This window comes from Bacterioplanes sp. CLAM21, from assembly GCF_059641015.1.
This window is the reverse complement of sequence record NZ_CM184929.1, coordinates 1,241,726-1,356,588: the sequence shown is the minus strand read 5'-3', so window position 1 is coordinate 1,356,588 and position 114,863 is coordinate 1,241,726. Positions and strand designations below refer to the sequence as shown.

Annotated in this window: 114 protein-coding genes (2 of these 114 running past the window's edge); 70 read left to right on the top strand and 44 right to left on the bottom strand. The window is 51.4% G+C overall.

Going from position 1 to position 114,863, the window contains the following annotated elements; all coding sequences use genetic code 11:
- From ribBA to AC55FS_RS06430, 5 genes are all read left to right on the top strand, one after another.
- Nucleotides 1-517, top strand: partial view of a bifunctional 3,4-dihydroxy-2-butanone-4-phosphate synthase/GTP cyclohydrolase II gene (ribBA, locus tag AC55FS_RS06450; RefSeq protein WP_496935253.1) — the final stretch only. The gene continues 599 nt to the left of window position 1, outside the view; only the last 517 of its 1,116 coding nucleotides appear in the window; its start codon lies beyond the left edge, outside the window; its stop codon occupies nt 515-517.
- 17 nt (nt 518-534) lie between these two features.
- Nucleotides 535-1,011, top strand: coding sequence for a 6,7-dimethyl-8-ribityllumazine synthase (gene ribH / locus AC55FS_RS06445; protein WP_496935252.1), 477 nt, complete (start codon nt 535-537; stop codon nt 1,009-1,011).
- 5 nt (nt 1,012-1,016) lie between these two features.
- Complete coding sequence (gene nusB, locus AC55FS_RS06440; protein WP_496935251.1) at nt 1,017-1,478, top strand: transcription antitermination factor NusB; 462 nt, start codon at nt 1,017-1,019, stop codon at nt 1,476-1,478.
- Between the two features lie 45 nt (nt 1,479-1,523).
- Nucleotides 1,524-2,468 carry a thiamine-phosphate kinase gene (gene thiL, locus AC55FS_RS06435; protein ID WP_496935250.1) on the top strand — a complete coding sequence of 315 codons (945 nt, stop codon included), beginning with the start codon at nt 1,524-1,526 and terminating at the stop codon, nt 2,466-2,468.
- 220 nt (nt 2,469-2,688) lie between these two features.
- Nucleotides 2,689-3,024, top strand: coding sequence for a hypothetical protein (locus AC55FS_RS06430; protein WP_496935249.1), 336 nt, complete (start codon nt 2,689-2,691; stop codon nt 3,022-3,024).
- Nucleotides 3,025-3,291: 267 nt separating this feature from the next.
- Here the strand turns inward: AC55FS_RS06430 and AC55FS_RS06425 are convergent, their stop codons facing one another.
- Both AC55FS_RS06425 and AC55FS_RS06420 read right to left on the bottom strand, forming a co-directional pair.
- The gene (locus AC55FS_RS06425; RefSeq protein WP_496935248.1) at nt 3,292-3,705 is read right to left on the bottom strand and encodes a hypothetical protein; all 414 of its coding nucleotides are present in this window, start codon (nt 3,703-3,705) and stop codon (nt 3,292-3,294) included.
- Nucleotides 3,706-3,709: 4 nt separating this feature from the next.
- Complete coding sequence (locus AC55FS_RS06420; RefSeq protein WP_496935951.1) at nt 3,710-11,497, bottom strand: RHS repeat-associated core domain-containing protein; 7,788 nt, start codon at nt 11,495-11,497, stop codon at nt 3,710-3,712.
- A gap of 990 nt (nt 11,498-12,487) precedes the next feature.
- Between AC55FS_RS06420 and AC55FS_RS06415 the strand changes: the two genes are divergently transcribed.
- Nucleotides 12,488-13,222 (top strand): substrate-binding periplasmic protein, encoded by a 735-nt coding sequence (locus tag AC55FS_RS06415; protein ID WP_496935247.1) that lies wholly within the window; start codon nt 12,488-12,490, stop codon nt 13,220-13,222.
- A 26-nt stretch (nt 13,223-13,248) separates the two neighbouring features.
- Here AC55FS_RS06415 and AC55FS_RS06410 read toward each other — a convergent pair whose 3' ends face one another.
- The 3 genes from AC55FS_RS06410 to AC55FS_RS06400 are packed head-to-tail and all read right to left on the bottom strand — an operon-like array spanning nt 13,249 to nt 14,405.
- Complete coding sequence (locus AC55FS_RS06410; RefSeq protein ID WP_496935246.1) at nt 13,249-13,428, bottom strand: hypothetical protein; 180 nt, start codon at nt 13,426-13,428, stop codon at nt 13,249-13,251.
- Nucleotides 13,415-13,633 (bottom strand): DUF6500 family protein, encoded by a 219-nt coding sequence (locus AC55FS_RS06405; RefSeq protein ID WP_496935245.1) that lies wholly within the window; start codon nt 13,631-13,633, stop codon nt 13,415-13,417. Before AC55FS_RS06405 ends, AC55FS_RS06410 begins: the two co-directional genes overlap by 14 nt.
- A gap of 10 nt (nt 13,634-13,643) precedes the next feature.
- Nucleotides 13,644-14,405, bottom strand: a complete 762-nt coding sequence (locus tag AC55FS_RS06400) for an HD domain-containing protein (protein WP_496935244.1) — start codon at nt 14,403-14,405, stop codon at nt 13,644-13,646.
- Nucleotides 14,406-14,484: 79 nt separating this feature from the next.
- Here AC55FS_RS06400 and AC55FS_RS06395 point away from each other — a divergent pair, with 79 nt between their 5' ends.
- Entirely contained in the window at nt 14,485-14,838 is a 354-nt protein-coding gene (locus AC55FS_RS06395; protein WP_496935243.1) for a winged helix-turn-helix transcriptional regulator, read from the top strand.
- Between the two features lie 71 nt (nt 14,839-14,909).
- Here the strand turns inward: AC55FS_RS06395 and AC55FS_RS06390 are convergent, their stop codons facing one another.
- The gene (locus AC55FS_RS06390; protein WP_496935242.1) at nt 14,910-15,392 is read right to left on the bottom strand and encodes a GNAT family N-acetyltransferase; all 483 of its coding nucleotides are present in this window, start codon (nt 15,390-15,392) and stop codon (nt 14,910-14,912) included.
- Nucleotides 15,393-15,614: 222 nt separating this feature from the next.
- Here AC55FS_RS06390 and AC55FS_RS06385 point away from each other — a divergent pair, with 222 nt between their 5' ends.
- From AC55FS_RS06385 to AC55FS_RS06370, 4 genes are all read left to right on the top strand, one after another.
- Nucleotides 15,615-16,709: a pyroglutamyl-peptidase I gene (locus AC55FS_RS06385; RefSeq protein WP_496935241.1), complete on the top strand. Its 1,095-nt coding sequence runs from the start codon at nt 15,615-15,617 to the stop codon at nt 16,707-16,709.
- Nucleotides 16,710-17,026: 317 nt separating this feature from the next.
- Nucleotides 17,027-17,890, top strand: coding sequence for an MBL fold metallo-hydrolase (locus AC55FS_RS06380; protein ID WP_496935240.1), 864 nt, complete (start codon nt 17,027-17,029; stop codon nt 17,888-17,890).
- Nucleotides 17,891-17,947: 57 nt separating this feature from the next.
- Nucleotides 17,948-19,678, top strand: coding sequence for a bifunctional protein tyrosine phosphatase family protein/NAD(P)/FAD-dependent oxidoreductase (locus AC55FS_RS06375; RefSeq protein WP_496935239.1), 1,731 nt, complete (start codon nt 17,948-17,950; stop codon nt 19,676-19,678).
- A gap of 3 nt (nt 19,679-19,681) precedes the next feature.
- Nucleotides 19,682-21,460 carry a SulP family inorganic anion transporter gene (locus AC55FS_RS06370; protein WP_496935238.1) on the top strand — a complete coding sequence of 593 codons (1,779 nt, stop codon included), beginning with the start codon at nt 19,682-19,684 and terminating at the stop codon, nt 21,458-21,460.
- A gap of 42 nt (nt 21,461-21,502) precedes the next feature.
- Here the strand turns inward: AC55FS_RS06370 and AC55FS_RS06365 are convergent, their stop codons facing one another.
- From AC55FS_RS06365 to AC55FS_RS06350, 4 genes are all read right to left on the bottom strand, one after another.
- Nucleotides 21,503-22,312 (bottom strand): crotonase/enoyl-CoA hydratase family protein, encoded by an 810-nt coding sequence (locus tag AC55FS_RS06365; RefSeq protein WP_496935236.1) that lies wholly within the window; start codon nt 22,310-22,312, stop codon nt 21,503-21,505.
- Between the two features lie 99 nt (nt 22,313-22,411).
- Nucleotides 22,412-23,395 (bottom strand): ferrochelatase, encoded by a 984-nt coding sequence (gene hemH / locus AC55FS_RS06360; protein ID WP_496935235.1) that lies wholly within the window; start codon nt 23,393-23,395, stop codon nt 22,412-22,414.
- Between the two features lie 140 nt (nt 23,396-23,535).
- Nucleotides 23,536-24,006 (bottom strand): protein-export chaperone SecB, encoded by a 471-nt coding sequence (gene secB, locus AC55FS_RS06355; protein ID WP_496935234.1) that lies wholly within the window; start codon nt 24,004-24,006, stop codon nt 23,536-23,538.
- A gap of 35 nt (nt 24,007-24,041) precedes the next feature.
- Nucleotides 24,042-24,455, bottom strand: coding sequence for a rhodanese-like domain-containing protein (locus AC55FS_RS06350; protein ID WP_496935233.1), 414 nt, complete (start codon nt 24,453-24,455; stop codon nt 24,042-24,044).
- A 147-nt stretch (nt 24,456-24,602) separates the two neighbouring features.
- On the opposite strand from AC55FS_RS06350, the gene gpmI reads away from it, so the two are divergent.
- The 6 genes from gpmI to AC55FS_RS06320 all read left to right on the top strand — a co-directional run bounded on the left by gpmI (nt 24,603) and on the right by AC55FS_RS06320 (nt 31,289).
- Nucleotides 24,603-26,147: a 2,3-bisphosphoglycerate-independent phosphoglycerate mutase gene (gene gpmI, locus AC55FS_RS06345; protein ID WP_496935232.1), complete on the top strand. Its 1,545-nt coding sequence runs from the start codon at nt 24,603-24,605 to the stop codon at nt 26,145-26,147.
- A 14-nt stretch (nt 26,148-26,161) separates the two neighbouring features.
- The gene (locus AC55FS_RS06340; protein ID WP_496935231.1) at nt 26,162-27,289 is read left to right on the top strand and encodes a murein hydrolase activator EnvC family protein; all 1,128 of its coding nucleotides are present in this window, start codon (nt 26,162-26,164) and stop codon (nt 27,287-27,289) included.
- Between the two features lie 42 nt (nt 27,290-27,331).
- On the top strand, nt 27,332-28,672 hold the full coding sequence (locus AC55FS_RS06335) for a S41 family peptidase (RefSeq protein WP_496935230.1): 1,341 nt from the start codon (nt 27,332-27,334) through the stop codon (nt 28,670-28,672).
- Complete coding sequence (locus AC55FS_RS06330; protein ID WP_496935229.1) at nt 28,669-29,439, top strand: divergent polysaccharide deacetylase family protein; 771 nt, start codon at nt 28,669-28,671, stop codon at nt 29,437-29,439. Before AC55FS_RS06335 ends, AC55FS_RS06330 begins: the two co-directional genes overlap by 4 nt.
- A gap of 131 nt (nt 29,440-29,570) precedes the next feature.
- Entirely contained in the window at nt 29,571-29,870 is a 300-nt protein-coding gene (locus AC55FS_RS06325) for a c-type cytochrome (RefSeq protein WP_496935228.1), read from the top strand.
- 3 nt (nt 29,871-29,873) lie between these two features.
- The gene (locus tag AC55FS_RS06320) at nt 29,874-31,289 is read left to right on the top strand and encodes a D-arabinono-1,4-lactone oxidase (protein WP_496935227.1); all 1,416 of its coding nucleotides are present in this window, start codon (nt 29,874-29,876) and stop codon (nt 31,287-31,289) included.
- Between the two features lie 20 nt (nt 31,290-31,309).
- Here AC55FS_RS06320 and AC55FS_RS06315 read toward each other — a convergent pair whose 3' ends face one another.
- From AC55FS_RS06315 to AC55FS_RS06305, 3 genes are all read right to left on the bottom strand, one after another.
- A complete protein-coding gene (locus AC55FS_RS06315) occupies nt 31,310-32,017 on the bottom strand; it encodes a tRNA-uridine aminocarboxypropyltransferase (protein ID WP_496935225.1) in 708 nt (235 codons plus the stop codon).
- 75 nt (nt 32,018-32,092) lie between these two features.
- Complete coding sequence (locus AC55FS_RS06310) at nt 32,093-32,869, bottom strand: TIGR01458 family HAD-type hydrolase (RefSeq protein WP_496935224.1); 777 nt, start codon at nt 32,867-32,869, stop codon at nt 32,093-32,095.
- Nucleotides 32,870-32,932: 63 nt separating this feature from the next.
- Nucleotides 32,933-34,204 (bottom strand): cytochrome-c peroxidase, encoded by a 1,272-nt coding sequence (locus AC55FS_RS06305; RefSeq protein WP_496935223.1) that lies wholly within the window; start codon nt 34,202-34,204, stop codon nt 32,933-32,935.
- A 285-nt stretch (nt 34,205-34,489) separates the two neighbouring features.
- Here AC55FS_RS06305 and AC55FS_RS06300 point away from each other — a divergent pair, with 285 nt between their 5' ends.
- The 4 genes from AC55FS_RS06300 to AC55FS_RS06285 are packed head-to-tail and all read left to right on the top strand — an operon-like array spanning nt 34,490 to nt 39,693.
- On the top strand, nt 34,490-35,944 hold the full coding sequence (locus AC55FS_RS06300) for an imelysin family protein (RefSeq protein ID WP_496935222.1): 1,455 nt from the start codon (nt 34,490-34,492) through the stop codon (nt 35,942-35,944).
- 58 nt (nt 35,945-36,002) lie between these two features.
- Nucleotides 36,003-37,442 carry a di-heme oxidoreductase family protein gene (locus AC55FS_RS06295; protein ID WP_496935221.1) on the top strand — a complete coding sequence of 480 codons (1,440 nt, stop codon included), beginning with the start codon at nt 36,003-36,005 and terminating at the stop codon, nt 37,440-37,442.
- A 10-nt stretch (nt 37,443-37,452) separates the two neighbouring features.
- On the top strand, nt 37,453-38,610 hold the full coding sequence (locus AC55FS_RS06290) for a DUF1513 domain-containing protein (protein ID WP_496935220.1): 1,158 nt from the start codon (nt 37,453-37,455) through the stop codon (nt 38,608-38,610).
- A gap of 18 nt (nt 38,611-38,628) precedes the next feature.
- Entirely contained in the window at nt 38,629-39,693 is a 1,065-nt protein-coding gene (locus tag AC55FS_RS06285) for an imelysin family protein (protein WP_496935219.1), read from the top strand.
- A gap of 43 nt (nt 39,694-39,736) precedes the next feature.
- On the opposite strand, the gene AC55FS_RS06280 is transcribed toward AC55FS_RS06285, so the two are convergent.
- Nucleotides 39,737-42,118: a DNA polymerase II gene (locus tag AC55FS_RS06280; RefSeq protein ID WP_496935218.1), complete on the bottom strand. Its 2,382-nt coding sequence runs from the start codon at nt 42,116-42,118 to the stop codon at nt 39,737-39,739.
- A gap of 78 nt (nt 42,119-42,196) precedes the next feature.
- Between AC55FS_RS06280 and AC55FS_RS06275 the strand changes: the two genes are divergently transcribed.
- Nucleotides 42,197-42,547, top strand: coding sequence for a pentapeptide repeat-containing protein (locus tag AC55FS_RS06275; protein ID WP_496935217.1), 351 nt, complete (start codon nt 42,197-42,199; stop codon nt 42,545-42,547).
- A 94-nt stretch (nt 42,548-42,641) separates the two neighbouring features.
- The gene (locus AC55FS_RS06270; protein WP_496935216.1) at nt 42,642-43,442 is read left to right on the top strand and encodes a Crp/Fnr family transcriptional regulator; all 801 of its coding nucleotides are present in this window, start codon (nt 42,642-42,644) and stop codon (nt 43,440-43,442) included.
- 367 nt (nt 43,443-43,809) lie between these two features.
- Here AC55FS_RS06270 and AC55FS_RS06265 read toward each other — a convergent pair whose 3' ends face one another.
- On the bottom strand, nt 43,810-44,553 hold the full coding sequence (locus AC55FS_RS06265; RefSeq protein WP_496935215.1) for an ABC transporter ATP-binding protein: 744 nt from the start codon (nt 44,551-44,553) through the stop codon (nt 43,810-43,812).
- On the bottom strand, nt 44,547-45,521 hold the full coding sequence (locus AC55FS_RS06260; RefSeq protein ID WP_496935214.1) for a FecCD family ABC transporter permease: 975 nt from the start codon (nt 45,519-45,521) through the stop codon (nt 44,547-44,549). The genes AC55FS_RS06265 and AC55FS_RS06260 overlap by 7 nt, the downstream gene beginning before the upstream one ends.
- Before the next feature lie 23 nt (nt 45,522-45,544).
- On the opposite strand from AC55FS_RS06260, the gene AC55FS_RS06255 reads away from it, so the two are divergent.
- Nucleotides 45,545-45,871: a Rieske (2Fe-2S) protein gene (locus tag AC55FS_RS06255; protein ID WP_496935213.1), complete on the top strand. Its 327-nt coding sequence runs from the start codon at nt 45,545-45,547 to the stop codon at nt 45,869-45,871.
- Between the two features lie 4 nt (nt 45,872-45,875).
- On the opposite strand, the gene sfsA is transcribed toward AC55FS_RS06255, so the two are convergent.
- Both sfsA and AC55FS_RS06245 read right to left on the bottom strand, forming a co-directional pair.
- A complete protein-coding gene (sfsA, locus tag AC55FS_RS06250; protein WP_496935212.1) occupies nt 45,876-46,586 on the bottom strand; it encodes a DNA/RNA nuclease SfsA in 711 nt (236 codons plus the stop codon).
- Nucleotides 46,586-47,794: an aminotransferase class I/II-fold pyridoxal phosphate-dependent enzyme gene (locus AC55FS_RS06245; protein ID WP_496935211.1), complete on the bottom strand. Its 1,209-nt coding sequence runs from the start codon at nt 47,792-47,794 to the stop codon at nt 46,586-46,588. Before AC55FS_RS06245 ends, sfsA begins: the two co-directional genes overlap by 1 nt.
- A 200-nt stretch (nt 47,795-47,994) precedes the next feature.
- On the opposite strand from AC55FS_RS06245, the gene dksA reads away from it, so the two are divergent.
- The 5 genes from dksA to AC55FS_RS06220 all read left to right on the top strand — a co-directional run bounded on the left by dksA (nt 47,995) and on the right by AC55FS_RS06220 (nt 53,905).
- Nucleotides 47,995-48,429 (top strand): RNA polymerase-binding protein DksA, encoded by a 435-nt coding sequence (gene dksA / locus AC55FS_RS06240; protein WP_496935210.1) that lies wholly within the window; start codon nt 47,995-47,997, stop codon nt 48,427-48,429.
- Between the two features lie 43 nt (nt 48,430-48,472).
- Nucleotides 48,473-49,354: a tRNA glutamyl-Q(34) synthetase GluQRS gene (gluQRS, locus tag AC55FS_RS06235; RefSeq protein WP_496935209.1), complete on the top strand. Its 882-nt coding sequence runs from the start codon at nt 48,473-48,475 to the stop codon at nt 49,352-49,354.
- A gap of 66 nt (nt 49,355-49,420) precedes the next feature.
- Entirely contained in the window at nt 49,421-49,597 is a 177-nt protein-coding gene (locus AC55FS_RS06230; protein ID WP_496935208.1) for a hypothetical protein, read from the top strand.
- Nucleotides 49,572-52,532 carry an ATP-binding protein gene (locus tag AC55FS_RS06225; RefSeq protein ID WP_496935207.1) on the top strand — a complete coding sequence of 987 codons (2,961 nt, stop codon included), beginning with the start codon at nt 49,572-49,574 and terminating at the stop codon, nt 52,530-52,532. Before AC55FS_RS06230 ends, AC55FS_RS06225 begins: the two co-directional genes overlap by 26 nt.
- A complete protein-coding gene (locus AC55FS_RS06220) occupies nt 52,529-53,905 on the top strand; it encodes a sigma-54-dependent transcriptional regulator (protein ID WP_496935206.1) in 1,377 nt (458 codons plus the stop codon). Before AC55FS_RS06225 ends, AC55FS_RS06220 begins: the two co-directional genes overlap by 4 nt.
- Nucleotides 53,906-54,194: 289 nt before the next feature.
- On the opposite strand, the gene AC55FS_RS06215 is transcribed toward AC55FS_RS06220, so the two are convergent.
- The gene (locus AC55FS_RS06215; protein ID WP_496935205.1) at nt 54,195-54,725 is read right to left on the bottom strand and encodes a YbbD-related protein; all 531 of its coding nucleotides are present in this window, start codon (nt 54,723-54,725) and stop codon (nt 54,195-54,197) included.
- An 802-nt stretch (nt 54,726-55,527) separates the two neighbouring features.
- On the opposite strand from AC55FS_RS06215, the gene pcnB reads away from it, so the two are divergent.
- The 6 genes from pcnB to AC55FS_RS06185 all read left to right on the top strand — a co-directional run bounded on the left by pcnB (nt 55,528) and on the right by AC55FS_RS06185 (nt 61,536).
- A complete protein-coding gene (gene pcnB / locus AC55FS_RS06210) occupies nt 55,528-56,901 on the top strand; it encodes a polynucleotide adenylyltransferase PcnB (protein WP_496935950.1) in 1,374 nt (457 codons plus the stop codon).
- A gap of 2 nt (nt 56,902-56,903) precedes the next feature.
- Nucleotides 56,904-57,440, top strand: coding sequence for a 2-amino-4-hydroxy-6-hydroxymethyldihydropteridine diphosphokinase (gene folK, locus AC55FS_RS06205; protein WP_496935204.1), 537 nt, complete (start codon nt 56,904-56,906; stop codon nt 57,438-57,440).
- 915 nt (nt 57,441-58,355) lie between these two features.
- On the top strand, nt 58,356-58,991 hold the full coding sequence (locus AC55FS_RS06200; RefSeq protein ID WP_496935202.1) for a hypothetical protein: 636 nt from the start codon (nt 58,356-58,358) through the stop codon (nt 58,989-58,991).
- A 110-nt stretch (nt 58,992-59,101) separates the two neighbouring features.
- Complete coding sequence (locus AC55FS_RS06195; RefSeq protein WP_496935201.1) at nt 59,102-59,332, top strand: hypothetical protein; 231 nt, start codon at nt 59,102-59,104, stop codon at nt 59,330-59,332.
- A gap of 275 nt (nt 59,333-59,607) precedes the next feature.
- Complete coding sequence (locus AC55FS_RS06190) at nt 59,608-60,612, top strand: transposase (RefSeq protein ID WP_496935200.1); 1,005 nt, start codon at nt 59,608-59,610, stop codon at nt 60,610-60,612.
- A 351-nt stretch (nt 60,613-60,963) separates the two neighbouring features.
- The gene (locus tag AC55FS_RS06185; RefSeq protein WP_496935199.1) at nt 60,964-61,536 is read left to right on the top strand and encodes a DUF7919 family protein; all 573 of its coding nucleotides are present in this window, start codon (nt 60,964-60,966) and stop codon (nt 61,534-61,536) included.
- 377 nt (nt 61,537-61,913) lie between these two features.
- Here AC55FS_RS06185 and AC55FS_RS06180 read toward each other — a convergent pair whose 3' ends face one another.
- Entirely contained in the window at nt 61,914-62,936 is a 1,023-nt protein-coding gene (locus AC55FS_RS06180; protein WP_496935198.1) for an IS110 family RNA-guided transposase, read from the bottom strand.
- Between the two features lie 475 nt (nt 62,937-63,411).
- Between AC55FS_RS06180 and panB the strand changes: the two genes are divergently transcribed.
- The 9 genes from panB to mtnC all read left to right on the top strand — a co-directional run bounded on the left by panB (nt 63,412) and on the right by mtnC (nt 72,019).
- Nucleotides 63,412-64,215, top strand: coding sequence for a 3-methyl-2-oxobutanoate hydroxymethyltransferase (panB, locus tag AC55FS_RS06175; protein WP_496935197.1), 804 nt, complete (start codon nt 63,412-63,414; stop codon nt 64,213-64,215).
- Complete coding sequence (panC, locus tag AC55FS_RS06170) at nt 64,215-65,075, top strand: pantoate--beta-alanine ligase (protein WP_496935196.1); 861 nt, start codon at nt 64,215-64,217, stop codon at nt 65,073-65,075. The genes panB and panC overlap by 1 nt, the downstream gene beginning before the upstream one ends.
- Nucleotides 65,076-65,181: 106 nt before the next feature.
- Nucleotides 65,182-65,562, top strand: a complete 381-nt coding sequence (gene panD / locus AC55FS_RS06165) for an aspartate 1-decarboxylase (RefSeq protein WP_496935195.1) — start codon at nt 65,182-65,184, stop codon at nt 65,560-65,562.
- Between the two features lie 94 nt (nt 65,563-65,656).
- On the top strand, nt 65,657-67,315 hold the full coding sequence (gene pgi, locus AC55FS_RS06160; RefSeq protein WP_496935194.1) for a glucose-6-phosphate isomerase: 1,659 nt from the start codon (nt 65,657-65,659) through the stop codon (nt 67,313-67,315).
- Nucleotides 67,316-67,433: 118 nt separating this feature from the next.
- Nucleotides 67,434-69,047 (top strand): methyl-accepting chemotaxis protein, encoded by a 1,614-nt coding sequence (locus AC55FS_RS06155; protein WP_496935193.1) that lies wholly within the window; start codon nt 67,434-67,436, stop codon nt 69,045-69,047.
- Nucleotides 69,048-69,115: 68 nt separating this feature from the next.
- Nucleotides 69,116-70,135, top strand: coding sequence for an S-methyl-5-thioribose-1-phosphate isomerase (mtnA, locus tag AC55FS_RS06150; protein WP_496935192.1), 1,020 nt, complete (start codon nt 69,116-69,118; stop codon nt 70,133-70,135).
- A gap of 56 nt (nt 70,136-70,191) precedes the next feature.
- Nucleotides 70,192-70,776: a methylthioribulose 1-phosphate dehydratase gene (locus AC55FS_RS06145; protein WP_496935191.1), complete on the top strand. Its 585-nt coding sequence runs from the start codon at nt 70,192-70,194 to the stop codon at nt 70,774-70,776.
- On the top strand, nt 70,773-71,321 hold the full coding sequence (locus tag AC55FS_RS06140; protein WP_496935190.1) for a 1,2-dihydroxy-3-keto-5-methylthiopentene dioxygenase: 549 nt from the start codon (nt 70,773-70,775) through the stop codon (nt 71,319-71,321). Before AC55FS_RS06145 ends, AC55FS_RS06140 begins: the two co-directional genes overlap by 4 nt.
- On the top strand, nt 71,321-72,019 hold the full coding sequence (gene mtnC, locus AC55FS_RS06135) for an acireductone synthase (protein WP_496935189.1): 699 nt from the start codon (nt 71,321-71,323) through the stop codon (nt 72,017-72,019). The genes AC55FS_RS06140 and mtnC overlap by 1 nt, the downstream gene beginning before the upstream one ends.
- A 54-nt stretch (nt 72,020-72,073) precedes the next feature.
- On the opposite strand, the gene AC55FS_RS06130 is transcribed toward mtnC, so the two are convergent.
- From AC55FS_RS06130 to AC55FS_RS06110, 5 genes are all read right to left on the bottom strand, one after another.
- Nucleotides 72,074-72,736: a TorF family putative porin gene (locus tag AC55FS_RS06130; RefSeq protein ID WP_496935188.1), complete on the bottom strand. Its 663-nt coding sequence runs from the start codon at nt 72,734-72,736 to the stop codon at nt 72,074-72,076.
- On the bottom strand, nt 72,733-73,362 hold the full coding sequence (gene lipB, locus AC55FS_RS06125; protein WP_496935187.1) for a lipoyl(octanoyl) transferase LipB: 630 nt from the start codon (nt 73,360-73,362) through the stop codon (nt 72,733-72,735). Before lipB ends, AC55FS_RS06130 begins: the two co-directional genes overlap by 4 nt.
- On the bottom strand, nt 73,362-73,634 hold the full coding sequence (locus tag AC55FS_RS06120) for a YbeD family protein (RefSeq protein ID WP_496935186.1): 273 nt from the start codon (nt 73,632-73,634) through the stop codon (nt 73,362-73,364). The genes lipB and AC55FS_RS06120 overlap by 1 nt, the downstream gene beginning before the upstream one ends.
- Nucleotides 73,635-73,709: 75 nt before the next feature.
- Nucleotides 73,710-74,867 carry a D-alanyl-D-alanine carboxypeptidase family protein gene (locus tag AC55FS_RS06115; protein WP_496935185.1) on the bottom strand — a complete coding sequence of 386 codons (1,158 nt, stop codon included), beginning with the start codon at nt 74,865-74,867 and terminating at the stop codon, nt 73,710-73,712.
- Between the two features lie 111 nt (nt 74,868-74,978).
- Nucleotides 74,979-75,995 (bottom strand): hypothetical protein, encoded by a 1,017-nt coding sequence (locus AC55FS_RS06110; protein ID WP_496935184.1) that lies wholly within the window; start codon nt 75,993-75,995, stop codon nt 74,979-74,981.
- A 35-nt stretch (nt 75,996-76,030) separates the two neighbouring features.
- Between AC55FS_RS06110 and AC55FS_RS06105 the strand changes: the two genes are divergently transcribed.
- Nucleotides 76,031-76,384 (top strand): hypothetical protein, encoded by a 354-nt coding sequence (locus AC55FS_RS06105; RefSeq protein WP_496935183.1) that lies wholly within the window; start codon nt 76,031-76,033, stop codon nt 76,382-76,384.
- Here AC55FS_RS06105 and AC55FS_RS06100 read toward each other — a convergent pair.
- Nucleotides 76,381-76,827, bottom strand: a complete 447-nt coding sequence (locus AC55FS_RS06100) for a YchJ family protein (protein WP_496935182.1) — start codon at nt 76,825-76,827, stop codon at nt 76,381-76,383. The two genes, AC55FS_RS06105 and AC55FS_RS06100, sit on opposite strands and share 4 nt — an antisense overlap.
- On the bottom strand, nt 76,824-77,843 hold the full coding sequence (locus tag AC55FS_RS06095; protein ID WP_496935181.1) for a DUF3549 family protein: 1,020 nt from the start codon (nt 77,841-77,843) through the stop codon (nt 76,824-76,826). The genes AC55FS_RS06100 and AC55FS_RS06095 overlap by 4 nt, the downstream gene beginning before the upstream one ends.
- 170 nt (nt 77,844-78,013) lie before the next feature.
- Here AC55FS_RS06095 and AC55FS_RS06090 point away from each other — a divergent pair, with 170 nt between their 5' ends.
- Nucleotides 78,014-78,256 (top strand): hypothetical protein, encoded by a 243-nt coding sequence (locus tag AC55FS_RS06090; protein WP_496935180.1) that lies wholly within the window; start codon nt 78,014-78,016, stop codon nt 78,254-78,256.
- On the opposite strand, the gene AC55FS_RS06085 is transcribed toward AC55FS_RS06090, so the two are convergent.
- On the bottom strand, nt 78,238-78,855 hold the full coding sequence (locus tag AC55FS_RS06085; RefSeq protein WP_496935179.1) for a DedA family protein: 618 nt from the start codon (nt 78,853-78,855) through the stop codon (nt 78,238-78,240). The genes AC55FS_RS06090 and AC55FS_RS06085 overlap by 19 nt on opposite strands.
- 70 nt (nt 78,856-78,925) lie before the next feature.
- Here AC55FS_RS06085 and AC55FS_RS06080 point away from each other — a divergent pair, with 70 nt between their 5' ends.
- Entirely contained in the window at nt 78,926-79,828 is a 903-nt protein-coding gene (locus AC55FS_RS06080) for a class I SAM-dependent methyltransferase (protein WP_496935178.1), read from the top strand.
- Nucleotides 79,829-79,839: 11 nt separating this feature from the next.
- Here the strand turns inward: AC55FS_RS06080 and AC55FS_RS06075 are convergent, their stop codons facing one another.
- Together AC55FS_RS06075 and AC55FS_RS06070 are read right to left on the bottom strand one after the other, a co-directional pair.
- Complete coding sequence (locus AC55FS_RS06075) at nt 79,840-80,841, bottom strand: GGDEF domain-containing protein (RefSeq protein WP_496935177.1); 1,002 nt, start codon at nt 80,839-80,841, stop codon at nt 79,840-79,842.
- Nucleotides 80,838-81,761 (bottom strand): diguanylate cyclase domain-containing protein, encoded by a 924-nt coding sequence (locus AC55FS_RS06070; RefSeq protein WP_496935176.1) that lies wholly within the window; start codon nt 81,759-81,761, stop codon nt 80,838-80,840. Before AC55FS_RS06070 ends, AC55FS_RS06075 begins: the two co-directional genes overlap by 4 nt.
- Before the next feature lie 151 nt (nt 81,762-81,912).
- Between AC55FS_RS06070 and AC55FS_RS06065 the strand changes: the two genes are divergently transcribed.
- The 8 genes from AC55FS_RS06065 to AC55FS_RS06030 are packed head-to-tail and all read left to right on the top strand — an operon-like array spanning nt 81,913 to nt 89,364.
- Nucleotides 81,913-83,169: a glutamate-5-semialdehyde dehydrogenase gene (locus AC55FS_RS06065; RefSeq protein ID WP_496935175.1), complete on the top strand. Its 1,257-nt coding sequence runs from the start codon at nt 81,913-81,915 to the stop codon at nt 83,167-83,169.
- On the top strand, nt 83,150-83,794 hold the full coding sequence (gene nadD / locus AC55FS_RS06060) for a nicotinate-nucleotide adenylyltransferase (protein ID WP_496935174.1): 645 nt from the start codon (nt 83,150-83,152) through the stop codon (nt 83,792-83,794). Before AC55FS_RS06065 ends, nadD begins: the two co-directional genes overlap by 20 nt.
- Nucleotides 83,795-83,801: 7 nt before the next feature.
- Nucleotides 83,802-84,152, top strand: a complete 351-nt coding sequence (gene rsfS, locus AC55FS_RS06055; RefSeq protein WP_496935173.1) for a ribosome silencing factor — start codon at nt 83,802-83,804, stop codon at nt 84,150-84,152.
- The gene (gene rlmH / locus AC55FS_RS06050; RefSeq protein WP_496935172.1) at nt 84,149-84,616 is read left to right on the top strand and encodes a 23S rRNA (pseudouridine(1915)-N(3))-methyltransferase RlmH; all 468 of its coding nucleotides are present in this window, start codon (nt 84,149-84,151) and stop codon (nt 84,614-84,616) included. Before rsfS ends, rlmH begins: the two co-directional genes overlap by 4 nt.
- 15 nt (nt 84,617-84,631) lie before the next feature.
- Nucleotides 84,632-86,485, top strand: a complete 1,854-nt coding sequence (gene mrdA / locus AC55FS_RS06045; RefSeq protein ID WP_496935171.1) for a penicillin-binding protein 2 — start codon at nt 84,632-84,634, stop codon at nt 86,483-86,485.
- A complete protein-coding gene (gene rodA / locus AC55FS_RS06040; protein WP_496935170.1) occupies nt 86,485-87,627 on the top strand; it encodes a rod shape-determining protein RodA in 1,143 nt (380 codons plus the stop codon). Before mrdA ends, rodA begins: the two co-directional genes overlap by 1 nt.
- Nucleotides 87,628-87,640: 13 nt before the next feature.
- Complete coding sequence (gene mltB / locus AC55FS_RS06035; protein WP_496935169.1) at nt 87,641-88,597, top strand: lytic murein transglycosylase B; 957 nt, start codon at nt 87,641-87,643, stop codon at nt 88,595-88,597.
- On the top strand, nt 88,594-89,364 hold the full coding sequence (locus AC55FS_RS06030) for a septal ring lytic transglycosylase RlpA family protein (RefSeq protein ID WP_496935168.1): 771 nt from the start codon (nt 88,594-88,596) through the stop codon (nt 89,362-89,364). The genes mltB and AC55FS_RS06030 overlap by 4 nt, the downstream gene beginning before the upstream one ends.
- A gap of 333 nt (nt 89,365-89,697) precedes the next feature.
- Here AC55FS_RS06030 and ccoM read toward each other — a convergent pair whose 3' ends face one another.
- Nucleotides 89,698-89,817 carry a cytochrome c oxidase subunit CcoM gene (gene ccoM, locus AC55FS_RS06025; RefSeq protein WP_496935167.1) on the bottom strand — a complete coding sequence of 40 codons (120 nt, stop codon included), beginning with the start codon at nt 89,815-89,817 and terminating at the stop codon, nt 89,698-89,700.
- Between the two features lie 301 nt (nt 89,818-90,118).
- Between ccoM and AC55FS_RS06020 the strand changes: the two genes are divergently transcribed.
- Nucleotides 90,119-91,480 carry a surface lipoprotein assembly modifier gene (locus tag AC55FS_RS06020; RefSeq protein ID WP_496935166.1) on the top strand — a complete coding sequence of 454 codons (1,362 nt, stop codon included), beginning with the start codon at nt 90,119-90,121 and terminating at the stop codon, nt 91,478-91,480.
- A 21-nt stretch (nt 91,481-91,501) separates the two neighbouring features.
- A complete protein-coding gene (locus tag AC55FS_RS06015; RefSeq protein WP_496935165.1) occupies nt 91,502-93,391 on the top strand; it encodes a FecR family protein in 1,890 nt (629 codons plus the stop codon).
- Here the strand turns inward: AC55FS_RS06015 and AC55FS_RS06010 are convergent, their stop codons facing one another.
- The 8 genes from AC55FS_RS06010 to AC55FS_RS05975 form a co-directional block, all read right to left on the bottom strand.
- Entirely contained in the window at nt 93,392-95,599 is a 2,208-nt protein-coding gene (locus AC55FS_RS06010; RefSeq protein ID WP_496935164.1) for a CHASE2 domain-containing protein, read from the bottom strand. It lies immediately after the preceding gene.
- 106 nt (nt 95,600-95,705) lie between these two features.
- Nucleotides 95,706-96,011, bottom strand: a complete 306-nt coding sequence (locus AC55FS_RS06005; RefSeq protein ID WP_496935163.1) for a hypothetical protein — start codon at nt 96,009-96,011, stop codon at nt 95,706-95,708.
- 42 nt (nt 96,012-96,053) lie between these two features.
- Nucleotides 96,054-97,205, bottom strand: coding sequence for a glycosyltransferase family 4 protein (locus AC55FS_RS06000; protein ID WP_496935162.1), 1,152 nt, complete (start codon nt 97,203-97,205; stop codon nt 96,054-96,056).
- A 50-nt stretch (nt 97,206-97,255) separates the two neighbouring features.
- Complete coding sequence (locus AC55FS_RS05995; RefSeq protein WP_496935161.1) at nt 97,256-97,960, bottom strand: helix-turn-helix domain-containing protein; 705 nt, start codon at nt 97,958-97,960, stop codon at nt 97,256-97,258.
- A gap of 326 nt (nt 97,961-98,286) precedes the next feature.
- Entirely contained in the window at nt 98,287-98,718 is a 432-nt protein-coding gene (locus AC55FS_RS05990) for a CBS domain-containing protein (protein WP_496935160.1), read from the bottom strand.
- Nucleotides 98,719-98,720: 2 nt separating this feature from the next.
- The gene (locus AC55FS_RS05985; RefSeq protein WP_496935159.1) at nt 98,721-98,969 is read right to left on the bottom strand and encodes a DUF4404 family protein; all 249 of its coding nucleotides are present in this window, start codon (nt 98,967-98,969) and stop codon (nt 98,721-98,723) included.
- 66 nt (nt 98,970-99,035) lie between these two features.
- Nucleotides 99,036-99,548, bottom strand: a complete 513-nt coding sequence (locus AC55FS_RS05980; protein WP_496935158.1) for a hypothetical protein — start codon at nt 99,546-99,548, stop codon at nt 99,036-99,038.
- A gap of 211 nt (nt 99,549-99,759) precedes the next feature.
- Complete coding sequence (locus AC55FS_RS05975) at nt 99,760-99,960, bottom strand: DUF2788 domain-containing protein (RefSeq protein ID WP_496935157.1); 201 nt, start codon at nt 99,958-99,960, stop codon at nt 99,760-99,762.
- A gap of 108 nt (nt 99,961-100,068) precedes the next feature.
- Between AC55FS_RS05975 and AC55FS_RS05970 the strand changes: the two genes are divergently transcribed.
- Both AC55FS_RS05970 and AC55FS_RS05965 read left to right on the top strand, forming a co-directional pair.
- A complete protein-coding gene (locus AC55FS_RS05970; RefSeq protein WP_496935156.1) occupies nt 100,069-101,208 on the top strand; it encodes an NAD(P)/FAD-dependent oxidoreductase in 1,140 nt (379 codons plus the stop codon).
- A 239-nt stretch (nt 101,209-101,447) separates the two neighbouring features.
- Entirely contained in the window at nt 101,448-101,696 is a 249-nt protein-coding gene (locus tag AC55FS_RS05965; protein ID WP_496935155.1) for a hypothetical protein, read from the top strand.
- Here the strand turns inward: AC55FS_RS05965 and AC55FS_RS05960 are convergent.
- The gene (locus AC55FS_RS05960) at nt 101,686-102,390 is read right to left on the bottom strand and encodes a TetR/AcrR family transcriptional regulator (protein WP_496935154.1); all 705 of its coding nucleotides are present in this window, start codon (nt 102,388-102,390) and stop codon (nt 101,686-101,688) included. The two genes, AC55FS_RS05965 and AC55FS_RS05960, sit on opposite strands and share 11 nt — an antisense overlap.
- Before the next feature lie 410 nt (nt 102,391-102,800).
- On the opposite strand from AC55FS_RS05960, the gene AC55FS_RS05955 reads away from it, so the two are divergent.
- On the top strand, nt 102,801-103,226 hold the full coding sequence (locus AC55FS_RS05955; protein ID WP_496935153.1) for a hypothetical protein: 426 nt from the start codon (nt 102,801-102,803) through the stop codon (nt 103,224-103,226).
- On the opposite strand, the gene AC55FS_RS05950 is transcribed toward AC55FS_RS05955, so the two are convergent.
- Nucleotides 103,227-103,679, bottom strand: a complete 453-nt coding sequence (locus AC55FS_RS05950; RefSeq protein ID WP_496935152.1) for a flavodoxin domain-containing protein — start codon at nt 103,677-103,679, stop codon at nt 103,227-103,229.
- Nucleotides 103,680-103,915: 236 nt separating this feature from the next.
- On the opposite strand from AC55FS_RS05950, the gene AC55FS_RS05945 reads away from it, so the two are divergent.
- The 4 genes from AC55FS_RS05945 (at nt 103,916) to AC55FS_RS05930 (ending at nt 107,963) form a co-directional block, all read left to right on the top strand.
- Nucleotides 103,916-104,812, top strand: a complete 897-nt coding sequence (locus AC55FS_RS05945; protein WP_496935151.1) for a DUF6685 family protein — start codon at nt 103,916-103,918, stop codon at nt 104,810-104,812.
- A 131-nt stretch (nt 104,813-104,943) separates the two neighbouring features.
- Nucleotides 104,944-105,969, top strand: a complete 1,026-nt coding sequence (locus AC55FS_RS05940) for an AraC family transcriptional regulator (protein WP_496935150.1) — start codon at nt 104,944-104,946, stop codon at nt 105,967-105,969.
- A 238-nt stretch (nt 105,970-106,207) separates the two neighbouring features.
- Nucleotides 106,208-107,449, top strand: a complete 1,242-nt coding sequence (locus AC55FS_RS05935; protein ID WP_496935149.1) for a glycosyltransferase family 4 protein — start codon at nt 106,208-106,210, stop codon at nt 107,447-107,449.
- Complete coding sequence (locus tag AC55FS_RS05930) at nt 107,385-107,963, top strand: phosphatase PAP2 family protein (protein ID WP_496935148.1); 579 nt, start codon at nt 107,385-107,387, stop codon at nt 107,961-107,963. The genes AC55FS_RS05935 and AC55FS_RS05930 overlap by 65 nt, the downstream gene beginning before the upstream one ends.
- A gap of 94 nt (nt 107,964-108,057) precedes the next feature.
- Here AC55FS_RS05930 and dinB read toward each other — a convergent pair whose 3' ends face one another.
- The gene (gene dinB / locus AC55FS_RS05925) at nt 108,058-109,086 is read right to left on the bottom strand and encodes a DNA polymerase IV (RefSeq protein ID WP_496935147.1); all 1,029 of its coding nucleotides are present in this window, start codon (nt 109,084-109,086) and stop codon (nt 108,058-108,060) included.
- Nucleotides 109,087-109,283: 197 nt separating this feature from the next.
- Between dinB and AC55FS_RS05920 the strand changes: the two genes are divergently transcribed.
- The 6 genes from AC55FS_RS05920 to AC55FS_RS05895 all read left to right on the top strand — a co-directional run bounded on the left by AC55FS_RS05920 (nt 109,284) and on the right by AC55FS_RS05895 (nt 113,521).
- Nucleotides 109,284-109,649 carry a HopJ type III effector protein gene (locus AC55FS_RS05920; protein ID WP_496935146.1) on the top strand — a complete coding sequence of 122 codons (366 nt, stop codon included), beginning with the start codon at nt 109,284-109,286 and terminating at the stop codon, nt 109,647-109,649.
- Entirely contained in the window at nt 109,646-110,299 is a 654-nt protein-coding gene (minC, locus tag AC55FS_RS05915) for a septum site-determining protein MinC (RefSeq protein ID WP_496935145.1), read from the top strand. Before AC55FS_RS05920 ends, minC begins: the two co-directional genes overlap by 4 nt.
- A gap of 50 nt (nt 110,300-110,349) precedes the next feature.
- On the top strand, nt 110,350-111,156 hold the full coding sequence (minD, locus tag AC55FS_RS05910) for a septum site-determining protein MinD (protein WP_496935144.1): 807 nt from the start codon (nt 110,350-110,352) through the stop codon (nt 111,154-111,156).
- A 1-nt stretch (nt 111,157) separates the two neighbouring features.
- On the top strand, nt 111,158-111,415 hold the full coding sequence (gene minE / locus AC55FS_RS05905) for a cell division topological specificity factor MinE (RefSeq protein ID WP_496935143.1): 258 nt from the start codon (nt 111,158-111,160) through the stop codon (nt 111,413-111,415).
- Nucleotides 111,416-111,478: 63 nt separating this feature from the next.
- Nucleotides 111,479-111,799, top strand: coding sequence for a peptidylprolyl isomerase (locus AC55FS_RS05900; protein WP_496935142.1), 321 nt, complete (start codon nt 111,479-111,481; stop codon nt 111,797-111,799).
- Nucleotides 111,800-111,802: 3 nt separating this feature from the next.
- Nucleotides 111,803-113,521 (top strand): ABC transporter substrate binding protein, encoded by a 1,719-nt coding sequence (locus tag AC55FS_RS05895; protein WP_496935141.1) that lies wholly within the window; start codon nt 111,803-111,805, stop codon nt 113,519-113,521.
- Here AC55FS_RS05895 and AC55FS_RS05890 read toward each other — a convergent pair.
- Nucleotides 113,501-113,887: a hypothetical protein gene (locus AC55FS_RS05890; RefSeq protein ID WP_496935140.1), complete on the bottom strand. Its 387-nt coding sequence runs from the start codon at nt 113,885-113,887 to the stop codon at nt 113,501-113,503. The genes AC55FS_RS05895 and AC55FS_RS05890 overlap by 21 nt on opposite strands.
- Nucleotides 113,874-114,863 carry the 3' end of an efflux RND transporter permease subunit gene (locus tag AC55FS_RS05885; RefSeq protein ID WP_496935139.1) on the bottom strand. 2,169 nt of this gene lie beyond the right edge of the window, so 990 of the gene's 3,159 nt are visible here — the last part of the coding sequence; its start codon lies off the right edge, out of view; the stop codon is at nt 113,874-113,876. Before AC55FS_RS05885 ends, AC55FS_RS05890 begins: the two co-directional genes overlap by 14 nt.

The window sequence follows — 114,863 nt, the reverse complement described above, 5'->3', positions numbered from 1 at the left end:
TGCCAATGAGCAAACCATTGAGTTACTCAACCAAGAAGCGGTGCATACCGAGTTTGGTGAATTTACTCTGCATACCTTCCGCGACACCATTCAAAACGAAGTGCATTTGGCCATGACTTTGGGCGACATCACACCTGATGATGCAACCCTAGTACGGGTGCAAAACACCCAAGTGCTGCGCGACGTATTGGGTGTGCGCAAATCAGATTCAGAAAGCTGGTCATCCACTAAAGCACTGGCACGCATTGCCGCCGAAGGCAAAGGCGTACTGGTGTTATTGTCCGCCGGACAAGGTGAGCTGATCGACGACAGCCTGGATCAACATTTTGGTCGCTGCCGACCGAGCCGCAGCCCCAATACTGACAGCTCAGGAGCGTTTTTAACCATAGGTACCGGCTCGCAGATATTGCGTGCTCTTAATGTTAAAAACATGCGCCTGCTGAGTTCTGAAACAAAATACAGTGGTATTTCCGGATTTGATCTAGAAATCACCGAATACATCCCTTTCAGCGAATAACTGCAACTGGAAATTTTATGAAACATATTCAAACCATTGAAGGAAATCTGACGCCAAACGACGGTCGTTATGCCATTGTTGTTGGCCGCTGGAATGCCTTTGTTGTTGAAAGTCTGCTGGAAGGTGCCGTGGACTCACTGCTGCGTCACGGAGTTGAAGAAGAAAATATCACTATCATTCGTGCTCCGGGTGCGTTTGAAATTCCACTGGTCGTAAAAAAAGCCGCTGAAAGCCAAAAATACGATGCCATCATCGCCTTAGGCGCGGTTATTCGTGGCGGTACACCGCACTTTGAATACGTTGCAGGCGAGTGCACCAAAGGCTTGGCATCAGCCTCAATGGAAGCCGGTATTCCGGTATCGTTTGGCGTATTAACCGTCGACAGCATTGAGCAAGCCATCGAGCGCAGTGGCACCAAAGCCGGCAACAAAGGCGAAGAAGCTGCCATGTCGGCTTTTGAAATGGTGTCTTTGCTGCAAGCAATGGAGGCCTGATCGGCATGTCTCGCACTTCCGGCAAAAACAAGCCCAGCGCAGCCGCGCGACGAAAAGCCCGTCGTTATGCTGTACAAGCCATTTACCAATGGCAGCTGGCCGGTGCCGACCTGGCACAAATTGAGGCCGAATTCCGCGCCGACAACGACATGAGCAGCGTCGATCTGGAGTATTTCCACGAGATTTTGTTCGGAGTGCCACGCGCCAAGCAGGAGCTGGACAACCATCTGTCGCCCCTGGTGGACCGTGCATTAGAAGAAATGACACCGGTTGAGCTGGCTATCTTGCGCCTCGGTGCCTTTGAAATGCTGCACCGCATCGACGTGCCCTACAAGGTGGTAATCAACGAAGCGGTTGAGCTGACCAAAACCTTTGGCGCCACCGATGCACACAAGTTTGTTAACGGTGTATTGGATCGCTTGGCACAGCGCAGCCGCACGGTTGAGCTGCGCAGCAAGCGCCAGTAATCCAAGCAAGCTGTAGCATGAGAATCAGAGCATGAAGTTCAGGCTATGAGTGGTACTGAGTTCGCTCTGATTCGCCGCTTTTTTGCCGATGGCTATCCGCGATCGGCAGATACCCTGCTAGCCGTGGGCGACGATGCTTCCATCGTTGCTCCGCCCGCTGGCGCTCAGCTGGTACAAAGCATCGACACACAAGTGGCCGATGTGCACTTTCCCGCCACCGCCCCCGCTCAGCTGATTGCCGCCCGTGCTTTGCGCTGTGCCGCCAGTGATTTGGCCGCTATGGGCGCTACACCACAAGGCTTTCATCTGGCTTTGACCTTGCCCGACGCTAATCGCGATTGGCTGGAAGATTTTGCAGCAGGGCTGCGCCAGCATGCGCATCTATTGAATTTGCAACTGCTTGGCGGCGATACCACCCGAGGCCTGCAGCGGGTAATCAGCATTGCCGTGCAAGGCTGGGTCGATAAGGACACCGCCTTGCGCCGTGACGGTGCCCAAGCCGGCGATCAGTTGTGGCTGTCGGGCCCGCTAGGCGCTGCCGCCCTAGCCCTGCCTGACGTGGTTAAAACACCAGCCAACAGTGAGGGCTGGGCCAGTCAGTATTATTTTCCGACTGTACATACCAAACTTGGCATAGCATTACGCGGTATCGCCTCCTCTTGTTTGGATATTAGTGACGGCCTACTGCAAGACGCTGGTCATATTGCCCGTGCTTCGGGTGTCAATATGGTTATTGATGCTGATAAAGTGAAAACCGCGGTTAATGACGACGATATACGCTGGCCGCTATGTTTGAGTGGCGGCGATGATTATCAATTATTTTTTAGCGTTGCCCCACAGAAAGCCAGCGCCATGCAGGCATTGCAGCAACAATTCCCTGGCGTACACTGTATTGGTGAAGTTAAAAAGGCAAACAGCCACCCGAGCGTCACCTTGCAAAAAAATGGCCAGCCACTCGATTTACCGCAAACCGGATTTCAGCATTTCTGAACTGAAGCATTATATGAAAATCATATTGCCAACATCACACCCAGACACAAGAAATTGGCCGCACATATTGCTTACATAAGGCATCAATAAAAAGTTAGACACCTGTCTCAAATTCAAATCAGCATGAAAACTTTCACCCAGCCTGACGATACAACCGCTTCGATTATCAGCCAACTCTGTTAAAATAGTATTAATTATTAACCAACCGAAATTTATTCACATGAAAAAAATTATTAAATCACTGGCATTAACTGCATTTATTTCAGCTCCACTCACACATGCAGGCACAGAAACGGGGGTGGTGACTATCCGTCAACTTTCCACTGGCTGGGAGGGTTCTGAACTCTATATTTGGACAAATGAAAATCTTCGTGTGGAAAGCTGCCCCAGCGATGGATTTATTATGCCAACTAACCACCGTCTAGCTGACGAAATGATGTCAATGATTCTATCAGCATACCATGCCGGTAGTAAGGCTCGTTTCTATATTGATGGTTGTATGAATGGAAAAATGAAAGTCCAAGCGGTAAAACTATGCAATAGCGCATGCGAATAGACTTTCAGATTTGCAGTTGGCATGGCTTAACTGCCATGCCTGAAGTTCAAAGATACATAGAGGTTATATAGACACCTAACCACATTACACTGATGCGTGACAGAATTTTCCACCAAGTCATGAACGCTCAATAGAAAAGCAAGCAACAAAAATTGATGCACGTAGCTTTGGACGAAGCAATAGAAAATAGACCAAGTCGATCAAACAATCAAGAACCAACTCTCAACATTAGCTCAACGAAACGTACAAAATCAGCGACAACAATAATCAATTCTCAGCAACAATAGGTACCAAATCAATACCATACATTCGCTTCAAGTCACTCACGATCAACTTAGCTAGTTTGTTAACGTCATCTTCTGAGACATCATTGTTAGATAGTAAACCTAGATACAACACACTCCCGGCCCCAGAATTTGAAACCCACAATATCGGAGACGTCCTATCACTCGAATAATATGATATATAAAATGCCTCCTGACCTTGAGATATAGCACGCATCTCTCTTCGATTCTTTTCAAACACCTCAAAACTTCTCTTTGACGCCAGATCTTTGAAATATGAATCAACCTTATCAACCAAACCAACATCAAAGTCAGCTTTGTAAGACAAATCAGGCTCCTTCACTACAGAACCGCAAGAAGCCAAAAAGAAAGAAAACAAAAGAAAAAACTGTCTCATAACTTTAGAACCCAAATTTATTTAGAGTATTCAAAACACCAGGTTTAAACAGGAACACCCCAATGCGATTATTTAACCATGGGAAATCACCATTCCCTACACCAGTCAAATCATAATACAAGCCACCATCTCTGAAGTGCACTTGATGCGTAACGGTCCCTGGATAGAAAAAATGTCCATATTCAGCAATATTAACACTTGTCCTAGTTGATAGAATTTGCACATGAGTAATTGGGTCATTGAGTGGCCCTATCACGTGAAACCCGGCAGTAAGATCATCGTTACTAAACGGAATATCATTCGCATTGACATGCCTATACACCAAGTCAGCGTACTCAGAATTACAGCCCGAAGCAGTTTCATAGCAGATAAGGCCGCTAATTTTATACTCGTGAAACGCGCCATCAAGTGATGTTGTTTCAGATACGCGTCTTAGCATCTTTCGTCGATTGGCCCTCGTATTACGATGCTGCTCCTCATTATACAAATGCACCACCGCCGCCACAGCTGCTCCTCGGGCAAAACTACCGCCCGTTGCCTCAGACGCTAAGCCACCAAACACTGCGGCCACACCAGTGCGGCCCAATCGATCTGACAAGTCTGATCCTTGGGCTATGCCTAGCCCTTGCATCGCCGCTCCTGCCAAATGACCAGCAGCACCAGAAGCAAAGTTGCTGGCAAAGCTCCCCCTTCGGGCCCAGCCAATTGTTCCCTGGGCAACGCCATGAGCTAATACCTTATAGCTCCAATGAGAGCTTTTCATCAGAGTACCAATTTCATTGGCAACCCCCGCAGATAAACCCGCAAACATGGCACTTTGAAGCTCCTGACCACCAATACGGCCACTTTGCGCAAAGGACATTACTAGGCTCATACCAGCAGCATGAGCCATGCTGCCAGCCACAGTGCTTCCACTACCAGCAGTGGCTGCCATCAACAATGCTGACGACAGCGCATGATGGAATTGGCTATCGGAATACACATTGGCGGTTACATAGTACATTGCTGCCGCAGCAATCGCCCATGCACTGTGGCCACTTGGATCAGTATAATTAACCGGATTATTGTAAACATACGCATAGCGATTGTAAGCCATTGGCTTGTTTGCATCTGGCACAAGCGAATCAGGCGTCATAAATCGCTTCATCGTAGGGTCATAGATCCGCCCATTCATATGTATCAGACCAAACTCAACCTCTTCATGGCCGGTGTAGCCGCGAAGGCTATCTGTCACACTATTAATAGTCAGCACGTTCGCCAGCAATTTGATATTTTCGTCACTGCTCCAGTCGCGCTCCACGCTGGCGATATTTTCCTGAAACCTATTAGCATTCTCCTCGCTGCTTAATACCCGATAGGTTTCCTTAAACCCTGGACGTTCTTTTAACCAGCGCTCCGTCGACTCCTGCAGCCCTAACGGCGGTAGAATTGAAGCCGTCGGTTCATACAATGGCCGAGGCCTCAAGGTCTCTCCATAAGGTGAGAAGTAACGCTCTTTCAACACCTCTGCTTTCGAACCAGTGATGATGGTCCCAGTACCTTGATGATCCCTGTGATAGAAAGAAACAAACTCTGTTTCATTTTGCTGACTAGCCTGAATCGCCTTCTCATACACAGATTGCAGCTGAGTTTGCCGTTCGATACGTTTCCAGGTAGCAACCGTATCGTTACCGTTACGAATATGAACTCGATGTTCATTGATACCATCATGGCCGACGAATATCTCGTACCCTGGTGCAACGTAGTAAACAGCACCTTGTGCAACTGATCGTTTAACACGCTTCAAATCTGCGTCGTAGCTAAATGATATAGAGCTGGCCTCTCCTGACCCTTGACTTACCGTCTGAATCTTACCGAAGCTGTTCCAACTATACTGGCGCCGCCCATCACTAGTAACAAAACCTTTGTCATCCTGCACCATCGATGCATTTCTAAACGGGTTTTGTGCGTCACTGTATTCTGAGTTTTTGTGATTGATGTTGCCAAATTCATCGTAGGAGTAGTTCGATGATTCCTGTAAGCGAAAGCTACTGCGACTCCAGCTGACGAGCTGACCATTATCGTAGCGATAGGTACTCTCATCCATATTATGCTCATCAAAGGAGCGCACCAGCTGACCACGCAGATCATATTCAAAACTAAAGTCCGATAGTTTTTTGTTCCCAGGTGCAATAGTACTGATAGAAACCAAAGCTTGGCTGGCAGGGTCAAACTGGCGATGAGTAATAACCCCATTACCATACAACTCAGACTGGAGCTGGCCGTTAGCGTTCCAGTTCAATGCCTTCCAGATGACAAGTTGTTCATTACTGTTCGTTAGGGCACGCTGCTCGTCGGATACCCGCTGCAGCATTCGCTCTTTGCCTAGAATATTAATATTTGTTTCAAAAGCGCTAAGAACCTCCTCTAAGGCCCCCTTTTTTTCACTGCTATCTGCGATCGAATTATGTAACTCCGACGCTTTTACCAATTCATCTTTTGCCAGAGTCCGGTAGTGGTTAGCCTGTGTATTAAAGTGCTCCACCATATTCTGCAAGCTTGGATTTTTTTGGTGGTAAGCAAACTGATAGTCTCTTCGACAACCACCCAAGCTGCAAACAAGCTTCGATCTCTTGTTAGGCAATACAATCGGCAAGCCTCCTGGACCAGCAACATACAATATAGCGTTGGTAATAATTGGCTTTTCATTTCCAGCACTTATGTATCGACCAGAAGGAGCACGCCACATCTGTTTACTGGAATCCCAGATAACATCATCAGCATCACCACTTTGACTGAGCGCCAGACGATCTTGCTCGTCTGCCATTTCCTGGTAATGATTGGCAATACGTTCGAATACCGCTACGGGTGAAAACGTAAGCTCTGTTTCTTTACAGCCTTCATAAACTGGAACCGTCACCAAACGGCCTCTATGATCCCGCTCTTCCTTGGTACCGATTTGTTTACCTCGAGAAACACTGGAATCACGATACCAGCCTCTCTTAGGATGATATGCATACAACTCAATATTGGCCGAACACACTTTTTTGTGAGTCTGCAATTCACCGTAAGCCTGCATCTCACTTAGAGAAACCCGAAATTCATGCGACTTGGTCTTACCACATCGTTCAAAAATTATACGGTCGACTTTTTTGGCGCAGTACTTATAACTAAAGACATGATTCAAACCATCAGCTGACAGGCCTTTATATGAGTACTTCTTCAGTGCAGTCTCACCCGTATACTGTTGAGATTTTTTCATGAACTGCTCATACAACGCCCGGTTTTTAGCTGCTTCTACGGCATGCTTTTCTGCTTGAGCAAAGATTTTTCCAGCGATGACGCTAGCATTACCTTTTCTTTGGCTAAAGCTGAATCCCAGCTGACTGAAGTACAGTGACTGCTTTTCATGCTGTTCTACACGGCGCAATGCATTTTGAATTAGCTGATCAAGAGTGGCCAACTCAGCCAACATGGCATCGTATTCTTCCTGCAACTGCTCTTTATCAAATAACTCTAAACTACCCGCTGGTACTGATACTGTTTGCAAAGGACCTGCTGCGTTATAACCAAGAGAAATAGGAGTTTCCATTTTCCCTCCCTGGTTATATCGAATCTGGGATTGACGCCCAATACCATCATAGCGATAACCCGTGTGGAATGTATGCCCATCTACAATCAACGCCTCTTCAGATAGGCGTCCAAGGGAATCATATTGATACTCTCGAGTTGCATCTACACCTTGTGCTCGCTGCAACTTTCCAATGCCACTCCCAGCGGTATAATAGGACCAAAAGCTTGCTCCTTCTGTACGCTGTTCGGCTATTTTACGGCCACCTTTATCATAGGAAATATGAGTAATATTGCCATTGGCATCTTTTTGCCAATACAACTCACCAAAAGAGTTAAATCGATATTGCCATTCCCCGGAAGAAGTATCACGCATCAGCGTTTTATTACCACGGGCATCGTATTGCAAAAACGACACTTCGTGTCCCTGTAGTAACGTTCTTTTCAGTGAACCATCACTGTAAAATTCCTTCGTTAATGTCTTTCCGTCTTCCTCGACTTGCGCTATGTCGCCTAATACATTAGTGGTTGTCTGCTTCTCATAATCAGAATACCACTGACGCGTAGTTGACCTATCATATGAAAAGGATGTTATGCGCAGCTGATCATCGCCGACCGAGCTTTGCGCTTCAGATACGCGACCGAAACGATCGTACTTTGTAAAGTTCCAGTGTGCGTATGCTGAACTACTATTGTTCTGTTTTATAGGGCTCGATACAGCGGTTACCCGCCCAAGATGATCAAACTGTTTAAATACTATAATGTCCGTTGTCAATTCAGAAACGGAGGTTCTAGATAGCCGACTTCGACTACGAATATCTCTACCAAGTCGATCCAAATAGCTTACAGATCGCTGACCATCCGCTTTAGTTGTAATGACTTCAACAATAGCCTGCGATACATGCGCGGAGTTTTCTGGCGATTCATTCTGACTACGATTCCAAATAGGCTGGTAAGCAACCCAGCTACCATCAATATATTTTTCTCTGATCTTCCGACAAGCATTAGAATACTCAGTTGTAATAGCCAGCTTGCCCGCAGCATTGAACTGCCTTTCTACACCGCATCGCCCATATTCAAAACGCTCTGTCATACCTAGCGCATTAGTCGAGTGGGTCATACGACCTAAACTATCGTATTGGTAGTGTGTCGATCGGGTCTGTACGTCGCGGTTATTAACTAGGCCTATGACACTTTTGGTTGCAACAGTACCGTTGCCGTAATATTCATAGTCGACCGTTTGCTTCATTGACGCATCCGGCTCAATCACCTGTTGCTTCAAACTGCCATTAGAGTTGTACTCGTATTCTGTTGTCCGCGTAACAGCTGACTCTCCATTCAAAGAATGTAGTACAGAGACGGATTTAGGCTTCCCAAGCACCCACTGGGCTTGGTTATGCCAATATGTTGCATTAGTAGTAACTGTTAACGTTTCTGTGTCAACTGCCTTAGTTTCTCTTGTCGTTCTGGCGAATCCAAACTGATCAATATCGGAAAAGGATGATTTTTTATCAACGACTAACCCACCTGTACCAGGGTCATACTCACGTGATCTGGTGCTCACAGTGTCAATTCGGAATATGCCATCGGCCTCATGAACCTTCAATTCATGATCAACCTGCTGAATTAAGCGCTGGCCTACTCGTGTCTGAATAGACTTTTCTCTACCCATAAGAAGGCCAGAGGTATAGTACTCCGATCGCACTTCACGACCACTCTCGGTATCGATGCGCGATATCTCTCTAAAACCCATGACACCAGAGACAGGTTCACGCTGATGACCGGCATACCGGTATTCGATGTTTCTGAATACTTTGCCACCGGAAAGATCATCTATACCACTATCAACAACCATACTACTCAGCAAATATCCTGGCGCAGGTATCGTGCTATCAGTGACTATAGGGGAGGAAGATGATACATAAGTGAACCGTGTTTCTGATCCAAATGGCGTCTCTACTTTGGATAGAAGTCCTTGTGGTTGTGATTGCTCTACCGAGAAGCAATCAAGTCCATCAATGGTCCTTACACACAAGTCAGGCGCATTGTCACCTGTTACGTCACTTGCCAATATCGGGTTTGATGATACGCCTAAAGCGACCGAATGGATGAATTTACTGGACTCGTCAAACCTAGCACGCAACCAATTGGTAAATACTTCTTGCTTAGCACTGTAAAGGCTCGCACCTTGAACCCACTCTAGACGCTTTTCCAACGCAGAAAATTGCTTACCTTGGTTATACGCACAGTAATGAGCACCGGTTAACTTACTACAGAAATCAGGATATCCATCAGAGTTAATATCAATGAAGTGAGAGGAAGCAACCAAAACATCGAGATGCTCTTCTCTATCATTCAGGTCAAGCATTGTTACACTTGGAAGGAACCGAGTTCCGGCATTGAAGGAGCAATGGTATTCTGCTTCGGCCACAAAGCAGTAATCCAATAGACCATCGGCGTTAACATCAACAAACCGTAAAGATTGAGTTACGGTATTATTGTAATCGCGCTTATGCTCAACTGTTTTTTTACGATCTTTTTCTCGCTCAACAACCAGGTACAGGGGATCAGAAGATGCCAGGATCTGACCTGTAGGCTCGAGCTCACTTGATCCAGCATAATGCAAAAGTTTACAAGAAAGCCTCCCGGTCTCATCGATTGAACAGACGTCAGCATTTGCATCGCCATTGACATCCGCAACCATAGCAGGGAACTTTCGATAAGTACCTAAGGTATAATGGTTCTCTATATTACCATCACCATTAGGACCTCCACCACTTGAATGCGACACGTAGGAGTAAAGCTTGATAGTCTTGAAATCACCAGAGAAGTTAGTAATTTGAACTGAAAAACTTCCTCCATTACTGGCAACACAGCTCAGCGTATCGCCCTCTTTATTCGCACTACAAAAGTCGCTCTTACCATCCCGATTCAAGTCTACAAATTGAAAGTAGCTATCGGAATCTATGCCATTAAGCCATACTGATGGGGCACCGAAGCGGCGGCTTGCAGAAGAATAAAGGGCACATTTGACCACACCTGATGTTACAACACACAAGTCTGGATGATTATCGGCATTCAAATCTATGAAGTTCAACTGGCGAAAATCATCAGCAGCTTCAGGGGTGTAGCCAAACCCAGAAGCCAGCTCTTCTACACGTCCTGGAGATGCTGCGCTAGCGCAAGCCAAACTATCCTGACGCGTATAAAAGCAAAGTTCATCGCCCGCTTCGCCGTCAAGTTCAACGGTAAACACAGTCAATGTAGCTGCTAACGGACCAGCATCGTCGTCGTTCGAAAAATGTAGAGAATCAATAACGCTATCTGGAATAAGATTTAAATCAGCTACTGTCGTGTCAACGATGGATGGCTGAGGGAAATTTTGATAGGAGAATGTTAAAGGTCGGGTACACTCAGAACCCCGATAACACTTCTTGAGCTCACTAAGACGATAACCAGATACACCCTTATAAGATTTAGCACTTTCGTATGTGAATTTGTAGGAATACAAAACATCGTTATTTGAGCGCGATATCTGTAATGACTCGATCAGCTTTGCAGCATCTACTTCCTTTCCTTCTTGGTATACAGGCGCGAGTCCTGATTGATGCCCTCGTACAACATCGATACGATAACCTGGGTAAGATATCGCTAGTATTTCGTCACTACTGTTGTATTCGAACGTTACTTTATTGCCAAACACATCAGATTTTTCTGTTAGCAACCAGCGAGAAGTAACGAAATTTCCTTCTGTTTTTCGGTCATACGTATAGGTGTAACCACTACCGTCTCGAACTCTCCAACTAAGAGGGTTGCCATAGCTTCCTGACTTAATATCGATAATACTATTATCATCAATAAACTTTTTTAGCTTGCCATCGGACATCTTCTTCAATGGCTGACCATCAAGGCAGTATCTAGTCGATATTCCACTATCGAGACCACCATAGACGCCGGTATAAATGGGTCTCTCAGAACAACGACTGATACTGCTTGATAGTTGAATTGAAAACCCGAGTCCTACATTACCAATAGGCGAGCTTTGAGAATAATTCAGCATCAAGTCTGGTTGTATATCATGAATACTTGATGGTAAAGCCAGAGGTACTGAATACGTCAAAACACCCTGATTATTTACAGCATCACCTTCCAGATTTTCTATAACGTCCGCATGCACGATTACAGAGAACAGACTTGCTACCAGAGCAAATAGAGTTATCTTCTTAGCTCCAATACGATGCATCACACTACTCATCCTTTCCTTCACTCTGATTTTTCCTGAGACTCTACTTCTCTGATTTGATTCAAGAGTTTCTTATCACTCATCAGCAACTCTTGACTTGACGACTCATACTGCTTATCTAAATCGGTCTGAGTACGAATCCATTGACGGGATTGTTCCGGTGTCCGCTGGTAACTATGCTCCACACTGTCTTGAACTGTGTGCACATTCTGCGGCTGTGAAGTAAAACACACGCAAATGACAATTATCACTATAATTGCGACTATAAGGGTGGCTAGCCATAGCCTATTGACTCTTTCTGAACGCTTAAAGAATGCCATATAAAGGGGCTCTGACTAAAAAGGGCGCGACATTACTAAATATAACGAGTATGTCAACAACACTTGGCGATAATAGCGAAGTTTTACACAAACAATGCCTGGCTTCGAACCTAAACAGCCATATAACTTTGCGCAAATTTAACTCCACCGACTACGCCATCAGCGTAATATTTCGCGTAATTTTTGAGCTGAAGTGACACCGTTACCGCCACTTGCAAAAAATACAGTAATGACACATTGATAGCTGCATAGTGACGGTGATCATGTCGCCTCTAACTAGGCGGCAAAATATGTTGGTTTACTGCACAAACCATGTCCATACGATACATCTGAGTTTGACTGGCGACAGACATCTGACAAAAACAGCCATTTCCTTTGGCTGGCTCGACCGGCTATGACTAAGCACCATCCACAGACCGACGCAAAACCAACCCAACAGCAAGAGTAAATATACCTAAACGGGATTACTAAGACAGCCTATGTCTCAATAGCTACAGTTGTCTTAATAGTTACAAGCGTACCAGTAATCCTCGCTAATAGCCTCTGGCGAAATGCTGTGTAGCTAGTACAATCCGCGTCGATAACGATCCCTTACATTGTGTGACTGCTTATCACTAACAAGCAGTCGAGCCAGCACAATAAGCAACTGCACAGCGGAGATGACCCTGGTATGAAAAAACTGTTCGCCATCACAGCCATGTTCCTGGCCTGCCACACCCAAGCAGCGGAGAAACTTTACTTTTTCACAGAGCAATTCCCGCCATACCACATGACTCTGGATGGTCATCCTTTTGCCCATGATGCTGATGACATTACGGGGCTGTGCACACAAATGGTCAAGCGCCTCGCGGAAGAAGTACCTTACGAGGTGAAAATTAAACTTCGCAACTGGAGTTCTGGCTTAGAACGAGTCAAGCGTAAAGCCAATCACGGCATTTTTTGCGCCGCTCGCACAGAAGAGCGTGAAAACTGGTTCGAATGGGTCGGACCTTTGACTAATACCGGATGGGCCTTATTTGCCAAACCCGGCTCCGGCATCAAACTTAAGTCATTAGAAGATGCTAAGAAGTATGAGATTGGTGGTTACAAAGGTGACGTCAGAACCAACTATTTAATAGAAAATGGTTTCAACGTTTCTGTCATTATAGAAGACGCACAAAATCCTCGTCGTTTAGAACTGGGACAAATTGACCTGTGGGTGTCTGATGAGCTGGCGGGTCCTTACACGGCATCCGACGTCGGTGATATTGATGTAGAAAAGTTACTGACGTTTAAAACCGTTCCTTTGTACTTAGCCATCAACAAAGACACCGATAAACAAATCGTAAAAGCGCTGCAGCAGGCAGCACAAAAGCTGATTAAAGATGGATCTTTTAACAGCATCGAGCACATTTACGGCCGTTAATGTAATTTCGATTACTGTATTGCCTATTATAAAAGAGCCGGGTCATAGCCCGGCTTTTTTTGTTTTTTCTCAAAGGATTTCAGTACGCTGCCGATACTTAGCAGAACCTCACCGCCACCCGGCATAAAACATGCCTGAATCAGGTTGACTCGACCACGGTACGCATCCCCCGGTAATTCGGCAATATTCCTTTTACAAGCCATCATTGACCATCTGGCGGATCTTAATAGCCTTTTCAAAGTGATCCAACCTATGGGTTTCAATCCACCAGCGAGCGGCTTCCATCAGCAGCTCAGGATCTGTGTTCTTATTAGCAAAAAAGGCATAAAAAGATACGTTCACGCTGTCGCCCTTTTGCTCGATTTTCTTGCTGCAAACGTCAATGATTTTCTGTCGCAATGTGGCTCGCATGGTTTGATTCCTAGGTTTGGTTCAGTGGATTTTTATCCACTAAAGAGGGAAACCCCAACGCATTTAACACACCAGCATGACTACACGGATGATGAGGCAACTGATGCATACTGGCTTTAACCTCCTCGGCAAAGCCAGTGCGCGGATAACGCCGATGAATAGTATCCTGCTCAACCGGCGTGAGCCAGAAATGATAGGCCCCGATTACATCCATATGGGCACCCGTTTTTAGCAGAAATGCTTCATCACTGTGAGCTGAACGTTTAAGCCAAGGGTTTAAATGCAAGCTAATTGCCTCATAGACTTGCTCGGCAAAACTTACCGAACGCGGCTGACATAACTCGTACGCCTGACGCGCTCCGACCACCTGAAACGCAGTTGTATTGAGCTGTGACTGACACCCCGGGGTTAATCCTAGATCATGCATCATACTGGCGGTGTACAGTACTTCGTCATCGAACGGTAGTTTAAACGCACGCCCTACCACCCAGCCAAATGCCCAAGTACGTAGACAGTGCATCGTCATTACAGTGGATTGCTGGTCATTGATGTAGTCGTCGACCTCGTTAATCCAGCCAGTATCGGGCACTTTGAGCTGGTTAAGATCCACCCAACGTCGTTTGGCAGCAGGCTTTAGCTGGTAAAGCCAGCGCTGCATGAACTGGTGTAATTGCGTTTGAATCAACATGTGGATGAGTTGGCGTTTTTCTTTAGCATTCATCAGCCCATGGCTGCGCTCACTCCATCGGCGAGAACCTAACTGGCTGTTCATCTCGACTCACTTGCAAATTTAAAGTTACTAGAGACTAGCAAACTTTCAATTTGAAAGTCACTGTTTTATGATCACCCCCATGAACAAGACTCAAATTTGCCCATTAGCTCAGGCGCTGGATATTATTGGTGATCGCTGGACCTTATTGGTGGTGCGCGATTTACTGCAAGGTAAAACGCGCTATAACGAGTTCAGCGCCAGTGCCGAGCAGATTCCCAGCAATATTTTGGCAAATCGTCTAAAACGATTGCTAGAACAAGGCCTGGTGGAAAAACACCCCTATCAACAGCGGCCACTGCGCTATCGCTATGAGCTCACTGCCAAAGGCCAAGGAATGCTGCCAGTGATTAAACAGCTAGCATTGTGGGCACAGCAGCATTATCCCCAGTGCCGTGATATCCCGGCGGAGTTTTTTGCGCGGAAATTTGAATAACAAACACTCATGGCCATACACGAGCAGCAACAAACCCGATTAAAGCCAGATCTGTTCACAAGCAGCCGTCTTTACAGCAATACCCGTTTCATCTCTTTCCAACTTAAGCCACCGTGCTGTGAACCTGAGTCTTTGACGTATTGAAAACCAAAGCGGCGATAATATTCCATAAGCTCTGGCTGACACATAAGGTGAATCTCGGCCTTATTCTGATGTAGCATTTTTTCAACAAAATAGTGCATCAGCTCTGCAGCAATGCCCTGGCGTTGATAATCGGGGTGCACGGCTAAGGATAAAATCACCGCACATCGGCCGTCTGGGTCGTGGCCAATCAGTTCTTTAAACTCATCGTCAGACATGGACACGTCATTACTTGCCCCAGAATTGACAAAACCAACAACCATGCCGTCTTTTTCATAGACAAAAAAACCTTGAGGATAGGACAGTATCCTTCGCTCTATCTTTTCTCTACTCGCCGCTTCATCACCACCATAAGCCACGGATTCAATATCAAAACAGTAATCAAGATCACTGGCGACAACTTGCCTTAACATACATTTTCTCTAACGTCGGTAAACAGTTTTAACGACTGTATCAAACACTGCCGCCCAGCTCTATGTCTTCACCTTCTGCCAGATATGGGCATTTATCTACTGCTTAGTCATCGCTGGTCGCATATAGATTATCCCTTTGCCGTTACAGACCAACTGCTAATTAACCGCCACGAATAGGCTGTGATACTCTGCGGCACACCCTTCACTCAAATAGAAAACACCATGCGTCTGATTGCATTATTGGCTTTGGCCAGCCTAAATACTCATGCCGCCTCACTGGATCCAGAAGAGTTAAGAGTGGCGACAGTCGAGACAGAACAGCCAGCACTATTGTCACCTTTACAAAGCACCAGCCAACAATTGCTGACAGCCCTAAATACTCAGCAATTAACTTCAGTTCAAGCAGGCACTCAGCTATGGCAGCAAGCCGTTGCAGTGAACAAACAGCAGGCCGATGATAGACCTTTGTATTGGAATCGCTTGTGGCTGCGTCGGGCGTTAAAGCAAAACAATATCAATACTGAGCAGCTGGCAGAGTTTGAGCAATCGTCACGCGGGATTGATGATATTCACTACCACAAAGACAGCGATATCCGCATTCTAGTAACCGGCTTTGATCCGTTCTTTCTCGATCGTTATTTGCATCAGTCCAACCCATCCGGCCTGGCAGCATTGCAGCTCGATGGCCAACAGATAACCCTCAATGGGCACACGGCACAAATCGAAACCGCTATGATTCCGGTACGTTTTGAAGACTTTGATCAAGGCATGATTGAAAGCTTGTTAATGCCTTATTTAACCGAGCACCAGGTCGATATGGTGGTCACCGTATCAATGGGTCGCGAGCAGTTCGATCTGGAGCGTTATCCCGGCCTTAACCGTAGTGCTGAGGCGCCTGGAAATCGCAACGTTTTCACTGGCGCCACCCAGCAACAGCCATTGCCTCCTAAGCTAAATGGTAAAGACCTAAACGGCCCACAGTTTGTTGAGTTTTCTCTGCCCGTCGCAGCCATGCAAAGCGCTCAGGGACGCTGGCAAATCAACGACAATCGTGAGGTGCAAACGCTAGAACAAGGCGTATTTACCGCGGAAGACCTCGCTCAGCTGGCAGGGCAAACATCGGTTTCTGGCTCAGGCGGCGGTTATTTATCCAATGAAATTAGCTATCGCGCAGTATTATTGGCGCAACAGCTAAACACCAATATCGCCGTCGGCCATATTCATACCCCCGCTATTCGAGGTTATGAAGCAGACACAGAGCAGGCCATTGTTAACCAGATTCGCGCCATGCTGCGCCAATCGATCAGAGAGCTTTAATAAGCAGGCCCATCAAAGCTCGCTTATCAAAATTCGCCCTATCAAAACTTGCTATTAGGAAGGTAAAGCCTGCTCCATTCAGGCTTTACCTCCAGCCCTATGCAGCAAAAACACGCCGCAAAGTCCGCCACACACTCACCCCTTCGGCGTAAATCGATAAAAACACACTATCCTCACTATGCATGCCTTTTTAGCGTAACGGCTGACATTCGAACCCATTAAGGCGAATGACCCATGACACAAGCGCACCTATATGCTAGCTTGGTTATATTCAATTAAAGAATAAAGAAATAACCAAATCGAATTTAGGAGGCTCCATGCACCCCATCGTTACATCATTCTTCGATGAGCCTACCTTCACCTACAGCTATGTGGTGCAGGATCCACAATCGCCACACTGCGCCATTATCGATTCGGTGTTGGATTTTGATTATGCCGCCGGGCGCACCGAGACTCGCTCGGCCGAACGCATACTGGCCTACATCCAACAACATAAGCTTAGCGTTGATTGGATTCTGGAAACTCATGTACACGCCGATCATTTATCTGCTGCACCTTATTTGCAGCAGTACAGCGACGCGCCATTAGCCATTGGCGCGCATATTACCGAAGTACAACAGGTTTTTGGCAAGGCCTTTAATTCAGGCAACGAGTTTGCGCGCGATGGCAGCCAGTTTGACCGGCTATTAGCGGATGGAGATGAGATTAACGTCGGCACCCTAACTGGCAAAGCCCTGCATACACCGGGTCATACGCCGGCCTGCATGACCTATGTATTTGGCAATGCTGCTTTTGTCGGCGATACCCTCTTTATGCCCGACTATGGAACCGCACGCTGTGATTTTCCCGGCGGTAATGCCCGCACCTTGTACCGCTCTATTCAGAAAGTATTCGCCCTGCCAGACGATACCCGGTTGTTTATGTGTCACGACTATAAAGCGCCTGGCCGCGACGAGTACGCCAATGAAACCACGGTAAAGCAACAGCGGCAGAGCAATGTTCATGTCCACGACGGTGTTAGCGAAGACGAATTTGTTGCCATGCGCCGCCAGCGTGACGCTACCTTGGATATGCCGAGGCTGATACTGCCATCGGTGCAAGTCAATATGCGCGCCGGGCAGATGCCAGCGGCGGAAAACAACCAGCAAGTGTATTTAAAAATTCCCATTAACTTATTTTAACGATCGCGCACGCTAACCCTTACACCCGTTAGCCATCTCGCCTTGGAGGTCATTAACATGGATATTAAAACCCTCACGCCGTTTCTCAGTGTTAGTCCACAACTGAGCAGCAGCGACATTGGTATTGCCGCAGCACGCGGTTTTCGAGCCATTGTCTGCAACCGCCCAGATGGCGAAGGTGACGATCAGCCCGACCATGAGGAGATGGCCGCAGCCTGTGAGCGCCACGGGCTGGAGTTTCGCTATCAGCCGGTGGTGTCGGGGCAAATTGGCGATCAGGATATCCAGCACTTTGCTACCAGCATGGGCGAGCTGACCGGACCGGTGTTGGCCTATTGTCGCACTGGAACACGCTGCGCCACGTTATGGGCGTTATCTACCGCCCCAAAGCTAGATGTGGACGCCATTCTCAGTACCACTGCCCATGCCGGCTATGACCTCAGCGCTCAGCGCCAGCGTTTACAGCAACTGGCCAGCGAGCGACAAGGCGTGAATAGCGTTGCCGGTCGTCGTCACGATGTGGTGATTATCGGCGGTGGAACCGGCGGTCAGGCCGTGGCCAGTAGCCTGCTCAAGCGACAGCCTGATCTCGACATTGCCATCGTCGAACCTCGCAGTGAGCACTTTTATCAGCCCGGCTGGACCTTGGTCGGCGGCGGTGTGTTTCAACGCAGTGACACCTCGCGTCCGATGCAACAAATAATGCCCAAAGATGCCCATTGGTATCACGCTGCCTGTAGCCGCTTTGTGCCTGAACAGCAGCATATTGTGTTGGAAGATGGCGAATGCATTGGTTATCGCATTTTGGTGGTCGCCCCGGGTCTAAAGCTCAATTGGGATGCCATCGACGGCATCAGAGATACGTTGGGCCAACACGGTGTGACCTCTAACTATGTGTTTGACCTGGCCCCTTACACCTGGGAACTGGTGCAAAACACCAGCAGCGGCACGGCTCTGTTTACCCAACCAGCAATGCCCATTAAATGCGCCGGCGCTCCGCAAAAAGCCATGTATTTATCGTGCGATCACTGGCAACGCCAGGGTCGGTTGGGTGATATGCAGGTCGAGTTCTGCAATGCCGGCGGCGTGCTGTTTGGCGTCGCCGATTATGTACCAGCGCTGCAAAGCTACATTGATCACTACGGCATCCAGGTGAACTACTTCAGCAACCTGATTGCCGTCGATGGTCAGGCCAAAACGGCGCTTTTTAATGTCAGTAACGCCGACGGTGAGCAGCAAACGATAGAAAAATCCTTCGATATGCTGCACGTCTGCCCACCACAATGTGCGCCTGATTTTATTGCCGACAGCCCTCTGGCTGGCGATGGCGGTTGGCTCGATTTAAATAGCGAGACCTTGCAGCACAGCCGTTACGGCAATGTCTTTGGCCTGGGGGATGTCGGCAATACACCCAATGCCAAAACCGCTGCCGCCATCCGCAAGCAAGCCCCCGTGGTGGCCGAAAACATTGTCATGGTATTAAACGGCGAATCACCGCGTGCCGTGTATAACGGCTACGGCGCCTGCCCATTAACGGTGGAGCGCGGCAAAATTGTGCTGGCCGAGTTCTGCTACGGCGGCCAGTTAGACCCCACCCTGCCGCGCTGGTTAATCGAAGGCACTCAACCCACCCGCCTGGCCTGGCACTTAAAGGAAAAAGTGCTGCCATGGGTGTACTGGAATGCTCTGCTAAAAGGGCGCGAGTGGCTGGTACAGCCCACTGTTATGCCGCGCCAAGCGCCAGCCCAGGAAGGCGGGCAGACTATTCCCGCGGAGGAGCGTCGATAAGCTATGCTGCAGCGCTATCTGCCTATGCTGTCCTGGCTCAAGCGTTACGACCGCATCACCTTTGCCAGCGATTTGGTGGCGGCATTAATCGTCACCATTATGCTGATTCCACAATCGTTGGCCTATGCCCTGCTGGCAGGTGTGCCGGCTGAGGTTGGCCTATACGCCAGCATGTTGCCATTGCTGGCATATACCCTGTTTGGCTCCAGTCGAACCTTAGCTGTTGGGCCGGTGGCCGTGGTGTCGCTAATGACCGCCATGGCCCTGGGCCAGTTAGGCCTCACCAGTACCGAGCAGTATCTGGCGGCCGCTATGGTGCTGGCGCTATTATCCGGTGGCATCTTGCTATTAATGGGGCTAATGCGCCTTGGCATGCTGGCAAACTTTCTTAGTCATCCGGTCATTTCAGGATTCATCACCGCCTCCGGACTCATTATTGCCGCCAGTCAACTGCGCCACTTGGCCGGCATCGACGCCCATGGCCATAACCTGTTGCAGCTGCTCGGCTCATTGCTCAATCATGGTCAAAGTCTGCACGTCATCACTTTGATCATAGGGAGCAGTTGTGTGCTGTTACTGGTGTGGATTCGCACTCGGCTTAAACCCTTGCTTAAACGCATCGGGATGAGCGACTTCGGGGCCGATATGATGGCCAAAGCGGGTCCAGTAGTGGCAGTGATCGCCAGCACAGTGCTGACTTGGCAGCTGGATTTGGCGCAGCAAGGTGTACGTGTCGTCGGCACGATTCCCGCGGGCTTGCCATCCTTGTCGTTGCCGCTGTTTGACCTCAGCTTATGGCAACAACTGCTGATACCAGCACTGTTAATCAGTGTGGTTGGTTTTGTCGAGTCTGTTTCCGTAGCCCAAACCTTGGCCGCTAAACGTCGTCAACGCATCGATCCCAACCAAGAGTTGATCGCCCTTGGCAGCGCTAATCTGGCTTCATCAGTGTCGGGCGGCTTTCCAGTCACCGGCGGTTTTTCACGCTCTGTCGTCAACTTTGATGCCGGCGCCCAAACCCCGGCGGCCGGTGCTTTGACTGCCATTGCCATCGCCATTGCGACCCTGACCCTAACGCCCTGGTTGTATTATTTGCCGCAAGCGACCTTGGCAGCGACCATCATAGTAGCGGTGCTGTCCTTGGTTGATTTCGCCGCCATCAAACGCACCTGGCATTATTCCCGCAGTGACTTTGCCGCCATGCTGGCAACCATATTGCTGACCTTGTTTCAGGGGGTGGAGGTTGGCATTTGCGCTGGCGTTGGTTTATCGATCTTGCTGTTTTTATACCGCACCAGCAAGCCCCACCATGCGGTGGTTGGACGCGTGCCAGGTACCGAACATTTTCGCAACGTTGAACGGGTAAAGGTCGAAACCGATGCCCGTATCCTGACCCTGCGCATGGATGAGTCACTGTATTTTGCCAATGCGCGCTATTTAGAAGATGTGATTACCGCCAAGGTGGCACAGCAGCAAAGCGTTGAGCATTTAGTACTGATGTGCCCGGCGGTGAACTGGATCGACGCGTCGGCGCTGGAAAGCCTCGAAGCCATCAATCTGCGCCTACAAGACAGCGGCGTAACCCTGCATTTATCGGAGGTCAAAGGCCCGGTTATGGACCAGTTACAGCGCTCAGACTTCCTTAATCAGCTCAGTGGCCAAGTGTTTATGAGCCAATACGATGCTTGGTGTTATTTACGCGCTGCCAATGCACCAGCACCGTCATCGATGACGCCATTGTCGGTATCGTCTAGAGGGCCAATATCATCTGCGGAACATTAAGGCCCACGCCACGAAACTAACCATCCAACCAGCGATTTACTGTCAGCGAAACGACGTGCGATCCGAAAACGGCTTGGGTTCAGCATCACGCCGCAAGCCGTTTTGCATAGCAATGCGTTGATTCTTGCGCCCTAACAAGCGCATTTGCACCCAGCGCTCCCACAACAGCGCCCGCCGCTCGCCTACCTGCCAGGTTTTTTTCAATAGATATTTACTGGCCGCCACCGCATCGGGCGATTGACTAGCAACAGTGCGCGCCAACTCCTGCGCAGCCACAACGGGCTCATCTTCTAGGCGGCTAATCAAACCAAAATCACAGCCTTCCTGGGCGGAAAACTGGCGCCCCGTCATGATCAGCTCTTGGGCGATGTCAACCCGCGTAAGCCGCGACAAGGTTACCATGCCGCTCATATCTGGAATCAGACCCCATTTCATTTCCATAATGCTGAGGTTGGCATCAGGACTGGCGATACGGTAATCGCAAGCCAACGCAATCTGCATACCGCCACCAAAGCAGTTGCCATGAATGGCGCAGATCACCGGCACAGGCAAGTCACGCCAGCAATGGGCGATTTGCTGTGCCAGGTTTTGCTTGCGCCACGGCCATTTCAAAAACACCTTAGGCACCATGCTCGGGTCCTGGCTTAAGGCCTTAAAGTCCAGCCCGGCACAAAAGGACTCACCTTTAGCCGCCAGCACCACACAGCGTACAGAACGATCACGACGCAAACGCTTGGCCATGGCCACCATTTGCTTGAACATCGGCATGTCCAGGCCATTGAGCTTGTCCGGGCGATTCAGCCATACCGTGGCGATGCCCTGGTCTATCTCACAAAGGATTCGTTCCGTCATACTGCAATCTCTGCTGGTTATTGGCTGCGCCATAGTTACACAGCGTGCCGCCCCAGCTCTATGATCGAAGCTCGCAAATCACTGACTCTGCTGTATCCATTACCAGCCTTGGCTATGCTGCTGCACCAGTTGCGCCAGCAACTGAATATGATCGTCGCGCACATTAAGGCAAGGAATGTAGTGGTATTGCTGGCCACCGGCTTGGATAAAGTTATCGCGATTTTCGACTTCCAGCTCTTCCAGAGTTTCCAGACAGTCGGCGGCAAATGCCGGGCTGATCATATCCACCCGTGCCAGACCATCACGACCCCATTGCTGCAAGGTATGATCAGTATAGGGCTTGACCCATTCTTCACGGCCAAAACGCGATTGAAATGAGCAAATCCACTGCTCAGCGGTTAACCCCAGCTCAACTGCCAGCGCTTCCGCCGTGGCTCGGCACTGGCTCGGGTAAGGATCACCGCGATCCTCATAACGCTGCGGAATGCCATGAAATGACATCATTAAGCGATCGCCCTGACCATGTTCAGCCCAATATTCCCGCACTGAATTGGCCAGCGCTTTGATGTAAAGCGGATGATCATGGTAATGACTGACCCAGCGAAGCTCTGGCAAATGTGGGCAGCGAGCCAAGCCTTTTGCCAAACGATCATGCACTGCAGCCGTGGTAGAGGATGAGTTTTGCGGAAATAGCGGCAACACCAGAATCTTCTCGACCCCAGCCCGGCGTAGCTCCAGCCCAGCCTGTTCCATAGTGGGCTCGCCGTACGTCATCGCCAGTGCCACTGGAATATCAGGCCCTAAACATTGCTGCAACGCCGCTTGTTGCTGACGCGAAATGCTCATCAATGGCGAGCCGTCTTCACTCCATACGCTGGCGTAAGCTTTGGCCACCTTGTGCGGGCGAATGCGCAAGATCACGCCATGTAAAATCAGCCACCACAGCGGTCGTGGCACGTCGACCACACGTTTATCCCACAGAAATTCGGCCAGGTATTCACGCACGGCACTGGCGGTTGGTGCTTTGGGGGTGCCCAGGTTAACCAGCAGGACACCAAAGGATGATTGTTGACGGCTTTCCACAAACGCTCCCATCACTATGTACAAGTTTTGTGGAAGTTTAAATAAAGCCGCTGCCTAACACCATCATCACCGACAAAAATCACCGGCATAAAAAAACGCGACCAAGGCCGCGTTTTTTTAACACTGACGAAAAGCAACGATTAGTGAGTCGCTTCTTCGTTTTGTGCTTGCTCAGCTTGCTGCTGGGCTTGCTGTACACGCTGCTGGTACAGGGCATCAAAGTTAATCGGTGCCAGCATCAGCGCTGGGAAGCCACCTTTAACTACCATGGCATCAACACTTTCACGCAGGTATGGGAACAGAATGTTAGGGCACATGGCACCCAGCATTGGCTGCAGTTGATCTTCTGGAATGTTCTGAATGGCAAACAGACCGCACTGCATCATTTCCACCAGGAAGGCAGTTTCTTCGCCATTGGTCGCTGTGATAGTGACCTTTACGGATACCTCGTAAAAACCTTCGTCGACCTTGCGAGCACCGCTGTTCAGGTCCAGTTTGATTTCAGGCTTCCACTCTTGAGTGAAAGTTCGAGGTGTATTAGGCGCTTCAAAAGACGCGTCTTTGATGTAAATGCGCTGCAGTGCGAATTGAGGCTTATCGTTGTCGGCCATGGTCGTATCCTTAAATTAGAGCGGTAATTAAAATGTTACTTTTTGACAACCGGCAGGTTCTGGCCAGTCCATTCCATCATGCCGCCATGCAAACGCACAGCGTTGAATCCTTTTTCTCGCAGCATTTTGCCTGCCAATGATACCGTTTGGCCGGTTTTGCAGACCAGAATCACAGGCTTGTCTTTGTGCGGAGTTAACTCTCCAAGACGGCTGGCAAGATTGTTGTATGGAATGTTAATAGCGTTTACTAGGTGGCCTTCGCGGAACTCTTTTTTATCGCGAATATCCACCACGATGGCGTCGTGTTTGTTGATCATCACAGTTGCTTGAGCCACAGATACCGTAGCACCGCTGCGTTGCCGGCCGTCCCAGATCCAGGCCAGCAAAAACGCTGTCCACAGGCCAACCAACCACCAGTGATTACCAATGAATTCAAACATTTGAGCCATAATGTTGTTCACTACCAGTCAAAAATAAAGCGCGCAGTATAGCGCTTGGTGCCGACGCTCACCAGCGTGCTGGTGGCAAAATAGGCAGCGCTAGGCAGCTAGGGTACAATGCCGCCCCTTTCGTCCACTTGACCCGGGTTTGTCACAATGAACACACGTCCAACCCCCGTTGCTCTGATCATCCTTGATGGCTGGGGCCACCGTGAGGAAACCGAGCACAATGCTATCGCCAATGCCCATACCCCCACTTGGGATGCATTGCTGGCGAACTATCCGAATGCGTTGATGCAAACATCCGGAGCCGCCGTCGGCTTGCCGGACGGGCAAATGGGCAACTCCGAAGTTGGACATATGAATCTCGGCGCCGGGCGCATCGTTTATCAAAACTACACCCGCATTAATAAAGCCATCGAAGATGGCGAACTGGCCACCAACCCAGCGCTCACCGCAGCCATGGATAAAGCCATAGCCGCAGGTGGTGCAGTACATTTTGTGGGTCTGCTGTCGCCCGGTGGTGTGCATAGCCATGAAGATCATCTACTGGCACTGCTGGACATGGCCAAACAACGCGGCGTTTCGCGCTCGCTTGTGCACGGCATTCTGGATGGCCGTGATATGCCACCGCGCTCAGCTCAGCCATCGATTGAAAAGGTCGAGCAAAAACTGGCACAGCTCGGCAATGGTCGTTTGGCCACCTTAGTTGGCCGCTTTTACGCCATGGATCGAGACAATCGCTGGGAGCGCATCGAAAGCGCTTACCGTGCCATGACTGAAGGTGTGGCAGAACATCAAGCCGACAGTGGCAGCGCTGCCCTAGCAGCAGCTTATGACCGCAACGAAAACGACGAATTCGTTAAAGCCACCGTGATTGGCGCGGCCGATGCCCAGGTGAAGGATGGCGATAGCATCATCTTCTTTAACTTCCGCCCAGACCGCGCGCGTGAGCTGACCCGCGCTTTTGTCGACGGTGATGATTTCTGCGGTTTCCAGCGCCAGCAAAGGCCACAGCTATCCGACTTTGTCATGATGACGGAATACGCGGCGACCATTGCTGCTAGCTGCGCCTACCCACCCCAGGCTCTGGTCAATGGCATCGGTGAATACTTGGCCAATCTAGGCAAAAAACAGCTGCGCATTGCTGAGACGGAAAAATATGCCCACGTTACCTTCTTCTTTTCCGGTGGCCGTGAAGCTGAATACGACGGTGAAACTCGAGAGTTGATCTCGTCACCCGATGTTGCCACCTACGACCTAAAGCCTGAAATGAGCGCACCCGAAGTAACCGACAAGCTGGTCGATGCCATCAAAAATGGCGGCTATGATCTGATTGTCTGCAACTACGCCAATGGCGATATGGTCGGCCACACCGGTGATTACGACGCCACAGTCAAAGCAGCCGAGTGCCTGGATACCTGCCTAAAGCGCGTCACAGAGGCATTACTGGAAGTGGGTGGTGAATGTTTGATTACCGCCGATCATGGCAACGCCGAGCAAATGATCGACGATCAGGGCCGCGCTATGACTCAGCACACCACAGGCCCGGTGGATATGATCTATGTGCATAATCGCGCCGAGACAGTACAGTTAGCCCCTGGCCGTTTGTGTGATGTAGCACCGACGCTGTTGACTATGATGCAGCTACCCATACCAGCGGAAATGTCAGGAACGCCCTTGATTAATTGGTCAGCGTAAATATCGGAGGTCCTGTGCGCGCACTACTGTTGTGTTTGCTGATGCTGAGCAGCGTCACTGCCCACGCAGATGATGACGAGGCCAAGCTTAAAGTCTTGCAGCAAGAGATTACTAAGCTGCAAAGCTGGCTAAAAGATGCGCGCCAGGAATACAGCGATCTTGACCATGCGCTGCAGCGATCGGATAAAGACATTGCCGAGCTAACCCGCCTCATCGAGCAAACACGCCAACAATTAGAACAGGAGCGTGCCAAGCTAAAAAAGCTCCGTGAGGAGCAAGGACAGCTCCAACTTCTGCAACAACAACACCGCCGCCACCTCGCTGACCAAGTGCGCAGCGCTGCCCGCATGGGCAACGCTGCACCGCTGAAAGTACTGCTCAATCAGGACGATCCGCAACAAAGCCAGCGTTTGCTGCGCTACTTTCAATCCTTTAATCAAGCCAGAGCCGAGCGCATCGAGCGGTTAATCAGCGAATTACAACGACTGGCCCGCATCGATGAAGAAGTCGAGCAGCAACAGCAGCGCTTGGCAAATACTGAGCAGCAACTGCAGCAGAAAAATGCGCAGCTCAAACAGCAGCGGCAACAGCAAAAGACCTTAATGGCTCGCTTGCAAAGTAGCATGAGTAACGAGCAACAACGCCTTAAGCGCAAGCAAGCCGACCGCAAACGATTGGAGCGTTTACTGCAGGAAGTTGAGCACCTACTGGCCAATACCGACCGCAAAGACGACGAGCGCCCGTTTCGCTCGGTGAAAGGCAAACTGCCCATGCCACTGGCTCACTCGCGGGTACTGGAAGCCTATGGCAGCACCAATCAAGAAACCAAAGCCCGTCGCCATGGCTGGTTGTTGCAAAGCCGCGAAGGTCAGCCCGTGACGGCAGTGCACCATGGCCGGGTGGTGTTTTCCGATTGGTTACGCGGCTTTGGCTTGGTCAGCATTCTCGACCATGGCGATGGCTATTTAAGCCTGTACGCCAATAACCAAGCCCTGTTCCACGAGCTGGGCAGTTGGGTCAACCGAGGCGATGTTATCGCCCGTAGCGGCCGCACCAGCAGTAATGAGGAACCGACGCTGTATTTTGAGATCCGTTATAAGGGCCGTGCACAGGATCCGGCCACATGGCTGAAACGCCGCTGATTTTGTGCCATTCTTGCAACATTTACCGGTCGAGACCTTTTCATGTACCGTTTTTCATTGTTACCCGCTGCGTTACTGCTGTCCCTTAATGTTTTTGCTAATGAAGCGCCAACGCAGCCACAGCAGGCCCTTGAGCCAGAAGCAGTGCCTGCGCCGCAAACCCAACTGCCGCTGCAAGAACTGCGCAACTTCACCGAAATTTTTGAGCGTATCCGCAGTGCTTATGTAGAGGACGTTGACGACAAAACCCTGTTTGAATACGCCATTAACGGCATGCTGTCGTCACTTGACCCTCACTCGGCTTATTTGCAGCCGGAAGATTACAATGATTTACAAGAGCATACCTCGGGCAAATTTGGCGGCCTGGGTATTGAAGTCGGCATGGAAGACGGCCTGATTCGTGTTGTCACCCCCATTGACGACACGCCCGCCAAAGAAGCCGGCATTGAGTCGGGCGATTTAATCGTGACCCTGGATGGTGATCCGGTGATGGGCATGAGCCTAACCGATGCCATCGAGCGCATGCGCGGTGCACCCGGCACAAGCATTGATCTGGAAGTGCGCCGCCAGGGCGAAAAAGAGCTGCTCAGCTTTACGCTGGAACGCGCTGAAATCAAAGTGGCCAGTGTCCGTACCGAAATGATGGGCAATGGCATTGGCTATATTCGCATTACCCAATTCCAAGCCAATACCGGCCGTGAGTTAAATGCCGCTCTGCTCGATTGGCAGCAAGGTAACCTCACTGGCTTGATTCTCGATTTGCGCAATAACCCAGGTGGTGTGCTAGATGCTGCGGTCGAAGTCGCCGATGCCTTTATTGACGATGGATTGATTGTCTACACCGAAGGCCGCGCCGCCAACTCACGCTTACGTTATTCTGCCACCCAACGCACCATTGCTAAGCAGCTGCCAGTGGTGGTGCTGGTGAATGGCGGTTCTGCCTCCGCCTCTGAAATTGTCGCCGGTGCACTGCAAGATCATCAGCGTGCGGTCATAGTTGGCACCCAGTCATTTGGCAAAGGTTCGGTACAAAGCGTATTGCCTATTACCGAAGACACCGCCATTAAGCTCACTACCGCGCGTTATTTTACCCCTAATGGCCGCTCCATTCAGGCCCAGGGCATTGAGCCAGATATCTGGATCGAGCAAAGTGAGGTGACCCCCTATAAACAACGTTACTTCAAAGAAGCCGACCTGCCTGGCCATCTCAGTAATCCTGAAGGTGAGCCAGAGCAACAGGCTGAGCAATCAACAGACGGCAAGAAAAATAGCGCCCGCGAGCTGTTAAAACAGGATTTCCAACTGTACGAAGCCCATACCCTGTTGCGAGGCCTGAGCATTTTGAAACCGACCACTCAGAGCAGTACAGTTAACGACGCATGATCATCAGGCTGTTGTGCCTGCTGGGGCTGATGAGCGGCCCCTGTCAGGCAGCCACGTTATTAATCATCATCGACGATTTGGGCAATAACCGAGCACTGGGAGAGCGCACTCTCGCCTTGCCTGGCCCCATCTCGGTTGCGATATTGCCCTATACGCCATTTGCCAAAACCCTGGCCGAGCAAGCCCACAGGCGCGGCCACGGCATAATGTTGCATGCTCCTATGTCCAACGACCATGGCGCTAAATTAGGCCCTGGGGCATTAACGGCCGATATGTCTGCCACCCAATTGCAGCAGGTATTGGCCGACGCCCTGCACTCAGTGCCCTTTGTTACCGGCATGAACAATCATATGGGCAGCCTGCTGACCCGCCATCACGATTCTATGCGCGCGGTGATGCAAGGCTTATCTAGTCACGGGATGTTTTTTGTCGATAGCCTCACCAGTGCCGACAGCGTCGCCCTGCAGCAGGCCTTGGCCCAGCGCTTACCGGCCCTAAGACGTGATGTTTTTCTTGATCACAATGTCGACCACACAGCCATCCGGCGTCAGTTCGAACGTGCCGTCGAACTCGCCCAGCAACGCGGTTATGCGGTCTTGATTGGTCACCCCTACCCCGAATCATTACAGGTGCTGGAACAAGAGCTGCCCAAGCTGGTGCAGCGTGGCGTGATGCTGCAACGGGTAGATCAGTTCCTGCAGCAACGCTTATGGCAGCGCTGGCCCAGCAGTGCCCGCAGCAGCCGCTATCAGTTACAAATTCGCTAGCGCCTCGTCGATCACACCGTTATGAACTTGGCTCAATGACGGTACCAAGAGGGATATTTTGCCGCACAGCAAACCTTGTACGATCGTTTCACTTTGGGTACCCTGAGCGCATCATTCGGGGAGCCAGAAAAATGATAAAAACCACTGTACTCGCCGCGGCACTGCTTGCCAGCGCCAGCTCGGCCGTCGCAACCGACGACTACACCATCGAACTGTATGACCTCTATTGCTCCAGCTGTCACGGCGTCGGCGTATCCGGAGCCCCCACAGCGTTCAGCGAAGAATGGCGCAGTCGCGTTGAGCAAGGCATGGATACGCTCGTCAATCATGCCATTCAAGGCATCGGCAATATGCCCGCCATGGGCACCTGCGCCGAATGCACTGAAGACGATATCCGCGATCTCATCCTCTACATGGCCAAGGAGCAATAACCTATGAAGTTCGAGCGCATTCAACTCAGTCGCCGCCATTTATTGAAAGCGGTGGGTGCTAGCATGCTGGCGAGCTCAACCGTGGCTTGCTCCTCTAACGACCCCAAACCTATGCCCGGCATTGTCGGCGCCGACGGCAAACGGGTGCTGCCATGGAAAAACTGGTCTGGCAATCAAAGCTGTCAGCCCAGCGAGCGCTGGGTACCACGCAGCGAAGAGCAGCTCATTGACGCCATTAAAACAGCCCAAGGAAGGGTGCGCTGCGTAGGCTCCGGCCACAGCTTTAGTGGCCTAGTACCGACGGAGCAAACACTGTTATCACTGGCGCGCTTGCGCGGTGTCGAAAATGTGGATCGCGCGGCACAGGAAGCTGATGTTTGGGCTGGTACGCGCTTATCCATGCTCGGTAAGGAGCTGTGGAAGCATGACCTGTCGACCATCAATATGTCCGATATCGACAGCCAGTCGTTTGCCGGAGCCATTGCGACCTCGACCCACGGTACCGGCAAACACCTAGGTACACTGTCTAGCCATTTGCGCAGCGTCAATATGATTAAAGCCAACGGCGACATGGTGCAATGCAGCCCGACCCACAACAGCGATTTGTTTTATGCCGCCGGTAACCATCTGGGCGCACTCGGGATTATGAGTAAAGCGCGGATCAAGGCCGATTCAGCCTACCATCTGAAAGAAACCAGCTGGATGATGTCAGAAGAAGAAGGGCTGGCCCGGGCCGAAGAGTTACGCGACAAACATCGCCATTATGAAATGTATGCCCTGCCGCACAGCGACTATATGCTCGGCATTGCCATCGATAAAGTCTCCGCCAGCGACATCCCAACCAATCCGCCAGCCCCCAGTGGCGACGCTTATGAAGCCTTTCGCATGATGTCCAATATGATCGACTACCTGCCCTTTATGCGCAGCTGGTTGGTCAACTTTGGCGCCAGTGGGGTGGAACCGGAAACACGCTACGGTAAATCCCACGAAATTTTTGGCAATTTGCGCGATATCTTGTTTAACGAGATGGAATACGTGGTGCCTGCTGAAGTGGGGCCTCAGTGTTTAAAAGAAGTACTGGACACCATTAAGCAGCAAAATATTCCGGTGATTTTCCCCATTGAAGCGCGTTATGTCGCTGCCGATCAGGTGTGGCTGAGCCCGTTTTATCGCCGTGATGGATTCGCCATTAGCTGCCATAACTTCCACGATAAAGACTACAAAGCTTACTTTGCTGCTATCGAGCCTATTTTCTGGAAGTACGAGGGACGCCCACACTGGGGCAAAATCCATACCCTAAGAGCCGAGGACTTTGCCGCCCGTTATGAGCGCTTTAACGACTTTGTTGAGCTGCGCCGTGATATGGACCCAGAAGGTCGTTTCCTCAATGCACACTTGAGCCGGGTGCTGGGCGTGTAAAGGAATCGCTGCCTTGCTGGTCAGGACGATTCAGGGATTTTCTGGCAGGAGCGATTTTGGTGATTAGACTTGGCCTGCAAATAGTGGTGGCGGAAGCGGGCAAAATACTGCTCCAGTTTCTGCCCTGCTGCCGCCTGCCCCAGCCGCTCTAACAAGGGCACCATCACCTCAGCCGTGGCCAGCTGATGAGGCTGCACCGCCTTACGTAAGGCATAGCCCGACAGCTGCTGCGGCTGCACCGCAATCACTGGCAAATCAGCCCACCATGCACTGCGAAACATTTTTCGTGCTTGCCGCCAGGTGCCATCGAGCACCAATAACAGCGGAGTTCGCCCCGCCAGATAATCATGCAATTTGTCGTCATCATCCAAATGGCGCTCTGGTTCGGCATAAGCGTACGGAAACACCAACATAGGCGCGTACTGAGGATGTTCCAATAGCTCTGTTAACGCTTCGGGAGGCTCACTGCGCTGCCAAATACAAGCATGAGAATCAGCGATCACATCGACCAATAAGCGACCGCTATTACTGGGCTTAAATATTTCCCCAGGGTAATACACCAAACACAAAGCCAGACCCTGCTCTGCCTTGGGCACATAGGCACACAAACACCATTGCTCAGCCAGCATGCAATATTGGCAGCGACGCAGCTTGGCGCCTCTGGCAGCAAAGGGACGAGTGGATAATTGCGCCTGCTGGTGGCGCAAATGGTAAACGACGTTTTTCATGGCGGCGGATTATCGACATCTCACACTGATCAGACAAGCGGTGAGCAAACAGCGAGGGACGAGGGCCTGTTAACGCTAGTGTGACAAGCCAAGCCAAAAATTAGGCAAATCGGCCACAGAGTCGAGCACATGATCGGGTTTCACTGTGCCTTGTTCATCATCACTGCGGTACTTGCCAGTGCGTACCAACAGTCCTTGCATGCCACAATTCTGTGCAGCTATCACATCAGACATAAGATCGTCACCGACCATCAGGGTGTCTGCAGCACTGACATCCAGTAGCTGCAGTGCTTGTTGATAAAAACCCGATGCCGGTTTGCCAAACACCAAAGCCGATTGACCCGAAGCAAATTCCAGCGCTTTAACAAAAGGCCCGACATCAAGCTCGACACCGTGATCGCTGTGATGATAGCGGGTCATACCCAGTGCCAGAAGCATCTGGCCGGGCCGTTGCAGCAGAATACGCAGCGCATGATTCAAGTGAAAATAGCTCCAGCTAGGGCCGAGATCACCAATGACCACACCGCGACACTCTTCTTCACGATGACTGGCCACATCCTGCAGTTCGCTTTGCACCGCAGCAGGTACAAATAGAGCAAGGCGTAAAGCAGGCTGTTGCGTCAGCCAGAGCCGCACCGCCGTGGCCGGTGTTAGCAGCTGCTCGCCGCGAATACTAGGCTCGAGAGTTTGCAAACGCCTTAGTATTTCTGCCCGGCTAACGCTGGTGGCATTGCTAACAAACAAGTGGGGAATATTTAGTCGTCGTACCCAACGCAAGGTATCGGCGGCGCCAGCAACGGCGCCGCTGTCGTTAAACAGCACGCCATCGATATCAAACAAAACAGCCTTCATTCAGTGGCTCCAGCGGCGGCTATCTGTTCAACATAGCCGCTGCAGCGAAACCACCTGTGTGCTCTACAGTCCGCACTCCGTGACTTTTGCGGCATCCAACAGATGCTCATAACGAGCATCGGTTAGCGACATCAAAAAGCACTCCATCGCTAAGCGATTGAGCTCATCACTAAAGTCTTTACTGCCACTGGCCAGTTCGACATTACTGAGGTTGCTATCAACCTCAGGTATACGCCATGCAAGGCCTGTTTCAGGATTCACAAAACTGCTGTCACGACCATTGGCGCGTTGGCGAGCATGTTCATAAAACAGCAATACAGTACTGAGCTCGGTAAACACACCGTTATGCATATAAGGGCCGGTCACCGCCACATTACGCAAAGTGGGTGTTTTGAATTTACCCGCTAATGACGCGTCGTCAATATGCTGCTGCAAACCCAAATCTGGCCCAGTAGCGCCGTTATTTGCCCGCAGTGCAGTATTTTCCGGCACACCTAGATTATGGTATTCGAAGCCAGTGAAGGGCTCTTGGCCGTTGCCTTGAGCATTTAGCTGATGACAGGCTGCACAGTTGGTAAATTCCGTCGAGAAAAATAGCGCTTTGCCCAGCGCTGCTTTTGACGCTGGGTGGTAGCTGTAGCGATTGGCGTCGCCGACAGGCAATAGCGAACGATCGTAGCGCGAATCAAAGGGTGCAAACTCAGCGCTTTTTTCAAATTCACCAATGGCTTGGCTCATGGCTGCATAAGCGGCGTCAGCATCGTCCCAAATATCGGCGCCAAAATGCTCCCGAAAAGCACGTTGATAATCGTTATTTTCTAATAACCGCGCCACCACAGTGGCTTTATCTGGCATATTCATTTCGAGCGGATTTAACGGTGGCCCACCGGCTTGTTCCGCTAGGTTAAGGGCGCGGCCATCATGGAACTGACCACCGAGATAGCCTTGATAGGTACCGAAATCACCATCGGTATTAAAACGCTGACGCTGGCCCTGGTGAAATTCCGGGCTCATTCGCGCATAAGCTGCTGTGGGCGCATTGCGATCACCTTGCGATACACCATCGTCGCCCAACGAGGCTGCCAGCACTTTGCCATCAGCGCCTTGGCGATTATCGACAAAACCATGCTCGGGATTATGACAACTGGCACAGGATTGGCTGCGATTGGCTGACAGGTTTTTATCGTTAAACAGTTGTCGCCCTAACTCTTGCTGACTGAGCACCGGCGCTTTGTCGCTACTGGAACCAGAGCCACCACAGCCCACCAACAGCGACGTAACCAATAAAGCATGAGTAAAAACGAAAGAACGGCAGGAAAGCATGTTACTGGGCACTGCGAGACTCCTGAAACACCCGGCAAATCGCATCGTGCTGTTTTTAACCAGCACTGAGATCATTGACCTAGGGCTTTTTCCACAAAATAAACGCGGGTATCATAGCAAAAGCAAAATCGCATGATAATCATTTTTGTTACTCAACATTGTTGAAAGTGATTATCAACACCATTACAGTGTGGCGCCGCAGCGGGATAGATCCCGTCAGCGCATCCAAGCAGGCTCTCAGAAGAACTCGTGCTATTGGCCAAGCCTGCCATCGCTCCACACAGATAAGGAAACGATATGAACAAGCTTAAGCTGGTTGCTGCAATGACTGCAGCGCTGATGGTCACTGCCTGCGGCAGCGATGATAAGGACTCAAATGATAAGCAAGAGGGTCTTAACCTCAGCAATGTTGAAAAAGTACTGAAGACTAACGCTGATATTGCTCACGCCGCCTACAGCGATGCCGTCACTACCGCACAAGCGCTAAAAGCAGCCATTGCTGCATTTAAAGCAGAGCCAACACAAGCCAATTTGGATGCCGCTAAAAAAGCCTGGCTGGTGGCGCGTGAACCTTATGGTCAAACCGAGGTGTATCGCTTTCGTTTAAGCCCTATCGATTCCAGCGATTACAGCAATGAAGATGGTCCAGAAGGCGATATCAATGCTTGGCCACTGGGTGAAGCACTGATTGACTACGTCAAAACCAACGACAGCGACTTTGGCACTGATCAGATCGGTGTTACCGAACACCAAACCGGTGTCAACAATGGCGATGCCATCGATGCTAACGTGGCTACCAACAGCCCAGCTGAAAATATTATTGGTAACCGCAACATCGTTATTAACGCAGACCTGCTGGCCAATACCGCCACGGCAGAAGATGAGCACGATGTCATTTCCGGTTATCACGCCATTGAATTTTTGTTGTGGGGCCAGGATCTGAACAACGACGCTCAGACCACCAACGGCACCGACCGTGGCAACGCCGTTAAAACTTGGGCAACACAAAATCTGGCTGTTGGCGGCCAGCGCCCGCTTACCGACTTTACTACGGATGCCAATGCCGATCGTCGTTTCCAGTTCCTGGAAGTTGCCGTCGACAAACTGATTGCTGACTTGCAACAAGTTCGTGATGGCTGGGCCGAGGGTGCTAGCTACCGTACTGCCTTTGTAAAAGCTGAGACTCAGGAGCAGGCCAAACAGAAACTGGCAGAAATCATGACGGGTATGGGCACTCTATCGGAAGGTGAATTGGCCGGTGAACGCATGCAGATCGCCTTTAGCGCCAACTCTCAAGAAGATGAGCATTCATGCTTCTCTGATAACACTCACCGTGATATCTGGCTCAATGCCGAAGGTGTATCGAATAGCTTCTACGGTCGCTACGCTGGCTACGACAGCACCTTAGATGGCGCCGATGACGTCACTACCAATGCCGTTGATGGTTATGGCCTAGACGACTTCCTGAAAGATGAAGGTCAGGATGTTTTGGTGGCCAAACTGAGCGCTGCTCTGGTGAAAACTGAAACAGCTTACTCTGCCATCGACACTCAGGCGCGTGCCGGCACGCCATTTGACGTACTGATCCAATCAACCGATGCCACGTCAGTTGCCGACACCATTGTCGCCTTGAATGAACAGGCAGCAGTGATTGCTGAAGCGGCCAATGCCATCAATTTGGGCGTGGTAGTCGTTGACCCAGACGCATCAGCCTGTGATACCAGCAACCCCACATCGTCCTGCGACGAATAACGGTTAGCTTGATATGCAGCGCGGCCATTGCCGCGCTGCTTTGCTGGAACCGCTCCTTATGCCGTTAAAGTTTGTCCCTCTGTTGCTCTGTCTAGCCGCTGTGTTACTAAGCGGTTGCGACCAAGCCCCTCCCTACCAACCAGCCGAAGCCTTACCTGGCGGCGCCACCAGCGTCGACATAGTGCCATTTCCCAGTTCTGAGCTGGCTGCCAGTAATTTACCGCTCGCCGATAAAGCCCAGTTTTATGCTGGCAAAGCCCTGGCCCACCAACCTTGGGTAAAAGCCCCCACCGTAACCGACGCTCGTGATGGATTGGGGCCCTTGTATAACGCTCGTACCTGCCTGGCCTGTCATACCAAAGGCGGTCGCGGCCATGTGCCCGACAGCCCAGACACACCCTTATTAAGCGCGTTTTTACGCTTAAGCATTGCTGGCCAACATCCGCAGCATGGTGCCATCGCTGAACCCACGTATGGCGACCAGTTGCAGTCTCAATCGGTGGCTCTAGGCCATCAGTTACGCTCAAGCCAGCCTGATTTGCCCATGTCGGTCGCTCCCGAGGGCTATGTACATTTGCATTGGCAACAGCAGAACTTCGTTTACCCCGACGGACAAGCACTGACGTTGCGCCGTCCACGCATTGAAATTCGTAACTTAGGCTATGGCCCACTGCACCCAGATACGTTAATGAGCCTGCGTATTGCACCGGCCATTCATGGTGCCGGCCTTATTGAGCTGATTAACCAAGCAGACATTGATGCCCTAGCCGACCCAGAAGACAGCAATGGCGATGGTATTTCTGGCCGTGTGAACCAGGTGTGGGATTATCGCCGCCAAGTCAAAGCACCCGGTCGATTTGGCCTAAAAGCCAACCGCGCCACCTTGGAAATTACCGTTGCCGGCGCTTTTGCCGGTGATGTTGGCATTAGCAATTCGCTGTTTGGGCAGCAGCCCTGCACTGCCGCCCAAACACCTTGTTTAAAACAAGCCAATGGCAACGACGCCAATGGGGTGGAAATCAGCGACGAGTTACTGCAGCTGGTGCTCAATTTTAATCGCAATATTGGTGTGCCTAAACGTCGTCAGCCCCAGGCTGAAAAAGTATTGGCTGGACGTGAGCTGTTTTATCAAATCGGCTGTCAGCAATGCCATCAGCCAGATTTTATCACCATGCCCAGTAGCGAACGGCCGCACTTAGGTGAGCAGCATATCTGGCCCTATAGCGACTTTTTGCTGCACGATATGGGCGAAGAGTTAGCCGACCATAGACCCGACTACCAAGCCAGTGGCCGTGAATGGCGCACTGCTCCTTTGTGGGGCTTGGGCCTAAGCCAACAAATCAGTGGCAGTCGTAACTTTTTGCACGATGGCCGTGCCCGCTCGATTGAAGAAGCCATTCTCTGGCACGGCGGCGAAGCTCGCGACAGCCAGCAAGCCTTCACTCAACTGTCGCAGCAACAGCGTCAGCAATTGCTGAGCTTTGTACGCTCGTTGTGAGGAAATATCGATGAATAAAACACCAGATAACGCCCGTCGACAGTTTTTATTAGCCGGCTTAACCCTGCCCATGCTGGCTGCCCCGATAACAGGTTCCTGGCTGGCTAATCGCCAGCAGCCGCAGCCTGTATTGGTGTCGGCTCAAGGGAGAAGCAAAGAGCAATATGGCGCCGCCTGGAGTAACAAAAATGGCCAAGTGCACACCGCGGCAACAGGCGTGCGCGGTCATGATGTTATTCAGCATGCATTGCGCCCGCAGCGATTATTAGTGGTTGCTCGTCGCCCTGGCCGCGAGTTGGTAGAAATTGATTTAGTCAGTGGCGATGTCGTTCAGCGCATCACCTGCCTTGAGCATCACCATCTCAATGGCCATGCCTGCTTCAGCCCAGATGGGCGCTACTTGTTTACCACAGAATCAGACATTGCCCATGGCCGCGGCCGTTTGATCGTACGTGATGGCAACGACTATCGAGTCTTGGCACAATTCAACAGCCACGGCATCGGCCCCCATGAACTGCAATTTATGCCTGATGGCCGTACCCTCGCGGTTGCTAATGGTGGCTTATTGACCCACCCAGACAGCGGCCGACAAGTATTAAATCTTGATACGATGCGCTCCACCTTGAGCCTGATCGATAGCCACAACGGTGAGCTATTGCAAGAATTCAGCGTTAATGAGCCCAAGGCCAGCATTCGCCATCTGGATGTTAGCCGTCGCGGCGACATCAGCGTAGCTTTACAAATGCAACGCCAGGGAGCCGAGCATCAACAACTGGCGCCATTGGCAGCCTTGTTACCAGCTGGAGGTTCGAGTCTGAGAGTATTGGGCGAGCCAGAGACGTTACTGTGGCACTGCAACGACTACATGGGCAGCACCCGCATCAACAATCTCAGCGGCATTGCGGGCTTTACCAGTCCGCGCGGCGATATTGCTTTGTTCTGGCATATTGACGACAACCGTCTGGCAGGGTTTCATCGCATGCACGATGTCTGTGGACTCAGTGTCAGCCTTGATCAGCGCCACTTTATTGTCAGCAATTCCAGCGGCCATATTCGTTATTTAGATGCGTTTAGCCTGCAAGAAAGCACGTCACTACGTCAGCATTGGCCAGATATCAGCTGGGACAATCATTTACACGCCATAAATTTACGCACAGCCAGGGCTTAACTGGCGATGGAGACCCTGATGAATAAACCTACCACCCTACTTAGCCTTAGTTTGCTGTTGGCCGCCTGTGGTGGCGGTGGCGGCAGTAGCAGTGGTGGCGGCACAGACACCAGCACTGATGGCTTAAGCACAGCGCAACGCCAAGCGTTGGTGAGTGCGATTAGCGAACAGCAAATTGTGCCGGCGATCAACGACTTTCACTCTGCCGCCAGCCAACTTCACAGCGAGGCCAGCGACTGGTGTCAATCGCCCAATGCAGACGGTTTAGCCAATGTACAACAGCAATGGATTAACACGGCTGACGCATGGTTTAAAGCGCAATTATTTAATTTTGGGCCAGCCGATGCAGACCCGGTTTTTCCGCTCTACACCTACATAGATTCTTTGCGTTTACGCGGCACGGATTACCGCGAAACCGTGCGTACCAGCCAAGCGAACTGGCTGCAACAAGACAACTTAGATACCGCCTTTTTTGCCGAGCAGCGTTTCCAATATGTCGGTCTGCTAGCGTTAGAAGAAGCCCTGTTTTATGGCCAGGATTTAGCACAAAGCTACATCAATGACGCCAAACGTTGCGACATTCTTACCGGCTTAAGTGAACAACTGTACACTCGTAGTCAGACACTGGCATTGGGCTGGAGCACGAATTACAACGGCACCGGCACGGCTTATGTGCAATTGCTTAATAATAATCAATTGCCCAGCGCTCGCGATGCCATGGCGCAGTTGCTGATATCCGGTCAGGAATATCTGGATTATCTGAAAAAGCGCAGCGTAATTTCACAAGCAGGCACCAGTGCCGACGTTTCTTGGCAACTGGTAGGCAGTGCGTTAGCAGCCAGCAAACAATTGCTGACTCAACCTTATGCTGGCAGCAGTATTCTTGATCGAATGAAAGCTCAGGGATACGAATTAAGCGTTAACGCGGTCAATAGCAATATTGCCATGGCAGAGCAAGCCTTAGCCGATCGTGATGCCGATGGTTTTTATGCCGCTATTGGCATGTTAGATGGCAACTTTAAACGTGAAATTCCCGTCGCTCTGGGCATAGAATTGGGCATCAACTTTACCGACGGTGATTAAGCACAGAATTGACTCAGTCACTCTCCAGCAGTAATAACAGCAGTTAAAACAACTGCAATTGCTGCCCTGTTAGGGCAGCAAAATCTTCCCCAGTAAATTGCAGCAGTGCTTGCGCCACCGGTTGCAATTGTTTTTCCAGATAATGCTGATAATCCAAGCGCGAACTAGATGCCTGTATGGGCTCTGGCCCATTGACTGTCATACGGTATTCGATCCATCCACCACGATCTGCAAAACGACTGGGCAGCCCTTGCTGAGCCAACCAGTGTTCTAATTTTTGCGCCGCTTGGGCATGCGGCGGACACTGGCGTTGATAAGCCGACAGCGGCCGTCTTAGCCGTTTTCGGTACACCAACTGATGGTCCAGCTGACCTGCCAATAATTGTTGCACTAGGTCCCGTAGCCATTGCTGGTATGGCTGATCGGCAAATAAACGCCGATACAGTTCGCGCTGAAACCCGCGCGCTAATAAGGTCCAATCACTGCGTACGGCTTCCAGTCCTTTAAATACTAACGTTTCTTCGCCATTCGGGCGTTGAGCTAAACCGGCGTAGCGTTTTTTACTGCCGGTTTCTTCACCACGAATCGACGGCATAAAAAAGCGCCGATAGTAGGTTTCAAATTCCATTTCTAAAAAACTATCGATGCCATATTCACTTTTAAGAGTCGATTGCCAAAAATCGGTTAAACCGCTGGCCAGTTGCTGGCCTAAGCCATGGGCTTGCTGCAAACTCAGTTCGCCCTGCACAGCAACAAACACCGAGTCGGTATCACCGTAAATGACCTGCATTCCCTGCTCTTTTAACCAGGCTGCACTGCGACTAATAATTTCATGGCCGCGCATGGTAATGGAGCTGGATAAACGAGTGTCGTAAAAACGACAACCATCCGAGCCCAGCACGCCATAGCAGGAGGCCATAATAATTTTAATCGCCTGAGCTAAAGGTACATTGCCATCTCGTTTTGCCTGATCTCGGCGCTGCCCTAACTGAGCAATCAGGGCAGGCAAAATATGCTGATGGCGATGAAAAATACCGTCAAAAAAGCCGGGCACTAAATCTTTATGGGGGTACTCAACTGTGCTTTGTTGTTGGCTAAGTTGCAAGCCATTGATAAGCCCCATAGGATCAATGCAAAAAGTGCGAATAATCGACGGATACAGGCTTTTAAAGTCCAACACCAGCACTTGTTCGTGCAGGCCTGGCACTGAGTCCATCACCAAACCGCCAGGGCTTTTTCGTTGGTGGTAGCCTTCACCGATATTGGGTGCAACAAAACCAGCACGATGCAGTCTTGGTAAATACATATTTTCAAATGCCGCCACTGAGCCGCCCATACGATCGGGCGTTAAACCGGTCAGATGAGCACGTTCAATGGCAAAGTTCAGCACGTCAGTGTGTTCAAAAATGCGCCATACCAGTTCGCAGTCTTTCAGGTTATAGCGCGCTAAAGCCCAAGGGTCGGTGTCGAATAACTGTTCAATATCTTCGCCGCGCTGCTCGCTTTGCAGCAATTTGTTATCACCCAGCAGTTGCTTAGCGACCTCATTTAAAGCAAAGCTTTCGAACTGCCAGGTCGCATTACGCAGCAGCTCAATGCCATCTAACAGCAATCGACCGGCGGCATGAACTTGCACACGCTCTGGGTTATTGCGCCGACGGCGCCAACGAATCCCTTTGCCATCACGCCCTAGGGTTAGCTCTAAGCCGTGCTTCTCGCACTGGCGGCGTAAAAAATCGATATCAAACTGCACCAGATTCCAGCCCATAATGACATCGGGATCGAGCAGCTCAATACATTGCAAAAAACGGCGTAGTAGCGCGACTTCATCGACACACCACTCGAGGATAAAGTCGTCATCTTGCCCCTCTTGCGGTTGGGCGCAGGTCAATACCCGGCGTTCATGCTGAGAAAACAAGGCAATAGAAAACAGACGGTCGGGCTTATCTCGATGGGGCATCGAGGTTTCAATATCAATGGAAACACAGTTGAGCTGCGGTAAATAGCGTGTAGGTTGCAGCCGTATTTGCTCACCCTGCTGCTGCAGCTCGGCGGCACCATAAATAAAGCGCTCCATCAAATACCGCTCGGTCGGGCGAATATCCACTTCCCGACAGACAATGCCCTGCTCTGCCAGCACATCACGCCAACGGTACAAATATCCCGCTGGCATATAACAGGCACTGGCAGGCTGATCAGCGAAAGAACGCAGTTGCAATGGCTTGATCTGCACCGGCCAAGCCAGAGTTGTGGCAATGCTGTGTGCACGCTCAGCATTGACGCTGTCGATAAAGCAAACGCTGGGTTGGCGATGACGGCTGACTCTAGGCCCGACAGGCGTCGACCACCAGAAGGTCAGCTCGGTGCCCTGGTCATCATCGTGCCATTCAGACGTTAATAGAAATGCCGGCGTGGCTTGGCTCATAGAGCATCTATACTGTGCCAAAGGGCGAGCATTGTAGCCTGATTGACGTGCTGATTTCGCCCTTCTAAGGAGATGTGTATGAGCAAGCCTGTCATCAGCCAGGATCCGCTATACCAGTTGTTACGCAACGACGACATCGCAGGCTTTAACGCCGCCCGAGCCAGTGGTCAAAGTGTTGAGCTGCGCCAGTGTGATCTACGTGGGCTGGATTTACGCGACATCAACTTCAGCGGTCTTGACCTCAGCGACTGCTATTTTCGTGGCGCCGACCTGCGCGGTATAGACTTCAGTGGCTGTCTGCTCAACGGCGCCAGTTTGGCTGATGCCAAAATCAGTGGCTGCTTTTTTCCACCAGAGATCCCAGCTCAAGAAATACTGCTGTCGGTGACACACGGCATCAGACTGCGCCATAGGGTCGCTACAAAATGACAGATTTAGTCATTCAAGGGATGTTTGAATTGAGGTAACGTGAGGCCCATTTTGGCCGCGCTTGTTGGCACTTTTTTAAACGCAGGAATTTCGCATGTATTTGACCAGTTCTCCCTCCGATACCGTTGCCCCACTGCTGGAGCGCATTCCTGCCCTGACCCAAGCTTTGCTCGCCGACTTGGACTATGACACCACAGTGATCACCTTAGAAGGCGTCGACAATCTATACGATATGTTTGACCCAGATAAGCTGTTTCTTATTCAGGATGGCGCCCTGCAGCTAAGCCACAACGGTTATACCCTAGTGAACTTTGAGGAGGGTGATCTGGTAGGAATAACTCATTCCTTCTCCGTACCCACCCCCATCTTTCGTACTGACGAATACGTTGAGCTGATCACGCTGGATCGCAACGAATTTCTGCGCCATGTGTACTCAGACAAGCGCCGCTTACATTATTGGAGCCAGTACCTGATCACCCTCAATGCTATTTTGCTGAACTACCTGGCCGAACAACACAAAGAACAAGCCAGACCCGTCGCCGGCTTTCAAAATATCCAGCCAGGGGAGGTCATTATTCAGCAAGGCGACGTCGCAGATCATGTCTACACCATTATTTCTGGCAGTGCCGATGTGTTTGTCGACGGTGTAAAGGTTGGTGAAATAGGAGAAGAAGAGGTGTTCGGCGCCATGGCCGTATTCACCGGTGAAGCCCGCTCTGCCACGGTCACAGCCACCGCAAGCTGCACCATTATGGCAGTGCCCAAAGAAGACTTTGCGTTGCTGATCGAAGCTCAGCCCAAGGCCGCTCTCAATCTGATTGAGGATCTGGCCCGTCGTATCAGCACCATGAATCAGCAACTGATAGAAGGTGCTGAGAATAAAACACAAATATAAATGAGAATTATTATTGACAGGAGAAGGTCGCTTATCTAGAGTACTGATGGTCGGCGGCAGAGATGTTGCCGATGTTCAGAATCCAGGGCATTGCAATGGATTGTGATCTCTCTCATCAAGCTAATCACGGTTGCTTTGCCCCTCTTTTTGAGGGGCATTTTTTTGCCTGCAACAAAGCCCTGCCTTCAACAAATACAAATGAGAATTATTATTGACAATACCAAGAGACTTCTCTAAAGTGCATCGGGTCGCTGGCAGAGATGTCAGCGGTGTTCAGAATCCAGGGCATTGCAATGGATTGTGATCTCTCTCATCAAGCTAATCACGGTTATTTTGCCCCTGCTCTGTTGGAGCCAGGGGCGTTTTTTTAGCGCCAACGAATGCCACTGGCATCGGCCAACACATCAATTTCAAATACCTCGCTTAAGCGCTCGCTGGTCATCACCTCTGTTGGAGTACCTGACGCCAGCAAACGGCCACAGCACAGCAGCGCCACACGATCGGCATACTGGTGTGCCAAATTCAAATCGTGAATCACCATTACTACGCCATGGCCAGCATCGGCATACTGACGCGCCTGCAACAAACACTGTTGTTGATGGCGTAAATCGAGAGCACTCAAAGGCTCATCCAACAGCCAGAATGATGTCGACTGAGCTTGCAACCAGCTGCGCGCCAGTTGCACCCGTTGTTGCTCACCGCCCGACAGCCAACGTACCTGCTGCTGAGCCAGATAGTGAATATCCCATAGAGTCAAAGCGTGTTGTATCTGCTGGCGCTGCTGCACTACGGAATCGAGTGACTGCAAGTTGCCCAGTGCTACCACCTCTGTCACGGTCAACGGAAACGACAACGAGCTCAATTGCGGTAACAAGCTCACCTGTTGAGCCCAGCGCTGACGTGACCAACCGCTGCTATCTTGCCCGTCAATCTGGATAGTGCCTCGAGCTGGCGGCTCTAGGCCTGCCATCAGCTGCAATAAAGAGGATTTACCTGCACCATTGGGGCCGAGCAGCATCAGGATTTCACCATGGGATACCGTTAATCGAATGTCATCAAGCAAGGCCACAGAGCCTCGATTCAGACCGACCTGTTGTAACTGCATCACCATGACAACCGCCGTTTTTCTCGCATCAACAACGCAATAAATACAGGCGCGCCGACCAGGCTAGTGACGATACCGATTGGCAGTTCAGCCGGTGAAATAACGCTGCGAGCCAGTGCATCAGCCAGCACCATCAAACAGCCGCCCATTGCCACCGCCAAAGGCAACACACGGCGGTGCGAAGCACCGATCAGCAAGCGCGCCATATGCGGGCTGACCAGTCCAACAAAGCCAATCACACCACAGGCGCTGACCGCAAGGCTGACCATTAACGCCACCCACAATACGCTGCGCTGCTGCAGTTTTTGTACCTCGATGCCCATAGACCTAGCCTCAGTCACCCCCAATAACAAGGCGTCGAGCTGGCGCAAACGCGCTGGCCAGTAGCAGCAAGCTGCCAGTAGCAACATCGCCAGAACACTCACCCAATACCAGTTGGCACCACTCAAGCTGCCCAGCGACCAAAAGGTAATCTGTCGCAGTGCGCTGTCACTGGCGACATAAGCCAGCAAGCCAATCAGGGCATTGGCCATCACGTTGACAGCGATACCCGCCAGAATCAAAAAGCTCATGGCATGCAGTGACGAACCGCTCAGACCCAAGCGCATCACCAGTATCAACGCCAGCCAAGCGCCAACAAACGCCAATAAGGTTTGCACTTCCAGCGGCGACGACGATAGCAATGCCAGATACACCGCAGCACCGACCGCAGCGCCACCAGAAACGCCAATCAAGCCCGGGTCCGCTAACGGGTTACGCACCACACCTTGTATCAACACCCCGGCCCAAGCCAAGGTCGCCCCCACTAAAAACGCCAATAACACCCGCGGCAAGCGAATCTGCCAGAGCACGGTTTGGCCCATATCCGACTGCCACAGCCATGACCAGCTCTGGCTGCCCAGAGCCAGCCCCAGCAGCAAGCACACAGGGACTAGCAACCACACCAACGGCGGGATAAGCTCGCGACGCAACATATCAGTGACGGGCCTTATAAAAGATGAAAAAAGAGCATGCATTGTGCCATAGCAGTGCCATAGAAGAAGGACAAAGCAAAGGTTTTGACGTCGATGGCACGGCTCTGTTCGTGGTGCACAAGCACGGGCAGTTTTATGCCTACCGCAATCAATGCCCGCACCTAGGCATTGAACTGGAGTGGCAAGCCGATCAATTTCTCGACAGCGAAGGCAGTTTGATCCAGTGCGCCACCCACGGTGCGTTATTTTTGATCGACAGCGGCGACTGCATCGCTGGCCCTTGCCAAGGTCGGGCGCTCACAGCTATTCCCTGTGAAGTCAGAGAAGGCCAGCTGTGGGTTCAGTTGTAGGCGATTAGAGCTGTAGCGGCACAGCCTGGCTGAGTTGCATGCTGGCACTGGCCGAATCAAAGGCCACCTGCCGGGCCAGCACCTCAACCCCCTGCTTCATCACCTGTTGTAACGTGGCGGCATAGGCCGGGTCAATGTCTTCGGCGACACCCACTTTTTGAATGCCCTGGTGCGCCACACAAAACAGCAATACTGAGCGAAAGCCCTGTTCCTTTAACTGCTGTAGCCGAAGTAAATGCTTACGGCCACGATCAGTCACGGCATCGGGAAAGCAGCCAAAATCGCTGTTTTCACGCAATAATGTGACGGTTTTTACTTCCAAATAGAGATCCGCCAAACCGGGTTGCTGCAGCAAAAAATCCAACCGGCCATCGACAACTCGGGGCTCACGCTGAATCTGGCCATAATCAGCCAGCTCGGCAATGCGCCCTTGCTGCAATGCTTCGTCCACCAACTGATTGGCGCGCTGGGTATTGATGCACGCCAGATAACGCTCATCCACCTCAACCCACTCCCAGCTCCACGGATACTTGCGCTTGGCATTGTCGCTGTGCAGCAGCCATACCCGACAGCCTGGCTCGGCGCAGCGGGTCATGGAGCCAGTATTGGGACAATGCACCGTCACCACAGAACCATCTGGCAGCTCCACGTCGGCTAAAAAGCGTTTGTAGCGACGAATCAGGGTGGCTGGCTGCAGCGCCTGTGGATACTGCATTAACGCTGCTCCAACCATTGCTGCAAACGCTGCATCGCTTGCTCTAACCGAGGCAGCGGTGTGGTAAAGGCAAAGCGCACATGCTGGTTGGCTTGGTAGTCGCCAAAGTCAGTGCCTGGGGTAAAAGCCACCCCAGTTGCGGCCAGCGCCTGTTGGCAAAAACTCAGGCTGTCATCGGTGAACTCGCTGGCATCGGCGTAAATATAAAAAGCTCCGTCCGGCACCACCGCCAGCTTAAAGCCCAGTTCTGGCAGCGCCTGCAACAAATAGTCACGGCGCTGCTGCAACTCCTGGCGACGCTGCTCAAGAATATCCATGGTGGCCTGACTAAAACCGGCCAAAGCCGCATATTGTGCCGGAGTAGAAGGCGCCAAAAAGAGGTTTTGCGCTAGCGTGTCGAGCCGCTCGACCCAGCTCTCGGGCACCACTGCCCAACCCAGCCGCCAGCCTGTCATGCCGAAAAATTTAGAAAAACTGTTTATCACCGCCAAATTTTCGTGCTGACCCAAGCTCAATGCCGTTTCAATGGTTGGGCGCACGCTGACATCGGTGCCGGGAGCGCCGTAGTTTAAGCCTTGATAGATTTCATCAACCCACAGCTCACCGCCACGCTCGCTGACCGCCTGGTGCAAGTGCTGCAATTGCGCCAGTGATAACACTGTGCCGGTCGGGTTGGCCGGAGAGGCCACCAGGGCAACTTGTGTATTTGCTTGCCAGTGCTGCTGCACTTGGGCCGGCGTCAGCTGCAAGCCACAAGCCGGATCGCCGGCAACCAACTGACCATGGGCTTCAAATACGCGGGCAAAATGACGATTACAAGGGTAACCAGGGTCGGCCAACAACATGGTCTGGCCCATTTCCAAACGCGCCGCCGTCAACAGCAGCAAGGCACCGGAAGCACCGGGCGTCAGCACCACTTGGCGCGGATTAATACGCACAGCAAACCGCTGCCAATAATCATCGGCCAGTTTTTCCCGCAACGCCGGCAAGCCTAATGCCGGGGTATAACGCGTTTGTCCCGCCCGCAGCGCGGCAACGGCGGCCTCGACCATAGGCTCAGGGGTAGCAAAATCCGGCTCACCCACTTGCAAGTGAATCACGTCGTGGCCATCGGCCTGCATCGCCTGGGCTTGTTCCAAAATGGCCATGACCTGAAAGGCAGCTACTTGGTCTGATCGCCGCTTTGGCGGTACATAACTGTCACTCATGGCTAACCTCTCGTCATATCGTTCAGAAAATGCGCCATTGTCCGCGCCAAACATCAGAAAGCAAACAAATAGTTGGCGCCCTGACACAGATCTGATAGTTTCCCCGCCTTGTCATTTGGATCGCACTGGGCGCATAGTGGCCTGAGTGCGCATGGAACCGATGCCGGACGAGTCCGGCTAACCAGGTGAGGCGGTAAGCGATGCCGGAACAGAAAAAAGAATTTGCGTTGTCCAACTTCACTCCTTATGAGATCAAAGAGGGTGAAGAGTACATGAACGATGCTCAGATGGAGCACTTCACCAACATACTGCAAAGCTGGAAGCAGGAGTTGATGGAAGAGGTCGATCGTACCAAAGAGCATATGCAGACCGAGGTCAACAACTACGCGGACCCTAACGACCGTGCCAGTCAGGAAGAAGAATTCAACCTGGAGCTGCGCACCCGTGACCGTGAGCGTAAGTTGATCAAGAAAATTGAAAAAACTCTCGATCTGATCGACAGCGGTGACTACGGCTTCTGTAAAGCCTGTGGCATCGAAATCGGCATTCGTCGTCTGGAAGCCAGACCGACAGCCGATTTGTGCATCGATTGCAAAACCCTGGCTGAAATCAAAGAAAAGCAGCTCGGCGTTTAATCCCAACGGGGCAGCCTCGACTGCCCCGCTGCACCGTGCCACCATGCCAGCCATTGCCACCGGACGCTTTGCGCCCTCCCCCACTGGACCTTTGCACTTTGGTTCCTTGATTGCCGCCGTGGCCAGTTATCTGGACATGCGTTCGCGTCAGGGTCGCTGGCTGGTGCGCATTGAAGATCTTGATCCGCCGCGTGAAGAGCCCGGCGCCAGTGCCTCGATTTTACGCACCTTAGAGGCTTATTCTCTGCACTGGGACGGCGAGGTTCGTTATCAAAGCCAGCGGGCCGAGGCCTACGAGCACGCCTTGCAGCAGTTGCGCCAGCAACAGCAGGCCTTTCCCTGTCGCTGTTCACGCAAACAATTGGCTGGCCAGCCTCATACGGGCATTTGTGCCAGCGCCACAGCGGATGACGCCGATATTGCCTGGCGTTTTTTATGCCCTGCAGGGGTGATTCACTTTGTCGATGAATTACAAGGCCAGCAAAGCACCGACCTTGCCAGCATCGGCGATTTCGTTATTCGCCGCCGCGATCGCCTGTGGTCTTATCAATTGGCCGTGGTGGTCGATGATGCTGATCAAGGCATTACCCATATCACTCGTGGCATAGACCTGATCGACTCAACACCGATGCAGCTACTGCTGCAAAAAGCACTCAACCTAGCAACCCCTGTCTATACTCACCTGCCAGTCGCCCTTGAGCCCAACGGCCAAAAACTCAGCAAGCAAAACCTAGCTCGGCCCATCGCCGCTGACGACAGTGGTTATACGCTCTGGCAAGTACTGGCGTGGTTAGGCCAGCAGCCGCCAATTGAGCTGCAACGCGCTGGCAATGAAGCCTTGTTGACCTGGGGCTGTCAGCACTGGCAAACGCAACCTCTGATGGCACAACAGGCGCATCCTGCACCCGCAGCCTTTCACCGCTGATGTGTTACTCTTGGCGATCGCCTGATTGGGCGATTCCTGTCAGGACTCATTATCGATAAGGACACCATGTACGACCATCGCCTTGGCCTGCTGCTGTTAGTGGGCTTGTATTTGCTCTCGCCGGTCATGATGGACTGGTGGCTGGATGACCGCGGCGCCTGGTACCGGCCGTTTGCCATCTGGTTTGTGCTGATCGCCTTTTATATCTGGTTAAACCATGCGCGAGGCGATGATGAGCTTTAGCCTGAGTCAACTGGGCCTGATTGTATTGGGCTATTTGAGTGTGCTGTTTGCCACCGCCTACGCCGTCGAACGCGGCTGGGTGTCACGCACCTTCGTACGCCATCCGCTGGTTTATATTCTGTCGCTCGGGGTTTATGCCAGCGCGTGGGCGTTTTATGGCTCAGTCGGCCTGGCCCACCAGTACGGCTATGGTTTTTTGGCCTACTACCTCGGCATCGCCGGTGCCTTTGTGATGTCGCCGATTCTACTTAGGCCATTACTCAACATCACCCGCACCTATCAGCTCAGCTCATTGGCCGATTTACTGGCATTTCGTTATCGCAGCCGGTTGGCCGGCATGCTGGTGACCTTGTTTATGCTAGCCGTGGTGGTGCCGATGCTGACCTTACAGCTGCGCGCCATTGCCGATACCCTGCATTTGCTAAACAGCGAATGGGACACCGCCGAGCTGGCATTCGGCTTTTGCCTCACCATGATTTTATTTGCCGTTCTGTTTGGTGCCCGCCACGTATCACCACGGGAAAAGCACGAAGGGCTAGTACTGGCGCTGGCGTTTGAATCGCTGTTGAAGCTATCAGCCATCCTGGTACTGGCCGGTGTGGCGTTATTTGGCATCTTTTCTGAAGTGGGTGGCCTGGAGCAATGGTTGGTCGACAACCAAGATCGCCTGCTCAGTGCGCAAAGCATGCCTCTGGTGACGCTGCAGGAAGGTCCTTGGCGCACCTTGCTGCTAGTATTTTTCGCCGCCGCCGTGGTGATGCCACACATGTTTCACGTCACCTTTACCGAGAACGTCAACAGCGATGCCCTGCATCCTGCCAGCTGGGGATTTCCGCTGTTTTTGTTGGCCATGGCGATGTGTGTTCCGCCCATTCTGTGGGCCGGTGTGTACATGCAAGTCGACACTCCGGCGGAGTACTTTGCCATTGGCATCGGCCTTAAGCTGCAATCGCCCACGCTGGTTATTCTGACCTTCCTGGGTGGCCTCGCAGCCGCCTCCGGCATCATCATAGTGATAACACTGGCGATGGCCGCCATGCTGCTTAATCACCTGGTACTGCCCTTTCACAAACCCAGTCCACGGCACGACTTTTATCGCTGGCTACTGTGGATGCGCCGCAGCCTGATCACCGCCATCTTGCTGCTGGCTTATGGGTTTTATTCTCTCGTTGGGGCCGACCTGGATCTTAATCGCTTAGGGCTGCTGGCGTTTGTCGCAGCGGTGCAGTTTCTGCCTGGCGTACTGGGACTGCTGTACTGGCCCAAAGCCAACCGCCATGGTTTTTTGTTGGGGTTAATCTGCGGCATTGTGGCTTGGATTTACGGCATGTTACTGCCGTTCTCGGAACTGGCACTGGGCTGGAACGTGCCACTGCCACTGCCGGCTGTCGATGAAAGCAACTGGCACTTAGCCGCCATGGGCGCTCTGGTCGTCAACCTGACCTTGTTCATTTTGGTGAGCTTGCTGACCAAAGCCAAACCATCGGAGCTGTCGGCCGCTCAGGCTTGCTCCGTCGATACCGTCTCGCGTCCAACACGTCGGCCTTTGATCGCAGCAAACTCCAACGACATCATCATGTCGCTGAGCAAGCCGCTTGGACGTTATGTGGCCGAGCGCGAAGTCTATCAAGCGTTGCAAGACCTTAACCTGCCGTCCTATGAAGATAGGCCCTACGCGTTGCGGCGTTTGCGGGCGCGCTTAGAAGCCAACCTATCAGGACTGATGGGGCCGACCGTGGCCCACGATATCATTACCCGGGCCTTGCCGTTTCAGGACGATGCCGAGCTGAGTGAAGATATTTATCAAATCGAGCAACGGCTAGAAGGCTTTCACGATCGGCTTAGCGGCCTGGCGGGCGAGCTCGACAATCTTCGTCGCTACCATCGCCAGACCTTGGAGCGTTTACCCATGGGGGTATGCTCCTTGGCCGATGATGGCGAGATACTGCTGTGGAATCAGGCCATGCAGGAACTGACCACCATATCAGCGCAGACCGTTACCGGCTCACACATCAAACGCTTGCCCAGCCCTTGGGCTGAGCTGCTGCTGGATTTTATTGCCAGTCCACAGATGCACGTGCATAAACAACGCATCGATATTGGCGCCAGACCACGCTGGTACAGCCTGCATAAAGCCCTGATTCAGCCTTCTGGCGGTCAACCTGGCGGCATGGTGGTGTTGATGGAGGATCAAACCGAAACCCAATTACTGGAAGAAGAATTGATGCACAGCGAGCGACTGGCATCGATTGGTCGACTGGCGGCAGGGGTGGCCCACGAAATCGGCAACCCCATTACCGGTATCGACAGCCTGGCGCAAATTATTCGCTACGAGTGTGAAGATCCGGAACTGGCTGAGATGGCCAGTCAGATTCAAGAACAGACCCAACGTGTCAGCCGTATTGTGCAATCACTGATGAATTTTGCCCATGCCGGCAACCAATCCAGTGAACACGAAGCCGTGCCTATCGCCCAGTGTGTCGAAGAGGCAGTGCAACTGCTGCGACTGAGCAAACGCTGCATGGATATCAGCTTTAACAATGACTGTGATCCTGAACTGTTGGTGTTGGGCGATGCTCAACGGCTGGTACAGGTGTTTGTGAACCTGCTCGGCAATGCCCGTGATGCTAGCCAACCGGGTGATCAGATTCACATCACCAGCGAAGCTGATGAGCATCAGGTGATTTTACGAGTTATCGACCAGGGCCACGGCATTGAACCAGAGACCCTGGATCGTATCTTTGAGCCCTTTTTTACCACCAAGGACGTTGGTAAGGGCACCGGCCTGGGGCTGGCCTTGGTGTACAGCATTGTCGAAGAACACTACGGCAATATCAGTATTCACAGCCCGGCCAGTGAAGGTCGAGGCACCTGTGTTAAAGTGAGCCTGCCCCGGCTACACCCATCAGAGCAAGAGTTGGATTACCGCGCATGAGCCATATTCTGGTTGTTGAAGACGAAACCATCATTCGCCAAGCATTACGCCGCTTGCTGCAACGACACGACTACCAGGTAACGGATGTCGATTCTCTTGATGCTGCGCGCCAGCAGCCTCTGGAGCAGTTTGATTTGATCATCAGTGATTTGCGCCTGCCCGGCGGCAATGGCACTGAGCTGATTTCCCTCGCTGGCCGCACACCGGTGCTGATCATGACCAGCTATGCGTCATTGCGCAGCGCCGTTGATTCGATGAAATTAGGCGCCGTTGACTATATCGCCAAGCCCTTTGATCACGATGAGCTCGTTGAAGCCGTGCGCCGCATTTTGGCCGACAGCCAAGCTGTGCCAGCGGCTCCCAGCAGCAGCGACGAGCAGGAATTTCCTGTTAGCGGCATTATTGGCAGCTGCGATGCCATGCAAACCCTGTTTCGAAAAATCAGCAAGGTCGCACCAACCGATGCCACTGTGCTGATTCAGGGCGAATCAGGCACGGGCAAAGAGTTGGTTGCACGGGCGTTACATGCCCAGAGCCAGCGCCACAATGCCACTATGATCTCGGTCAACTGTGCCGCCATTCCAGAGACCTTGATTGAGTCTGAGCTGTTTGGCCATGAAAAAGGCGCCTTTACCGGAGCTACTGCTTTGCGCCAAGGGCTGGTAGAAGCCGCCGATGGCGGAACCTTGTTTCTCGATGAAATTGGCGAGCTGCCCCTTGAGGCCCAGGCACGTTTATTACGGGTGCTGCAAGAGGGAGAAATTCGCCGCGTCGGTTCGGTGCAAAGCCGCAAAGTCGATGTTCGCCTGATTGCCGCCACCCACCGCAACCTGCGTGAACTGGCCCAAAAGGGCGAATTCCGAGAAGACCTGTATTACCGCTTAAACGTGGTCGCGCTGCATCTGCCGCCACTGCGTGAGCGGGGTAACGATGTGGTTGAGCTGGCCCAAGCTCTGTTGCAGCGCCGCTGTGAAAAAATGCAGCTCCCCGTCATGCTGTTTGCTCCCGATGCACTCGATGCCATTAGCCGCTATCACTGGCCAGGCAATGTGCGCGAGCTTGAAAATGCCGTTGAGCGGGCGGTAATTCTGGCCGATGACGATCAAGCCATCAGTGCCGATCTGCTGGGTATTGATCTATCACCTGATAGTTACGTCAGCACCACGTTAAAAGAAAACCTGGTGCAAAACGATCAGCCAGCGGCCACGGAATCCGAGCAGGGAGACTTGTCGTTAGATGATTATTTTGTCCACTTCGTATTGGAAAACGAATCGCGCATGACGGAAACCGAGCTGGCCCGAAAACTCGGCATCTCACGCAAAAGCTTATGGGAGCGACGACAGCGCCTTGGCATTCCACGCAAAAAGAAGTAACCGCACTCGGTAACACTGTGTGGTGGGCAGTAACCTTTTGCCTGCCACTCAGGGTAACACCCGCTCACAAAAGGGCACAGCCACCCACCATCATCTTACAGAAAACCTTTTAACTCATTGATTTATAAAGGATTCCTAACGGTCCTGTTTTTTTGGCACGATGTTCGCTTAACAACTGTCAAGAATTACAAAGAGCCGTCGCCCCAATAACAATAAGACGCAGCGGCTCAACCAGCTGGACAATAACAATAACGCCAGCTGCAGAGTGGATAACAACAATAATGAGCCCCTACTCACTGACAGCCGATGCATTTGCTGGCCTTACCGCCTGTAAATCCATCGGCTTTCTTATGTCTGCGGCCTGGCCTTGGCGGGAAATCCATACAAAAGCTAGCTGTTCGGACTCATCGACAGCGGCCATATAAAGCGGCTCAGAGCCACATACATACCAACTGAAGCTGGCCAGGGCCTGTTGTTGCAGCAGAGCAGCAAAACTGCTGGGAAAACGCGTGCTGTCCGTCGATAGGATTTCCTCACCTTTATCGGCGGGCAACGGCTGACAAAGTGGCGAGCGATAAAACGCCTGCGCCTTTGAAAAACGAAAGCGCATCCACATGTCATTGGTGTCTATATCGTGGCTTTCCTCGATATCAAAGGCACTGCTGGGAATCCAGTCCGGCACCCAGCCTGTTGTAATGAGCGCGGCTAGCTCTTCGCGGTTGTCGAAACTGCTGCTAGGCCTTTCCCATTTCTCCAACACCAGCGCGGCCGCAGCAAGCAATGCCGCCAGAACCAGCCCAACAGATAACAACCCTTTCAAAAGCATACTCTCCAAGTCATAAATACCAGCTGCGCGGCATTAAACGTCCCTAACGGCCGTTGCACAACGAATCAGCTCAACAGTTCACAAAGCACCGAAGATGCCGTTAGCCCCTTTACACCAAAGTGCGAACCACGGTTTGAGCCAGCGCGTAACGGCCTGTTACCGGGTGACACCCATGTGTTACCAATTTGGCCTGTTACTGGTAACACTTTGGTATAACACCAGACTCATACGCCATAAAAAATCTGTAAGTTATTGTTTTTAAAGGATTTACAAAAGTTGGCACAGCAACTGCTAATGTCTTTATGCACGGGGAGCACAAACAAAAATAACAATCGCTCACCCAAGCAACGCGATGACAATAACAACAACAGTCGCGTAGAGATCCTGCAAACAATAATAACAATGCGGGACAGTGGAGAAGGGATGACTGTTCTGAATGAGCAGCAGACACAATAATAACAAAAACAAAGGTGTCTCTGACTATTCAAAACAGTTGCTCGACAGTCTGAGCCTGGCCATAACAATAATAATACGCCCGACAAAGCCGCTTCTGCGGCTTTTTGTTTTTCTGGGGTATGGTGACTGAACAAGGGCTGGAGTCCGTTTTTCCCTGAGTCGCGTTATTCGTTGCTTATTTAACCGGTTAATCCACACGCCTCATGCCTCACTCAAGAAACAACTGACGTCCAGCAGCAAAGAGCTAAATAGTGTTAGCAGGCCCTAGGGTTCCCTTTCCCTAGCCTGGCGGGTACACTCGCGAGCCTAATTTTAGCTAATACCAGACTCCGTGAGACGGCTGACCCCTTTGATCAATCCTTTAAAAGCGCCAGGGCGAGCGCTGAAAAAATGGCTGAAGAAATCTTCTGCCGCGCCTCTCAGCGTGATTCCACGCGATCAGCATTCCATCAGTCGCAGCCAACTCAGCGACAGCGCATTAAAAGTACTGTACCGCTTACATAATGCCGGCTACCAAGCCCTGCTGGTCGGCGGTGGTGTGCGCGATACATTATTAGGCATGCAGCCAAAGGATTTTGATGTCGCCACCAATGCCACCCCAGAGCAGGTGGTCAAGCTGTTTCGCAACTCACGGCTGATTGGCCGTCGATTTAAGCTGGTGCATGTAGTGTTTGGCCGCGAAGTCATCGAGGTAGCCACCTTTCGTGCGCCGCCACGCGAAGAGCATTCCGCTAAACAGGCTTCCACCGGCGATCAGGGCATGATTCTGCGCGACAACGTCTACGGCAGCAAAGATGAAGATGCCATGCGTCGCGATTTTACCGTCAACGCCCTCTACTACGACATTGCTGACTTCTCCGTGCACGCTTACGCTGGCGGCTGGCAAGATCTGCAAAACAAACGTTTGCGCCTGATTGGCGATGCCGAAGTGCGCTATCGCGAAGATCCGGTACGTATGCTGCGAGCCATACGTTTTGCCGCCAAACTAGGCTTTAGCTTAGAAGCCGACACCGAGCGCCCTATTGCACAGATGGCGCCGCTGCTACAGCAAATTCCACCAGCCCGTCTGTTTGAAGAAGTCTTAAAGCTGTTTTTGCACGGCCAAGCACTGCATACCTATCAGCAGCTGCAGCACTACGGCCTGTTTGCTGAGCTATTCCCGCAAACCGCCGACATACTGGCCGCTGACGACTTTTGTCAGACCCTAGTCGCCAACACCTTTGCCAATACCGACGTCCGTATTCAATCGGGCAAGTCGGTCACGCCTTATTTCTTCCTGGCCGCTTTGTTATGGCCCGTCGTATTGCAGCGTATGCAAGCGTTGGAAGCGAAAGGCATGCCGGCGCAGCAGGCACTGCACAAGGCCGCTGACAAAGCCATCGCTCAGCAAGCACGTACCATCGCCATTCCTAAACGCCTATCGATTCCGATGCGCGAGATTTGGGAATTGCAGTTACGACTGCCAAAAACGCGCTCACGTCGTTGCCATGAGCTGCTCACTCATCCACGTTTCCGTGCTGCCTATGATTTTGTTCTGCTGCGTGAGCAGTCAGGCGAAGATCTTGACGGGCTTGGGCAATGGTGGACCGACTTTCAGGCTGAGCATGGCCCGGTAACGCCACAGCGCCATGACCATGAGCGTAGCGATGACAGTGGTCGTGATGACAAACCGCGTCGCCGCCCTAATCGTCGCCGCAAACCACGCCGCTCATAAACATGAATGCCGAGTCTCGCCGCGCCATTGCTTACATAGGCTTAGGCGCCAATCTTGATGACCCTATCGACCAACTGTGTACAGCGCTGACAGCGCTGTCACAACTGCCCAGCAGTCAGTTGCTCAGCATCTCCAGCTTGTACGCCAGCAAGCCGCTCGGGCCGCAAGATCAGCCCGACTATTTCAATGCCGTTGCAGCGCTGCAGACCGAGCTTGAGCCACTGGCATTGCTAGATGCGTTGCAATTACAGGAACGTGAGCAAGGGCGCGTGCGCCGCCGCCATTGGGGTGAGCGCTGCATCGATTTGGACATGCTCCTGCTGGGTGATACACAGTGGCACTGCCCGCGCCTCACCCTGCCGCACAAAGAATTAACGCACCGCAGCTTTACCTTGATCCCATTGGCTGAGCTAGATCCGCACTTGTGTTTGCCGGATGGACGATGCGTGAGCCAGCTGACACCTAGCTTTGATGGTGAACTGCAACGTTATCAGCATTCGGGCTTTCTGGCCTGTTGCCTGCAGTTGCTGGGGCGCTGATTTCAGCTTCTGGCTTGGCAGCCCTATGCTCTGCTTGAGGTTATCCCTCACGCCGGGCGGGCGAACGACTGAAGGCGTCCATCGAGGCAGTTTCTGCAAGGCAAAAAGCGAGAGGGAGTCGCACTCGACAAGCGCAGCTTACAAACTGTAAGTGAGCATGGCGAGGCGCTTTTTAACGCCAATCCCTTTGCCCTCCTTGAGGGATCTTATCCCTCACGCCGGGCGGGCGAACGACTGAAAGCGTCCATCGAGGCAGTTTCTACAAGGCAAAAAGCGAGCGGAAGTCGCCCTCGACAAGCGCAGCTTACAAACTGTAAGTGAGCATGGCGAGGCGCTTTTTAACGCAGCAGAAGCAACGTAGATAGCTTGCAGCCTGCTTTGCGCTGTGCAGGCCGCAAATCCTTCGTTGCCAATGCTGTAGTCGCCGCATCACAAAAAGCCTACGTCCCTGTAGGCCTTTTGTTGGCGCTGCCGTCCTGGCAGCCCCTGCGGGCACAACCATTGCCAACTCCGGCGGCCTGCTAAGGCGCGGAAAACCTGGGCGCGAGAACGAGTGTAATGCTTGGAATGGGTATCTCTGATACAGGTCATTAATAAAGCAGCTCTGTAGCCAATGTAAAGACATGACTCTTCAGCATCTCTAGTAGTACATAATCTGGCACACTTTCCTGGCTGGCTTGCCTGCATTTTCTTGGAGTGATGGTTCGAACGCCAAAGAAATCAATCAGTTAGAAAACCGGCTCATAAGATTAGAGATGTGGATAGTGGGCAAGCTCGATTTTTCAGTAGAAAATGTGAGAGAAACAGGATATCCAGCGCTAAATCATTTGCTTGAAAGAGATACCTCGAATGGTTCTAGCAGGAAAAACAGGCACGCAGACAATTAAAACTGTTAGGCATTAGGCGGTTAGCGAAATGATGGAAATAACTTCATTTAAACCTGAATACATCTCAAACTATTTTCCTGGTGGGAGCTCGTCTGAATATTACTCAAATGGAAAAGACGTTTACCCATCAACCTATTTAGACTTCTCTAAAGACGATTTAAATGATGGGAATGATAGAAGGAATAGAGTTAATGCAGTAGGAAACGCTAAACGAGCATTTCACCTTCAAGTAGAAATGTTATGCGACGCCTTTGGTTGGTCTGTGCTTTATAGTGAGAAATTCATTGGCTTTCCGCCAAACCTGGAGTTTCTTAATACTTTTGGAATACTAAGTCCAAACATACTGAAGAAGCTAAATAAAAAAAGAAACGCTATCGAACACGATTATTTTGTTCCTAGCCTAGATGAAGTTGAGGATTATATTGATATCGTTGAACTATTCATCATGGCCACTAAAAGTCTACTCGATAGTTTTCCTTCTGAAGTCTGGTATGAGCTAATGAAAGATGATGAGATCGATGAAACTCTAGAGCTACCCAAATCAATTACAGTAAAAATTGAACTTTCTAAAGGGGTGCTAATTATCGAAACCAGCTCAGAGAATGAAAAAATAAAAAATCAATTAAAGACAGTGATTATTTTACTTGGCTATCTTCAGCAATGAGTCACCATGTACTATAAATCGCCTAACAAGCGCAGGTTATCGAAAAATCTTTTCACCCCTTCGTCGCTACAAGTTTTCCGCTACTCCGGGCGTTATGTTTTAAGAGAATCATGAAGAAAATTACGATTTACATCGATCACTTGGATGATGACACTGATTTTGTCTTTATGAAAAAGTGGCTAGCGAAATGGAGGGCAGACGTAATTATCGCTGACTATTCAACAGGCGGGTGGGAGCACTGTTGGGATTTAGAAGCACCGGAAGAAGCCGTTCAACAAATCCCTGAAGATTGGCTCTGTGCTAGTGACTGGTCCACTCCAGAGATATTTAATAAAGAATGAGGCAACATTATTGTCTAGACACCCATCCTAACCTGCACGAGGTGCTTTTTTAACGCCAATCCCTTTGCCCTCCTTGAAGGATCTTATCCCTCACGCCGGGCGGGCGAACTCCCTGCCTTGCGCTGCGCAGGCCTTGATTCCTTCGTTGCCAATGCTGTGGTCGCCGCAACGCCAACGAATATTATCGAGACACCCATCCTAACCTGACACCCCAATGGCAATCACCTCCGCATCAGCTAGGCTGAACATCTGTGCCGCTAAGTGGGAGTGCCATCATGCCCAAACCCAGAAAACAACAGGTCTCATTAGAAGCTACTCCCTATTACCACTGTGTATCGCGCTGCGTGCGACGCGCGTTTTTGTGCGGTACGGATCATAACACTGGCCAGTGCTACGAGCATCGCCGAGGCTGGTTGGAAGATAAGCTGTTGTCTTTACCACAAGTGTTTGCCGTTGACGTGGCGGCCTACGCTATCATGAGCAACCACTATCATGCCGTTTTATTTATTGATGCTGAGCGGGCCAATAGCTGGAACGATGCAGAAGTGATTGAGCGTTGGCACACGCTTTTTAGTGGCAATATGCTGTCTCAGCGATTTTTGAGTGGCGATACGTTGGGCGTTGCAGAGCAAAAACGACTGCAGATTTATGTTGAAGAATGGCGTTCACGCTTGTCCAGCATCAGCTGGTTTATGCGAGTACTGAATGAAGCCATTGCACGACAAGCCAATCAAGAGGATCAGTGTTCAGGCCGATTTTGGGAGGGTCGGTTTAAATCTCAAGCACTCTTGGATGAAGCCGCGCTGGCGGCGTGCATGGCCTATGTCGACCTCAACCCCGTTCGTGCCAAGATGGCTGCGACACCTGAAAAGTCAGCCCACACCTCGATTAAGCGTCGGATTAAAGAAGCCAAAGCCAGGAAGCAGCCCAACCATCCTAGACAACAACCTAAGGAATTATTGCCCTTCGTGGGTAATCCTCGGCAAAATATACCGCTAGGGATTCAAATGAAACTGACGGATTATCTCGAACTGGTTGACTGGACTGGCCGTGTTTTTCGGCATGATAAGCGCGGAGCCATTGCTCAAAATACGGCAGCTATTCTCGATCGTTTAGGCATTGATGATGCTCAATGGTTAGAAATGACCCAACATTTCGAAGACTGCTTCCATACCTTTGCCGGAGGTGAAGAAAAACTGCGCCTGGCTTGTGAAACGTTGAATTATCAGCGCTCGCCTGGGCTCAGTCACTGCCGTTCGCTACTCAACCGATCAGCCTAGCTCCTCGACCGCTGCGGAATAACCAGAGACATTCGCACTGGGATAACCTACGCCCTCAACAAGACAATCATCCTTAAATACGCATCAAACAAGCTTATTTTGAACGCTCCTGCTCAAACAACACATGTGGTTGACAGGCCGAGAGCTTCACTGGAACAATCACTTTTAAGATGGATGTCTGTTTAATGTCCGGAACAATCACTTTTAGGATGGATGTCATTTTAGTTTGTCAATTTTTAGTAGATCGACTTCAGTAAGGTATAAAACACCTTTGAGCGATCTTTTGCAGTCAAATATGGGCGTGTGTACTTTGGCAACTTGTACGGGAATTAAGCGTAAGTAGGGTGTGTTATGTATTATCGAGATTTATCGTGTTACCGAGATGGAAGTGAGGAAGAGATAGTCGATGTTTTTCCGTCAGTTAAAAACATTGGATGGCTGGGGAGCGAGCATGAGTTCCCTAAAGGTAGAGTTAGTGCAGAGTTGCTTGAAAAGCTAAGGGAGCTGATTTTTCTAGATCTAAAATATGAAGAGGACCAAAAAAAGGGAAAGATTGAAACTGCAACCTCGATTAATATCCACTGCATGCACGTTCGTGGGAGCCCATATTTGTGCCCTTTTTGTACGGAAAATATAGCGGTTGAGTATGCGCCGGGTGGTTTGGCACTCTACAAAGGAAGCAGGTTGATGACGGCAGGCTCGAATGAGGTAGTAATACCATCATTAAAAGAAGGTGAGTTCTATTCATTTCCTACTTTGCTTCTGCACTATGTATCTGAGCATAACTATTTGCCTCCAAGGGAATTTTTGGATGCTTTGGGGGCTTTTGATCTAGGTGTGGGCTATGATTTGGATATGGCGCTAGCAGATTTAGAAGTGCTTGAAGTAGGGCGCTCAGAGTTGGAAAAGTACAACTCAAACTAAGCCGGGACTAAACGGACATCGGCTAACTAGTCGCGGGAACCGGAACTAACTATATGGATGAACTACACGGACATATATAGACGCTCTCCCGATGTCAAGGCAGAACATGGCCTTGGCGCCTGAACACCCCTGATTAACTTCTTTTTTACTCATCCCCGGTCGTTATGATGAACGGTGGTTCATGCGAGTTGGTGGTAGCGCTGACATATATTCGGCTTCTGATCTGGCCGTAGCCTGAAGTCCTGATGAGATCCGCACTTTCCCACCTAAAAACACCCACTCAATCTGTTACGATCGTGTCCCGTCCAGGTTCTGGGAAGGGCGGATAACACCGTTTATTTCATCACGCTAACGACTACCGGATGAGATAAATACATTTACGCTGCGTTAAATTTCTCGCTTTTTTGTAGCAAGATCCAGCTAATGCGCGCCAGTTTATGAGCCACCGCGACTATACCTTTTTGCAGTCCACGGCGGAGAACAATCTGGTTGATCCAGTTCCCCAGTTTTGTACCGCTTTGGCGCTTGGCCCAGCGTACGGTATGCCTCGCTGCCTGGACAAATTGTTTGCGTAAATAGCGGTTCCCGCGTTTGGAAATCCCCGCCATAATCGACTTGTTGCCACTCGCTCTTTGTATCGGCGTTAATCCTGTCCATACGGCAAAGGCTCGAGCATGAGAAAATGCTTGTCCTTTGCCTATGGTTGACACAATCGCACTGGCGATGTGCGGACCAATTCCAGGGATGGTTTGTAGATACTGGCAATCTTCATTTTTCCCAGCATAGTCCGCGAGTGTTTTTCTCAAGTGCTCAAGCCGACGGCTCAGCAAGTCATATTCGACTAATGTAAACTCAATTTCTTTGCGAATAATGGCAGACAGTGCTGGATTTTCCATGGTTTCCCTCAGCTTTATCGCCAGGGATTCAATACCCTCAGGGAAACTGTAACCATAGTCGGACAATAAGCCACGCATCTGGTTCATTAACCCGGTTCGTGTGGCCACGCACCGCTCTCGAATTCTATGCAGTACCTGGATATCCTGCTGTGACTCTGTTTTAACCGGCACCATGTGCATACCAGGTCGTCGCGCTGCTTCCGCAATCGCTAACGCATCGTTGCGATCATTTTTATTCCCACGCACAAATGGGGTCACATGTTGAGCTGGAATTAAACCAACATGATGGCCGGCTAGAACGAACAAGACAGCCACATCCCGCCGCGCCAAGGTCTTGCAGCAATCACCTCTGTCACTGCGCCAATTCGGCCTAAGATGGCGCCGCCAACCAGCGCAGATGACCAGGCTGGCCAGCAGGGATGCTGGCCAAGCAAACGGGGTGTGGGATTCGCCCTGTTTGCGTGCCGCCCGTCGCCAAGCGGGTTGGCGGTCTAGCCACGCCATCTTGGCCGGGAGCGGGATTGTTAAGGGGTGCGGCCACCCCTTAACTGAAAAGCCCGGGCGCAGCCGGGCGAATCACTGCGATTTCACCCAACCTACTAAATCAAAGCTTAGGAATCAGTATCCAAGGTGTGCTTAACCCTAGATCTGGCAGGATATTGACCGGCGCTGCTGTCTGGGCAGACTTTGCCAATTCAATCCACCGGCTAAGGGAAAAACAGGCGCTAAAGCAAGAAATCCTCTCCCCAGCTAGATGCCCCATCAAGCCGCTGCTAACAAAAAATACCCGCCTATCCCCTCAAATACATAACATAAGTCTCAAACACTCAGCAGCGCCCTCTACTTCCGGCTTTATGCCCACGTCGCTTTCACATTTGCCCCAGCGGTTCAATATTGACAATGCCTCGCCAATCCGGACTATACGCAACTCAACGTCACCGGTCGGCCACAAGCCAGACCGCATAATCGGAGAAGCAGGATGACTATCACCATTCCAGCGTTGGCGAAACTCAAAGCCGAGCAAGAAAAGATTGCTGTACTGACCGCCTACGATGCTACTTTCGCTCAGCTGGCTGCCGAAGCCGGCGTGGAAGTCATCTTAGTGGGTGACTCACTGGGAATGGTATTGCAGGGGCACTCTAGTACTCTGCCTGTCAGCATTGATGACATGGCTTATCACACCGCTTGTGTTGCTCGCGGTAATGCTCGTGCCAGTCGTCCGGCATTGATTATGGCCGACCTGCCCTTTATGTCCTACGGCACCGAACAGCAGTGCCTCGACAGCGCACGTAAAGTCATGCAGGCCGGTGCCCACATGGTTAAGGTTGAAGGCGATGACTGGCTAATTCCGATGATCACCTCATTAACTCGCCAAGGCGTGCCTGTGTGTGCACATTTAGGTTTGACGCCACAAGCGGTCAACAAACTGGGTGGTTACAAAGTACAAGGCCGCGATAACGCCGCCGCCGAAGCCATGCTGGCCAATGCCCAGGCACTGGAAGCAGCCGGGGTTGATCTGCTGGTACTGGAGTGTGTGCCAAGTGAGTTGGCAACACGTATCTCGCACAGTCTGCGCATTCCTGTGGTCGGCATTGGCGCCGGCAGCGGCACCGATGCTCAAGTACTGGTGCTGCAAGACATGCTGGGTTTAAACAGCGGCCATGTGCCTAAGTTTGTGAAAAACTTTATGGTTGATGGTCGCACCGTACAGCAGGCTTTGGCCGCTTATGTGCAGGAAGTCAAAGCCGGTACCTTCCCAGCACAGGAACACGGATTCGCCTGATGCAGACCCTTCATACCATTGCCGAGCTGCGCCAAATGGTGCGCAGCGCACGCGCCAGCGGCAAACGCATTGGCTTTGTGCCAACGATGGGCAATCTGCACGCTGGCCATATCAGTTTGGTGGAACAGGCGCGCAAACAGTGCGACTTTGTCGTCGCCAGCGTGTTTGTGAATCCACTGCAGTTTGACGATGCTAATGATTTGCAACGCTACCCGCGCACCCTGCCCGATGATCAGGCGCAGTTAACAGCTGCCGGATGCGATCTGCTGTTTGCTCCCAATGTCGAAGAAATGTATCCACACGGCCAGCAGCAACACAGCACAGTGCACGTTCCCGCTGTATCCCAAGGCTTGTGTGGCGGCAGTCGCCCTGGCCATTTTGATGGCGTCGCTACTGTCGTCACCAAACTGTTTAACCAGGTACAGCCTGATTTGGCTTTCTTTGGCCAAAAAGATTGGCAGCAAGTGGCCGTGATTCGCAAAATGGTCGCCGATCTGGATATGCCCTTGCAGATAGTCACAGTCGCCACGGCCCGCGCCGACGATGGCCTGGCGTTAAGCTCCCGCAATGGCTACCTCAATGCTGAGCAACGCGCGCTGGCACCGACCCTGTATCAACAGCTGTGCCAGTTGGCAGATCAGCTGCAACAGGGTGAAGAATTTGCAAGTGCCCTGGAGGCCAGCAAGACGGCCCTCAATAATGCCGGCTTGCGGGTCGATTACGTCGACATCTGTCGTCAGCATGACCTCCAACCGGCGTCAGAAAAAGACAGTGAAATCATCATTTTGGCAGCGGTTTTTGTAGGCCCAGCGCGGCTGATTGATAATCTTCCGCTGACATTGAATCGGGCGTTTGAATAGGGCATACTTCGACGCCTTATGCCCATGTGGCTAACTTTTGACCAATTCCATGCCAGGGCATGACGCCCGGCAGAGAAGACTCAGGACAGAAACGAAAGGGTTTACCATGCAATCCATCATGCTCAAAGCCAAGCTGCATCAGGCCCGTGTGACGCACTCTGTGCTGAACTATGAAGGCTCTTGTGCCATTGACGGCACATTGCTGGATCTCGCGGGCATGCGGGAGTTTGAACAGATTCAGATCTACAACATTGATAATGGCAAACGCTTCACCACATACATTATTCGTGGCGAAGATAACTCCGGTATCATCTCAGTCAATGGCGCAGCAGCGCACCTGGCTGGCGTTGGCGATCGTATTATTATCTGTGCCTACGGCAATTATGATGAAAGTGAGTTAGCGTCATTTAAACCCAAAATGGTCTATATGAACGCCGACAATACCGTCAGCCACACCAGTTTTGATATTCCAGTGCAAGTTGCCTAAGGCAATACCTGGATAGTTAAACGCCGCTTCTGCGGCGTTTTTTGTTTCTGCTTCTGTATAATCAAGATATATGGAGCGACATGAGACAAAGCGGATGGCATATCAAGGCAGCTTAACCTCAGTGCCAGCGTGGCAGGATCTGCAACAGCACTACCAAGACATCCAAGCGCAGCATATGCGCGACTGGTTTGCCGCAGATCCACAACGTTTTGAACGCTTTCATGTCGACGCCGCCGGGCTATCGCTCGATTATTCCAAAAATCGCATCACCGAGCGCACCCTGCAGCTGTTACTCGATTTGGCTGAACAACGTGGCCTATCGGCGGCCATCAGTGGCTTGTTTAGCGGTGATCAGGTCAATCGCAGCGAACATCGCCCCGCTTTACATACCGCACTGCGCAACTTCAGTGAACGCGACATCCTGGTTGATGACGTCAATATCATGCCCGAAGTGCGCAATACCGTGCATCGCATGGAAGAGTTCTGCTGGAAGATTCGCCGCAACCAGTGGCGTGGTTACGATAATCGTCCTTTTACCGATGTCGTCTCTATTGGTATTGGCGGCTCTTTTTTGGGCCCCAAACTGGCCTCTGGCGCACTCAAGCCTTATTGGGATTCGGGCCTACATATTCACTATTTGGCCAATATTGATGGCTCCCATATCACCGAGGTGCTGAAACGGCTAGACCCCGCCACAACGCTGTTTATTGTCCAGTCAAAATCGTTTGGCACGCAAGAAACACTGAAGAATGCCACCGCCTGTCGGCGCTGGTTTCTCGATAACGGTGGCTCTGAAGACGACCTCAGCCGGCACTTTACCGCGGTGTCGGCCAATATTGAAAAAGCCACCGAGTTTGGCATTGCCGAAGAAAATATTTTCCCTATGTGGGATTGGGTCGGCGGGCGCTACTCACTGTGGTCTGCCATGGGTTTGCCATTAGCGCTGGCCATTGGCATCGATAATTTCCGCGACTTGCTGCGCGGTGCGTTTGCCATGGATGAGCATTTTCGCACCGCACCGTTAGAAGAGAATATGCCGGTCATCATGGCCTTGATCGGGCTTTGGTATATCAACTTTTTTAACGTCAACTCCCATGCCATCTTGCCCTATGACCACTATCTACGCTCTTTGCCCGCTCACTTGCAGCAGCTGGATATGGAAAGTAACGGCAAATCCATCACCGTCGATGGCAATCAGGTCGATTATCACACCGGCCCTATTATTTGGGGCGGCGTTGGCACCAATGGTCAGCATGCGTTTCATCAGCTGCTGCACCAAGGCACACACTTTTCGCCCTGTGACTTTATTGTGCCCATGTGCAGCCATAACCCAATCGATAACTTCCATGCCATGCTGGTATCAAACTGTCTCAGCCAAAGCCAAGCGCTGTTACAAGGCAAATCGGAGCAGCAAGCCATCGACGAGCTGGTCGCAAGCGGCATGAGCAAAGCCGAAGCTCTGGTGTTAGCACCGCACAAAGTGATTCCTGGTAACCGCCCCAGTAATACCCTGTACTTTCCCAAAGCCACGCCTCACACCGTCGGCGCCTTAATTGCCCTGTACGAGCACAAGGTTGCCGCCCAAGGCATGCTGTGGGGGGTCAACTCCTTTGACCAATGGGGAGTGGAGCTCGGCAAACTGCTGGGAGATCAAGTGTTATCCGCGCTCCAGGGCGATAGCATTGGCGATAATATCGACGGCTCTACCAATGGACTCATTCGTGCCTTTCACCAGATGCAGCAGCAACTGTAGCGGCCTGGCAGCGCGGTTATTAGACAAATTGGGCGTCATGATATTTTTGTTGGTAACTGGAGGCAGCAGCAATCTTCGTCTATGACTAAAGCACCACTTAGATCATGGATGACATCGAATGCTGAGAGGAATATCGCTGCGCTACAAGATCTTCGCTATCGCCCTCACTGGGGTGATCGGTTTTGTGCTCTACCTCGGTTACAACACCCAAGCCCAGCAAGGCATTCAGCACAAATTGCAGCACATTGCCGAGGTACGCTTTCCCGCCACTGAGCAAATAGACCATGCTGGCCTTTTGCTTTACAAATTACGCAACGAGCTGGCCAATGCCATTGCCGACAATGATCCGGACAAGGTCGATGGCGCCAAACTGCATATGCAGCAGCTACAACAAGCCATCACCCGCATTCGACAACTTCTGACCCAGCAAGACACAGCCACTCAGCAGCTGCAGCAATCGTTTCAGCAGTATTGGCAATCGGCCAGCCAGCTGGCCAGCGCCATGATTGCCGGCACCATAGATCTGGCCGAACTGGCACAGCAAGCACAGCAAACCAATCAATATTACGACGCCGTCAGCGAGCAACTTGCCAGTATCCGGCAACAGAACTACCAGCGCTTTTCTGAAGAAATCACCGCCACCACCCAGCAAAGCGAAGATACCTTACATGTTGGTGCATTGGTGGCCATGCTGATGATGGTGGTGCTGCTGAGTACCGCTTGGTACATCGCGACCTTAATTACTCGCATGGTCAATCGTGTGGTGCATTCCTTAGCTGATATGGCCAACGGTGAAGGCGACTTAACCATACGTTTGCAAACCCGGGCCGATGACGAAATTGGCCAGCTGGTGGATAACTTCAATTCCTTTATCAGTCATCTGCAGCTGATGGTCAAAGCCATGACAGCCCTGAGCGATGGGGTATCGGATAAGGCCGCCAATGTATTTGATATCGCCCTTCATACACGCCAAGGTATCGAGCGCCAACAAGCCCAAATTGCTCAAGTAGCGACCGCGGTCACCCAAATGTCGAGTACCGCCGAAGAAGTCGCTCGCAGCGCCGAGGCCGCTGCCGACGCCACCGACCAAGCCAGCCAACGCGCCAGTGAATCGCAAACCACCATGACGGCCAACATCACGGCCATTGAAACCCTAGTCAATGACGTTCAGCACGCCCAGCAAGTGATTGCTGAGCTGGCAAAAGAGAGCCAGCAAATTAGCGAAGCATCAAAAACCATCCGCGGCATTGCCGAGCAAACCAACTTACTGGCATTAAACGCCGCTATTGAAGCGGCCAGAGCCGGTGAGCAAGGTCGTGGCTTTGCCGTGGTGGCCGATGAAGTACGAGCCTTAGCCGCCAGTACCGAGCAAACGACCAGCGGTATCCATGCGGTTACCGAGCGCTTGAATCGCGCCATGCAGCAGGCCGTTGATGTGATGGAAAGTTCGCAGGGCAATGCCCGTCAAGTGGTGGATCAATCACAGCAAACCGAGCAGGCATTGAGCGCCATTTTGGAACACATTACCACGCTGTCCCATCTCAATACCCAAGTCGCCACAGCGGCAGAAGAGCAAAGCCAGGTAGCCGGTGAGATCACCGCCAATATCGTTAACATTAATGAAGTGTCGGATCAAACCGTGGACGACGCCAGCGGCACCTCGACGGCGGCCGAAGGTCTGGCCGATCAAGCCGATCAACTCAGGGCCATGGTGCGCGAATTCCGCACCTGATTGGCCCTCGGCCTCTGTTCAACTCGGCCCGCTGCGACTACCATGGCGGCACTAAAAAAGGGGCCGCTATGACACACTCTCAGGTTCACGCGATCGAATGGCAACAGCAACATCTGCGCTTGCTCGATCAGCGATATTTACCGCACCAACACAGCTATATCGACTGCCATACCGCCAGCGATGTCGCCGATGCCATCGCTGCTATGGTGGTGCGCGGTGCACCCGCCATTGGTATCGCCGCGGCGTATGGTTATGCCCTTGAAGCGATCAATGGCGGTGATTTGCAACACGCCTATCAGCAACTGGCTGACTCTCGTCCGACCGCCGTTAACTTGTTCTGGGCACTGGAGCGAATGGCCACGTTAGGCCATAGCGATGGCATGCAGTTATTGGCCGAAGCCCGTCGTATTCATGAAGAAGATATCCAGGCCAATTTAACCATGGCGCAATACGGCGCCTCGCTGTTGCACGATAACAGTCGTGTCTTTACTCACTGTAATACTGGAGCGCTAGCTACGGGCGGCCATGGCACCGCCTTAGGAGTGATCCGCACCGCCTTCGCCGACGGCAAAATTGCTCAGGTCTATGCCGGCGAGACACGCCCTTGGTTGCAAGGCGCACGGTTAACCTGCTGGGAATTGATGCAAGAAAATATTCCCGCCACCTTAGTCTGTGATGGCGCGGCTGCCCATGTAATGCGCCAGCAACAAGCTCAACAGCAAGCCATCGATTGGATCATTGTCGGTGCCGACCGTATTGCTGCCAATGGTGACGTTGCCAATAAAATTGGCACTTACAGTCTGGCCGTACTGGCACAGCAACACGGCGCCAAAGTGATGGTGGTAGCGCCATCCTCCAGCTTTGATTTGAGCCTTAACAGCGGTGATGACATTGTTATCGAGCAGCGTCCAGCCAACGAAGTCACTTCATTGAATGGCCAAAACATCGCTCCGCAAGGCTGTCAGGCGCTAAACCCGTCGTTTGACATAACTCCGGCCGAATTGATTACAGCCATTGTCTGCGAACAAGGTGTGATCCTAACGCCATCAACCAACACAGTCGCCGCATTATTAGCACGCCAGAAGTAATCATGGATATCGCCAAACACTCCACGCTCTCCACACTATCTCAACAGCTGTGCCAAATGAGCGCGCGCATTTATCAGCGCGACTGGTCACCGGCGACCAGTTCGAATTACTCCGTTCGTGTCGACCACAACACCTGTCTGATTACCACCTCAGGGCGTGATAAAGGCCAGCTGACGGCCGAGCAACTGATGCTGGTCGATATGCACAATCAACCACAAAGCCCAGGCAAGCCATCGGCAGAAACCGGCCTGCATACGCAGTTATATCGCGACTTTCCTGCAACCGGAGCGGTACTGCATACCCATTCCTTTTATGCTGTGATGCTGTCGCGTTTACTCAGCGATGACGAGCTGCTGCTACAAGGTTGGGAGCTGCAAAAAGCCCTGGCGGGAGAAACAACCCATAAAGACACCGTTTGCATCCCGATTGTTGATAACAGCCAGGATATCGATCAGCTGGCGCAACGGGTGAGCCAGCGCCTGCAACAACAACAGACAGCGCCAGCGTATTTGATCCGTGGTCATGGGGTGTACACCTGGGGCCAAGACTTGAACGAATGTTTTCGCCACCTAGAAGCACTTGAACATTTATTTCGCTACGAATTTGAGTGGCGCCGCTTGCAGACCGGAGTTTCGCTATGACGACCATCCGTATCTACCCAGATAACGCCCCCACTAATCTGCTGTTTACCACCAGTAACAGTGACAAGATCCAGCAGCGACTGGCACAAGTGGGGGTGACATTTGAGCAATGGCCGGTGCAAGCCGACGTTCAACCCGGCATCGACCCACAAGCAGTACTGGACCTGTATGCTCAAGACATAGAACGCTTACAGCAACAGCAAGGCTATCAAAGCGTGGATGTGATTAGCCTGGATAATAAACACCCCGACAAACACGCCTTGCGACAAAAATTCCTCAGTGAGCACACCCATAGCGAAGATGAAGTGCGCTTTTTTGCCGCAGGAGAAGGCCTGTTTACCCTGCATATTGAGCAACAGATCTTTGAAGTGCACTGCGTCGCCGGTGACCTGATCAGTGTGCCAGCCAACACCCCACACTGGTTCGACATGGGCCCACGTCCTGGCTTTGTAGCCATCCGTTGGTTTACTAATCCCGACGGTTGGGTGGCTAACTTCACCGGCAAAGATATCGCAACTCTATTCAACCGACTGGAAAACCACTGATGAGCATTGCTGCCATTGTCACCGATATTGAAGGCACGACCTCGTCCATCGCCTTTGTTAAAGAGGTGTTATTCCCCTACGCTCGCCAGCATTTGCGCGGTTTTGTCAGCCAGCACCAACAGCTGCCTGAAGTGCAAACTTGCTTGCAGCAAACACGCGATCTGCTCGCCAATGGAGTAGAAGCAAACACCGAGCAATTGATTCAAACCCTAGAGCAATGGATTGATGAAGATCGCAAGGCGACACCACTAAAAACCCTGCAGGGTTTGATCTGGCGGCAAGGTTATGAGCAAGGCGACTATCAGGCCCATATGTACGCCGATGCCAGTGAAGCGCTGCGCCAATGGGCCAAACAACTGCCACTGTACGTGTATTCATCGGGGTCAGTGCAAGCTCAACAGCTGTTTTTTGCGCACAGCTGTGATGGCAATTTATTGCCACTGTTTAGCGGGCATTTTGACACTAATATTGGAGCCAAGCAGGAGATGGCCTCGTATCAGCACATTGCCGCTACTCTGCAGCAACAGCACGCCATAGGGCCAGATCAAATTCTGTTTTTATCCGATATCGAAGCGGAATTAGACGCCGCCCATGAAGCGGGCTTAAAGACTCTGTGGGTCTGTCGTGACAAGCTGCCAGAAACTTCGCGACATCCCGTCATTCAAAGCTTTGCTGATGTGGAGTTAGCGGCTTTTTAGGGCGAAATACCGTGGTAGCAACGCGGTCACGCGTTGCTACCACAACAGACATCATTAAAAGTTTTTACGCAGGCCAAACACCAGCTGGACGTCCGAGTCATCGTCGTCGTCATCCATACCAAATGGCGTTTCATCGCTGATGTAATCTAAGGCGACAAATAAATCGATTTTATAAAATTCAGGAAAATCTCGTGCTAGCTCAGCACGCAGGCTCACACCTTTATCATCGGCATCATCAGCCAGCCAAACTCCAGCAATTAAATCCAAATACAACCGATGTTGCAGGTATTTTTCGTAGCGAATTTCTGGATACCAGGTTTTTTGCTTGATGCCCCTGGCAATACTAATTTCCAACTCTTTAGACACATTGCTGGCTAAGCGAAACTCGGTTTCATCCGCCATAGAATCCACCAAGTAGTTGTAGGTCACCACGCTGGTATCAAGATTAAAACTGCCAAAGCGGTGGTTGTAGCCAAAGTAAGCATCCATCTCGACCGGAATGCCTTCAGACTCTTCGGGTGCATCAATATTGGACAGCCAGATGCCCGCATAGGCATCGCCGCGACGCACATCGGTGCCACCTTGCAACGCTGGACCATGGTCGGTGCGAGTCAAACCACGAAAAATATAATCCGACACCAATGCCAAGTTGTAACGCGGCTGTGCCTGTACCATAACGGACAGCAAGGTCATTACGGCAAACAGCAAAACTCTCATGAAGGCTCCTCAGATAATTCAAACAAGGAAGATAATTCTGCAGCCAGACGCTGCTCGACTTGGGAAAATGCCACTTCTGATGAGGTTTCGGCCACCATCTGTGTCATTTCCATGCCAGCGTAACCACAGGGGTTAATGCGCTGAAAAGGCTCCAGATCCATATCGACATTGAGAGCCAAGCCATGAAAAGAACGGCCCTGCTTGATGCGCAGCCCCAACGAGGCAATTTTGCGCTGCTGTACGTACACACCAGGGGCATCTGCTTTGGGAGCTGCCTCAATCTGCCAATGCTGCAGTGCATTCACGATGCCTTGTTCAATCAGGCTGACAAGCTGACGCGGCCCCATTGAGCGGCGTTTGATATCAATCAGCAAATAGGCCACCAGCTGACCCGGGCCATGGTAGGTAACCTGACCACCGCGATCCGACTGCACCACCGGGATATCTCCGGGCAGCAGCACATGTTCTGCCTTGCCTGCCTGCCCTTGGGTGAACACCCGAGGGTGTTGCAACAGCCAGATATGATCAGGACTGTCCGATGTGCGGCTTTCGGTATAGGCCAGCATATCGCCATACACTTCGTCATATGGCTGCAAGCCCAAGTGGCGAACCTCTAGTGCCGCCATTACATCACCATGTGCACAAAACTTTGTGACGACAAATCGTTATGAATGCGTTTTAGCTGATCTGGCCCGGTGGCACGAATATAAACCGTGATGGAGCGGAAATGACCATTGCGGCTGTCTCGCACCTGCATGCGAGTAAAGTCACAATCAGGCGCATGCACACGGATGATGTCGATCACCAGTTGATCGTAGTCATCAACGCCTGTGCCCAGAATTTTGATGGGATAGTCTTCACAAGGGAATTCTATTTTTGGCGGTTCCGGCTGGCTCACAGTTTCTACCTCTTAAAAACACTAAGGCCGGCATGCGCCGGCCATACGAACATCATGGGGTCAAATTGTTTGACTTCAAGAATCGGCAAACAAACGCGCAAAGAACAATTGTACCTTACCCCATAAGCGCCCAAAAAAACCGGCCTCAGCCACGTCCTCGGCTGCCAATAATGGCCGCTCGGCCACCACTTCACCAGCGCGGGTAATGGTCAAACTGCCGACCACCTGACCTTTACTGATAGGAGCTTCAAGATACTCGTTGTAGTTCACCACCTTGACCAGCTCTTCATCACCACCGCGAGGCAAGGTCAGCGATAAATCTTGCTCCAGCAGCAAGTCTAATTGCTGCTGCTCACCCAGCCACACACGTTGGCTTTGCAAAACGTCACCGGCGCTGTGAATTTTTTGAGTTTGGTAATAGCGGAAGCCATAGGCCAATAGTTTTTGTGTTTCACGGGTACGGGCCTCATCACTGCGAGTTCCCATCACCACCGCAATAAAACGTGTGCCTTCGTGCTCTGCCGATGCTGCCAGACAATAACCCGCTTCTTCGGTGTGGCCGGTTTTCAGACCGTCAACGGCAAAGTTACTGGTTTTACGCCACAGCAGTTTATTGCGGTTAGGCTGGCGAATATCGTTGTATTCGTAGTACTTCTCGGCATACAGCGAATAATAATCCGGGTGATCTTCAATAATATGACGCGACAGAATGGCCAAATCGCGGGCGCTGGAATAATGCCCATCGACCGGCCAACCGGTGGCATTTAAAAAATGCGAATTGCTCATGCCAAAGGTTTTGGCGTACTGATTCATCCATTGTGCATAGGCATCTTCCGAACCAGAAAAATACTCTGCCACCGCCACCGATGCGTCATTGCCAGACTGCACAATAATGCCGCGTAGCAAATCGATCAGAGGTACTTCGGTTCCGACCCGCACAAACATCTTAGAGCCGCCTTTACGCCAGGCTTTTTCGCTGATCGGTATCAGGGTGCCTTCGCTCACATTGCCGAGTTGCAATTCATGCACGGCAATGTAGCTGGTCATCATCTTGGTCAGACTGGCCGGCGGCAGACGTTTATCGGCGTTGTGCTCCACCAACACCTGACCACTGTCGGCATCCATCAGAATATAAGCATCGGCTGCCAGCTTTGGTGCTGCAGGTACGATGACGCTGGCAAACAGCAAGGAAGAGAAAAAAGAAGTCAGCAGGAATATCGATAAACGCAACATAGTGTTTTTAAAGCCGGGGTAGAAAATCACGCGGATTGTAACATGCCTGCCGCGCCTGTCAGTGTCAGATCTGGTAAAGCTGGCCAGTGTTGACCAGCTTTCTAAGGCAGATTAATCAGCTGCCTGACGGACCAAGGACACATCACGTGATGGATGCAAGGTCACATGGGGTTCAGCAGTCGTTAGGGTTTCATGACTGTGACGCAGACGGAAAGAATCGCTTAAGTGGCGTAAACACAAAGTGAAGCGCACCGTTAACCAGCGATAATCGGATTCTTCCGCGGTATGAATCACCACTGAAGCATCGTTATCCAAAATGGCCTGACAAATGGGAGTCAGGCTGTCTGATATTTTGCGATTTCGATCGGCAATCATAGTCGCATCGAGTGGGAAATCGGCCAGCGGAGCCGATTCTTCTTCCGCTTGTTCCCATAATTCACGCACGTTGGCCACGTCTTCTGCCGACGGCGGCTCGGCGACCACCGCAGGCACAGGCGCAGTAGTCGAACCAGCGGCCAGCTGAGCCTGCTGTGCAGCCTTTTCAGCTTCAGCACGGCGACGTCGCTCTTCTTCCTGGCGCTGTTTACGCTCGGCCAATACTCGTTGTTTTTCTGCTTCGGCTTCTTTGCGCGCTTGTTCTAGGCGGCGTTTGCGTTCCTGTTCAAGGCGCGCTTTTTCCGCTTCTGCGGCGGCCGCCATACGGCGTTGACGCTCAGCTTCGGCCGCACTGTCTTTTTGCTGCTGACCCTTGCCTTTGGCCACCTGAGTTCCTGATGTCTGCAAGTCATCCAGTCTCGCCTGTGCTTGCTCCAACCCTGGCGTTAACGAAGCCACACGCCAGACACGCTGCAAGTACAGATCGGCTTTGCCGGTATCACCGCTGTCCATGGCTTCATTGGCCAACTGCAAATAAGCATCGCCCCACTGGTAAACTAATGGCAGCACCCGGTAATCAAAGGGTGCCTGCTCACGAAACTCGTCGATACGCTCCAGAGCGTTGTTGCCGGCGGGCGTGGATAACCGCTTGGCAGCGATATCCGTTTTGATCTGTTGCAATAGAATATCGAGATCCGCTGCGTGGACAGCACTTCCCAATAAAGCGGCGAGCACGAAAGTGAAGAGTTTCATAAAAGCTGCGTCAGTTATTATCGTTTTCAAGGTTCATGACTATCGGTAAGATGAAAACATTGGGCGTTAAAGTCAAGCATTGGACGATAACTGCCAACCGTCATTTGTTACCGGAGTTGTTTATGTTGCGCTATGGCGCCCTTTTGTTCGCCCTACCCGCCATTTTGTTGCTAACGCTCTATGGCCTGGAAATGTCAGCCATCAGTGACTGCCAGGCGTTAGGCCAGCAACTCGACCTAGTCAGCGGCGAATGCAGCGAGCAACAGCAAGCCCATTCCAGCTATTACCAACGCCATGCGCTGCTGGTCAATCTGATGTTGCTAGTCTCTCTACTTGGCGCCCTAATGATGACTTGGGGCATGCTGAAAAAAGGCATGCAACGTGGCTAGACACCGCAACAGCGCTTGAATTTGGCGTTGCTGCCACAGGGGCAAAGCTCGTTACGAGCCGGTCGCCAGACACTCCATTGAGCATCGCCATCGACATAAAACCAATGGCCATCTTCACGCACAAAACGTGATAACTCGCGCAGTTGCTGAAACTCTTCGCCAGCACGAAAGCCAGCCCAAAAGCGTACCTGGGCCTGATCACCAGCCGGCAGATGTTCTTCAATACGCAGCCCTAACCAGTGGATATCATCCTCCAATGGCAAACTCTGCGGCCGGCTGCTGACATGCCAACTGGCCAGCAAATACTCTGACAGCCGTAAGGCAAAGGCAGCGTAGCGAGAGCGCATTAGCGCTTTGGCGCTTCCGGCTGCAGCACCTTGGTGCAGCGGCTGACAACAATCACTGTACGCCGCGCCACTGCTACAAGGACACGCTGACGTCATTGCACCGAACCCTGGCGTACACGATTCAGCAAATCGCCAATCGCGGCGATCAAGCGTGGCGTGCGCTTGGGATGGCGAAAGGCTTCCATCACATGTTCGCGTTTGCCAGGTAAAGTCATCAAATCGGATACCAAGGGCATAAAGGCCTGACCCTGCTGATCGGTTTCTGCCAACCGCTCCAGATACTGCAGCAGCAGATCCCCTTCCAAATCAGACCAGCAACGACTGGACACAGCCGCCATAACTTCCATATCGGCGGCATTAGGATGGGCCAGGATCGCCAATAACAAAGCACGGCGCTGCTCTAACTGGGAGCTCTGGCTTAGAGCGCGAGCAAAAGCGGCTAAGTCAGCGGCACTGGCTTGTTGCTCTACCACGCTGGCCAAACAATCGTTGATGGCCAAGGTCAGTTCCTGATTGGGTGCGGTATTTTCCAAAAAGCCCAACACCACATTGCGCGGAACCGCAGGCATATGGCCCATGGCGTCACGAATTAAGACCTGATTGCCTTCTTGCTCCAGTCTGGCCACTACTTCGGCCAAACCCTGCAAGCCCACCCCTTGCCAGTTGTCCCAACCGGTATCGCCGCTTAAATAGGCCCGTGCGGTGGCGTAATACTGACTGCCCGGTTGATCCAGCACTTTGGCGGCCAATGCATGAAAATAAGCCATGCGATTGCCATCGGGTTTATAGCTGCAAGGCGCCTCACCATGGTCTTTATCGGGTGCTGCCACTACTCGCAGCCAGTGCTGCAAAAAGGCATCTCGTGGGCCAGGTTGCAAGATGTTCTGCTCGTCTAATGGCAGTTTCAAAAACCAGATACTGTGACGACCTGGCTGCTTCGGCTGCCAGCTCAGAATGCCAAGCCAAGCGTGACGTAAATACGGGGTCGGATAAGGACGGGCCAGTTGTTCAAATTCCGCAAACAGTTGCTTATTGATCTTGCTGACTCTGCGCCCCATATCAAAAATGCGCATTTGGGCACCGCTTTGCGCCACCAGCTCTGAAATTGTCACATCGGACCCCTACTACATCTGTGAAGGGCGCTATGGTACCAGTCTGCCGACCAGATTGCGTGTCTGCAGCCTCGCTTCCTGCAACTATCCCTCAAACGGTGCGCTGGTTATCATAGTGACCTTGATGATAAACACTGGCACCACGAAACCGTGCCCAAACGGAGGTATGAATGATCATTGTATTGGCCCTATTAGCCGGCCTGATCATAGGAGGCGGCTTGGTTGGCTATATGCTCAGTCAGCGCTGGCGCCAGCAAGTTCAACAGGCGGAGCAAAGCTTGCAAGGCATCGCTGAGCAATATAAAGCACTGGAGCAGCAAAAAGCCCAGGACAAGCAGCGCATTGCCGATCTTGAATATCAATTGGGCGAAGCGCAAAAAGACCTGCGCGCGGCTCAATCGCGTCCTTCTTGATTGGCTTTGTTGCGCTGACGCTTGAATAACAACACCGCCAGCGCAGCCAGCAGACACAACACCAACAGCAGCCAGGGGCCTTGCAAGTGCAACATGTGGCCAAACAAAAACGCTGGCAGCAAATAGGCTGCTCCCCAGGCCAGCGATGACAGTGCGTTAACCCACAAAAATTGCACCGACGGCATCTTCAATGCGCCGGCAACGGCAGGAATAAGCGGCCGCAGCGGGCCAATAAAGCGTCCGACGGCAATGCTCCAGCCGCCATAACGACGAACAAACTCATGCCCCTGCTGCAGCAATTGCGGTTGATTTCTTAATACAGGCCAGCGCGGCAGAGAGTCTTTGGCCCAATGCCCTATCGCAAAACTCAGACCATCACCGATAAATGCGCCTAGGCTGCCTGCTAACCACCACTGCCAGGCACTGATATCGGCTTGCGCAGCCATTAACGATAAACTCAGTAATATCACCACCCCTGGTACCAGCAAGCCCAGCAGCAGCAAAGATTCCAGCAATGCCGTAAATAACACCGCGAGTAGCAAATAATAGGGATCACTGTCGCTCAGCAGTGCCTGCAGACTCTCCAGCCACTCCGTCATGCTTCAACCATGGAGGTCAAAACAGGAACGGGGTATGCTGCCAGCACCGACAACAATAATAATTTCTCTTATGACTGCCACCAACGACTGTTCAACCTTGCTGTCAGACACCACGGACACCTCACGTATTAGTATCAGTGCTCATTATACTGGCGCTGTTTGGCTGCGCCATGGCTTGTCAGCACCGGCCTTTTCCACCGCTATGGGAAGGCTGGCTTATGCCGGACTCAGCCCGGTAAATGCTTTATTAAAAGGCTTAGCCGGTGCCAATATCGATGTGTTTTTGCTGCAAAGGCACTTACTGATCGATGCTCAGTTGCAGCAATTAATTGAACAGCAAGGCGTTTGCCAAGTGATTGAACTGGCAGCTGGTTTATCACCACGCGGATACCGACTATGTCAGCGCTACCCGCAACTCAGCTATATAGAAACGGATCTGCCTGCCATGTCGCAGCGTAAGCAAGCACTATTGTATAAACTGCAAGCACCGAAACGTCATCAAGTACGCAGCTGTAACATTTTGCACAGTCAAGGCAGTGACAGCATCGAAGCCATAGTCGCCGACATGGATCGCAGCCAGCCGCTGGTGATTATCAGTGAAGGGTTGGTCAATTATTTTGAATTATCACAAATACGCGCCGTCTGGCAGCGCATTGCTGCGCTATTAGGTGAATTTCCACAAGGTTATTACCTCACCGATTTGTACCCGGATCTGGTCGAACACCCGTCCTATCGTTACGTTAAAATGGCGCAAAAATTGGTCGGCTTTTTCACCCGCGGCGACTGGCCTTTGCACTACCGCAGTCATGACGAGATTATTCAGGGCTTTAGCAGCGACGGCTTTGCCGCAGTTGAGGTGATTGATCCGGCCAATTGTTACGATCAGCTAGATATTCCACGGGTCAACACGCCGACCATGGTCAGAATTATTAAGGCGCAAGCCACCGTTTCAAACCATTCAACGCAAGATTAACGGGTTAATCTTCATAATTCGTCGTTAGAGTCTTGAAAGGCGGCCAGTTGCAAACTGGTACGCCGCTGCTGCTGCAGCTTGGTATTTAAGCGCTTAAGCAATTGCCCAGCGTGCTCCCCTGACTGCCAAGTGACGGCTGCCGCACTCAGATTGATTTCGGCAAACGGCTTCCAAGTATGTTGCTGCAACACCCGCTTAACCCGTTCCATCAGTACAATAGCGCCGTCTTCTGGGCAATTGGGTAACAGTAAAACAAACTGCTCCTGATCGAGCCGAAACACTTCATCAGCAGCTCGAATTTGTTGTTGTGCCACATCGACAAACTGTGGCAAAAATTGCAGTAGCGCTGCCCGTCCATGAATGTCCAACCACTGCGGCCAATCACCCAACTGCAAGCCAATCAAACTGACGCTATTACCGGTATCCGCCGCGCGCGCCAGTTCACGCTCTAAAACAGGTTCAAAATGGCGACGATTGTAAGCGCCAGAGTGAGGATCGGTCAGAGACAAGCGCTTTAGAGCGTGAGAACGCATTTGCGTAAGGTAGGCAAAACACCAGGCCGAACCCAATAACAAGGCATAATTGGTACCGGTTCGAAGACCCGTTGCCGTATCTGTGGCTTGCCAGATCATAGCCGTCATCAAACAGCCGATGGTCACATTCAATACCGTGGCATGCAGCATCGGTAAACAGAAATAACTGAACAGTGGCAAGGCGTACAAATAGTGCAGCATCAATTGTGGATAATCGGGCAGTTGATAGACCGCCAGTGCGGTTAGCACCAACACCAAGGCATAATTCACCCACAGCTGACCATCACGATCGCGATTGATGTAAACAAAAATAGCGCTAAACAAAAACGCCGGAATGGCGATGGCATTGGACAGCACCAACGAATACAGGCCTTGTCGATACTGATCAAACATTAATACCGCAATTGCCAGCGCCGCCAGGGTAAAGACCAACACCTGCAAGCGCGGTAATAGTTGCTCTTGCGGCAGATCGATTTTCATGCATGACTCCGCTGTAAACGCTGCAGTAAGGTCTCTGCATCGTCTTCGGGTTGATACGCTTGAAAAGCCAGACCAATAGTCTCTGACTTCAGCCGACTGGCGTCCAATGATTGTCGTATTTGCTGCAGCAGTGTCTCGGCCTTTGCCTCACTGCTGTGCGGCATTAACACAATAAAGTCGTCATTCTGCATGCGATAACAGGTATCGTATTGGCGTAGTGATTTTTTGATACGCCGACCTAAGTACAACAAACGTTGCTCGTAATCTTCCACTTTCAGGCTTTGCCAAGACTCAGGCGTGGTAATAACCACCACCATCAGATCGCAATAGGTTCGATCAGCTCGCGTCATTTCTTTATTTAAATCCAGTAGCAGCTGATGCTCGTTATACACCTGGGTCAGAGAGTCTGTGTGCACCACCTGGGTCATGCCGCGACCACTGTGCTCATTAATCAAGGCATACATAACGGAAAAAACGGAGCAAGCGGCGTAAGTAAACAGGGTTTGCAAACGCAAATATGGATCGAACTGAAAAATCACCAGCACGACCAAGGCAATGCTGTACAGCAAGGTGATATAGCTGGCGATGCGCAGAGAAAATAAAAAGTAAGAATAGATAGGCACAAAATAAATCCAGTGCACCACCTGGGGACTTTGCTGCATCCCAAATAAGGTAAAAACACACAGTAGCCCGACCAACAGCCATTCGGGATACGGCGATGAGCGCTTTTTCCGCCGCAGCAGCAAATAACCGGCATACAGCACTAAGCCGAGTGAAAAGCCCGCTGCGACGCCGGCGAACAAGTACTTGCTCTCAAATAGATCCAGCACGGCAATAATGCTCAACCCCAACGCTGCCAGCAGGCAATAAATCACCTTAACCTGCAACACCACCAAACTATGCAGCTGTGTTTTTTCCATGCTTTGCCCTTCTTGAACAGATCACCAACGCCATGGCGTAGACCCTGGTGTATACTAGCGCACTTTTAGTTCGGCTCGATAAAGCGCATGCTGCTTAAACATGAGTTAGAGCCTTGCGATCTCACCCTACAGCCAGCGGTCAGGTAACCATATGAACGTCAGTGACTATATGCACACGCTTGGACAGCACGCCAGAGACGCGTCACGAGCGATGGCCCGCGCCAGCAGCCAGGATAAAAACAACGCTTTATTAGCCATCGCCGATGCCATCGAAGCACAGCGTGATGTTTTACAGCAAGCCAATGCTGAAGATATGCAACGCGGACGTGACAACGGCCTGGACGCCGCCTTGCTCGACCGTCTTGAACTCACGCCGGCGCGTATTGATGGCATGATCGAAGGTCTGCAACAAGTCGCGGCACTGACCGATCCAGTCGGTGAAATCACCGATTTAAGCTACCGCCCCAGTGGCATCCAGGTGGGTAAGATGCGTGTACCTTTGGGAGTGATTGGCATCATTTACGAAAGCCGCCCCAATGTCACCATCGAAGCCGCCAGTTTATGTTTGAAATCCGGTAACGCAGCCATCTTGCGTGGCGGCTCAGAAGCCATCGCTTCCAACCAGGCGCTGGCCAACTGCATTCGAGCAGGTTTGCAACAGGTCGGTTTGCCCGCCACTGCGGTACAAGTGGTCGACACCACAGATCGTGCCGCCGTTGGCGCACTGATTACCATGCCTGAGTTTGTTGACGTGATCGTACCACGCGGCGGCAAGGGACTGATTGAACGCATCAGCCGTGAAGCTCAAGTGACCGTTATCAAGCACCTGGATGGCATTTGCCACGTTTATATCGACGAGTTCGCTGATTTAAGCAAAGCCACCAATATCGCCATTAACGCCAAAACCCACCGCTACGGTACCTGCAATACGATGGAAACCTTGTTGGTGCATGAAGCGGTGGCCGAACGCATTCTGCCAGATCTGGGCGCCGCCTATCGCAAGCTCAATGTTGAGCTGCGCGGCTGTGAACGCACGTGTGCCCTGATTGGCCACGCCATAGCTGCCACGGAAGAAGACTGGGATACCGAATATCTGGCGCCGATTTTGTCCATTGCGGTGGTTGCGAGTCTCGATCATGCGATCGACCATATTAACCGTCATGGCTCACATCACACCGATAGCATAGTGACCGAGAACTACACCCTGGCACGTCGTTTTTTAACCGAGGTCGACTCCAGTTCGGTCATGGTCAATGCATCAACCCGCTTTGCCGACGGTTTCGAATATGGCCTGGGCGCTGAGATTGGCATCTCCACCGATAAAATTCACGCCCGTGGCCCAGTCGGCCTAGAAGGTCTGACATCACAGAAATACGTAGTGCTGGGCAATGGTGAAATCCGCAAATAATTCTGCCCATTGGGCGCTGCTCGGCGGTACCTTCGATCCAATCCATATTGGTCATTTACGCATCGCCGTGCAGCTGCGTGATCTTGGTTTTGATCGGGTGCTGTTAATCCCCAATCGCATTCCGCCGCACAGACCACAGCCACAAGCCAGTGCCGAACAGCGTCTAACCATGCTGCAATTGGCTTGTGATGCCTTAGATGGCATAGAGCCCTGTGACATTGAGTTGCAACGTGAGGAGCTGAGCTACAGCGCCATTACCGTCGAGGCCTTGCATCAGCGCCACCCAGATGTTCGATTTACCTGGGTGATGGGCGAAGATGCTTGGCAAGGCTTTGAGCACTGGCATCAGCCTATTGCATTGTTAGAACAGGCCAATCTGCTGGTGGTCAGCCGGCCAGGGCTGCAAAACACCAGCCACTGGCAAGAGCAACAACTGGAACAGCGCCAATGCGAGGTGCAGCAGTTGCTGTGCAGCAATGCCGGTAAAATTTGCTGCCATAACTGGCCTGAGCTCGATATATCCGCCTCTTACTTGCGCCGCGCCCTCAAGCAAGGCGAGAATGTCACCTTTCTGGTCCCGCCCGCCGTGCTGGACTACCTTAATCAACATCAACTGTACCGATAACTTCTGAATGCAAACTGACGACATAAAAACTCTGGTGTTTAACGCACTGGACGACATGAAGGCCCAAAACATCACCACTCTGGATGTACGCGGCCGCACCTCGGTCACCGACTGGATGATCATCGCCACCGGTACCTCAAACCGCCACGTTGCCGCTGTTATCGCCAATGTGGAAGAAAAGGCCAAACACGCCGGGCTAAAAATCAATGGCACCGAAGGACGAGCAGCGTCCGACTGGGTGCTGTTGGATCTGATTGATGTGGTGGTGCATGTCATGACCGATCAAGCCCGCCACTTCTATGACTTAGAACGCTTGTGGGGCGAGCCCAGCAGTGAAGAGGGTAGCCAGTCACAATGAAGCTGCGCTTGCTGGCCGTTGGCCAGAAAATGCCGGCCTGGGTAGAGCAAGGCTTTCAGGAATACGCTAAGCGTTTGCCCAGCGACTGCGCCCTGGAGTTGGTGGAAATTGCTCCGGGCATGCGCAGCAAGTCCAGCAGCAAGGAAAAGGCGATGCGCCAGGAAGCCGAAGCCCTGCGCAAAGCCATCCGTCCACAAGACCATGTTGTGACTCTGGAAGTACTGGGCAAATCCTGGACTACTCCACAGCTCTCTCAACAGTTAGATAACTGGCGTATGCAAGGCGGCGATGTCGCCATTTTAATTGGCGGCCCGGATGGAATGAGTGATGATATTCTGGCGCTAGCGAAGCAGCGCTGGTCACTGTCGAATCTTACCCTGCCACATCCGCTGGTGCGGGTGTTGGTGGCAGAACAGCTGTATCGGGCCTGGAGTATTCTCCAAGGTCACCCCTACCACAAATAAGCAAGGCTGACAGACATGTGGGAATCATCGTTTAGGGACAAGTCAGCAGAAAGGCGCTTGTTTCGTATTCGGGCGATGACACTGGCGGTGATTATTCTGGCCATGCTCGGCACTTTAGCCTGGCGCATGGCCCACCTGCAAATCACTGAGCACGAAAAATACAAAGACCTGTCGGAAAACAACCGTATCGCCCTACGCCCTGTGGCGCCGACGCGTGGGCTGATTTACGACCGTAATGGCATTCTGCTAGCAGAAAATATTCCTTCTTACAGCCTGACCCTGGTGCCAGAACGCGTCAGCGATATGGAACAAACCCTAGCCGCCGTGGATCAGTTGATTGGGTTTAGTGAGCGCGATCGGGAAAAGTTTGATCAGCGTTTGGCCCTGCGCCGCAGCCCCTACGAACCCGTTGTGGTGCGCCACCGGCTAGAAGAAGAGGAAATTGCGCAAATTCTGGTAAATCGCTATTTCCTACCTGGCCTTGAGGTCGAAGCACAGCTAGTGCGTCACTATCCGCAAGGTAAAAGTTTTGCCCACGTACTGGGGTATGTTGGCCGTATTAACGAAAAAGACCAAACTCGAATTGAAGCCGATGAAGAGCAAAAGCAGCGCTACAGCGCGACCCATCACATCGGTAAAATCGGTATCGAACGACGCTACGAAGATCGTTTGCATGGTGACGTCGGTTACCAAAAAGTCGAAACCAACGCCCGTGGTCGGGTGTTACGCGTATTAGAGCAGCAGGACCCGGTTCCTGGCCAGGATCTGACATTACATCTAGACGCTGCCTTGCAAAAACGCGCCGAACAAGAAATGTCGGGCTTTCGGGGCGCCGTGGTTGCTATCGATGTTAGCAGCGGAGGGATATTGTCGCTGTACAGCAACCCCAGCTTTGACCCTAACCTGTTTGTGACCGGCATATCTTTTAAAGACTACGGCGATTTAAGCAACAATCCAGATCAGCCGCTATTCGACCGCGCTGCTCGTGGCCAGTATCCGCCCGCCTCCACTCTAAAACCCTTTGTTGGCCTGGCCATTACTCAATCTGGCACAGCCAGCTGGCAAACCGCTATACAAGACCCTGGCTGGTACTCGATTGATAATTACGACCGCGTTTATCGCGATTGGAAACGCCGCGGACACGGCATGGTTGATTTACACAAAGCCATTGTCGAATCCTGCGATACCTATTTTTACGATATGTCGGTGCGCATGGGCATTGATGCCATGTCACCGTTTCTGGGCCAGTTTGGCTTTGGCCGCGACACCTCGGTCGACGTCATTAATGCGTTGCCGGGATTATTGCCCGATCGTGACTGGAAGCGCAGTCACCGTGGTAGCTTTTGGTTTGCTGGTGACACCGTCAATATGAGCATTGGTCAGGGCTTTATGAAAGCCACGCCACTGCAAATGGCCACGGCGACCTCAGTATTAGCTAATCACGGCCAGTGGAACCTGCCGCGTTTACTGGCCGCCGTCAATCAACAGCCTTACCAGCCCGACATTTCACCACCTGAAAATATTGAGCTAAAACAATCAGATGAGTGGTTGCGTATGGCCAGGGCCATGCAGGATGTCATTATTGGTGATCACGGTACCGGCTGGCGTTTAAGAAAAGGCCTAAAAGTACCCATGGCCGGCAAGACGGGGACCGCACAGGTGGTGGGCATCAAACAAAACGAAGAATACAACTCCGAAGCGCTGGCAGAACGACTGCGCGATCACGCCTTATTTATTGCCTTTGCCCCGGTAGAAAAACCACAAATAGCGGTCGCAGTAGTGGTTGAAAACGGTGAATCTTCGGGCACCACCGCAGGCCCTATTGCCCAAGCACTGATCAATCAATATCTCAGCGGAGCAGACAGCTAATGGCGTCTACTGATTTCAGTCGCACCATGAGCAGCGGTTCACTGCACGGTTTTGCTCGCAGCCGTCAGCTGTTTGCGCGCATTCATCTTGACCTGCCTTTGTTGTTATTGCTGCTGTTATTGTGCGCAGGCGGACTGACGCTGTTATATAGTGCCAGCGGCCGTGATATGGGCATGGTCACCCGTCAAGCGATTCACTTTGGCATTGGCTTGGTATTGTTAACAGCCGCCGCTCAGTTTCCACCACGCTGGTATCAGCGCATTGCCCCCTGGGCCTATGCCGCTGGATTAATTGCCTTAGCCGCCGTGCTGGTGGTCGGCATTGGTGCTAAAGGTGCTCAGCGCTGGCTCGCTCTACCAGGGCTGCCGCGATTTCAACCGTCAGAGCTGGTGAAGTTGATTTTGCCATTAACGGTAGCCTGGTATATGGCACAGCGGCCGGTGCCACCAAAACTGTTTGATTTGCTAAAAGCCTTAATGATCATCGCCATACCCACGGTCATGATTTTAAAGCAACCCGATTTAGGCACCGCGATTCTGATTGGCACGTCGGGACTTCTGGTGTTGTTTTTTGCCGGTATGTCGTGGTGGTTAATCAGCTCCATGATTGCCTTAGTTGCGGCCAGTGCACCATTAATGTGGTTTTTTGTGATGCACGATTATCAGAAACAACGGGTACTGACTTTCCTCAACCCGGAAAGCGATAAGCTCGGTGCCGGCTGGAATATTATCCAATCGAAAACGGCCATTGGCAGTGGCGGCATCGATGGCAAGGGTTTTTTACACGGCACACAATCGCAATTGGAGTTTTTGCCGGAAAGCCACACCGATTTTATTATTGCGGTACTGGCCGAAGAATTGGGTCTAGCCGGGGTTTTGATTTTACTCAGCCTCTACTGCTTAATCATCCTACGCTGCTTATATTTATCGACGCGCTGCGACACTTTGTTTGCTCGCTTGCTATCGGGGTCGTTAGCCGTCACCTTTTTTATCTATGTATTCGTAAACATTGGTATGGTCAGCGGCATTTTACCCGTTGTCGGAGTACCCTTACCCTTGGTGAGCTATGGCGGCACATCCGTGGTCAGTTTAATGCTGGGCTTTGGATTACTGATGTCCATGGCCGGCCATCGACAACGCTAAAAAGGAAAAAATGATGCGAGTACGGGCAGCTGTATTGGGAGCCGTGTTGCTGTCGCCTGTCACGCAGGCAGCATACGATCAGCACCCTAAGTTTGAACAGTTCACGCAGGAACTGAAATCGGAGTACAACATCTCTGCCGACACCGCTAAGCATTGGCTAGCACAAGCAGAGCGTATGGATTCCGTTTTAGAAGCTATCGCTAGGCCCGCAGAGCGACGCCTCGAGTGGCATGAGTATCGCAAGATTTTCGTTACCGACAGTCGCATTGAGCAAGGCAAAGAATTTCTCAAAACCCACGCCAAGCAACTGCAGGCTGCGCAGCAGCAGTATGGCGTCGACCCAGCCATCATCGCCGCCATCATCGGCGTTGAAACCTACTATGGTAAACGCCAAGGCAGCTATCGGGTACTCGACTCACTGGCAACGCTGGCCTTTGACTATCCCAAACGACCGCTATTCTGGCGCGAGTTGAAGGCCTTTTTTGCCCTCGCTGAAGAAGAGCAATTAAATTTGGCTGACATCAAGGGCTCCTACGCTGGCGCTATGGGCTATGGGCAATTCATTCCCAGCAGCTTTCGCAATTATGCCGTCGATGGTGACTTTGATGGCAAACGCGATTTGTGGAACAACCCAGCCGATGCCATCGCCAGTGTTGCGAACTACTTTAAACGCCATGGCTGGCGCAGCGGCGAGGCCATTACGACTGCAGTTACCGTCTCTAAAGCGCTGCCCAATGATGTGGTTAATGCCAGTCTCAAGCCTAAGTGGACGGTAGGCGAGTTGCGCACATTAGGTGTGAGCGTTCCTGCGGCATTTAGCGACAAAGACAGTGCCACGCTCATGCAGCTCACAACTCAAGAAGGCTCAGAGTATTGGCTAGGGGCACATAACTTTTATGTTATTACCCGCTACAACCATAGCCGCCTTTACGCCATGGCCGTGTATCAATTAAGCGAGGCACTGCGATGAGGCGAGTGCTGCTGATGGTGCTGATGGTGCTGATCAGCATCATCAGCGCCTGTACTAGCTCACGTTATCAACACCAGCACGACTTTACCCCGCCACCGACCTCGGCTGAGCTAAAGCCTGAGCCAGTGCCAAAGGCGGAGCCGCGTAGCGTGCTGGGCAACCCTGCAAGCTATGAAGTGCTGGGACAGCGCTATCAGGTGCTGCAAAACGCTTTTCCGTTTGAGCAGCAAGGCATTGCTTCCTGGTATGGTATGAAGTTTCACGGCCATCAAACCTCAAACGGTGAGATTTATGACGTCTATGCCTTCACTGCCGCCCACAAAACTCTACCACTGCCCAGCTATGTAAGAGTCACCCGAACCGATACCGGAGCCAGCGTGGTGGTACGAGTCAATGATCGTGGCCCATTCCATCAAGGTAGAATCATCGATTTATCCTACGCTGCAGCTATCAAGCTTAATATGCATCAACAAGGAACCGCTCCTGTCCGTATTGAAGTGCTACAGCCTCCGCAGTCCCATAGTGAACGCTGGCTGCAGTTGGCAGCGCTAACAGAAGCAGACGCAGCAAAGACCCTCAAACGAAAGGTTCAAACGCTACTAAATGGCCGCTGGCCAGTGACTATCACTGAGTTTCAACGTCCACAAAAAGTAACCGTGCACAGAGTGCGAATTGGACCTATCAAGGAAGGAGAAGAACTCGCGCAACTGCAACAACTGTTGCAACGAGAAGGCATCGACGCCATGCTATTGGCTGCGCATCAGTAGTCGCAAAACAATAAAGTGCCGCAGGCAAGAATTGAGAAGCCAATAATACTGTGCCACAGGCGAGAATTGAGAAGCCAATAATACAGTGCCGCAGGCAAGAGTTAAGTAGCCAATAATAAAGCGCCACAGGCAGAGTTGGGTAGAAAATAATAAAGTGCCGCAGGCAAGAATTGAGAAGCCAATAATACAGTGCCACAGGCAAGAATTGAGTAACAAAACAAAAAAAGGGCCGCAGGCAAAATTTGCCGGGCCCAGAGGCAAGGTACTCAGCGCAGAATCAAACAACTACACTGCCACGCCTGCGCGCGCAGCAGTGGACGGGATTGCTAAAAACTATTCGCCGGTGCCGTGTTTACTGATGTCCTGTTTGATTGCCCAGTACACTCCGCCGAAAAAAGCACAGGTAAGCGCTACAATCACTAAACCAGATACAACCACTTCATCCACAAACATAGTCTCACCCTCGTCGAGGTTCATTCCCGCTGGCGGAGACTGTGGTTCAGTGACCGCCGATCTGAGGCCAAGATAACAAGTGCAGTGAAGTGAAAATTGATTTGGATCAACGGGTTTACCGGCCCTAAAAGGGAGCGAGGCGAGACTTGACACACATCAAAAGCCCCTATACTGATCATGGAATTGGCCCGGGCCTTGCTATCCGATGCAGAGACAAGATGTCAATGTGCGGTAAAAGTGGCATTTCGGGAATAACAAGGCACACTTAGATGAAGTATTCTCCAACTGTGGATAGAGATTTATGAACCACGGACTGTTGACCACAGCGAAGAAGCTGGGAGCGGCTGTTCTGTTGTTTGGCCTGGCACTGAGTAGCCAAGCCGATGAACAGCCCCCACAAGTCCAAACAAGCGACCCGCTAGTGACGTTGCGACTGGCGGTAGAGCAGGGACAATATCAACAAGCATATGCCGTAGCACAGCAGCAACTACTGGCATATGAAGGCGATCCATCATTTGACTTTTATTATGGTTTCAGTGCCGCTCAAACCGGCAACTATCAAGAGGCTCTGTTTGTGTTCGAACGACTGATCAGCGCCTACCCAGATGTCATTCGCTACCGGCTTGAGCTAGCGCGGGCACACTTCTATCTGGACAATCTTGACGGTGCCGAGAAAGAGTTTCGTCGTGCGTTGGATGCTCAACCACCAAGCGGGGTTGTCAGCACAGTCGAGCAATTTCTTACGCGTATTGAGCAAAGACGCCAGCGCCGTGAACCTCAGTGGCAAGCGGGTGTCAGCCTGTCTGCTGGTTACGATAGTAATATCAACGCTGCAACAGATGAAGACCGCATTCGCTTTGAGCTGAATGGCAACGACGTCACTGCAACACTGAATAAAGAGCTACGCGCCAGCGATAGTGGGTATTATCAGTTGCGAGGTCATGCTCAATACATTCATCCCCTAAGCCAGCGCAGTGGCATAGATGTGCGTTTTGGCGCTAGCCGCAAAGACAACGGCCTCAATGATGATTATGACCTCAATAGTGTTTATGCCGATATGGGATGGCGCTTACTGAGAGACAGGAACACCTTTGGTTTATCTGGCCAGTACCGCCAGTATCATCTCGGTGGAGAGTCATACCAGAATGAGTTTGGGGCAAACGTTGATTGGATGTCCGCGTTAAACGAAAGTTGGGCATGGACCAGTACTGCAGGCATTAAAAAACAAAACAATCAGCGCAATTCAGCTTTGGACCTGATCCAGGCAGAGCTTGAGTTAGGCATTAATTTTAGTAACTCATCATTCGGACAGCAATTGCGTGCCTCGTTCAGTTCTGATTTTGGTGATGGAGATTCGCTGGCTCGCAATACAATGGGCGTCAACTGGAACTTCCAATACGCAGTCAGCCATCAATCTCAGTGGTATGGTATGGCGCTGCTGCAAGACCAGAAGTACAAGAACCCTTTACCAGACAATAACTTTCTTGCTCCTGGTGTCAAACGTGATGAGCAGCTGATGCAGTTTGCATTGGGCTACAGTCGCCAATTAATACCGACGATGGGGTTTTTCTTTCAATTGAGCTGGGTTGATAGTAGCAGTAACGTTGCGGTTTACGAGTACCAACGTTCGCTGTTTGAAACCGGCATAGCGCTGTCATTCTGACGCAGTTTCCAGGAGGCTAACATGATTATCAGAATGTACAGATTCATCCTACTAACAACCTTGCTGATAGCTTCTACGGTACAAGCCGCTGAGCTAGCAGGACGCGTCATCATGGTCCGCGGACAAGCTGAAGCCATTTCGGCCGAGGGCGAAGTACGCACATTGAAACGCCGCGATTCTGTTTATGTGACCGATGTTCTGCGTACAGGCACTGACAGCAAGGTGCAGATTCGCTTTATCGATAACGCGTTATTGGCTCTCAAGGCAAATACCGAGCTGCGCATCAGTACCTATGACGTAAACCAAAGCTCTGAAGGCGGAACTATCCTGATGGAGTTAATCGAAGGTGGCTTTCGCACCCTAACAGGCTCTATTGGTAAAGGCGATAAAAGCGACTACGAAGTTAGAACTCCCGTTGCGAGCATTGGTATCCGCGGCACCCTTTACAGCGTATTACTGCAGCAACAGCAGCTACTGGCCGGTGTATGGGAAGGAGGCATAGGCCTATCGTCAGAGTTGGGACAATTTGAACTGGGCGCTGGCGCAGATTTCAACTTTGCAGTGCTCAGCAGTGAAGGGTTTAGTGGACTGTTGATGCCCCCGACCGAGTTGCAAGAATCGACGCCGGTGGCCAGAAATCAGCAAGTGAATCGCTCGCAAAGCTCCGCTAGTGTAGATAACTCGGACCAGGACTCAGGCTCGAATTCCCAACGAAATGATGCTGGAAGTTTGGCTACCATTGAACTGGATGAAGCGGCACCTTCCGCAGTTATAAATGATGTCTCCGATGGCAATACTGAGCTGAATGAAGCCTCGGATGATGGAAAACTAGCCTCTCATTCGTCTACAGAAGACCGACAAGCTACTACTCAGAGGGATACAGAAGATGGGTTTGATGCTCAGGACATTGGGGACTTAGCCGACGTACCTGGCGTCGAAGAGACAGGTACCAGTGTTTCTGAAAGCAGCACCGACATCACCTCTCTTGCCGACCTAGATATTATTATTGAAGACGTCGACAACTGCCGTGATTCTAATGATATTGCCAATTGTGTAGCTGATTTTGACGATTTGGATATCGATAAACCCGATACTACTGATCCTGAACCAACCGACCCTGATCCTGTTGATCCTGACTTACCTACCTCTGCTGATATACGCTTGAGCGATCAGGAGTACCAACAGCTGTTAACCAGTGATCGCGTAGGCGCTGTGGTTGGCGGTGGCGATCAACGTGGTGGGGTTGTCATCAAATCTGATAACAGTGAACCAGTATTTTACGTCCATAACGATCGTGAAAATCGCAGGGAAGTGATTCGCTTTGACGGCACTAGCTCTGGTATAGAGCAACCATTGCCTGGAGTTGAATGGGGCATTTGGTCAGGCACCACCCAACAGCCAGTAAAAGCGTTTGTTGATAGCACAGATCCGACAAAGTTTGAGACTCGTGAAGACAAAGTGCTGTGGGTAAGTGCAACTCCAATACGCTCCTCCGATTTGGCAGGTTTGTTTGGCACCGTTGACTTTTCCTCCGACGCCGCTGGTGCTGCATCGACTGGCTTTGACAGCAAAGGCCAAGATTTAACCAAAGTTGATGGTCAGTTCACTCTGAATTTTGACACAGGCCAGATATCCAATGGTCACTTAGATGCACTGTTTGGTGTCTCAGATCGATGGAAGATTGAGTTTGACGGAAATATTCGAGTGGATGATCGTAATACCGCTCTGGTCAATATGTCATTACTGCGAGGAGAAAACAGTGATGGCGCAATCAACCTTGAAAGCAGTGAATTCAGTGGCATATTGTTAGCACCTAACGCTGACGCCTTTGTTGGCACCTTCTCATTGAAAGATATGAACGAAGCAAATGCCAACGGTGCCGTTGTCTGGCCTCTGCTTAATCAACGTTAGTTACTTACTGGAATGCTGATAGACACCTTTCCAGTTTTCATCCGGTGGCAGTAGAGATAGCTCTTTACTGCGCCGGGCATACATAGGGTAAATGGCACAGTCTGGATACTCTTGCTGCAACTGCAAAAACATCTGCTCCGACTCTTGCCAACGGCGCTCTAAATACAATTGATAAGCTTGTTGCTGTTGCTGAAGTTGTTGCTGTATCGCTGGCGTTATCTGATCACGATGGCAAAGCGGTAGAAAAACCTTCACAGCCTCCTCTTTGCCCTTCACTTGAATACAGTCAATAAATTGATACACGTATTCCTTCGCCTGCAGGCTTGTGCTTTCAGAAACCAATATAGGCACCTGATAAAACTTGGTAATACTTTCCAACCGTGCTCCTAGATTCACTGCATCTCCTAATACCGTGTAAGAGCGTCGATACGCAGATCCCATATCACCGACATTCATAACGCCGGTATTTAAACCAATACCAATCCTGACCTCAGGCAGCCCCTGCTGCTGAAAACGACGACTCAGAGCAGCCGTCACAGACTGCATAGCAAGGGCCGTGGCTACCGCTTTACTGGCATGCTTTTGGTCATATACTGGAGCACCCCAAAAAGCCATCACCATGTCACCGACGTATTTATCTATAGTGCCATCGTGGTCAAAGATCAGCCGAGTGACGGGCGTAAAATAGCGGTTTAATAGACGTTTCAAATCCGATGCACTCAATTTCTCTGATATTTGAGTAAAACCTCGAATATCACTAAACAGTACGGTTAATTCTCGACTTTCACCGTCAAACTGATATTGATGAGGATCGTCCATCATTTGCTCAATATGAGCCGGCGGTACGTACTGGTCAAACATGCCACGTAAACGCCGACGCGATAAATATTCGCGCCGAAAGCCATCGCCAAGACTCACCAGCATCAAGGCTAAGACCAACAGCAAAGGAGTCGCCTGACGCATATCCAATTGTTGGTAGTACCACCAGTAATAATTCAATCCAATTGAAATAGACAAACAACTGATACACAGCAATAACGTCATTACTGGACTCAATCGCGGCAGCCATAATGACAATACAAAGCCCAGCAATAACAGTTGTGTCCAGGTTGCTCCTGCTTCCCAGTCGGGCCGATATGGAAACTGGCCTTTCAACAGACCATCAATCAAATTGGCATGTACTTCAACACCAGGATACTGGGTTTGCAGTGGGGTTGTTCTTAAGTCTGCCAGCCCTTGTGCTGACGTACCGACCAGCACAATGGCACCTTCCAGAAGATCTAATGAATACTCTCCACGCAACAATTTGGCGGCAGAAAGATAAGGAAAAGTCCCCTTTCCTCCTTGATAAGGAACGATAGCCCGCCCTGCCGCATCAGTGCGAATGTACTTATCTAATAACGCCAAATGACGAATAGCCTCGTGCTCTGCAACAGGAACCGTCACAATCTCAATACTGTCTGCAAGTAAATAGGTCATCACAGTGGCAACAGACAGCGAAGCATAAACCGCCTGCTGATGAGCAATAAGCAATGGCGAACGTCGTACCACGCCATCGCCATCCACGAACGTGGTCACAAAGCCCGCATGAGTGGCCGAATTCTGTAGCGTAGAGATATTGGCTGCATAGCCTGGTTTGGCAATATGAATGATGTTTTCAGCCTGAGCCTCTGACCACAGCTCAACTGGCATAGGGACGGTTCCATTCGTCAACGCTTGATCTAGGAAAAAGAACCCAAGTACGGTATCCATCATCCCGAGACTGGCGGCAAACTGTTTGTCGGCATCAATGTCATCGCGCCACTCAGGCAAAACAAAGTTATGCCCTTGTTGCTCTGCGCGCTGCAGAGCGTCATCAAGTGGGTTTCTCTCCGGCTCAGAAAACACTACGTCGAAAGCAATGACGGCTGCCCCCGCGTCAGCGACTGAAGCCACAATTTTTGCTAGTTCAACCCGGCTCCAAGGCCAGCGGCCAACTTCTGCCAGTGACGCCTCGTCAATATCCACGATGACAATGCGATGATCTGATTGAGGCCCCAATGGGGTACCCAACCACTGGAAGCGAATATCGAATAACAAGTACTCCAGCCGGCTAAGCCAGTGATTCGATTGCCCCCCAGACTGTAAAAACAATCCCATTGTTAATCCGGTTAATAGCAGCCCTACCAGAACAGCCAACGGATAATGTTTCAAGCGACGCTTTGGCATATCGATTCTTATATAAAGACTCTGCCAAAGTTTAGTTGTTAGCGACTGTGCTGCCAGCTGCACCGTCAGATGTCACAGAGCCACTAGAAGCTCTATGGCGGTGCACTTAGACGGACACGACTTGTCCCCGATACACACGTTGATTTCGTTTGGCGGTACGTGGCCTATCGTCTACCAATTGAGGGCTACCACGATAAACTCGAGGTTCATGGGTTAAGGCCGTATCCGGTTCTTTAGTGGGCAAAAATTCTTCAATTAAACCTAATAGCTCTGCACTGACGCCGCTTTTAACCAGTAATCTAAGGTCGTTCTCTAGCGTCGGCGAATCGAAGTGTATTTCCGCTCCCTGCTCTTCTTTGGCCAGACGTTTGATCTTCTGCAACAGTGCAATATTTTGTCGATTAAACTCCATGACCTACTCCCCAATGAGATATTGGAAATAGGTTTGCAAAGCTCATACCAGAGAGCGAAGGTCATTATCCTCGACTGCAGATCGAGGCTTGACTAAAGATTCGACCAAAAGTTCAAACTGCTTGGCTACTTGCTGCCAGCTGCTTTGCTCTGCTGTTATTCTGGCCTGCACCGCCAAGGCCCTATTGTCATAATGCGTTAATTGCTGGCAGGCTTGAATGAAATCATCATCACAATCATCATGGGCTAAAGCACCATTAAATCCCGAACGAATAAAATGCCGGGCCGCAGCGTGATCATAAGCGACCACAGGCAAACCGCTAGCCAGTGCTTCCAGTGTCACTAAACCAAACGTTTCACTTTTACTAGGGAAAACAAAAGCGTCCGCACTGGCATAGTATTGCGCCAAGGTTTCTCCAGTTAATACGCCAGTAAACAACACATCAGGATATTGTTGCATCAAGGTGTCACGCAGCGGTCCATCGCCGACCATGACTAACTTAGTCCCAGGATGGGTAGCTTTTGTATGCTGATAAGCGCGCAGTAATAAGGGGATGTTTTTTTCTGCCGCTATACGACCGACATAGAGCCATACCGACTCCGCATTCCATTGAGAACGCAATGCCTGACATCGCTTGCTCGGGTGATACTGCTGGCAATCCACACCGTGGGGCAAGACCTGCACTTTATTAACGCCCATTGCGGATAAATTTTCCGCACTATCATGAGACGGCACTAAAGTGATATCGGCGTGGCGATGGAAAAAAGCCAGCCATCGGCTAACCCAATGTCTAAGGCAACCTAAACGATAATGTTCACTGTAATGGTGGAAATTGGTATGAAATGCCGTTATTAAGGGCAGTCGCCGCCGCCGAGCTTCCCGAATGGCACTGTAACCTAACGGCCCTTCAGTAGCCACATACACCAGATCGGGTGTCCATGGCTGCCAGTGTTTTTTAAACCAGTTCCATTTCGGTAATCCCAACTGCAAATCCGGATACATTGGAATAGCCACACCACGACACCAATATTCCTGCTGGAACGGTTGCCATGGCTGACGTGGTTTCGGTCTAAAGACCCTCACATCAAATCGTTCTGGCGGTAGCGCCTGCAGCAAGGCCTGAATCGAATTGGCCACACCATTCACGTCAGGCAAAAACGTTTCGCTAACCACGGCTAATCGAAGAGCACTCATAACCAAGCTTCAAATCAGTATTCCGTCAGTCTGGCAGCCTGGTGATGACACTATGATGACGGTGTTACAACCTCGAGCTTGGCTAGGCGATAGCGTAATTGCCGTGGCGTTAATCCCAATACGCGAGCAGCCATGGTTTTATTGCCATTGCAGCGCTCAATGGCCGAGCGAATCTCATCTATTTCGTTTTCCTGTACTCGTTGATAAGGACGTGCGTACAAGGTAGTAAAATTAGGCACGATTTGAGTCGCCATTAAATTGGCCATTTGTGCAGCAAAATAGCGAATGCTGGTACTGTCCAGTGCACCTTGCAGCTGACGTACATCCATGACCATGACTGCCAATACAGTATGACGCAGTGTTATTGGCACCAATAAGCATCGGTGCTGTGCCATCAGCCCCTGCGAAACGGGGTCGAATCCTTCTGGCCGCTCTTGGCCTTCGCGAATGACCAGCCATTCTCCCGACTCAAATTGGCGACACAGCGCGTGCTGCACAGCCAAACTATAAACACCGTTTACTACGCCCGTGGTGCAGTAGCGTGCTTTAAAGCGCCGACTGGCCTCCGGTACGGCAACGGATACATTGCTTAAACGACAATGGCGTGCGGTTAGCTGCAATAGCTGCTCCAGACATTCATCCTCTTGGCCGCGCTGTTCCAGTATCTGAGTAACGGCATCCATCCACTCAGGTGCAGCAACAGAATCGGCGGGCATGTTGTGGCGATAAGCATTGAGATCAGCGATTTTATTCATGGCATGTTCCTCCCTCTTCCTAGCCCTATGGCAAGGAGCATACCAATTCAAGAATTGCTGTATTCCGCTGTATTTCGGCCCTATATGCCCCGAGACTGCGCCATATTCAAGCATTCAGCAGCCACCAAGTGCCATTAAGGTGCACATTTTTTTATTTTTGCCAGCAAACTAAATCGTAAAAGCGACAGCAGCGAAGTAAAGATGCTGACATGATAGATATCATCGATCAGAGCTAACTGTAGATGCAGGGCATTATGGCTGCGGTTACATTGCCCTCGACCGCGTCACGACCATTTAGTCGCGCGGCAATCGAGAGCAATAAAACCCTAAGCAATATCTGGATCATCGGGCGGAAGAAAGGTCTCTTTCAGCCAGTGGGAATAGGATCGACAGACATCCTGACTGGTCAGAATGCCAGCGATACGGCCACTGCGCATGACCAATACGGCGTCTTCCCCCTGCTCAGACATCGAATCCAACACCACGTCCAAGCGAGTATGCAGGTCAACACTGTCGAACTGACGGCATAGATCTCCGGCTGTTAACTCCGTTAATTCTGCTGAACTGCGACCCGGCTGACGCGCCAGTTCTATTTCTCGAATGGTCAAAACACCGACGGGATCGTGGCCCTTCAGTACGGGTAAATGGTGGCAGCGATGTTCACGCATGATGTCAGCACAAACAGCTATGGAGTCTTGCTCATCTACGTGAACAGGAAACGCCGTCATGACTTCCGTGAGTGTCGGCATATGTCGCATGGTCAGACTCCAATTCGTCCCAAGGTATCCACCACCTGGCGCAGGGCTTCCGCCAGTGCAGGATGCTGCTGTTCAAATTCAATTGCTTGTTGGCGGATACGATCATTTAAATCGTCATCCTTTGCACCCAAGCGTTCAATATCCTGAGCTATTTGTTTGACTAACTGACGATCCTCATCACTCAGCTCGGGCTGTTGCTGCAGCGTGCTATGTAACTGCTGCAATTGTTGCTTTAGCGTATCGTTAGGCATCTTCATATACTCCCTAGTCACGGCCTTCAGTGTACGCCGCACAAGGGAGTCAGGCCAAGGCACAGATCAGTAAAGCGCTTGAAAGCGAAACGCCATGCCCAGCTGCTGACTAAAACGCTGCATCGCTCTTTGATTGGCCGTATCACCCAAATACAGCAATACCGTATGCTGGAACCTGTCGTGATCGACAGGTGTTGCCGCTAATAATCGAAAACTATGCACGACAGCGGCATGACTGGCGGCTATCGGAGCAAGACAGCCTGGCTGATGCCGCTGTTCAGACAGAAAGCGGGTTAACAAGGAGGCATTGTGGCTGGCACTTAATCGTGGATTAACGAAAAACAAATAGAGTGGCCAATCGCGATAGCGCTCCTGGCGGGCCAAAATAAGGTCGGCGACCGGCACAGAGTCCAAAATTAATTCTTTAATTTGCGGCGTTAAACCCGCCAGAGAATCAGCATCATCGGGCAAATTGGCAATAAACACAGGCCGCTGTGCATTTCCGATTAAGCTACGAGGGACTGGGACCAGAGCAACATCTGACCGATTATCGTCATAGAATGGAGCGCCAAGAGCCATAATCACTCCCGCTAATATTATTGTTATTGGGGCGTCCTAAAACCGGCTAGCAGCGCACTATCCTAGGCAGGCAATGCCTGTCTACAAGCCTTAATTAACGTATAGACAACAAAACGCAGAGCCACCACCGACGATTGCGCATATCAGCCTATGGCACGACAACAAAGTCAACAATGTGCCATAGCTTCAAAAATAGGAAGGCGTAAAGCCGTTACAGATCCATAAATTCAACCAGCACCGTCTTCACAATGAATCCCAGCATCCCAAGGCCTAATGCAAAAAAGAGCACAAACATGCCCCACTTGCCGGCGTTGGAGCGTTTGGCCAAGTCGTAGATAATAAATAACATAAAGCCGATGAGCAGCGGGATACCAATAGCCAGAGCGATACTTTCAAATTCGGCGGCGTTCATAATGATTCTCTGATTTCGGGCGGCGCGTAGTGTACTGCGCCAGCACAATCGAGAAAACCTTCAGCTCATAAAACAGTCAGTAGCGATAAACGGGAGCACCATCAGCAAATGAGTGTTAGTCACGATTTTGATATCTGCGTTGTTGGCGCTGGTGTCGTGGGCTTGGCGCTGGCCTGGCATCTGTCGGATCGACATAGCGTATTGTTAGTCGAACAGCATGCCAGGGCTGGTGAAGAGACCAGCAGCAGAAACAGCGAGGTGATACACGCAGGGCTGTATTACCCCCATGGATCGTTGAAGCAACGCTGGTGTCTGCGTGGCAAAGCGCTGCTGTACGACTTTTGCAAGCGCTACCAAGTGCCCCACCAGCGTATTGGCAAACTTTTGGTCGCCCAGCCCGAGCAACTTAAGCAATTGCAAGCACTGCAACAGCATGCCCAATCAATAGGCGTTGAACTACAACAGCTAAACCGGCAACAATTGCAACATCTGGAGCCCGCCGTCGAAGCCCACGCAGCTCTGCTGTCACCGTCCACCGGCATCATTGATAGCCACGCACTGCTACAGCAACTGGAAGCGTTGGCAACTCAGCAAGGGGCATTTCTGCACTATCGCTGTCAGCTCACGGGGGCTAAAGCTCAGCCAAATGGCTGGACGTTACAACTCAACAGCGCCGGTGAAGAGGCTCAACTTAGCTGTCGCACACTGATTAACAGTGCCGGCCTTTATGCACAGCAAGTGGCTCAGATAACGGGGTTGGATAGCCGCGCAATTCCCTCACTCTACCCTTGTCGCGGTCAGTACTTTAGCTATCAAGGAAAGAGCCCGGTGAACACCTTAGTGTACCCTATGCCCGACGCCCAACTAGCAGGACTGGGCATTCATGCCACATTAGATATGGCTGGCCAACTGCGCTTTGGCCCAGATGCTCACTATCAAGACAGTCGCAGTGATTACCGTGTTGACCCCAGCCAGGCCACCGCCTTCGGCCAGGCTATAAAGCGCTATTTACCCGGCATCGATGTCAGCAGGTTGCAGCCCGACTACAGCGGCATTCGCCCAAAACTAGCAGGGCCAAGCATGACGGCAGCCGACTTTCAGCTTTGTGTGAGTCATAACAACGACCCATCTCCGTATTTACACTTATTTGGCATAGAGAGCCCAGGCCTTACTTCATGCTTGGCCATTGCCGAGTCAGTTACAGAGTGGTTACAAACAGGAGATGCTCACCCCTTGTTGGCAACATAGTCATAAAATAAAAGGCTGACAGATCAGGCGTTTGGCGTAGCTCTGGCCCGATCTGCCCTCTAATGTTCCTTTTTGTTACTTCTGTACTACACTCCTATTACTTTGCTGTATCAAAGCCAGCAAAGGGAATACAAAACGTCACCAGAAAGCATGAGGGAGATACAGGTCACTTAAAGGTGCCTGCTAAGCTCTTAACAGTTGTTTAGCTTCCGGAGATCCGGCAGGGAATTGGACCATCTATGACTCAAGCATTGCGAGCGAATTACGCCAATCAGGACGAACAAATCAGCACCATTGTATCCGAACAGGTCTTGGTGCCTCTGACTTGCCCTCAGTGCAAGATGGATACGGACGTCAGCATTGCCACATTAAAACAGCAGCATCCTTTTTTATGTGAACACTGCTATCGGCTGAACCATCTCAGCGACACTGAGATGGAGGTTCTGATGGGGGTATTAGAACGATTTGGCTACCGCGTTAAGCGCTGATAAAGTCGCGAACTAACAATTGCAGATAACGTTTCAACGTTCTTTCAATGAAATCGTAGTCTGGCGTCGGCGTGAGCAAAGTACCGTATTCCAGCGCCTGAAACAGAGCCAGTAATATTTCTGCGTCCTGTTCAGGCGATTCTGAATTAACCAGCTGCAGAAATTCTACCGCCTTGTTATATAGCGCCTGACGATGCATTAGCGCCAACTCTCGTATGCGTTCGTTCAACACGGCTTCATAACGAAACGCCTGCTCAACCACCAACATATCACGTTCGATACCAGTCTGATTGGCAATGTAGTCACGGAGCTGGCTGGCCAATGAAGCGACAATTCGGTTGGCGCCCTCTTCATTGCGTAAGTCAGCACTCGACATCCCCTGCAAAAAAGGCTGATAGAACTGCTCGGTAAAGGCATTGACCACCAACAAAGCCTTTTCTGTGTACAACGTAAAGGTATCGATGATCAGCTCATCAATGTCCTTAAAGTAATAGGTCGTCGCCGCCAAAGGTACGCCCGCTTCTTTGGCCACGGCACGATGGCGTATGCCACGCACCCCTTCTGAGATCACAATGCGTAGGGCCGCTTCCAATATCAGCCGCCGGCGTTGCTCACTTTTGGCGCGACTGGCTTTTCGTCCCTGGTACTGAAGCGTTTTTCCACTGGCCAAGGCGACATGATCAGTCACACCCATAATCTTTGCTCCCGCATACTGTTATTCGAGTTTTGTCAGACAATTATCCGAAAGGCCGACCAGGATAGGAACCAGTAACTCAGGTACATTTGTACTAATTCGTAAACCGTGAGACTTGGGCCGCAAATCCATCGGCTAGTGTCACGCGCAAAAGCACAGATAAGCTTAGTCATCGCAGCCACCATATGATATGTGCCAAGGCGGTCATCACAGTACTGATCGCAGCTCACCAATCACTCTTTTACGACCTGTTGCAGATAACCAGAGGCGTGATTGGTAAGCGGCAACAGCCTGCCGCTGAAAAGCACAATGGCTTAGCCAAACTGGCTACAGAGTCCATGATTTGGGCTGTCTTGATGATGGCATGATCCATGCTCCAGATTCATAAACCATACAGTTTGGACACCACTATGCAGCTGGGTGCGTTAACCAGTTATTTACAGAATCAGCCAACGGGATCGACCCAAGCGCCACAGGCCGTCGACACGACTGCCACTGCGGAAGAATTAAAGCCTGAAGACTACCGGCTATCGACTAAGGCCTTAATGGTGAGTGCCATCGCCAGTGAGTTTGACGTTGAAGCCATTCCACGACAGCAACTTGGCCAGTTTCAGCAGCGTTTGCAACAATACGGCCTGCTGCATGGGTCAGGCCTCAGCGCCATGGCAGTGATCAGTGCTGAAGCAGACGGCGACGATGCAGCAGCCGAGGTTAATGCTCTAGAGCGAGTAGGACAGGCGTTGGATCAATTTGAGCACAACCAGACACCTTATTCAGCAAGACAGCGCATTACCCACCTGCACACCCTACTGCAAAACATGAAATCAGCTCGCTGATTAGCCTAATACCTTTTCTGCCCATTCCTGCAACCAAAACAGCGCATCGTCATCTGGGGTGATGGTCTCAGTTGCATCAATGGTTACTTTTGGCACCGGCGCCTGTCCTTGCAGCTCAAAGAAGCGCTCTTCCATCTTCTCGCCGCTGCCACAGAAGTTCATGTAGGAGCTGTCACCCAAGGCAATAACTCCAAATGGTTTGCCGTTTTGCAGCGGCATTTGTTCACCCAACGACAGATAAAACGGTAATAAGTTATCGGGAATATCACCCTGCCCCGTAGTCGCCGTGATGATCAACACGGCATCAAAGTCCTGCGCCGTCATGGCAGCAATAGAAGGTTGTTGATCCACCACGGCCTGATGACCGGATTCAGTCAATACTTCAGCAACACGTTGGGCAACCGCTGTGGCGGTACCGGTTACGCTTCCTACAGGGATATAAACAGACTTCATAACTGCCTCTGTATCGGTAAAAAAGCGCGCAGTATAACTTTGCCCTTGGCCAACGTCAGCCCAAGTGGCTTCTGGTAATAGCGGTGCCCAGCGTTTTGAATAACGTCATAAAAACACTGCATATTGACTCTTGCACGAATAAGCGGACTATAGAATCGCTGTCTCTGGCCGACAGTATAAGCATCGGGGTATCAAAGCTAGCTGGGTCTATGCCCTTGCTGCCAATGGAGAGCACCATGACGTCAGAAACCCGGGGAATCGATTTTGAAGGCTGGTTTAACCGCCTTTTACAAAGGCTATTCCCAGTCTGGTATGCCAGCCAAGCTGTGCAGGAAATGCCCCTCGATGCCTTAGGCCCACTCAATCCCAGCAGTCATTTATGCCGTAACTGGCTCAGTCTGAATCAAACCATCATCGCCGCGCAAACGTCCCTCGCCGATGCCGGCCAAGACTGGCAAGCCTTGCATCAGCTACTAGGGCAACTGCTGATCGAACAAGAAACCAAGCGCAGCTGGCTAATTAGCGCGATTCAGGGTGTCGAAGTCGGTGATGACAGCGAAGACTGGGCGTCACTGATTGCTTATGCTGAAAGTTGCTGTGACGACAAAGAATGGCAAAAAAACGAAGACTTCGAACGCCTAATCAACGAAGCTTTTCCTAACAGTGGCAGCCCCTTTTCGTTGGTGTATCGCGAATGGGATGGACGCTGTTATTGGATCAACCAAGGGCGCAGCGACGAACTGGCACTGGCGCAGTTACATGCCCAGCAAAAACAACGTGACAAGCAGATTCAAGCACTAATCACGGTAGAGCAAATTCATCAGCCCAGCCTAGAAAAGCTACGTCAGCAATACTGGATGTTAGTGCTCACCCGACATAAAGCCTACCAAGTGTTAGATTTGTTACTGCAAGCCGATTTACCCGCCATTGTTGCCGAGTTTGAGCCCAGGCGTAGCGATCTGGTCATGTTGACCGCCAAGAAAAACAATAAGTCGATCAATAAGATTCTGCTACGTTTGTTAAACAATCGTTCAACACAGCACATCATAGATTTTGGCCGGCTGGTTGGCCGTCAACACTTCCCCTTACCAGCCCCAGGCAAAGCCGCGACTGACGTCACCGAACCCGGTTAAAGAACGCCAACACCTACCACAACTGGGTTGATTTACGACAAAAGCCTGTCATGCTAGCAGCGACAAACAGGCGCCTTTTCGCCATAGAAAGGGCCTGCCACAGGCTGACTATAACAATAATTGGTAACAGCATGATTAGAGGTACGTGGAGCCTAACCGAGCCGTTGGTGCCGGTTAACATCCCTGCGACTTTGGTGCGCGTTGGCGAAAGTAAGGGCATCAGCACAGAGACCTTGCTACAGAATACTGGCTTGAGTGCAGATATTTTTGGCGATCCCAGTGCTCGGCTGACCTATCAGCAAGTGCTGTCGCTGGCTGAAAATCTGATACGAGCCTGTCCCGATAACAGCCTTGGTTTAGACATAGGCGAAGCCATCAAAATTAACCAGTTTGGTATGCTCGGTTACGCCATTATGAGCTGCGAAAACATTCGCAGTGCGCTGCAGCTCGGATTGCGCTTTCACCCTTTGGTCGATCCCGCGTTTACCTTTGAAGTCGTTGAGCACGCTGATCATGCCGCCGTTCGACTGACCACCCATATTCCCATCGAGCACATATATCGCATGTTATGCGATTTGTTTGTGGTGAATTTCACCTGTCTGGCGCGTTTTTTGACCGGCCGTCAGCTGCAGCCTCTGGCGGTTCATCTAAATCACCCACGACCCGATTATGCCAGTCGCTATCAAGAGTTCTTTAACTGCCCGGTGTTGTTTGATCAGCCACGCACTGAGTTAGTGTTTGAACACGCGATTCTCAATGAACCGGTGCAAATGGCCGACCAAGCCACGGCAGCCATGGCAGAAAATCAGTGCGAGGAAATTCTCGCTCGGTTAGGACCCAAAGAAGGCATAGTGGCAAAAGTTCGGCGCATACTGCTGCGCAACCCTGGCCAGTTCCCTCCGGTAGACATAGTAGCGGGCCAACTAGCAACGTCGACCAGAACACTCAGCCGCAGCCTACAAGAAGTGGGCACCTCCTATCAGCGTATTCTCGACGAAGTGCGCAAGGAAATGGCGATCGAATATCTGCGCACGTCAAAGCTGCCGATTGAAGAAATCGCCGCGTTGGTGGGTTACAGCGACCCATCGAATTTTCGCAAAGCCTTTAGGCGCTGGACCCAGCATGCGCCGTCTTATTACCGCGAAGACCGTCACTAGGGCCTGTTAACGCAATTTAGCTCTTTGCTGCTGGACGTCAGCTGTTTGAGGCATGAGGAGCGTGGTTTAACCGGCGAATAAGCAATGAATAACGCTACTCAGGGGAAGAGGGCTTCAGCTTATAACAGCGTGATCGAAATAGTGTTAACAGGCCGTAACATCAAATAATTAACCCGCCTTCACCAGACTGTCACTGCACTGCAAAAGAACTGTCACAGATAAGGAAGACAGTAGGAATATGCTGATTAAAAGCGATATTCCTATGTCTGCCTGTTTGCATCGTGTGTGCATTGTCACCGAAACCTTCGCCCCGGAAATAAATGGTGTCGCCCACACCCTCAGTCACCTGGTCAATGGTCTGATTGACCATGGCATCGATGTGCAAGTGATTCGACCAAAACAAACGGCTGACAATAAACCGAGTGGCCCCTCTCCATGGCAAACGGTGACTTTGCCCGGACTGCCCATTCCAGGCTACCAGCAACTCAGTTTTGGTTTGCCCTGGCACGAAAAAGTCAAAAAAGCCCTGGCTCAGTTCAAGCCACAAGCCCTGTATGTTGCCACAGAAGGTCCTATGGGGCTGGCCGCTCTCAAGGCAGCAAAGCGCTTGTCGATTCCGGTAGTGAGTGGCTTTCACACCAATTTTCATCAATACATTGAACACTATCGCTTGGGCATTTTGCAGCCATTGGCCTATCGCTATTTACGCTACTTTCATAACCGCACTCACGCCACTTTGGTACCCACAGCCAATCAACGTGAACAGCTGATACAGCACGGCTTTCAGCGGGTGCAGCGATTGTCACGCGGTGTCGACAGCCAGTTATTTCATCCGCACAAACGAGACCTTAAGCTTCGGCAGCAGTGGCACGCCAAGGATGATGATCTGGTGCTGCTGTATGTCGGCCGCATTGCCGGAGAAAAAAATCTGCCGTTAGCAGTGCAAACCTATTTGCATTTAAAGTCGTTGGACAGTCGCGTCAAGCTGGTATTGGTCGGTGACGGCCCTGAGCTTGCTGGGCTGCAATCACAACACCCGGATATTATCTGCTGTGGCATGCAAACAGGGGACGCTCTGGCACGTCACTATGCCAGCGGCGACGTATTTTTATTTCCCAGTAAAACCGACACTTTTGGCAATGTGGTAATGGAAGCCATGGCCAGTGGTTTGGCTGTCGTCAGCTTTGATTACGCCGCTGCTCACGAACATATTCGCCATGCTGACAACGGCCTGCTGGTGCCCTTTGCCGACGAGCCTGCCTTTATTCAGCAAACTGCCATTTTAGCCGACAGCCCCAACCTGCTGCGGCGTATACGCCAACAAGCTCGAGTCCACGCCGAGAGCGTTAGCTGGAGCAGCATTGTGAATGATTTTTGCCAACGCCTGAGTCAGGCCTGCCAGGAGGTAGATAGCCATGCCAATGAGCAAAAGCATCACCCCAAGAGCCGCACTTCTGTTCCACAAAGCGGATCGCTTTGAACTGAATCTGTGTCAGACGTTAAATGCCTTTGCCAGCATTCGTCCCCTGCGTTTGTTTTTTAAGGCCATTAGCCGCTTGGGAGATGGTGTATTTTGGTACAGCTTACTGCTTTCCGTTATCGTCTTTCACGGTTGGCAAGGCCTTTATATTGCCGCTCATATTGTTGTCTGCGGACTGTTGTCGGTACTGCTGTATCGACAGTTAAAGAATCGCCTGGTCAGACAGCGACCGTACATTTCCTGGCAGGCCATCGAGGCACATATTGCCCCGTTAGATCGCTACAGCTTTCCGTCAGGGCACACCATGAATGCCGTTAATTTTGCGCTGTTGTTTTCCTTTTTTTACCCACCCTTAGCATGGCTGGTGGTTCCGTTTGCCATATTGGTCGGGTTCTCACGCATTATTTTAGGCATGCACTACCCCACCGATGTGCTGGTGGGCGCTGCCCTGGGCCTTGGTATCAGCATGGGCTCACTGTGGTATTGGCCGCACGGCATGTTTGCGGCTTTCTAATCGCCAGTGTTCTGAAGGTTGTTTCTAGATAGAACTGCGCTGTGGATCAGCATTAAAGTAAGGACATGGGGCCAAATATCGCTAAACGAGCCAGTCAAAATAACGATAACTGCTGCTTATTACCATCAGCAATACGACCACCAATGCCCAACAGTCGCACACCCTGCGAGCTGCGTTGCAGCGCACGCTTGAACAACTGTTCAAAACCTTGGGCATTGGCTTCGATTAAATGATCGGCCAAGGTGGTCTGGCGAAAATCAGCAAATTTAACTTTTACAAACGGCGCCAATGGCACACCTTCCAAGCCAGCTTGCTGCACCCTTTGTTGCCAGCGTTGCAGCAGCATAGGCAACTGTTGCAAACAAGGCTCGATGCCCATCAAATCATCTAGAAAGGTCTTTTCAATACTGATGGATTTTCGCACTCGCTCAGCACGTAGAGGCCTATTGTCGATACCCCTACAGCGCTCATACAAAGCAGCGCCACTGCGACCAAAGTGACGTACCAGCTCAGCTTGAGGCCACAGCTGAGCATCGCCGCAGGTGCTAATGCCGTGTTTTTGTAACCGCTGCTCAAACGCTGGCCCCACTCCAGGTATCCGCCTGACGGGTAGCGGCAATAAAAAATCGGCTATATGCTCAGGTGCAATCACGTATTGGCCGTCGGGTTTATTCCAGTCGCTGGCCACCTTAGCCAAGAATTTATTCACCGATATTCCAGCCGATACAGTGATACCCAGCTGCTGGCGAATTTGCTGGCGCAAGCTCTGTGCTAGCTGACTGGCGGACTCCTGCTGATCCACTTCCAAATACGCTTCATCAATCGATACCTGCTCAAACTGAGCGGCACTGGCGCGTAAAATATCCATGACCTGATTCGAGACTTGCTTATATAGCGCCATACGTGACGGCATCAACACCAATGCCGGACAGAGCTTAAGTGCGTATGCAACCGGCATAGCAGAGCGTACGCCGTAACTGCGCGCCAGATAATTGCAGGTAGAAATAACCCCTCGGCGCTGACGTCCACCAATGGCCATAGGCACCTGAGTCAATTCAGGATTATCACGCATTTCTACCGCAGCGAAAAAACAATCGCAGTCGACATGAATGATTTTACGCATGAGATGACCGAAGACTGTATATAAAAACAGTATAGTACTGCGTATTGCCACCCACTAACAGCCGCAGGTAGAGTGATAGCCTGTATTGTCCTGATAGAACGCATCACCCATCAAATGCCATGACGGTTGTAGGGTGCCCGCTATCGGACGTTTCTTAAAAGCTCAGCCACCTCAGTCTGAGCCACAAGGATTCTTTTATGACGGATTTTGCCCAAGCCCATCAAGCGTTTCTCACCAGCTTGCAGTCTGGTCAGCATGAATTCGCAACCACATTGACCTTTATTGAACATTGGTTTGAGTTCACGCCAACAGCCTTCAGCAATGGGACGGTTGAGAATAACGACCATCAAAATCAAGGCAGCTGCCAAGTGTTAGCGCTGGCAGAGCTGCTGCAGTTTGATGATCAGCAAACACTATTGTGTTTTGGTGAACACTACCGCGACGTGCTCGCCACGCCCGATGTCGATAATCATCACAATCTGCGCCGCTTAATCCGCGACGGCCGCCGTGACATCCAATTTGAACGCTTTCCACTCACACCCAAAGCCGGAACGCAGCTATGAGCGATAGCGCCTTTGTATTAAAGGCCGGCACAGTGGCATTGACCACGCTGGTGTTGCAGCAGCAAGACTTGGCCACGTTCGAGGCTGAGCTGCAGCGAAAACAAGCGGAAGCGCCAGCCTTATTCAACCGCCTGCCTTGTGCGTTAGATGTGGAGAAGCTCGACCCTGGTCAAGCACTTGAGCCCTTGCTGAGCCTGTGCCGCCAATATGGTTTGTTACCCATCGCCGTACGCAACGCCAATAGCGATTGGCAGCCGCAACTGCAGGCATTGGGATTGGCCGACTTAGGTCGGCAATCTGCTAAGAGCAGTCAAAAAGACGGGGCCAGCCGTCGAGTAAAAGTACACACTGGCAACGTTCGATCAGGCCAGCAACTGCATTTTGACGGTGATTTAATTGTGCTTGGTATGGTTAGTGCTGGTGCAGAAATTCTGGCCTGTGGCGATATTCATATTTATGGCCCATTGCGTGGCCGCGCGCTGGCCGGCATAAAGGGGGATCAAAACGCCGTGGTTTCGTGCCAGCAATTTGATGCCGAACTGGTAGCTATTGCCGGTCAGTACCGGCTGTTTGATGAAGCGCCGTTACAGCCATCCAGTGCGGTGGTCGTCACCTTGGAAGATGGCAACTTGAACATCACCGGTGTTTAGGAAATACTGCCAAAAACCTGATCGCTACCGCATCTGTAAGGAACAGTCTCTTGGCTAAAGTAATCGTAATCACCTCTGGCAAAGGAGGCGTTGGCAAAACCACCACCAGCGCCGCATTCGCAACCGCATTGGCGATGCGAGGCCACCGTACCGTGGTCATTGATTTCGATGTTGGCCTGCGCAACCTGGATTTGGTCATGGGCTGCGAGCGTCGAGTCGTCTATGACTTCGTCAATGTGGTGCAAAATGAAGCCAATCTTAAGCAAGCACTGATCAAAGATAAAAAGCTCGATAAGCTATTTATCTTGCCTGCGTCACAAACACGCGACAAAGACGCCTTATCAGCCGAAGGAGTGGAGCGGGTACTGAATGAGTTAAAAGCGGAGTTCGATTATATCGTCTGCGACTCACCGGCAGGTATAGAACACGGTGCTCATATGGCGCTGTATTTCGCCGAAGAAGCCGTCATTGTCACCAATCCGGAAGTGTCTTCGGTGCGCGACTCCGATCGTATTATTGGTATTTTACAAAGCAAATCACGCCTAGCTGAGCAAGGTGGCAGCGTGAAAGAGCACCTGTTACTAACACGCTATAACCCAGAACGGGTGGAGCGTGGCGATATGCTGTCGGTCAGCGACGTGGAAGAAATTCTGGCTGTGCCGCTGTTGGGGGTTATTCCAGAATCTGAAGCCGTACTCAGAGCTTCCAACCAAGGTGTGCCTGTGGTCTACGATGGCGACAGTGATGCGGGTCAGGCTTATGACGATGCCGTCGCCCGTTATCTTGGTGAAGACCGTCCACATCGCTTCCTCGAGAAGCAGAAGAAAGGCTTCCTGCAACGAGTCTTCGGGGGCTGATATGAGCTTATTGGATTTATTCCGCAAGGAAGAACGTTCGTCCGCCAGTGTTGCAAAAGAGCGTTTGCGGGTGTTGGTCGCCCATGACCGTTTGCGTAACAACGGGCCAGATTATCTGCCACAATTACAGCAGGAAATACTGGCCGTCATTCGCAAATATGTGGCCATTGACGATCAAGACGTTAACGTTCAGCTCGAGCATCAGGGCAATACGTCTGTGCTGGAGTTGAACGTAACCTTACCGGACGAGCACGACTAGTCTGACAGCAGCCACCTGTCGCTTGAGCTATCTTTAGCGACAGGTGTCGCTTAGGAGTGCATCATGACCGCCATTGCTATACACCACATATTGCTGCGCAGTGAATGGTTGGCCCGGGACCTGCTGCAAGAGCTGCACTTAGGTGCCAGCTTTGAAGATTTGGCCGCCGAGCATTCAGCCTGCGCCAGCCGCCACCACCAAGGTTTTGCTGGATACCACCACCCAGATCAGCTACCGCCTAATCTGGCCCATGCGCTGCAACAATGGGACGGTCAGCAAAGCATTTTGGGGCCAATCAAAACCGATCTGGGTTTTCATTTACTGCGCCCTGTTAGCCTACCGCCACGGCCTGTGGTCGACGACGTCCACGGCATCAGTGAGTAACACATGCGATGGCTGATGCTGGCGCTGTTTATCGTTGCCAGTTACTGTCAGGCCCATTCGACCTCGACTCAGCGAGTGCTCATTTTGCACTCTTATCACCAGCAGTTTATTTGGACGGAGCAAATCAATAACGCCCTGCTCGAGCGTCTATCGGAACACCTGCTTCGCGCCAATATTTTTATTGAATATCTCGATGATCGGCGTTTTATCGACGACCCACAGTTACGTCAGTTTCACGCACAACGGCTAACGCACAAATACGCCAGTAAGCCACCCGACCTCATTATCACCAGCGATGATAGCGCGCTAAGTTTGGTATTAAATGAACTGGCCCCTTGGGCGAGAGAAATCCCGCTGGTATTTGGCGGCGTCAATATTCCTGAGCAACACGATCTTAGTGCTCACCCCAATCACACTGGGGTATTTGAAGGTATGGCTATCGAACAAAATCTACAACTAATCCAACAGCTACTGCCCAACACACGTTCCATTGTCCTGATCGCTGATGAGCAGTCGCTGCTCGGTAAACGCATGGCTGAGAGAGCCAAACAACTTATATCCCATTCCCACAAACAACAGTTAACCTTGCTCACTCGCTTTCAAATAAGCGAGCTGTATAAAACGTTACAACAGCTGCCGGATGACAGTGCAGTATTATTATTAGCCATTCATCGCGATGAAGCCGGTCGTTATTTTTCTTACGACCATCACTTACCATCACTCAGCGCCAGCAGTCGTGCCCCTATCTTTGCCATGTGGGGCAACTTAATGATGGGCTACGGCAGTATTGGTGGCGCCATGAACGATGGCCATCGTCACGGTTTAAATATGGCAGAGCGAGCGGTGGCCATACTGCAAGGCACAGATGCGCGTGAACTTGAGGTTATGCAACAAGCCCAATATCTACCTACCTTCGACTATCGGCAGTTACAACGCTTTAATATCCCTTTAGAAAGATTGCCAGCCGATGTCGATCTTCGTTATCAACCCTTGCCTTTTTTACAGCAGCACCAAACCGCCATCATTATTTTGGTGCTGACGGTTTTAATGTTGGTGATTATCATTTCAATTTTGACCATCAATATCCGTCGCCGAGCTAAAGCCGAAGCCCTATGGATGCAATTGCGCCTTGAGCTGGAGCAAAAAGTACAGGCTCGCACCCAAGAATTGGCAGAAAGAAATCAGCAATTATCGCTGTTGTCCGATAACTTGCAGCGCCAAGTCAATACCGATCCTCTGACAGGTATCGCTAATCGACGCTTGGGCAGTAAACGTTTGCAACGTTTATGTACCGGACACATTCGCGACGGCTCTGCACTGACCATTGCCATTATCGACATTGATCACTTTAAACGTATTAACGACCAATTTGGGCATGCCGTGGGCGATGTCGCCTTAGTAGAAATGGCCAGTTTTTTATCCGGCCATATTCGCCCAACCGACACCATCGCTCGCTGGGGAGGAGAAGAGTTTTTGCTGCTGATGCCAAGTACTTCGTTAGCCGAAGCCGAGCATGTATGTGAACGCTTGCGTGATTTAGCAAGACACGTAGCGGTGCACGACAACACCAATGTCACCATCAGCATTGGCGTGGCCAGCCATCAAGCCGGAGAAAGTGATGAAATCCTGCTAGAACGAGCTGATCGTTGTTTATACCAGGCCAAAAGCAATGGCCGTGATCGCGTTATCAGCGAGCAGTGCCTACCCCACTGCAGTGAATAAACTCACCAGTGCTTGCCTGGCATCACTGGCATTGAGGGTCGTGACCCAATCACATCGATGACAAATCCACTGTAAGCCCTCATCACCTTGTGACCACTGCCAGCTTTGCTGATCGTCGCCAAAATCGTCATCGGCCAACCATTGGCAGTCTATTGCTGCAGCGCTGGGCTCTGGATTGATATCGATGGCGCGGCTGTCACGAGCGACGATATTTAACACCGCAAAACGCCTCGGTGCCGACAGAAAATCGCGCTCAACTTCATACACCAAAATATGTGGCGCGATATCGTCACCGCGAGAAACTACCAGGGCATAATCGCCCTGGTGCAAAGGTATAGGCCAACGTGAGATGTCAGGCAGAGTCATGGTTCTGATGTCGTAATTGCCAGCAAGTTAGCCAGTAAAACAAGACTGGCAGCACCAGTAAAGTCAGCATCAAGGCACTGGCGGTACCACCCACCATAGGGGCGGCAATGCGACTCATCACTTCAGAACCGGTGCCCTGGCCTAACATAACGGGCAATAAACCAATGGCAATGGTGGCGACGGTCATAGCAATAGGACGCAAGCGCTGTCCGGCGCCTTGCAACACCGCTGTGCGAACATCACTGGGCGTTAGCCGCTGCTGTCGCGCCTGCTGCTGTTCCACTTGTTGTTGCCAAGCTTGCTGCAAATACACCAGCATGATCACACCAATTTCCACCGCCACGCCGGCCAGTGCAATAAAACCAACGCCCACCGCCACCGACAGATGAAAATCCAATGCCCACAATAGCCAAACACTGCCCACTAACGACAAAGGCACGGTAAGCAAAATCAAAGCAACATCACGTAGCCGCTGAAAAGCCAAATACAGCAATACGGCTACGATCACTAAGGTTAACGGTACGGCTAATTGCAGCTTATTTTGCGCACGCAATAAATATTCATACTGGCCAGACCAGTTTAACGAATAGCCAGCGGGCATTTGCAGCCGCCCATCAGCCAGTGCGGTTTGCACATGCTGTTGTGCTTGCTCGACATAACGTCCCAAATCGACGCCAGCAATATCGATAAATACCCAGCCATTAATGCGTGCATTTTCGCTTTTTATCATGGCAGGGCCAGCGGCAATGTTAATATCAGCAATATCCGCCAGCGCTAACAATTGACCGTTGGGTGCATAAAATATTAGCTGTTTCAGGGCTTCGGGCGAATCACGATAACGCTGTGGCAAACGTACCGATACCGGGTAACGGCGCAGACCATCAACGGCTTGCGTGACGGCTTTTCCCCCAACCGCTGTCGCCAACAGTTGCTGCGCTTGCTGCACCGTTAAGCCGAAGCGTGCCAACTGCTCACG

Coding starts and splice junctions, on each gene's coding strand:
- ribH (WP_496935252.1), top strand. CDS start 535: ATGAAACATATTCAAACCATTGAAGGAAATCTGACGCCAAACGACGGT.
- nusB (WP_496935251.1), top strand. CDS start 1,017: ATGTCTCGCACTTCCGGCAAAAACAAGCCCAGCGCAGCCGCGCGACGA.
- thiL (WP_496935250.1), top strand. CDS start 1,524: ATGAGTGGTACTGAGTTCGCTCTGATTCGCCGCTTTTTTGCCGATGGC.
- AC55FS_RS06430 (WP_496935249.1), top strand. CDS start 2,689: ATGAAAAAAATTATTAAATCACTGGCATTAACTGCATTTATTTCAGCT.
- AC55FS_RS06425 (WP_496935248.1), bottom strand. CDS start 3,705: ATGAGACAGTTTTTTCTTTTGTTTTCTTTCTTTTTGGCTTCTTGCGGT.
- AC55FS_RS06420 (WP_496935951.1), bottom strand. CDS start 11,497: ATGCATCGTATTGGAGCTAAGAAGATAACTCTATTTGCTCTGGTAGCA.
- AC55FS_RS06415 (WP_496935247.1), top strand. CDS start 12,488: ATGAAAAAACTGTTCGCCATCACAGCCATGTTCCTGGCCTGCCACACC.
- AC55FS_RS06410 (WP_496935246.1), bottom strand. CDS start 13,428: ATGATGGCTTGTAAAAGGAATATTGCCGAATTACCGGGGGATGCGTAC.
- AC55FS_RS06405 (WP_496935245.1), bottom strand. CDS start 13,633: ATGCGAGCCACATTGCGACAGAAAATCATTGACGTTTGCAGCAAGAAA.
- AC55FS_RS06400 (WP_496935244.1), bottom strand. CDS start 14,405: ATGAACAGCCAGTTAGGTTCTCGCCGATGGAGTGAGCGCAGCCATGGG.
- AC55FS_RS06395 (WP_496935243.1), top strand. CDS start 14,485: ATGAACAAGACTCAAATTTGCCCATTAGCTCAGGCGCTGGATATTATT.
- AC55FS_RS06390 (WP_496935242.1), bottom strand. CDS start 15,392: ATGTTAAGGCAAGTTGTCGCCAGTGATCTTGATTACTGTTTTGATATT.
- AC55FS_RS06385 (WP_496935241.1), top strand. CDS start 15,615: ATGCGTCTGATTGCATTATTGGCTTTGGCCAGCCTAAATACTCATGCC.
- AC55FS_RS06380 (WP_496935240.1), top strand. CDS start 17,027: ATGCACCCCATCGTTACATCATTCTTCGATGAGCCTACCTTCACCTAC.
- AC55FS_RS06375 (WP_496935239.1), top strand. CDS start 17,948: ATGGATATTAAAACCCTCACGCCGTTTCTCAGTGTTAGTCCACAACTG.
- AC55FS_RS06370 (WP_496935238.1), top strand. CDS start 19,682: ATGCTGCAGCGCTATCTGCCTATGCTGTCCTGGCTCAAGCGTTACGAC.
- AC55FS_RS06365 (WP_496935236.1), bottom strand. CDS start 22,312: ATGACGGAACGAATCCTTTGTGAGATAGACCAGGGCATCGCCACGGTA.
- secB (WP_496935234.1), bottom strand. CDS start 24,006: ATGGCCGACAACGATAAGCCTCAATTCGCACTGCAGCGCATTTACATC.
- AC55FS_RS06350 (WP_496935233.1), bottom strand. CDS start 24,455: ATGGCTCAAATGTTTGAATTCATTGGTAATCACTGGTGGTTGGTTGGC.
- gpmI (WP_496935232.1), top strand. CDS start 24,603: ATGAACACACGTCCAACCCCCGTTGCTCTGATCATCCTTGATGGCTGG.
- AC55FS_RS06335 (WP_496935230.1), top strand. CDS start 27,332: ATGTACCGTTTTTCATTGTTACCCGCTGCGTTACTGCTGTCCCTTAAT.
- AC55FS_RS06330 (WP_496935229.1), top strand. CDS start 28,669: ATGATCATCAGGCTGTTGTGCCTGCTGGGGCTGATGAGCGGCCCCTGT.
- AC55FS_RS06325 (WP_496935228.1), top strand. CDS start 29,571: ATGATAAAAACCACTGTACTCGCCGCGGCACTGCTTGCCAGCGCCAGC.
- AC55FS_RS06320 (WP_496935227.1), top strand. CDS start 29,874: ATGAAGTTCGAGCGCATTCAACTCAGTCGCCGCCATTTATTGAAAGCG.
- AC55FS_RS06315 (WP_496935225.1), bottom strand. CDS start 32,017: ATGAAAAACGTCGTTTACCATTTGCGCCACCAGCAGGCGCAATTATCC.
- AC55FS_RS06310 (WP_496935224.1), bottom strand. CDS start 32,869: ATGAAGGCTGTTTTGTTTGATATCGATGGCGTGCTGTTTAACGACAGC.
- AC55FS_RS06300 (WP_496935222.1), top strand. CDS start 34,490: ATGAACAAGCTTAAGCTGGTTGCTGCAATGACTGCAGCGCTGATGGTC.
- AC55FS_RS06295 (WP_496935221.1), top strand. CDS start 36,003: ATGCCGTTAAAGTTTGTCCCTCTGTTGCTCTGTCTAGCCGCTGTGTTA.
- AC55FS_RS06290 (WP_496935220.1), top strand. CDS start 37,453: ATGAATAAAACACCAGATAACGCCCGTCGACAGTTTTTATTAGCCGGC.
- AC55FS_RS06285 (WP_496935219.1), top strand. CDS start 38,629: ATGAATAAACCTACCACCCTACTTAGCCTTAGTTTGCTGTTGGCCGCC.
- AC55FS_RS06280 (WP_496935218.1), bottom strand. CDS start 42,118: ATGAGCCAAGCCACGCCGGCATTTCTATTAACGTCTGAATGGCACGAT.
- AC55FS_RS06275 (WP_496935217.1), top strand. CDS start 42,197: ATGAGCAAGCCTGTCATCAGCCAGGATCCGCTATACCAGTTGTTACGC.
- AC55FS_RS06270 (WP_496935216.1), top strand. CDS start 42,642: ATGTATTTGACCAGTTCTCCCTCCGATACCGTTGCCCCACTGCTGGAG.
- AC55FS_RS06265 (WP_496935215.1), bottom strand. CDS start 44,553: ATGGTGATGCAGTTACAACAGGTCGGTCTGAATCGAGGCTCTGTGGCC.
- AC55FS_RS06260 (WP_496935214.1), bottom strand. CDS start 45,521: ATGTTGCGTCGCGAGCTTATCCCGCCGTTGGTGTGGTTGCTAGTCCCT.
- AC55FS_RS06255 (WP_496935213.1), top strand. CDS start 45,545: ATGAAAAAAGAGCATGCATTGTGCCATAGCAGTGCCATAGAAGAAGGA.
- sfsA (WP_496935212.1), bottom strand. CDS start 46,586: ATGCAGTATCCACAGGCGCTGCAGCCAGCCACCCTGATTCGTCGCTAC.
- AC55FS_RS06245 (WP_496935211.1), bottom strand. CDS start 47,794: ATGAGTGACAGTTATGTACCGCCAAAGCGGCGATCAGACCAAGTAGCT.
- dksA (WP_496935210.1), top strand. CDS start 47,995: ATGCCGGAACAGAAAAAAGAATTTGCGTTGTCCAACTTCACTCCTTAT.
- gluQRS (WP_496935209.1), top strand. CDS start 48,473: ATGCCAGCCATTGCCACCGGACGCTTTGCGCCCTCCCCCACTGGACCT.
- AC55FS_RS06230 (WP_496935208.1), top strand. CDS start 49,421: ATGTACGACCATCGCCTTGGCCTGCTGCTGTTAGTGGGCTTGTATTTG.
- AC55FS_RS06225 (WP_496935207.1), top strand. CDS start 49,572: ATGCGCGAGGCGATGATGAGCTTTAGCCTGAGTCAACTGGGCCTGATT.
- AC55FS_RS06220 (WP_496935206.1), top strand. CDS start 52,529: ATGAGCCATATTCTGGTTGTTGAAGACGAAACCATCATTCGCCAAGCA.
- folK (WP_496935204.1), top strand. CDS start 56,904: ATGAATGCCGAGTCTCGCCGCGCCATTGCTTACATAGGCTTAGGCGCC.
- AC55FS_RS06200 (WP_496935202.1), top strand. CDS start 58,356: ATGATGGAAATAACTTCATTTAAACCTGAATACATCTCAAACTATTTT.
- AC55FS_RS06195 (WP_496935201.1), top strand. CDS start 59,102: ATGAAGAAAATTACGATTTACATCGATCACTTGGATGATGACACTGAT.
- AC55FS_RS06190 (WP_496935200.1), top strand. CDS start 59,608: ATGCCCAAACCCAGAAAACAACAGGTCTCATTAGAAGCTACTCCCTAT.
- AC55FS_RS06185 (WP_496935199.1), top strand. CDS start 60,964: ATGTATTATCGAGATTTATCGTGTTACCGAGATGGAAGTGAGGAAGAG.
- AC55FS_RS06180 (WP_496935198.1), bottom strand. CDS start 62,936: ATGGCGTGGCTAGACCGCCAACCCGCTTGGCGACGGGCGGCACGCAAA.
- panB (WP_496935197.1), top strand. CDS start 63,412: ATGACTATCACCATTCCAGCGTTGGCGAAACTCAAAGCCGAGCAAGAA.
- panC (WP_496935196.1), top strand. CDS start 64,215: ATGCAGACCCTTCATACCATTGCCGAGCTGCGCCAAATGGTGCGCAGC.
- panD (WP_496935195.1), top strand. CDS start 65,182: ATGCAATCCATCATGCTCAAAGCCAAGCTGCATCAGGCCCGTGTGACG.
- pgi (WP_496935194.1), top strand. CDS start 65,657: ATGGCATATCAAGGCAGCTTAACCTCAGTGCCAGCGTGGCAGGATCTG.
- AC55FS_RS06155 (WP_496935193.1), top strand. CDS start 67,434: ATGCTGAGAGGAATATCGCTGCGCTACAAGATCTTCGCTATCGCCCTC.
- mtnA (WP_496935192.1), top strand. CDS start 69,116: ATGACACACTCTCAGGTTCACGCGATCGAATGGCAACAGCAACATCTG.
- AC55FS_RS06145 (WP_496935191.1), top strand. CDS start 70,192: ATGAGCGCGCGCATTTATCAGCGCGACTGGTCACCGGCGACCAGTTCG.
- AC55FS_RS06140 (WP_496935190.1), top strand. CDS start 70,773: ATGACGACCATCCGTATCTACCCAGATAACGCCCCCACTAATCTGCTG.
- mtnC (WP_496935189.1), top strand. CDS start 71,321: ATGAGCATTGCTGCCATTGTCACCGATATTGAAGGCACGACCTCGTCC.
- AC55FS_RS06130 (WP_496935188.1), bottom strand. CDS start 72,736: ATGAGAGTTTTGCTGTTTGCCGTAATGACCTTGCTGTCCGTTATGGTA.
- lipB (WP_496935187.1), bottom strand. CDS start 73,362: ATGGCGGCACTAGAGGTTCGCCACTTGGGCTTGCAGCCATATGACGAA.
- AC55FS_RS06115 (WP_496935185.1), bottom strand. CDS start 74,867: ATGTTGCGTTTATCGATATTCCTGCTGACTTCTTTTTTCTCTTCCTTG.
- AC55FS_RS06110 (WP_496935184.1), bottom strand. CDS start 75,995: ATGAAACTCTTCACTTTCGTGCTCGCCGCTTTATTGGGAAGTGCTGTC.
- AC55FS_RS06105 (WP_496935183.1), top strand. CDS start 76,031: ATGACTATCGGTAAGATGAAAACATTGGGCGTTAAAGTCAAGCATTGG.
- AC55FS_RS06100 (WP_496935182.1), bottom strand. CDS start 76,827: ATGACGTCAGCGTGTCCTTGTAGCAGTGGCGCGGCGTACAGTGATTGT.
- AC55FS_RS06090 (WP_496935180.1), top strand. CDS start 78,014: ATGATCATTGTATTGGCCCTATTAGCCGGCCTGATCATAGGAGGCGGC.
- AC55FS_RS06085 (WP_496935179.1), bottom strand. CDS start 78,855: ATGACGGAGTGGCTGGAGAGTCTGCAGGCACTGCTGAGCGACAGTGAT.
- AC55FS_RS06080 (WP_496935178.1), top strand. CDS start 78,926: ATGACTGCCACCAACGACTGTTCAACCTTGCTGTCAGACACCACGGAC.
- AC55FS_RS06075 (WP_496935177.1), bottom strand. CDS start 80,841: ATGAAAATCGATCTGCCGCAAGAGCAACTATTACCGCGCTTGCAGGTG.
- AC55FS_RS06070 (WP_496935176.1), bottom strand. CDS start 81,761: ATGGAAAAAACACAGCTGCATAGTTTGGTGGTGTTGCAGGTTAAGGTG.
- AC55FS_RS06065 (WP_496935175.1), top strand. CDS start 81,913: ATGAACGTCAGTGACTATATGCACACGCTTGGACAGCACGCCAGAGAC.
- nadD (WP_496935174.1), top strand. CDS start 83,150: ATGGTGAAATCCGCAAATAATTCTGCCCATTGGGCGCTGCTCGGCGGT.
- rsfS (WP_496935173.1), top strand. CDS start 83,802: ATGCAAACTGACGACATAAAAACTCTGGTGTTTAACGCACTGGACGAC.
- rlmH (WP_496935172.1), top strand. CDS start 84,149: ATGAAGCTGCGCTTGCTGGCCGTTGGCCAGAAAATGCCGGCCTGGGTA.
- mrdA (WP_496935171.1), top strand. CDS start 84,632: ATGTGGGAATCATCGTTTAGGGACAAGTCAGCAGAAAGGCGCTTGTTT.
- rodA (WP_496935170.1), top strand. CDS start 86,485: ATGGCGTCTACTGATTTCAGTCGCACCATGAGCAGCGGTTCACTGCAC.
- mltB (WP_496935169.1), top strand. CDS start 87,641: ATGCGAGTACGGGCAGCTGTATTGGGAGCCGTGTTGCTGTCGCCTGTC.
- AC55FS_RS06030 (WP_496935168.1), top strand. CDS start 88,594: ATGAGGCGAGTGCTGCTGATGGTGCTGATGGTGCTGATCAGCATCATC.
- ccoM (WP_496935167.1), bottom strand. CDS start 89,817: ATGTTTGTGGATGAAGTGGTTGTATCTGGTTTAGTGATTGTAGCGCTT.
- AC55FS_RS06020 (WP_496935166.1), top strand. CDS start 90,119: ATGAACCACGGACTGTTGACCACAGCGAAGAAGCTGGGAGCGGCTGTT.
- AC55FS_RS06015 (WP_496935165.1), top strand. CDS start 91,502: ATGATTATCAGAATGTACAGATTCATCCTACTAACAACCTTGCTGATA.
- AC55FS_RS06010 (WP_496935164.1), bottom strand. CDS start 95,599: ATGCCAAAGCGTCGCTTGAAACATTATCCGTTGGCTGTTCTGGTAGGG.
- AC55FS_RS06005 (WP_496935163.1), bottom strand. CDS start 96,011: ATGGAGTTTAATCGACAAAATATTGCACTGTTGCAGAAGATCAAACGT.
- AC55FS_RS06000 (WP_496935162.1), bottom strand. CDS start 97,205: ATGAGTGCTCTTCGATTAGCCGTGGTTAGCGAAACGTTTTTGCCTGAC.
- AC55FS_RS05995 (WP_496935161.1), bottom strand. CDS start 97,960: ATGAATAAAATCGCTGATCTCAATGCTTATCGCCACAACATGCCCGCC.
- AC55FS_RS05990 (WP_496935160.1), bottom strand. CDS start 98,718: ATGCGACATATGCCGACACTCACGGAAGTCATGACGGCGTTTCCTGTT.
- AC55FS_RS05985 (WP_496935159.1), bottom strand. CDS start 98,969: ATGCCTAACGATACGCTAAAGCAACAATTGCAGCAGTTACATAGCACG.
- AC55FS_RS05980 (WP_496935158.1), bottom strand. CDS start 99,548: ATGGCTCTTGGCGCTCCATTCTATGACGATAATCGGTCAGATGTTGCT.
- AC55FS_RS05975 (WP_496935157.1), bottom strand. CDS start 99,960: ATGAACGCCGCCGAATTTGAAAGTATCGCTCTGGCTATTGGTATCCCG.
- AC55FS_RS05970 (WP_496935156.1), top strand. CDS start 100,069: ATGAGTGTTAGTCACGATTTTGATATCTGCGTTGTTGGCGCTGGTGTC.
- AC55FS_RS05965 (WP_496935155.1), top strand. CDS start 101,448: ATGACTCAAGCATTGCGAGCGAATTACGCCAATCAGGACGAACAAATC.
- AC55FS_RS05960 (WP_496935154.1), bottom strand. CDS start 102,390: ATGGGTGTGACTGATCATGTCGCCTTGGCCAGTGGAAAAACGCTTCAG.
- AC55FS_RS05955 (WP_496935153.1), top strand. CDS start 102,801: ATGCAGCTGGGTGCGTTAACCAGTTATTTACAGAATCAGCCAACGGGA.
- AC55FS_RS05950 (WP_496935152.1), bottom strand. CDS start 103,679: ATGAAGTCTGTTTATATCCCTGTAGGAAGCGTAACCGGTACCGCCACA.
- AC55FS_RS05945 (WP_496935151.1), top strand. CDS start 103,916: ATGACGTCAGAAACCCGGGGAATCGATTTTGAAGGCTGGTTTAACCGC.
- AC55FS_RS05940 (WP_496935150.1), top strand. CDS start 104,944: ATGATTAGAGGTACGTGGAGCCTAACCGAGCCGTTGGTGCCGGTTAAC.
- AC55FS_RS05935 (WP_496935149.1), top strand. CDS start 106,208: ATGCTGATTAAAAGCGATATTCCTATGTCTGCCTGTTTGCATCGTGTG.
- AC55FS_RS05930 (WP_496935148.1), top strand. CDS start 107,385: ATGCCAATGAGCAAAAGCATCACCCCAAGAGCCGCACTTCTGTTCCAC.
- dinB (WP_496935147.1), bottom strand. CDS start 109,086: ATGCGTAAAATCATTCATGTCGACTGCGATTGTTTTTTCGCTGCGGTA.
- AC55FS_RS05920 (WP_496935146.1), top strand. CDS start 109,284: ATGACGGATTTTGCCCAAGCCCATCAAGCGTTTCTCACCAGCTTGCAG.
- minC (WP_496935145.1), top strand. CDS start 109,646: ATGAGCGATAGCGCCTTTGTATTAAAGGCCGGCACAGTGGCATTGACC.
- minE (WP_496935143.1), top strand. CDS start 111,158: ATGAGCTTATTGGATTTATTCCGCAAGGAAGAACGTTCGTCCGCCAGT.
- AC55FS_RS05900 (WP_496935142.1), top strand. CDS start 111,479: ATGACCGCCATTGCTATACACCACATATTGCTGCGCAGTGAATGGTTG.
- AC55FS_RS05895 (WP_496935141.1), top strand. CDS start 111,803: ATGCGATGGCTGATGCTGGCGCTGTTTATCGTTGCCAGTTACTGTCAG.
- AC55FS_RS05890 (WP_496935140.1), bottom strand. CDS start 113,887: ATGACTCTGCCTGACATCTCACGTTGGCCTATACCTTTGCACCAGGGC.